This is a genomic window from Sorangium sp. So ce176 (assembly GCF_051519835.1).
Classification (GTDB): Bacteria; Myxococcota_A; Polyangia; order Polyangiales; family Polyangiaceae; genus Sorangium; species Sorangium cellulosum_G.
Genome location: NZ_CP150371.1, coordinates 9,680,001 through 9,795,343 on the forward strand (window position 1 = coordinate 9,680,001; position 115,343 = coordinate 9,795,343).

Below are 115,343 nucleotides of genomic sequence, written 5' to 3' on the forward strand. Positions count from 1 at the left end.
ACGCCTTGGTAGGCCATTACCCTACCAACTAGCTGATGGGCCGCAGGCTCATCCCCTGGCGCCAGCTTTCATGAAGAGGCCGGCTTTGACCTCATCCCCTTTCGAGGACGTGGTCTCATGCTGTATTAGCGCTCCTTTCGGAACGTTATCCACCACCTGGGGGCAGATTACCTACGTGTTACTCACCCGTGCGCCGCTTTACCGGGGCCGAAGCCCTTTCTCGCTCGACTTGCATGTGTTAAGCGCGCCGCTAACGTTCGTTCTGAGCCAGGATCAAACTCTCCAGTTAAATCCTGTTGCATCAGACGGTGGCTAAGACCGCCTGACTTGCTCGCCATTTCTGACGTGCGAGGTCGAGCTTGCGCTCGCCTTGGGACCCACGTCACTTCGTAGGCATACAACCCAGTTTTCAAGGACCGAGCCGGGGTCGGCGTCCGGTATTTGCTACCGGCTTCCGTCCGGAGGACGGGGCGGTATATGCTACCGATTCCGTCCTTAGTCAACCCGTCATCGAAGTTTCTTCGAAGCTTCGCTTCGTTGAAACCGTCCGCCTGGCAAGCAAAGACCTCGCCTGAGGCAGACAGCTCTGGTCGCCCGGCTCGCAAGGCGAACCGCTCTCCCAGAGCTTCCCCGCCGGGCCACCGCCGAAGCAGCGCGTCCCGAACAGGGCGCGCTTTCTACGTCCCAGCGGCGCGACGTGCAAGCACTTTTTTGGCAGGTGGATCGACTTCGCTCGAAACGCCGCATTTGCCGGGGTTTCAGCGCGTGCCTGCCGTCGGGCTCGCCTGCTGTGCGGCGGAGACCGACCCGCGCGTCAGTCGAGGAACTGCACGCCGGTCGCCTCGAGCTCGATCTTCGCGACCTGACCGGTCTGCTTCTCCGCCTCCCCCCTGCAGTTGTCCTTCGCGCCGCACGCGGCGCCCGGATCGGCGTCCGCCGCGACCATCGTTCCCTGGACGACCGCGCGGTGACCGGACGCGTCCTTGGGGACGAAGAAGCTGTGGCCCGCCATCTTGATGTGAGCGCTGCCGGACTCGTCGGCGATCTCCATCCAGCAGCCCATCGACCTGCACACGGCCGAGACGACCCCCTCTGTACGCACCGTCTTCCCGCTGAACTTGCTCGGGTCCTGCAGGAGCTGGGGCAACGGCGTGGTCGACGTCTCCGTGATCGGCGCGCCGAACTGCTTCTTCTCGAGCCGCGCAATGCTGGCGGCGGACGCCTGCATCGGCGAGGCGCCCTCGGCGGGAGCGGTCGGGGCGGCGGGCGCGCCCGGCGGGGCGGCGGCGTCGGGCTTGCGCTCGGGGGAGCAGCCGATGTGCGCGAGGACCAGGAAGGACAGGGAGGCGATGAGCTTTGCTCGCATGAAGGCGAGTTTGCCCGACGGGACGGACCCCTGCCAGCGACGCGAGGGGCCGCACCGGACGGCGGAGCGCGCCCCCGCGCGGCGGCGGGCGGGGGCGCGCGCGGCCGGCGGGTCAGGCGCCCGCAAAGCCTGCTACAAGGGCGGGCATGCGAACCGCGCGCGCCCTCGTGGGACGAGGCCTGGCAGCGGGCGCGCTCGCGCTCGCCTGCGCCGCGACCGCGCGCGCCGAGGAGCCGACCGACGCCGGAAGCGGTCAGGACGCCGCCGCCGCCGAGCCCGCGCGACCTCCGCGGCCGCCGCTGCCGCCCGCGCCACCCCCGCCGCGCTTGCCGTGGGGGAGGCACCTCGAGATCGGCGCGGACGTGGCCCTCGTCAACCGGATCGGCGCGCGCGACATCGACGGCAACCCGACGCGGCTTCGCCTGAAGCCCGCGATCGGGCTCGGGCTCCACGCGCGCTGGGAGATCCTCGACCACCTGCGGTTCTCCGCCTTCTTCGTGCACGCCGAGCACGAGCTCGCGCTCGCCCCGGGCGCGCTGGCGCAGCCCGGCTCGATCACGGCAGAGCCGCGCGAGGACGGCGCGCCCTCGGTGCGCACGATCGCGCTCGGCGCGCGCTTCGCGCCGACGCTTCCGCTCAGCGAGCGCGCCCGCTCGTGGCTGTCGGTCGGGATCGGCTATGACCGGTTCTACGTGGGCCGCATGAGGGTCGCCGAGCCTGCAGGTGTTTTCACCATCCGCGAGCGCGGCGCCTCGTACGTCGAGATCCCGCTCGGGGTCGGGATGTCGTTCGACCTCGTCCAGGACTGGCTCACGATCGAGCTGGAGACCACGGGGGCGTTCCTGCTCGGCCGGGGCGGCGACGCCACCCGGGAAGGCCAGGCCATCGATGCCCAGGGGCGACGGCGCGCGGTCGGCCCGCTGCCGCAGACGCGGGGCTCGTTCATCCAGACCCTCGGCCTGTCCCTCGTGCTGTGATCGCCCCCCTGATCGCGCGCGGCAGGCGATGGGCGCTCACCATCGTGCTCGCCGCAGCCTGGCCGGCGTGCGGTGATGCGGCCGCGACGCGACGCTCGCCGGCGCCGCCGCGATCGCTCGCGCCCGCCGAGCTGGCGGCGATCGAGGGGCACGGCGCTCGCGGAACGCCGCGCGGCGCGGAACCCGCCGGGGGCGCCGACGCAGAGGACGAGGGCCCGAGCCGCGCCGGGCCGGACGCGACCGCAACGCAAACGGACGCGACCGCAGCACAGAAGACAGCGACGCAGGCGCTCCCGACCGCCTGCGCGAACGACGCGGGCTGCGGGTACGACCCCGCGAGCGAGCGCTGCGGGGCCGATCCCCGGCTGAACCGACAGCCGCCCATCACGGACCAGGGGATCGTCTGCTACTGCGACGCCGGCGCGTGCGCGCTGCTCCGCGTGCTGCCCGTGCCGTGCGAGGGGGACCACGACTGCGCCGTGGCCCACGAGCCGCGCCCGCACCCCGCCCGCGCGACCCGCGAGCGCCCGCACGAGAAGGGGCGCCCCTGCCGCGATCTCACGCTGTCGACGACGTGCGAGCGGACGAACATCTGCACCCTGCGCCGCCACGCATGCCCGGCGCGGTGAGCGGCGCGGCGAGCTCAGCTCAGGGCCAGCATGCGATCGATCGGCACGCGCGCGCGCTCGCGCAGCTCGGGCTCCATCTCGAGGCGCGGGGTGAGGTCGCGCAGCGCGAGATAGACCTTCTCGAGCGTGTTGAGCCGCATGAAGGGGCACTCGTTGCAGGCGCAGTTGCCCTCGGGCGGCCCCTCGATGAACTCCTTCTGCGGAGACGCCTTCCGCATCTGGTGCACGATGCCGCTCTCCGTCGCGACGATGTACTTCGTCGCGTCGTCCGCGATCGTGTACTTGAGCAGCGCGGTCGTCGATCCGATGTACTCGGCCATCCGCAGGATCGGCTCCTCGCACTCCGGGTGCGCGATGAGCTTCGCGTCCGGGTGGCGCTCGCGCAGGGCGATGAGCTTGCGCAGGCTGAACGTCTCGTGCACGACGCAGCTCCCCTGCCACAGGCGCATCGGGCGACCCGTCCGCTCGATGAGCCAGCGCCCGAGGTTCCTGTCGGGCGCGAAGAGGATCTCCTGCCCCTCGGGGATCGCGCGGACGATCTTCTCGGCGTTCGACGAGGTGCAGATGTAGTCGCTCTCCGCCTTCACCTCGGCGGAGCAGTTGATGTAGGAGATCGCGGCCGCGCCGGGGTGGCGCGCGCGCCAGGCGCGATAACGGTCGACGGGGCAGCCGTCGGCGAGCGAGCAGCCGGCCTCCATGTCAGGGACGACGACGATGCGGTCGGGGTTCAGGATCTTCGCCGTCTCGGCCATGAAATGCACGCCGGCGAACAGGATGACGTCCGCGGTCGTCTTCTTGGCCTGTTGGGCGAGCTGCAACGAGTCGCCGAGGAAGTCTGCAAGATCCTGGATCTCGCCGTCCTGGTAATAGTGGGCCAGGAGGACGGCGTTCCTCTCCCGCTTCAGGCGGCTGATCTCATCGTGCAGATCCAGGCGCGGGTCGATGGCGGCAGGCTGGGGCGCGGCGCTCGTCATGGGGTGATAAGGTAGGCACCGCGCGCCGCGCTGGCCAGGGCTCACGGTCAGCGCGGCGCCCGCCGCCGCTCCCGGGAGCCCGCCGCGCCCAGCGTTGACAACGGCCGGCACCGGTCCACCATCCAGGCCCGCGGCGGGCCCGGCCAAGGCGCGCTCGTCGTGAGCGGCCACGCATGTCTCTCCTGATCCCCCTCGCCCTGCTCGCCGTGGTCGTGCCGCTCATCGTGGCCCTCCTCCGGGCCAACGAGCTATTTTACGTGCGCGTCGAGGGGCGGAACGTCCGGCTGCTCCGGGGCCGGCTGCCGCAACGGCTGCTCGACGACATCGTCGACGTGCTCCGCGCCGCGCCGGTCGGCCGCGGCGCGGTGCGGGTCGTGGTCGAGGACCGGCGGCCCCGGGTCCACGTCGAGGGGGACATCTCCCCGGAGCAAGCTCAGCAGCTCAGGAACACCGTGTCGCTCTGGCCGGTTCCGAAGATCCGCGCGGCCCCGAAGCGCCGCGCGGGCGGGTGACCCCTCCGCGCCCGACACGGCTATCCTCATGAGTCAGTCCCGCATGGCCGACGATCAACCCAGAGACAAACCCCCGACATCGAAGCTCGGGCGCCTCGCGCGCCTCGCCGGCCTCGCGCCCCGCACGATCCCGTTCGCGATCGAGGGCGCGAAGCGCGCCCTCGGCGCGCCGCGGACCGAGGAGGAAGAGGCCGAGGCGCGGCGGAGGATGGCCCAGGAGGTGAAGAAGACCGCCGAGGCGATGCTGAAGACGCTCGGCGAGATGAAGGGCCTGCCGCTCAAGTTCGGCCAGATGGCGAGCTACATCGACGGGCTCGCGCCGCCGGGGTACGAGGAGAAGTTCCAGGCCACGCTGAAGAAGCTGCTCGACAAGGCGCCGCCCCTGTCGCCAGAGGCCGCGGAGCAGATGGTCGTCCAGGAGCTCGGCGCCCCGCCCCACGAGGTGTTCGCGGCGTGGGAGCGCGAGCCGTTCGCCGCGGCGAGCATCGGGCAGGTGCACCGGGCCACGACGCTGTCGCGGGAGCGGGTCGCCGTCAAGGTGCAGTACCCCGGCATGGACAGGGCGATCGAGAACGATCTGAAGAGCATCTCGATGCTCGAGGCGATGATGGCGCCGATCGCGAAGAAGCTGAACGCGCGCCAGACCGTCGACGAGCTCCGCAAGGTGTTCCTGTCCGAGCTCGACTACGCGCGCGAGGCCGAGATGGCGGACCTGTTCCGCCGCATGAACGCGGGGGACGAGGACATCTCCATCCCCCGGATTCACCACAGCCTCACCACGCGGCGCGTCCTCACGCTCGAGCTCGTCGACGGCATGAGCTACGCCGAGTTCTGCGAGCGCGGGAGCCAGGACGCCAAGAACCGCGCCGGCCTCGCCATCTGGCGCTTCACCTTCCGCTCCATGCTCCGGTACGGCTGGCTCTACGCCGATCCGCACCCGGGCAACTACCGCTTCCACGAGGATGGTCGGGTCACGATCCTCGATTTCGGGTGCGTGAAGGAGCTCCCGCCCGACCTCGTGGACGGCATGAAGCGCTACATGCGCGCCGCCATGGACGCGGACTGGAAGGAGTTCGACCGGGCCTGCGTGGAGGTGCTCGGCTACGACCCGAACGACGAGAGCTGGGACCTCTACCGGAGCTACACGATGGAGCTCATGGTCCCGCTCTGCGCGCAGGGGACCTGGACGTGCTCCCCGGAGAAGGCGCGCGAGACGGTGGCGTACCTGACGCGCGGCATCCGGGGGCTCGCCTTCAAGCAGGGAGTGAATATGCCCACCATCCCCCACGTGCCGAAGATGCCGCAGGACTTCACGTTCGTGAATCGGCTGCAGTGGGGGCTCGCCTCCGTTCTGGCGGGGCTCCGCACCGAGGCCGCGTTCCGGCAGACCATCGATCCGTGGGTGCGCGACGGCCTGTACCCGGTCCCCGATTGAGCCGGGACGCAGGCAGCCTCGTCGGCACGGGCGAGCGGGAGATGTCGCCTCCGCCGTGGCTCTCAACTTGACCTCGATCCCGCGCGCTGTGACATTCGATCGGGGCATGGACGACGAGAGGGCGGCCTGCGAAAGGCGCGTGGGGACCACCCTGCGGGGCAAATGGACGATCGATCGTCTCCTCGGGATCGGGGGGATGGCCGCCGTCTATGCCGCGACCCACAAGATCGGGCGGCGCGAGGCGATCAAGATCCTCCACCCCGAGGTGGCGCGCTCGAAGGACCTGCGCGCCCGGTTCGAGCGCGAGGCGCAGGCGGTCAATCAGTTCCAGCACCCCGGCGTTGTCGAGATCCGCGACATCGACATGACCGAGGACGGCGCGCCGTTCCTCGTGATGGAGCTGCTCGAAGGCGAGTCGCTCGCCGACCGGCTCCAGCGGCTCGGCAACATCGAGACAGGCGAGATGCTGCGGTTCATGGACGAGCTCCTCGACGTGCTCGGCGCGGCGCACGATCGGGGGATCATCCACCGCGACATCAAGCTCGACAACCTCTTCGTCGAGACGACGGGGCGCCTGAAGGTGCTCGATTTCGGCATCGCGCGCATGCGGGACGGCGTGAAGACGGCGATGCGTACCCGCACCGGCGCGACGCTCGGGACCGTGTCGTACATGGCCCCGGAGCAGGTGCGCGGCATCTCGGTCGATCACAGGGCAGACCTCTTCGCGGTGGGCGCGACGATGTTCCGGGTGATCGCGAAGCGGCGCATCCACGAGGCGCGCACGGAGTCCGAGCTGCTCGTGAAGATGGCGACCATGGCGGCGCCGCCGCTCGCGAGCGTCGCGCCGGAGGCGCCGCAGGGGCTGTGCGCCCTCGTGGACAGGGCGCTCGCGTTCGATCGCGAGCGGCGCTACCCGGACGCCCGCACGATGCAGGCGGACATCCGGGCGCTCCTGCGCGGGGAGCCGCCGCCCCACGCGGCGGCGCGCCTCGCGGCGGGCGACGCGCCGTCGGCGGGCGCGCCGCAGCTCTCCCCGATGCTCGCGGCCGCCGCCGCGTCGCAGGAGGCGCTGGCCGAGCCGCGGCCAGCGGCCGCGTCGGGCCCGCGGTGGAACGAGGGGGGCTCGGCGCCCGCGATCGGGTCGGAGCCGAACCCGGGTAGCCGCGGCGCGACCGCGGCGTGGGACGCGCCCACGATGGCCGCGCCCGGCCCCGGGGGCGCGATGGACGCGGCCCAGGCGCACGGGGGCCACCCCGGCATGGCGCAAGGCAGCGCCGGGGCGCCGAACGGACCGCCGTCAGCCCTGTACAACACGGGAGCAGGCCAGGCGGGGGCGCTCGGCGCGCCCGCCTCGCGGCACGGCGCCAGCATGCCCCACAGCGCGCCCGCGGCGCTCCACAACAGCGGCGTCTCCTACGGCGCGCCCGCCCCGCCGTACGGCGCCAGCATGCCCCACAGCGCGCCTGCGTCGCTCCACAACACCGGCGCGCCCCTGCACAACAGCGGCGTCTCCTACGGCGCGCCCGCCCCGCCGCACGGCGCCAGCATGCCCCACAGCGCGCCTGCGTCGCTCCACAACACTGGCGCGCCCCTGCACAACAGCGGCGTCTCCTACGGCGCGCCCGCGGCGCTCCACAACACCGGCGCCTCGCTGCACAGCACCGGCGCCTCGCTGCACAACACCGGCGCGCCCCTGCACAACAGCGGCGTCTCCTACGGCGCGCCCGCGTCGCTCCACAACACCGGCGCGTCCTACGGCGCGCCCGCCGCGCACAGCGCCAGCGCGCCGTACGGCGACCAGGCGGCCGGCTGGGCTCCGCGCCGCGCCCCGCTGAAGCAGCCGTCGAAGCTCGTGATCCTCGTCGCGGTCAGCGGCGCGGCGCTCGTGCTCGCGAGCGCGATCGCGGTGTGGATGGCGCTCGGCGACGGATCCCAGGAGGATGCGATGCAGCGCGACCTCCTGCCCGCGCAGAGCGCGAGCGCCAGGCCGACCCCGCTCGCTCCGTCGGAGAGCACCGATGCGCCGCGGCGCGAGGAGGGAGAGGGGCCGGAGGCGATACGCCCGGACCAGCCGAGCCCCGCGGCGAGCCCTGCGCCCCCCGCCACGTTCATCATCAAGTTCCCCGAGAACAGGCAGCGGACGAGAAAGTCACGCGACGACTGAAGGCAGAATCGCCGAACATGGAGCTCCGCCCCCTCATGGTCACGAGGACATGCCTGCGCGCTCGATCGACGCTCGTCGGGTCTGCGCTCGTGCTCGCGCTGTCGGGAGCATGCTCGGACCCGGTGCCGCCGTTCAACCCGGGACCTGACGCGAGCAGCAGCGCCGGCGGCGGCGGCGGCGGCGGCGACGGCGGCAACGGCGGCGACGGCGGCAGCGGCGGCGCGCCGCTCTGCAGCGCCGGCGAGGAGCAGCCTTGCTACCCCGGCCCGCCGGACACCGAGGGCGTCGGCGCGTGCAAGGCGGGCGTGCTGAGGTGCCAGCCGGACGGCCAGAGCTTCGGCGAGTGCGAGGGCGCCGTGGTCCCCCGGCCCGAGGACTGCGGCAGCTCCGTGGACGACGACTGCGACGGCGAGACGAACGAGCCGGACGCCGGGTGCGCGTGCACGCCGGGGCAGATCGAGGCCTGCTACAGCGGGCCCGAGGGGACGGACGGCGTCGGGACCTGCGCGGCGGGGCTGCGCGTGTGCGACATCTCGGGGACGTCGTGGCGGCCATGCAGCGGCCAGGTCACCCCCGCGCGGGAGACCTGCACGGACGACATCGACGAGGACTGCGACGGCTTCGCGTGCAGCGCCCCGCTCTGGGCCGATCTCTTCGGCGACCCGAGCATCCAGAGCGCGACCGGCGCCGGCATCGACACGCACGGCAACCTCTACGTCGGCGGCACCTTCTCGGGGAGCATCAACCTGGGCGGTGAGACCCTGGTGAGCATCGGCACCGCCGACGTGTACGTCGCGAGCTTCGACCCTTCCGGAGCCCACCGCTGGAGCGCGAGGCTCGGTGGCAGCGGCGCCGAGACGCTCAACGGGCTCGCCCTGACGCCCACCGATGGCGTCGTGCTCGGCGGGACGTTCTACGGCTCGTTCATGTTCGGCGGCGCGACGCTGAGCAGCACCAACGCGCTCGACAGCTTCGTCGTCACGCTCGACAAGGACGGCAACCCCGGCTGGGCGCGCCAGATCGGGGACGCCGCGGACCAGACGCTGAAATCCATCGCTGTCGACGCGGCGGGAAACATCGTGATCGCCGGTTATTTCAGCGGCTCGCTGCTCTGCTCCGCGCCGCCGGTCTCGGCATGCGCCACCAGCGCAGGCGGCACCGACATCTTCGTGCGCAAATACGCTCCGTCCGGCGCCGTCCTGTGGACCAGGATCTACGGAGACGCCTCGAACCAGTTCGCGATGAGCGTCGCCGTCGACGCCCAGGACAACGTGCTCCTCACCGGCAGGTACCACGGCACCCTGACCATCGGGTCCCGCCAGGTGAGGAACAGCGGGCTCGGGACGAACCTGTTCGTCGCGAAGCTCGACAGCAGCGGCAACGGCGTCTGGCTCTCGGACTACGGCGACACGCTGTCGCAGGCCGGCACCGGGATCGACGCCGCCCCGTCGGGCGCGGTGCTCGTGACGGGCACGTACACGGGCTCGCTCGACTTCGGCCCGGCGGGCACGCTCCCCACCAACGACGTGCAGTCAGCGTTCGTGGTGTCGCTCGCCCCCGACGGCACGCCCGTGTGGGCGCGGTGGTTCGCCGGCGATGGACCGCAGGAGAGCGCGTCGATCGCCGTGGATGCGAAGGACAACGTCGTGGTGACCGGCTCGGTGCAGGGCGTTGTCGACCTCGGCGGCGGGCCGCTCCCGGCCGGCGGCGGCTTCGACGCCTTCGTCGTGAAGCTCGACGCCGAGGGCGAGCACCTCTGGAGCAAGGTGCTCGGCGCCGCCGGCAACCAGAAGTCGAACGCCGCGGCGATCGCGGCGGACACGGGGGTCATCCTGCTCTGCGGTGCGGCCGAAGGGTCGATCGATTTCGGCCTCGGCGAGCACGCGGCGAACGGGACCGACATGTTCGCTGTGCTCCTGTCGCCGTAGGCGCCGCCTGGAGGGCGCCGCGACGCTCCGCCAGGGCGCGCCGCGGGCGCCCGCGGGGATCACGTCGTCGCGGTCCGCCTCCGCTCACGCGGCGGCGCCGCGGGCGACGGCGGGGATCAGGTCGACGCGGCCGAGCTCCTCGTTGGTCGACGCGATGGCGGCGCGGATCGGCTCGCCGACTCCATAGCGGCGGCCCGGGCCGACCAGCGCCTGGGCGGCGACGTCGATGCGGTACGGGCCGCCCGGCAGCGCCTCCAGCGCGATCGTGCCCGTCGCGCCGGACTGGAGCATCTGGACGACGAGGCCGAACGGCTTGATGGCCACGATGTTGCCCTCGATCTCCTCGCCGACGCGCGAGGCGAACAGGCGCGCGACGAGCATGCGGTGCCGCTCCGTCTCGGCCTTGGCGGCGCTGCGCGCGCGCGCGTTCAGGTGATGGGAGAGCGACGCGAGCGCCTCGACGTCCTCGAGCTGATCGCGGTGGCCCTGGAGGTAGCGCTTGACGACGCGGTGCGCTGCCAGGTCGGCGTAGCGGCGGATCGGCGAGGTGAAGTGCAGGTACAGCGGGGCGCCCAGGCCGAAGTGCAGGCTCGCCGCGGCCGTGTAGCGCGCAGGGCCGAGCGCCTTGCCGAGCACGGTGCGGATCGCCGGCGCGAGCCCGGAGCCCCGGAACTGCGCCTCGAACGCCGCGAGGCCGCGGGGGCTCAGGTGCGGGCCGAAGCCGGCCTCGACGCCGAAGTTGTGCGCGAAGCGCTCGAGCGTCCGGACGCGCTCCTCCGTGGGCTCGTCGTGGACGCGGAAGACGCACGGGAGGCCGCGCGCCACCAGCCAGGTGGCCACGGCCTCGTTCGCCGCGACCATCAGCCGCTCGATGAGGCGGTGCGCGCCCGTGTCGGAGCGCGGCGCGACGCCTGTCGGCTCGCGCGTCTCGGAGTCCAGCGTCACGTACGCCTCCTCGCGGTCGAGCTCGACGCCGCCGCGCGCCGCGCGGACCGTCGACAGCCGCGCGGCCGCGGTGCGGAGCCAGCGCACGACCGGCGCGACCGACGCGGGCACGTCGGCGGAGCGGCCGGTGGTCAGGAACTCCTCGACGGCGTCGTACGAGAGGCGCGCGTGCGAGCGGATCACGCTCTCGTGGAGGTCGATCGAGGTGACGCCGCCCTCCGGATCGATGCGCAGCTCGGCCGTGAGGGCGAGCCGATCGGCGCCCGGGAGCAGGCTCGCCGCCTCGCTCGAGATCGCGTCCGGGATCATCGGGATGACGCGGCCCGCCAGGTAGACGCTCGTGCCCCGGGCGCGGGCCTCGTGATCGAGCGGCGAGCCCTCCGGGACGAGCGCGTCCACGTCGGCGATCGAGACGAAGACGCGGAGCGCGCCGTCCGGGCCGGCCGGCAGCACCGAGACGGCGTCGTCGATGTCCGTGGTGACCGGCGCGTCGATCGTGATCGTGGTGAGCTCGCGCAGGTCGCGGCGGCCGCGCGCGAGCTCGCGCTCGATCGACACCGCCGCCGCCGCGGCGCGGGACGCCTCGACGACGTCGGCCGGGAACACGGCGCGCACGCCGTTGCGGGCGAGGCAGCGCTCGATGCCGAGATCGGCGCCCGGCGCGACGACGCGCGCCGGGACGACCACGGCGCCCTCGATGGTCGCGACGACCGCCGTGCCCTCGGCGAGGTCGTCGGCGCTGCCCGGCTTGAACGGCCAGTCGGTGTTGGACACGAGGCGATCGACCCGGAGGTGCGGCCGCTTCGCGTGCGAGACGACCGTCCCGAAGAGCTCGGAGCGGTCGCGCTGGACCAGGACGAGCTGCGACGCGCTGTAGCGGCCCGGCTCCGCCTCCACGACCGTCGCGTCGACGAGGTCGCCGTCGAGGAACGGGTTCAGATCGGGCGGCGTCACGAAGGCTGTCACCGGGCCCTCGGCAGCCCCGCCGGGCTTGCCCGGCTCCGGCGAAGCCTCGATGTTCAGAAACCCGAAGCCGCGCGGGTTGACCGAGATGCGTCCACGAACCTGTCCGTTCATGGGCGCCGAAGGTACGCCAGGTCCTGGCATTTTCGAGCTCCATCGTCCGGCGGACGGCCACGGCGTCACCGAGAGAATTACCGTGAAGCGGCAAAGTTCAGGGGTGGCGCGACATCACAGCACCGCGCGAGCGCCCGCCGGAACGACGCGCTTCAAGGCGCCTCGCGCGAGGCTTGCGCAGACGCGATGTGCGCGAGGCGCCGACACACAACAGACACCGTGAGACCCACCTCGCGGGCGCGCCGCGAGACAGCAAAGGTGCCCCCACCCACGGATCCGGCGCTCCGGATCGGCATATACTCGGCCCATCGTGGAAGACTCAGGGGACATCATCGAGCTGGCGCGTGTGATGCCTCGGGATCGCTTCGTCCGCAGGGTGACGAACCTGCTCCTCGTGGTGTCGGAGGTCGGCGCGGACGGCCAGCAGATCGCCTTCCGGACCGTCGCCGCCTCGCCGGCGGCGCACCGGAAGCCGCCGCCTCCGCCCGGTCCGGCGAGCGAGGTGTTCGAGATCGTCAAGGCGAAGGGCAACCCCTATCCCGATCAGATCTCGGTGGGCCGCACGCGCAACTGCGATGTGGTGCTGCGTAACCCCTCGGTGTCGAAGCTGCACGCGCACTTCCGGCTGGATGCGCAGGGGCAGCTCGTGATCATCGACAACGGCTCACAGAACGGCACCCGCGTGAACGGCAAGCTGCTCACCGAGAGCGAGCCGCATGCGGTCGCGGTGGGCGATGTGATCCAGTTCGGCCGGCTCACGACCTCGCTGCTCGACGCGTCGCGCCTCTTCGACATGGTGCGCGAGCAGGCGCGCGCCGCGAGGGACCAGGCGAACCGCTGATCGCCGCGCGGGCGGCGGCGATCAGAACCGGTACCCCACGGCGACGCTCGGGAAGAACATCGTGAACGTGCCGTGGGCGCGCTCCTCGAACACGACCTTCTTGCCCGGCGCGCACTCGACGGTCGGGCTCTGCGGGTCGCAATCGGCGCCGACCACGTAGGTGTTGCCCGTCTCGAAGGGGGGGCCGTCGACGAGGAAGAAGCCGACGCCCATGGCCGCCGTGGCGCTGAGCCGCCCGAGCTTGAGGCGCAGCCGGAGCTCGGGCATCGCGAACGGGGCGGCGTGGCGGACCGCGTTGCCCCCGTTGGTCACGGCCACGCCGACGGTCCTGCGGTCGTCGGACGCCGAGCCGGTCACCTCGTCGCTCGACTCGGCGAGCACGACGCCGAGCCCGAGCGCGCCGCCGACGTCGAACCACGACGAGAGCTCGTGGTGGTAGCTGCCGCCGACCACCACGGTCACGCCGGCCATCCGGAGGTCGTCGTGGAAGGTGTACCGGATCGGGAGCCTCTCCTCGCCCCCGCGCGGGTCGACGTACGTCGTGTCCACCGAGCGCACGAGCTCGGTGCGGAGGTGCAGGTACCCGGCCGTGAGCTCGATGGCGGTGCCGATCGGGAACTGATAGCTGCCGCGCAGGCCGGCCAGGACGCCGGAAGGGCGCGAGACGTCGGAGCAGCGGTAGCTGCTGCAGCTCCGCTCGGCGTCGCTCTCGAGCGACGAGGCGAAGGCGTAGCCGGCGACCGCCTCCAGCCGGAAGAACCCGACCCTGCGCCCCCAGCGCGGGTGGCTCTCGTCGATGGCGAGCGGCAGGACGATGTCGCCCGTGGTCGTGCTGTCGATCGTCGTGCGGAGCGTGCGCGCGAAATAGCCGGGCTCGTGCGCCTCGAAGGTGTGGCGCCCGAGCGGGAGCGCCCCGCGCCACTGCCCATGGCCGACCGGGACACTGTTGATGGTCAGCGCCGCGCTCAGCGGCTGGGCGACGACGCGGACCTCCTCCCCGAGCGGTCCTGCCTCGACCGTGGCGACGGCGAGCTGCCCCGCGACGACGTTGGCCTCGCGCGGCGCGGAGCCGAGCTTGCCCCCGCGCACCGAGTAGAAATGCGGGCCAGGCGCGAGCGCGCCCTCCCACGGGAGCTGCCCGATCAGCGTGCCGTCGACGAAGAGATCGGCGCCGACGAGCCGCTCGTCCTCGATCTTGAGGCGGCCCGTGCTGGCGAGCGGCTCGAGCTTCGCGTCGACCGTCGTGGTCTCGGCGATCCTGACGGTCAGGATCGCCTCGAACGTGCGCCAGCCGTCCTTGACGACGCGGAGCGTGTGGCCCCCGGGGAGCAGCCGGATCGGGCCGGCGAGGGGGAGCCGGCCGCGCGGCCTGCCGTCGATGAGCACCAGGCCGTCGACGTTCGATGAGACGAGCACGCTGCCGATCCGCCCGCGCAGGCCAGCGATCGTGGACACGACGCCCCGGCGCTCCGGCTCGCCGAGCTCTGCGCGGAACTCGGTGAGCAGCGCCTCGTAGAGCTGGAGCGCCTCGTCGTAACGACCGAGCTGATCGAGGCAGAACGCTGCGTTGAGGGTGTTGGGGACCGACGCGACCACCCGGCGCGACCGGAGGTAGAGCTCGAGCGCGCGCTGGCAATCGCCGATCTTGCGCAGCTCGTTGCCCGCCTGGAAGAGCTCCTTGGCCCGGGCGAGCGCCTCATCGGGAGGCGCGGGGGGCGCGGGCTCGACCGACGGCGACGGCGCCGCCGCAGCGGGCGGATCGGGGGGAGCGGCCGGCGCGGGCGGCTCGGGCTGCGCGCCGGCCGGCGGCGCCGCGAGCGCGACGGCGAGCGCGCTCGCGGCGCAGGAGAGCCGGGGCGCGCGGGGCGCGCGGGGCGACTGCGTCACCACCGGTCGACCGGCATCACCGCTGTCGGGGCCGGCGGCGGCGCGGGCGGCGCGGCGGGGGACGTGGACGCGCCGGTCGCGTCGGAGGCGCCGCGCGGCGCACGTCGCGGCTTGTCGCGGCGCGGGGGCGGCACGGCGGCGGCCGAGGCGGAGGCAGGCGCGGGCGGCTGGAGCTCGATGCGATCGGGGCGGAGCTTGCCGTCGCTCAGCATGAACACCGTCTGCTTCGTGGTGGCGCCGCCGCGGCTCACCTCGACCTCGAACATGTCGCCGGCCTTGCCCGTCAGGTCGAGCCGGCCCTCGCTCACCGGGCGCGCGGCGCCGTTGACCCGCACCGTCGCCTCCTCCGGGAGCGTCACGACAGCGGTGAAGGACGCCGCTGTCGGCACCGGCGCGGGCGCGGGCGCGGCGGGCGGCGGGGGCTCGCTCGCGCTGGCCGGCGCGGCGTGCCCGTCGTCGGCCGTCGAGGCGCGCAGGGCGAGGCCGCCGCCGATCGCGGCGAGGGCGGCACAGGCGGCCGCCGCCCCGACGAAGCGCCGCCGCGCCGCGCCGCCGGCCGCCTGCGCCGCCGTGAAGGAGCTGCCCCCGATCGAGCGCTCCTCGCCCTCGACGGAGCGGGAGAGCCGGGACTCGCGGCGCAGCTCGGCGATCGAGGTGGCGCGGGCGCGGCGCTCCGCGTCGACGCCGCGGAGCTGATCGAGCGTGACGATGTCCGCGCCGTCCGCGTGCGGCTCGAGCGCGGCGATCACCTCGTCCATGCTCTGCCAGCGCTCGGCGGGATCCCGGTGCAGGCCGCGGTGCACGACGGCGGCGAGCGCCGGGTCGAGCCACGGCGCCGCCTCGCCGAGCGGCGGCACGCGCTCGGTGCAGATCGAGACAAGGAGCTCGGCGAGCGAGGCGTTCGGATCCCAGGGGCAGCTCCCGCAGAGCGCCTGGTAGAGCGAGATGCAGAGGCTCCAGACGTCGGAGCGGCCGTCGACGTCCCGCGCCATCTTCGCCTGCTCGGGCGACATGTAGATCGGCGACCCGAGCACGCCGCCGGCGCGCGTGAGCTCGTGCGAGACGCCGTCGCCTGTGCGCTTCGCGATGCCGAAGTCGCAGACCTTGACGACGATGCGGCGATCGCTGGAGGACGGCGGGCGCATCGAGCCGGACGGGCGGCGGACGGACGGCGGCGGGCGCATCGAGCCCGACCGGCGCTGGCCGGAGGGTGGCGGCGGACGGACCGAGCCGGCGCTGCGCCGGGACGGCGGCGCCGTCGAGCTCGACCCGCGGTGCGCCGCGGCCTCGAAGGGCGCGTGCAGGAAGAGGTTCGCGGGCTTGATGTCGCGGTGCACGATGCCCTCGGCGTGCGCGGCGGCGAGCCCGCGCGCCGCCTGGATGAACACGCGCACGACAGGCGCCGGCTCCAGCGGCCCGCGCATCCGGAGGAGCTTGGCGAGGTCGACGCCGTGGAGCAGCTCCATGATGATGAACGGCGTCGCGAGCGTGAGATCCGTCCCGAGCTCGAACGTCTTCACCACGTGCGGGCTGTGGATCGCGGTCACCGCGCGCGCCTCGCGGATGAACCGGCGCACGGCGTGATCGTCCTGCCCGACGGCGCTCTTGAAGATGACCTTGGCCGCGACCCGCCGCCCCTCGGGCGACTCCGCCTCGTAGACGGCGCCCATCCCGCCGCGCCCGATCAGCCGGCGCACCGCGTACCGGCCGCCGAGCTCGCGGCCGACAAGCGGATCGGTGTCGGCGCCGGCGCGCTCGGCGACGGCATCGCGCAGCTCGGGGTCGAGCGGCCTCAGCATGTCGACGGTGAGCCGCTCCTCGCCGCCGGAGGCGGCGCGCAGCGCCTCGGCGAACGCCTCGATCGACGGGTAGCGCCGGTCCACGTCGCTGTGCAGCGCGAGCGAGAGCGCGGTCGCGAGGCGCGCCTCGATCCACGGGGCGCGGTCCTGGATCGAGGGGAGCTGCGCGAGCGACGACAGCAGACCGTCGGCGGCCGTGTCGGCGGGGCCGAGATCGGCTGTGTCGGGGGTGACGTCGAGCTCGGCCCACGGGGAGACGCCGCACAGCATCTCGTAGAGCGTCGCCGCCAGGCCGAAGACGTCGCCCCGGACGTCCGCCGCGCGGTCCCGCGGCCCCGACGCCTCGCGGTGGTGACCGGAGCTCCGCGCCTTTCCGGGGCTCGAGGCGGCCGTGTCGTAGCCCTTCGAGAGGCCGAAGCCGAAGACGCGGACAAGGACCTCGCCGGTCGGGAGGTGCTCGAGGAAGATGCGCGGCGGGCGGACGTCGCGGTAGACGAGGCCGGCGGCGTGGACCGCGGAGAGCCCGGCGGCGGCCTGGAGCGCGATCCGCACGGCGATGTCGGGCGAGAGCGGCCCCGTCTCGGCGAGCAGGGCGGCGACGTCGGTGCCGTCGAGCAGCGGCATCACGAGGTAGGCGAGATCGCGCTCGAGATCGTGGCCGGCGTCGACGATCGGGACGACGTGGGCGTTGTCGAGCTTCGACGTGACGCTCGCCTCGCGGCTGAGCCGCGAGAGCGTGTCCTCGGTGACGACCTCGGGCCGCAGCACCTTCAGCGCGACGCGGCGGCCAGAGGGGCCCCGCGCCTCGAACACGACACCGAAGCCCTGCGAGGAGAGGACGCGGACGATCCGATACCCACCCGTGAGCGCGCCCCCCACGAGCGCGGTCGGATCCGTGAGAGGTGCTGTCCGCCCCATCACGTCAAGCATACGACGGCCCCGCGCGCCCCACAAAGCATGAGTCTCGGGCGACCTCGGAGTCGCGCTGCGCCCGAGCGCCGCAAGGACGCGGAGCGCCGACCACGCACCTACAACGACGCCATTTCGGCGCGACGCGGCGCGCGAGACGCGGAGGGCACGGCCGAGCCTCCGTCTCGATGTAGGCGCGACAACCGCAGATAGCGCGGTGACCGGACCGCGGAGACGAACGGCTACGCAGGGTCACGCGCGAACACGGAAGGATACGCAAGGACACGCAAGGACACGTGAGGATACGAGGTAAACCCGTTGAATCACGGTAGATTTGTCTTGCCGGTCGGCAACGCGCGCCACTAGATTCCCATCATCCGATTCACCGCCGCTCGGCCAGCATCTGGGCAGGACTGGTTGATCTCACGGGCGCACAGCGATGTGCGCCTCCCCCGCCGGGGGACCTGGAGGCACCATGACCCTGCGATGGATCGGGCGGACGCTCGTCGCCCTGGCGGCATGCCTGGCTCTCACGCTCCTGTTCGCGCCCGCGGCGCGCGCCAAGGTCTCTCCCATCGACGAGGAGCTCGCGGAGACGCTCGCCCGGCACGGGTTCACCGGAGCGATCGAGTCGACGCTGGAGTCGCGGCTGGGGCGGAAGATCGACAAGAAGCTGGCGAAGCTCGGGCGTGAGCTGTTCTACGACAGCATCCTCGGCCTGAACGAGGACAACTCGTGCTCGGGTTGCCACTCGCCCACGACGGGCTTCGCCGACACGCAGTCGATCTCGATCGGCATCGAGAACAACGGCGTCGTCGGGCCGGGCCGCGCGGGGCCGCGCAACCAGCGCCGGGCGCCCACGGTCATCAACTCGGCGTTCTATCCCGCGCTGATGTGGAACTCGCGGTTCTTCGCGGCGTCCGGCGACCCGTTCGACAACGGCCAGGGCTTCTCGTTCCCCTCCCCGGAGGGGACGTCGCTCTCGTCCTTGCCGCACCTGCTCGTGGCGCAGGCGTTCATCCCGCCGACCGAGATCCCGGAGATGACCGGATACAAGGCGCCGCCGTCGCACGACGTGGTGCGCGTGGAGGTCGCGGAGCGCGTGGACCGGGTGAAGGCGTACCGCCGCCGGTTCGGCCGGAGCTTCGACGCGGTGAAGCGGGGGAAGCCGATCACCTACGAGATGATCGCGATCGCCATCGCCGAGTTCGAGATGTCGCTCACGTTCGCCGACGCGCCCATCGACAGGTTCGCCCGCGGCCGCCGGAACGCGATGACGCCGGCGCAGAAGCGCGGCGCGCTGCTCTTCTTCGGCGAGGCGAAGTGCGTCGGCTGCCACGCCGTGTCGGGGGAGTCGAACGAGATGTTCAGCGATTTCCAGCAGCACGCCATCGGCGTGCCGCAGATCGCGCCGACCGACGATCCGGCGCTCTCCAACGTGGTCTTCGACGGCCAGAACGCCGACGAGGACTTCGGGCTGGAGCAGGTCACGGGCGACCCGGCCGACAGGTACAAGTTCAGGACGTCGCCGCTGCGCAACGTCGCCCTCCAGCCCACGTTCTTCCACAACGGCGCGTTCACGTCGCTGGAGGGTGCCATCCGCCACCACCTCGATGTGTACAGGTCGGCCACGGAGTACACGAACGAGCACCTCGCGCCGGACCTCCAGGGCGAGATGGGCCCGCTCGCCCCCGTCCTCGCCGCCGTCGACCCGCTGCTGCAGGAGCCGATCGATCTGACAGAGGAAGAGATCGGCTGGCTCTGCGCCTTCGTGGGCGAGGCGCTGCTCGACCCGCGCGCGGCACCGAAGCGCCTCGAGGCGCTCATCCCGGCGGTGCTCCCGAGCGGCCGCGCGCTCCACGAGTTCGAGTAGCCGCCGCGTGGGCAGCCGGTGCTCACCGGCCACCCCGCCCCTCAGGGGCGTTCCAGGCAGGTCCTCAGGGACTCCCACTGGATGCTGCACTCCTCGAGGTACTTCGCTGGATCGCAGTTGTCCTCGGCGTGGTTGCGGCACTCGAGGTACGACTCCCACGCGCCGTCACAGCCAGCCTCCTCGGCCTCCTCCGTGTCGGCGCTGCATGTGTCGAGGCAGCTCTCCTCGGTCGTGGCGGCGCCCGGGCACTCCACCTGTCGCTCGCACAGCTCGGGGCAACCCTCCTCGCCGTGACCGCTGCTGCAGCTCAGGGCGACGAGGGCGAGCGCGGCGAGCCCCATCCTTGCGATGACCTTCATCGGGCCATCGTATCATGAGAGGGGCGCCGCGCGCTCGCGCGGGCGGCGGGCGAGGGCCAGGATCAGGGCAGGAGCCGGGAGATGAAGCTCCACTTCGTCGAGCGGCCGGACTTCATGGCGAGGACCGTTGTCACGCCGATCACGCCCGCCGTGAGGGCGATGTTGAGCGGCCCCATCACGTTGAGGAGCTGCTGCAGCGCCGCGGCCTTCGCGGGCGTGCGCGGCGACGGCGTGTCGCCGTCGCGGACGGGCACGGCGCGGGCCGGCGCCTGCTCGCTCATCTGCTTCCCGCTCACCATGTTGACGACGCTCGTCGCGAGCGTCGCGCCGAGCAGGATGTCCTTCAGGTGCACAAGGGTGCGGGTCTCCTCGTCGATCGACCGGCCCGAGATCATCGTCCGCCCGATGAACCAGGTGGCCGCGGCGGTGCCGAGCGAGATCGCATTGACGAGGTTGTACCGCTGCCACGCGTCGGCGAGCACCTTGCCGCGCTCGGCCTCGGAATGGATATCCTTGACGGCCTGATGCAATGCCAGACGGCCGAAGAGAGGGCCGCCGAATCCCGCGGCCAGACCGAGCTCATGCAATACCCACGCGGACGTCGAGAGTGTAGCCATGTTGTTCCACCTCGTGGCGACGCCCCAAGCAAGATCGTGCCCAGCGCCGGGCCGCGCTCCGTGATCCAGGTCGTCGCAGGCGCGCCGGCTCGGCAGGACGCGCGCGATGACGGCGCCGGCATGGCGCGTGCGTGAATGCCCGTCGAAGCGAGGCGGGCAGAGACCGCCTTGTCACCAGGAGGATAGAGAAGAGGACCAGAGAGGCGCCCCGGCGCAGCGCGCCCCGGGCAGCCGGGCGCCGCTGTGACCATCGGCCACCCTGCGAGGCAGTTTGCCTCATGGGCTGCCGCGCCCTGGGCGGCGCGCCGGGCACGCGGACGCTGCGGACCACGCCGTTTTCGCGCCGCTCGGCGTCGGCCCGCGTCGTGCTTTCGCGCCCGGCCAGGACGCGCGCTGCAGATCGCGCGAGCCGCAGGAGCACCATGAGCGAGCTGAACGATGGGCCGAGGGCCCACGAGCCCACGGGCGCATCCGAGATCTACGGGAGCCCGGACGGCGCGGGCGCGGAGCGTGGGGCGCAAGAACGCGCGGCCCGGGGCGAGGGGCGCGGTCCGGAGACGTTCGTGTCCGCGTCGGCGACCAGCGACGTTCACGGCGCGCGGCCGGCGGCGCTCGGGGAGAAGACGGCGCTCGAGGCGCACTCGGCCTTCTTCGACAGGAACCACGACGGGATCATCACGCTCGGCGAGACCTACGAGGGGCTCCGCGCGATCGGGATCGGACGCGTGCTCTCCGCGTGGTTCGCGCTCGTCATCAACGGGGTGCTCGGGCTCCCGACGTCCCGATCGTTCGTCCCCACGCTCTCGATCACCCTCGCGAACATCCACCGCGGCAAGCACGCGAGCGACACCGGCGTTTACGACAAGGACGGCAGGTTCGACCCGGTGAAGTTCGACGAGCTGTTCGCGCGCTGGGACAGGGACCGCGACGGCGCCTTGAGCGCGCGCGAGCTCGTGGCGCGCACGCTGGGAGATCGCGACTTCCTCGACGTGCTCGGCTTCCTGGCGTCGGCAGGCGAGTGGGCGGTGCTCTACGCGCTCGCCGGCAAAGGGGGGAAGCTGACGCGCGAGCAGCTCCGCCGGATGTACGACGGGACGCTCTTCTACGAGCTCGAGCGGGAGAAGCAGGCCGCCCGGAGCGCCGGGGGCGCCCCGGCGTGAGCGACAGGAACAGAAGAAAGACGAGGAGACAATCCCCCTGCCATGACGCTTGACCTCATGCCCCTCCACGCCAGATCGCTCGCGCCGTGACATCGATCCTCGCCGCCGTCAGGGCGCGCATCCCGGACAAGCACCTGGGTCACCTCGCGGTATTCGCCTTCTCCGCGGGCGCCGCCTGGCTCTGCGTCCTCGACATCGTCCTCAAGCAGCCAGTCGCGATCGACTTCAAGTCGTTCTATACCGCCGCCGTCGCGGCCAGCCGGGGGCTCGACGTCTACGACGTCACGGTCCTCGAGTCGATCGCCAGGGAGCTGCAGCTCCCGCACGAGCTGACGTTCCCCTATCTCTATCCGCCGTTCTTCGCGCACACCTTCTCGTGGCTCGCGCGCCTGCCGCCGAACGTCGCCCAGGAGGTGTGGTCGAGCATGGCCGTCGTCAGCTATGGCCTCGCCGCGACGTTCGCCGTCGTCGCGATCCGACGCGCGACGCGGGACGCTGACGACGCTGATGACGCCGCGCGCGGGCCCGCGGTCCCCACGGGCCTGCTCGCGCTCATCGCCTTTCTCGCGTGGGCGCTCAACCTGCGCAACAGCCTGGCGATGGGGCAGATCAACCCGCTGGTGCTCGTGTTCCTCTGCGCCGCGCTCGCGCTCTCGCTCTCGGGCAAGGACACCCCCGCGGGGCTCGCCCTCGCGGTCGCCGCCGGGATCAAGGTCACGCCCATCCTGCTCGCGGTTCCCTGGGTGGTCCAGCGGCGCTTCCGCGCGCTCGCGGGGCTCGCCGTCGGGCTCGGTGCCCTCGTCGTGATCAGCCTGCCGTTCGGCGCGGCGCCGGCGTGGGTCGAGTTCCTGCGGCGGCTGCCGCGCATGTCGCACGGGGCCAAGATCCCGGGCCTCTTCGATCCGGGCACGGCGGCGAACTTCTCGCTCGCCGGCTTCTACGCGCGGCTCTTCGGGCAGGATGCCGCCACGATCAAGGCCGCGTCGGTGATCACCGTCCTGCTCCTCGTCGGCGCGGCGCTCGCGCTCGGCGGCCGCGCCGCCTCGCCCGGGCGCTCGCTACGGCTGCTCCTGCCGCTGCTCGTCGCGATGGTCGTCGCGAGCCCGTTCACCTACGTGCACCACGTGCTCTACATCTTCCCGGCCGCGCTCTACGCGCTCGACCGGGCGGCGAAGGAAGAGCGCCGGCTCGAGATGGGCGCGCTCGTGGTCCTGGTCTCGCTCGCCACCATCGATTTTCCGTACGTCTACGAGCGCTTCAAGGCGCCTTTGCCGCCCCTCGTGCTCTCGGTGAACCTGTATGTGCTGCTCGCGATCTACGCGCTCGGCATGGCCCTGCTCTGGCGGGAGCGGCGCGAGGGATCGGCCGCGCCCAGAGCGGTCGCGCCGGAGCGCGACAGCGGCGCGCCGCACGGCATGGGCAGCGGCGCGCACGCCACGTCGGCCTCCACCGGCGCATGACGGGCGCGGCGGCGCCGCCGCGGGCTCACGTCGACATGGACGTCCCGCCGCCGCTCAGGAGGGCATGTCCACGGTCGCCGCTGAGCTCGCGATCCGTCGAGGAGAGATGCGAGGCGACGAGCGCGGCGGCCGCAGGGCGGAGCACGTCGGCGATCGCCTGCTGGCGCAGCAGGCGGAGCTCGGCCGGAGGCACGAATCCGTGGGTGGGCGGGATGTCGCCGCCAGCAGGGGTCGGCGCGGAGCCCACCTGCTCGAGCGCGCGCGCGAAGGTCGCGGCGACGCGCTCCCGCAAGCCCGCGCCGCCCACCGCGACGGCCCAGCGGACGAACGCCCAGGCGAGCTCGGCGTGGCGCGCCTCGTCGCGGGCGATCGCCTGGAGCGCCATGCGCACCGCGGGCGCCTCCGCGGCCTGGGCCGCGACCTCCGCCTCGATGGCGGACAGGGTCTCTCCCACGCAGCCCTCGACAACCGTGGCGAGGGTGAGGGCCTCGAGCGATCCGACGCCGTCGAGCGCGCCGTGCAGGGGCAGCGGGCCGACGCCCACGGGCTCGCCGGCGTACGCCGAGGCGACCGCGAGCGCGAGGCGGGCGTGCCGCACCTCGTCGATCGCCGCGCGGTGCGCTGCCTCGAGCAGCGCAGGCGGCGCGCCGAGCGCCATCAGCCCGAGCGCGAAGCGGCCGAAGGAGGCGACCGAGGCGTGCTCGCTCTGGCCGCGCTCGGCCCAGCGCCGGGCGAGCTCGCGGCGCGCGGCCGGCGGGAGCGCGCGCAGGTCGGTGTCCGCGAGCGCGCGCTCGAAGCGCTGCCAGTCGGTCCGGGACCAGGCGCTCGGAGCGCGGGAGAGCGGCGCGACGCGCGGCTCGCCCCGGACCAGGAGCGGGCGACCCTCGCAGCTGATATGCCCGACGAGATAGCAGCAGCTCGCCGGGTCGGACGCGGCGCGGTTCGCGTAGGGGCCCAGGATCGACTGGGCCCCGCCCTCGCCGTCGCCGTCGCACATGCACGATCCCGAGCCGGGCGGCAGGCCCTCGAGGTGCGGCGCCGCCTGGGCGGCCGCAGGGCAGGCGCCGTCGACAGGCGCCGCGCAGTGCACCTCGTAACAGCACTGCCCGTAATAGCCACCGTCATGAAACGGCCCGACGCAGGTCGGCTCCGGCGTGGGATCCAGCGGCGCCGAGGCGTCCGGAGGATCGGTCTCGCCGCCTCCGCCGGACTCCGAGGTTGCGCCTTCAGGTGGATTGGAGCTGGAGCCGGACTCGACCTGCGGGCCGCAGCCAGACGCCAGAGCGAGGCTCGCGCCCCACTGGGATGCGAGGAGGATGCGGGCCAGAAAAGCTCTCATGGCCGGCGACAAAGCAAGGCATGTACCGCGCGAACCACCGTGTTTCCGGTCGCCACGATCGCGCCGCCGTGCCAACATGTGCCATCACTGTCTCCGCGGCGGCCGTCGGCGCTGCTCGCCGCGGAGACCGTCAAGGAGCGGTGAGGCCGCGATGCGGATCGTGCTCGACAGCTCCGTCGCCATCGCCTCGATGAAGCCCGCCGAGCCGGGGCACGCGGACGCGGTCGCCTTCCTCGAGCGCGCCCGCGCAGCCGTCGCGGCGGGCGCGGCGCGCGTGCTCGCGCCGCCCGAGCTGTGGCTGGAGGTGTACGTGGCCGAGCAACGGCTCGCCGCGCCGCGCGCGTCGCGCGCGTCGTCGGGACGCGCCCCCGCGGCGAGCGCGAGCCCGCTGGCGGCGCTGGCGGGCCTCGCGGTCGAGCTGGTCGCGCCCGCGGGCGAGGACGCGCTCACGGGCTTCCTCGGCCTGCTGACGAGGCGCATGCGCGGCCGCAGGCCGTTCGCGAACGCGACCGACCTCGTGTACCTGTGGGCCGCGCACGGCGCGGAGGCGACCGTGGTGACGCTCGATGAGGGGCTCCTCAAGTACCACGGCGTCGTCTGCGACGTGACGCGGCCGCAGCACGTCCGGCTCGGTTAACGCGCCGCGCCGAACGGTAAGGCACATCGCGACACCGCTGCTCCGGAAGCGTCGGCGACGGCAAGAACGCCAGGAGCGGCAACAGCGCCAAGAGCGCCCTCAACTGCCGCGCTGGATGGTCGCGCTACAATGTTGCGCTCTGCGCATATGCGCTTGTCCCGCCCATCGAGTAAGGCTATCCCTGAGCATCGCAGCGGAGCGCGCGGAGCCCGCGAGCCCGGGCTGCGCACCGAGGCGCATGCGAAGAACATCGCTCCATTCACCGGTCCTGCCGGTGGGTCTGGCCCTGCTCACCACGCTGGCCGCGTCGCAGGCCCACGCGCGCCGCAACGGGGTGGCGGTGGACGGGTGCAACGGGTGCCATAACGGCGGCGCGACGCCGAGCATCACCGTCGACATGAACCCGAAGAACCCGGCGGCCGGCGAGGCGGTGACTCTGCAAGTCGCGATCTCGGCCGCCAACATCAACGTCGGCGGGCTCTATGTGCGCACCGGCGTGGGTCGGTTCGCCACCATCAACGGTCAGAGCACGAAGCTCATCGACGATCACCAGCTCGTCCACGACGCGCCGAAGCGGGCGAGCGGCGGCGTCGTGCGCTTCGATGCGCGGTGGACGGCGCCGCCGACGCCGGGCGGCGTCGTCTTCGAGGTGTGGGCCGTCTCGGCCAACGGCGATAACTTCTCGCGGGGAGACGGCGCGCAGTCCGCCAGCGCTGCGTTCGCGTACGGGTGCGCCGGAGAGACGTATTACCTCGATCGCGACGGAGACGGCCACGGCGACCCCGGCATGCCCAGGGTCGATTGCACCCAGCCTCCAGATCACGTCGCCGTCGGCGACGACTGCGACGACTACAGCGTCAACATCCATCCGGACCAGGCCGAGGTCTGCAACGGGCGCGACGACAACTGCAACGGTGAGATCGACGAGGACCTCGAGGTCACGACCCATTACGAGGACTCGGACGGCGACGGGTACGGGTCGTTCTTCGGCGCGACGGTCATGGCGAAGTGCCCGCCGGAGGGGTTCGCGCCGAGCTCGAACGACTGCAACGACAGGTCCCCGAGCGTCCACCCGGACGCTGTCGAGATATGCAATCTGATCGACGACGATTGCGACGATCGGATCGACGAGGGCCTGCGCGAGGTGTGCGGCGTCGGCATGTGCGCGCGAGAGGCGAGCACGTGCACCGCCGGGTCGTGCACGCCCGGCGAGCCGACGGCAGAGGTCTGCAACGGGCTCGATGACGACTGCGACGGCCAGGTCGACGAGGACCCGGGCATCTGCGGGCCGGGCGGGAGCGGCAGCGCGAGCAGCGGCGGCGCGAGCAGCGGCGGCGCGTCCGGGAGCTCCGGCGCGGGGACCGCGGGCTCGTCGGGGAGCGGCGCGCCCGAGGAGGAGGGCGGCGGCGGGCAGTCCGGCGGCTGCGCGATCGACCCCCAGGGAGGGTCTCCCTGGCGGCTCGTCCCCCTCCTCTCGCCGCTCGCGTTCCTCGCGTCGCGGCGCCTGCGGCGCGCTGGCAGGGGGCGGTAGATCCCCTTCCCTGGCTCGAGGCCACACGCATGCTCTACCGTCGCTTCGGTCGCACCGGGTATCGAGATGCCCGGTTCCTCGACGGCTGAGCCGAGCGCGCGCCGCCGCGCCGGTCACGAGGCCGTCTTCTGGCGCTTCGGCCAGTACACGTGGAAGGTCGCGCCGGCGTAAGGCTCGGACTCGAGCGCCACCTTGCCGCCGCGCGTCTCGACGATCTTCTTCACGACCGACAGGCCGATCCCGGTGCCCTCGAGCTTGTCGCGCGCCTCGAGGGTCTGGAAGATGCCCCAGATGCGCTCCTGGAACTGCGCCGGGATCCCGGGGCCGTTGTCCTTCACCGTGAAGTCGTAGAAGTCGCCCGCGTCGGCGCACGCGATCTCGATCAAAGCGTCCGCGCGGCGGGCGTGCTTCAGCGCGTTGCCGATGAGGTGCATGAACACCTGCTGGACCGGCACGCGCTCGGCGAGGAGCGTCGGCATGCCGTCGCCGACGGCGATCGTCACCTCGGGCGGGGGCGCGAGGAGCTCGAGGCACTCGGCGACGACGACGCCCACGTCCACGTGAGAGAGCTTGTCGCGGATGCGGCCGGCGCGCGAGTAGCTGAGGATGCCCTCGATGAGCGCCTCGAGGCGGTGCACGCGGCCGCGGAGCATGCGCATCTGGTGGCGCGCCTCGTCGTTCATCTTGTCGGCGAGCCCCTCCTCGATCCACTCGGACAGGCTCGCGATGCCCCGGAGAGGGGCCTTGAGGTCGTGGGACGCGACATAGGCGAACTGGTCGAGATCCTGGTTGGTGATCGCGAGCGCGTGGGCGAGCTGCTCGGCGCGCCGGCGCGCGCGCACCTGGTCGGTGACCTCGAAGGCGAGCACGGCGATGCCCTCGACCCGGGCGGCGGCGTCGTAGATGGGCTGGTAGATGAAGTTGAAGAAGCACTCCTCGATCTCGCCGCCGCGCTGGAGCGACACGGGGAACTCGTTGCCGAAGAACGCCTCGCCCGTGGCGTACACCCGGTCGAGCAGCGGGACGACGGCCGGCGCGGTCTCGGGCAAGGCGTCGCAGACGCGCTTGCCGAGGAGATCGCGGTTGCCGATGAGCTCGAGGTACCGCGGGTTCGCGAGCTCGAAGACGTGCTCGGGCCCGCGCAGGACACAGATGCCGGCCGGGGCCTGCGTGAACAGCGTCTCGAGGCGCGCCCGGTGCCGCTCGGCCTCGGCGAGCGCGGCCTGCTCGCGCGCGAGGAGCTCGGCGCGCTCCTCGGCGCGGAGGCGCTCGTCCTGGTAGGCCCGGGCGCCGGAGATCGTCGTCGCGATGTGGCTGGCCGCGAGCTCGAAGAAGTCGCTGTAGGCCGCGTCCAGCGCGCGGCGGGGGCTGACGCCGACCACGAGGAAGCCCTGGAGCGCGCCCTGCCCTGCGCGCGCGAGCGGCAGCACGACCGCCTCGCGGGGCGGCTCGGGCCACTGGCCGCCGGGGAGCTCGCCGAACCGCTCGGCGGGGGTGTCGAGGCGCAGGCACTGGCGGGTCCGCGCGACGTGCGAGAGCGGCCACGCGGCGCCCTCGTCCGCGAGCGAGACGCGCTCGGGGCTCGCGGGGCCGCCCGGAGAGAGGCCCTCGGCGGCGGCGAGGCGGGCCTCCGCGCCGCCGGGATCGATCAGGTAGAGCAGCGCGAACGGCACGTCCGTGGAGCCCGCGACGAGCGTGCTCACCGAGCGCGCGCACGTCTCTTCGACGGAGACCAGCGCCGCGGCGGCCGACTGGGCGCCGAGCGCGCGGAGCGCCCGGAGGCGGCGATCGCTGAGGACGCGCGCGGTCGTCTCGGCGCACGCGCAGAAGATGCCCCCGATGGTGCCGTCCTCGATCAGGACAGGAGCATAGGAGAACGTGAAGTACGTCTCTTCGACATAGCCATTGCGCGAGAGGATCAACTGGAAGTCCTCGGACCATGTCGCCTGCCCGGTGGTGCGCACCCCGTCGAGCATCGGGCCGATGACGTCCCAGATCTCGCTCCAGCACTCGCGCCCCGGGCGGCCCAGGAACTGCGGGTGCTTCGTGACGCCGAGGATCGGGCGGTACGCGTCGTTGTAGAAGCGGGCGTACTCGGGTCCCCACCAGATCTCGATGGGGTGACGGGAAGCGAGGCAGAGGCTGACGGCGGTGCGCAGGCTCTGCGGCCACGTCTCCACCGGTCCGACAGGGGTGCGCGACCAGTCGTGTTCGCGCATGAGCTGGGCCATCTCGCCGTCGCCCGCGAGGAACGGCGCGTCGCTGGGCCTGGCCGCGGCCCCGGGGTGGTGGCTCTCCTGCATGGCTCTCCCGTATATCTGTACATGGTGCAGCGGCGCTGTCACATTTCGCGCCCGGCCGCGACGCGGAGCGTCTGGGCAGCCCGTCCGCCCGCGCTACCTGGCTGAGCCGCCGCTCGGCGCGCCCCCGCCTGAGGGGGCGCGTCTCATCCTTTCGTTGTCGTGGAGGCGCGCTCATCCGGTCCGGGCGAGCTCCTTGTCCGCGGGCGACTCTGCCTCGCCCGGGGTGGCTGTGTCGACCGGCCTGAGGTCGCTCGTCGCCGGCCCGCGGATCACGCGGCCCGTGCACTCGAAGCGCGAGCCGTGGCAGGGGCAGTCCCAGGTCCGCTCGGCCGGGTTCCACGCCACGATACAGCCGAGGTGGGTGCACACCGCCGATCGCTCGTGGACATGGCCCTGAGGGTCGCGGTAGACGGCGAGCTTCGTGAGCCCTCTCCTCACGATGGCGCCTGTCCCCGGAGCGAGCTTCTCCACGTCGTCGAGATCGCCGCCCGTCAGCCAGTCGGTGTACTGCGCCGCCGTGTTCAGGTTCTCCTTGAGGTACTCCGACGCGGAGTGCAGGGTGAGGTTCACGCGGGTCGGGTCGTAGAGCCCGGCCCACGCGTTCTCGCGGCCGTGGACGAGGTCGTTCACGAGCAGGCCCGCGATCGTCCCGTGGGTCATGCCGTTGCCGCAGTCGCCGGTCACGATGAGGATGCGAGACTCCTTCTTGAGGCGGCCGATGAACGCGAGGCCGTCGGCGGTCTCCATGACCTCTCCGGACCAGCGGTGTACGACCGGGCCCGCCTGGGGGAAGCGCTCGCGCGCCCACGCCTCGAGCCGCGCGTGGCGCTGATCCGCGTCGTCGGCCTGACCGGTCTTGTGGTCCTCGCCGCCCACGATGAGGAGCTCGTCCGGCCCGTCGGCGCCGTCGAGGTCGCTGAGCCGGACGTAGTGGAACGGATCCTCGGTGTCCCAGTAGAGGCCAGGGGCGATGGTGCCGCGCGGCACGCGCAGGGCGATGACGTACGTCCTGTACCCCGCCTGCTTCAGGTGCACGGAGATCCAGGGCAAGAAGGGCGAGTTCGTGGCGAGCACGACCTCGTTGGCGATGATGTTCACGCCCCGGTCCGTCTTGACGACAGCGTGCTCGGGCTCGGCCTGCTCGTCGACGTCGACGACGTGCGCCCTCGTGTAGATCTTGCCCCCGTGGCGCTCCACGGCGCGGGCGAGGCCGGCGAGGTAGCGGAGGATGTGGAACTGGCCCTGCTCCGGGAACGCCGCCGCGATCCCTGTGTTGAACGCCTCGAGCGGCGCGCGCTCGACCCCGTGCACGCGGTCGAGGCCGGCCTGGTGAGCGGCCTTGATCTCGTCCTCGATCGTGCTCGACGGGTGCCCCGGCGCGGCGAACAGGTACCCCGGCACCCTGCGGAAGTCGCAGTCGATGCCCTCTTCCTGCACGATCCGCTCGATCGTGTCGATGGCGGTCGTGTGGCTCGCCGCGGCGAGGCGGAGGCGCTCCGGCGCGTGGAGCTTCGCGAGCTCGGTCCAGCGGCGGTCGAGCGCGTTCACGATGTGCGCTGTCGTGAGCCCGCTCTCGCCGCCGCCGATCACGCCGTCGTCGAGGACGATGACGCCCCTGCCCTCCTTCGCCAGCATGTACGCCGTCGTGAGCCCGGCGATCCCCGCGCCGACGACGCACACAGTCGTCCTGTGCTCGGTCGCGAGCGGAGCGATGGGCGGGAGCACTGCGTGGGTCCATGCAGTGTCCTTATCGTATGCTCGATCCGTCATGGAGGCCTCCCGGTCGTGGCGAGCCGCCCGTGCCGAGCGGCGGTCCCTGTGCTCCCGCGCCTGCAAACGGTCTGCCACGCAGCGCGGGCCGAGAGCGGCGCGTCAACCGCGCGAGCGGCGCCGGGCGCGTGGCAATTTGCGACAGGCCATGTGGCGAGCGGTGCAGTTGGTCGTGCAGGAGAGCGCGTCCGCGCGGCGGAGGGCTGGTGAGCCGCCCGGTCAGGTCGGCTGTTCGTCGAGGGCGAGGATCAATCCTTGTCGAAGGCGTGGCGCCGGAGCGCCGCGTCGAGCCGCACAACGGATCGGGCGTGCGCGCGGCGCTCGGCGGCGAACAGGGTCGGGTGCGCGCAGCCCGCGAGGATCTCGAGCGACTCGACGATGCGCGGGCCAGGGCGGTTGAAGAAGGCGTTGCCGTCGGCGATGTACACGCGGCCTTGCGCCACGGCGCGGCAGCTCGCCCACGGCAGCGCGCGCGGGAGGACGTCGAGCTCCTCGAGCGTGCGCTCGAGGGTGAAGCCGCACGGCTTGATCAGCACGACGTCCGGGTCGAGCGCGGCGAGGTCGTCCGGCGAGAGCGTGGGCGCGTGGTCGCCGGGGCGGGTCACGAGCGGCTCCGCGCCCGAGAGGGCGATGAGCTCCGGCATCCACACGCCGCCGATCATGACCGGCTCGATCCACTCGACGGCGAGCACGCGCGGCCGGTCCGGCGCCGCGGCAGCGCGCGCGGCGACGGCGGCCACGCGCGCCTGCAGCCGCTCGAGGAGCGCCTCGCCCTCGGCCGCGCGGCCGATGGCCTCGGCGACGCGGCCGATGTCCGCCCAGATGTCGTCGAGCCGCGTCGGGCGCAGGTTGACGAGGTGCACGTCGCCCCGCGCCAGCCGGGCGACGGCGGCGCGCACGTCGTCGAGCGAGACGGCGCAGACGTCGCAGAGGTCCTGCGTCACGATCACGTCCGGCCGCGCCTTGCGGAGGGCGTCCACGTCGATGTCGTAGACAGCGAGCGCGTCCCGGAGCACGTCGCGGACCGCGGCGTCGATCTCCCGGCTGGAGCGCGCCGGCCTGAGCCGGGGGCGCGTGAGCACCGGCAGGCCCGTGAGGCCCTCGGGAAAGTCGCACTCGTGGGAGATGCCGACGAGCTCGCTTTTCGCGCCCAGCGCGCAGACGATCTCGGTCGCGGACGGCAGCAGGGAGGCGATGCGCATGGGGGGATCCTATGCCGCGGAGAGCCCGTGATACAGGGGCACGGGGTGAGAGGGCAGAGAATCGTGCTCGCTCGGCTGGAACATGCAGGGGGAGACGCGCAAGACTGCGTGTCAGCCGAGATGCCGTGTCGGTTGGGGAGCGCTACCACGCAATCGAGAACCGCGAGCTCAGCCGCCGGCGCCTCCCGGTGAGCTCCGCCATCTCGATCTTGCGATCGGAGCGGGTGTGCTAGAGGAAGAGACGAGAGGTCACCATGAGATTGCAAGGCAAGATCGCGCTCGTCACGGGCAGCAGCCGGGGGATCGGCCGCAGCATCGCCGTCCGCTTCGCCCGCGAGGGGGCGGACGTGGGGATCACGTACCACAAGAGCAAAGAGGGCGCCGAGGAGGCCCTGGCCGAGGTCGAGGCCGCCGGCCGGCGAGGTCATCTGATCTCCGTCGACGTCGCCTCCGTCCAGAGCGTGCAGGCGATGATCAAGGACGCTGTCGCGCACTTCGGCCGGCTCGACGTGCTGGTCAACAACGCGGGGCTGGAGAAGCGGGCGCCGTTCTGGGAGGTGACCGAGGAGGATTACGATCAGGTGGTGGACACCAACCTCAAGGCGGTGTTCTTCGGGAGCCAGGCGATGGTCCGGCACCTGCGCGAGGCCGGGCGCCCCGGCAAGATCATCAACATCAGCTCCGTGCACGAGGATCTGCCGTTCCCCAACTTCGCTGCGTACTGCGCCAGCAAGGGCGGCGTGCGCATGCTCACCCGCACGCTGGCCGTGGAGCTGCGCGGCACCGGGATCACTGTCAATGCGATCGCGCCGGGCGCGATCGCGACGGAGATCAACGCCGAGCTGCTCAAGGACCGCGACAAGCTGAACAGGCTGCTCGGGCAGATCCCGCTCGGCCGCCTGGGCAAGCCGGAAGACGTGGCCGGGCTCGCCACGTTCCTCGCCTCGGCGGACGCCGATTACGTGACCGGCTCGACGTACTTCGTCGATGGCGGGCTGACCTGGGACTACGAGGAGCAATGACAGCAGGCGCGGCAGGCGCATCAGGAGACGCGCCGCCGGTCCCGCACCGATCGCGCCGTGAGAACGCGGCGTCGGCCGGTTGGACCTGACACTGAGACCGAGAAGAATCCTCGACGGGAGGCAATGCGCCGGGCCGAGCCCGGCCTGCCGCTGCGGTGCACCCGAGCGGCCGCTCCCCAGGGCCGGCGCGGGGCGTATCACTTCGTGTTTTTGCGGTACGCGGCCGGCGCCCTGTGGCACCATGCGCGCATGACCGAGCTCAAGACCTATACGGGTGGCTGTCACTGCGGGAAGGTTCGTTACGAGGTGAAGGTGGACCTGGGCGCTCCGGTCGGCGTGTGCAACTGCTCGCGCTGCTCGAAGCTGGGCGTGATGCTGGCCTTCGCGCCGGTGGACCAGTTCACGCTCAAGCAGGGTGGAGACTCCCTCACCGACTACCAGTTCAACAAGAAGACCATTCATCACCTGTTCTGCTCGGCGTGCGGCATCGAGTCGTTCGCGCGCGGAACCGGGCCCGACGGGAAAGAGATGTGCGCCATCAACGTCCGCTGCCTGGACGACGTCGATCTCGACGGGCTCAAGACAATGAAGTTCGACGGCAAGAGCATGTGATTCCGACCGCGGCGGGCGCGGCCAGCGTCGTTGCCATGCGCCCGCCGACGTGCGCGTTCGACGCGCGGGAGAAGCGCCTCGCCCCGGTCCAGCCCGGCAAACGGCCCTTGACGTCCCGACCGCCCGTTTCAGGTTGCCCGTGATCGAGGGCCTCCGCAGGACGCGCACAGGCAACGCGTGTCCAGGTAGCCCCAAGCCCGAGGTGACCATGAGCGACGAGCGCCGCGAACAACCCCCGACCGTGCCGTCCCCCGAGCAGCCAGCGCGAGGCGCCGGAGCGCCGGAGAACCCCTCGGGCGCGGCGGCAGGGGGCGAGAACGACGGTCATCCCCGCATGGTGCCGAACCCGACGCTGAACCGCTCGGCGCGCGCCGGGCGCAGGACCGAGGACGAGCAGCTGCTGAACCGGCCGGCGGTCGCGAGGCCCGCCGCCGCCGACGTCACGCAGACCGACCCGTGGCGGGTCCTCCGGATCATGGGCGAGTTCGTGGCCGGCTTCGACGCGCTCGCCCACGTGGACGCCGCGGTGGCGATCTTCGGCTCGGCGCGGACGCGGCGGGACGACCCGGATTACGCGGCCTGCGTCGAGCTCGCGCGGCGCCTCGGGCAGCGCGGCTTCGCGATCATCACCGGCGGAGGCCCCGGCATCATGGAGGCGGCCAACCGGGGCGCGATCGAGGCGCAGGCGGTGTCGATCGGCTGCAACATCGAGCTGCCGCACGAGCAGGCGGTGAACCCGTTCGTGCAGATACCGATCAACTTCCGCCACTTCTTCGTGCGGAAGACGGTGTTCGTGAAGTACGCCGAGGCGTTCGTCATCTTCCCTGGCGGCTTCGGCACGCTCGACGAGCTGTTCGAGGCGCTGACGCTCGTGCAGACAGGCAAGGTGCAGAACTTCCCGATCGTCCTCTACAACCGCAGGTTCTGGTCCGGCATGGTCGAGTGGATCAAGGAGACCATGCTGGCAGAGGGCAAGCTCTCCCCGGAAGACATGAAGCTGATGGTCGTCACCGACTCGATCGAGGAGGCCTGCCAGACGATCGTCGACTGCTACGAGCGCAGGTGCTGGGAACCCAGGCAGCGCGCCGCGGCCGACCCGATGACCGGCGGCCCGCCGGGGGCGGCGGCGCGGCCGGAGCACGCGGGGGAGCACACGGACGCGGCGCCGGAGCAGTGAGCGAAGGCGCGCGGCGGCGAGGCACCCTGCCGGCGCAGGCGCCGCCCCGGGCGAGGTCGTCGACGAGGAGGGGCGCCCGGCCGGGACCGGCGACCGGCCGCGTGGACGAATTCGAGAGCAAGCCCCGGAGTGCCTGGCTTTCCAGCGGGGGTTAAGGTCGTCGCGTGAACCGCAAGAATCACCGGCAGCCAGCAGACGACACGTCGAAGAAGGCCCCCTCGCGCGCCGCCGTGGTGGAGCGCGACCCGCGCTGGGCGGCCGTGGTGGCGCGCGACGCGAGCGCCGATGGCAAGTTCTTCTACTCGGTCAAGACGACGGGCGTGTACTGCCGCCCTTCCTGCGGCGCGCGCCCTGCGAGGCCCGAGAACGTCGGGTTTCATCCGAGCGCGGCCGCCGCCGAACGCGCGGGGTTCCGGCCGTGCATGCGCTGCAAGCCGGACCAGCCGCCCCTGGCCGAGCGCCAGGCGGCCCAGGTGGCCGCGCTGTGCCGGCTCATCGAGCGCAGCGCCGAGGTGCCGAGCCTCGAGGAGCTGGCGCGCCACGCCGGGCTGAGCGTCTTCCACACCCATCGCCTCTTCAAGGCCGTGACCGGGGTGACGCCGAAGGCGTACGCGGCGGCGCACCGCGCCAGGCGGGTGAGGGCCGAGCTCGGCAAGAACGGCACCGTGACCGAGGCGATCTACGCGGCCGGGTACGGCTCGGGCGGGCGCTTCTACGAGGAGGCGAACCAGGTGCTGGGCATGACGCCGACGAGGTACCGCGCCGGCGGCGCGAACATGGATGTCCTGTTCGCGATCGGGGAGTGCTCGCTCGGGTCGATCCTTGTCGCGGCCACAGCGCGGGGCGTGTGCGCCATCCTGCTGGGCGACGACCCGGAGGAGCTGGCGCACGATCTGGAGCGCCGGTTCCCGCGGGCCCGGCTGATCGGCGGCGACGCCGCGTTCGAGCAGCTCGTCGCGAAGGTCGTTGGGCTCGTGGAGAGCCCCCGCGTCGGCGTGGAGCTGCCGCTCGACGTCCGCGGCACGGCGTTCCAGCAGCGCGTCTGGCAGGCATTGCGGGACATCCCGGCGGGCGCGACAGCGAGCTATTCGGAGATCGCCGGCGCCATCGGCGCTCCCGGGGCGGCCAGGGCCGTGGCGAAGGCGTGCGCGGCGAACGCGCTGGCGGTGGCGATCCCCTGCCACCGCGTCGTGCGGAACGACGGCGACCTGTCGGGCTATCGGTGGGGGGTCGAGCGCAAGCGCGCGCTGCTCGATCGGGAGGCGAGCGCGTGACAGCGCGTCGCGAGGTCGCCCCGGCTGCGGCAGGCGTGGAGGAGCGGGTGGCGTCGGTCGACTGGGCGCGCGTGTCGCAGGAGCTGGACGCGCAGGGCTGCGCGGTGATCGAGGGACTCATCACCCGGGCCGAGTGCGGCGAGATCGCCGCGCTGTACGCGCGCGAGGAGCTCTTTCGCAGCCGGGTGGTGATGAGCCGTCACGGGTTCGGGCGCGGGGAGTACAGGTACTTCGCGCGCCCGTTGCCCGGGCTCGTCGCGGCCCTGCGCACCAGCGTTTACCCGCGCCTCGTGCCCGTCGCCAACCGGTGGAGCGAGGCCCTGGGTCTCGAGGTGCAGTACCCGGAGGAGCACGCGCGCTTCGTCGAGCGCTGCCACGCCGCGGGCCAGGTCCAGCCGACACCGCTGCTGCTGCAGTACGGAGAGGGCGACTACAACTGCCTGCACCAGGACCTCTACGGCGAGCATGTGTTTCCGCTCCAGGTCGCGATCCTCCTGTCCGAGCCCGAGCGCGACTTCACGGGGGGCGAGCTCGTGATGACGGAGCAGCGCCCGCGGATGCAGTCCCGACCGATGGTGGTGCCGCTGCGCCAGGGCGATGCGGCGGTGTTCGCCGTCCGTCACCGGCCGGTGCAGGGCGCGCGCGGGGTGTACCGGGTCAACATGCGGCATGGGGTGAGCCGCGTGCGCTCGGGGCGCCGTCACACGGTGGGTATCATCTTTCATGACGCGACGTGAGGGCGCGCGCGGGCGCGACGGAGGCGATCGCCTCGCCGCGCATGCCGAGAGGCCGCGTACGGGGACCTCGTTGCTGTAGCCTGCGACCGCTGGTCGCCATCGGCGATCACGGAGCCGACGGGACAGATGGGAGGCATCGAGGGAATGAGGAGCAAGTACGTTCTGCTGGTAGGGGCTTGCGCGTGCGTGTTGCTCGCCGCCTGCGGCGGCGATGACGCAGGCGGCAGCGGCGGCGCGGGCGGCAGCGGCGGTAGCAGCAGCGCAGACGGGGGTGGCGGCGCGGGCGGCAGCGGCGGCGCCGACGGGGGTGGCGGCGCAGGCGGGGAGTCGGGCTTGCTCGCGCTGTACCATGCGGCCGTCGCCGACGCCGAGGTGGCCGAGGAGAGCGAGCGCGTGGACACGTTGACGGCGATCGACGAGCAGAACAGCGATCTCCTCCGCGACGCCGAGGATCGTGTGCTGATGGTCACCTGGACGTCCTACCCGGGCTATGACGAGCTGGTGGGCGAGGAGACGACGCTCGGCGTCGAGGTCTGGCTCACGCCGGCGCCCGAGCTCCAGGCGTTCTGCCGCGCGAGCGGGCTCGAAGGGGCCGCGCTCTCGCTGCGCCTGGAGCAGCGGCTCGGCCTGCCGCCGGACGGCGGCAAGGACCGCTTGGTTCAGCTCTGGGTGCCGGCCGAGTCGCTGTTCCGCCCGAGCCCGGACCCGGAGATCGACGACTCGGTCGCCGAGCTCGATTTCCCGGCCGATACGCCGCAAGAGCACGTGGACTGGGTCGACGCTCTGAAAGCGACTTCCTATGGCGAGAATGGCTACCCGTGGACGCGCCTGGGCTACACGTACGACTGGAGCCCCGAGGGCAACGAGGTCGGCGAGAGCGAGTTCGTGGCCAGGAAAGACACGATCGTCGTCGTGGAGTCGGTCACCTCGCAGGACGAGTACTGCCGGCCGGCGCCGTGAAGCGCGCCTGGTGAATTGCGCCCGGAGCCGCTCGGCTCATTCGTTCGCAGCGGGCGCGAGCGGCACCTTGCGGTAGACGCGATCGACGTCGATGACGACGCCGATCGACTCCAGCTCAAGCTGCATCCCAGAGCCCAGGATCGAGAGCAGCCACCGGCCGTCCGGCTGCCGCTGGAAGTGCTCGATGCGCACCTCCTTCTGGGAGACCACCACGTACTCCATGATCGAGGGAACGCTCCGGTACTGCGCGAACTTGTCGCCGCGGTCGTAGGCCTCCGACGAATCCGAGAGCACCTCGACGATCACGTTCGGGTTGAGGAGCGTGTCGACCTCCGCGTCCTCGAACACGGGATCGCCGCAGACGACCGACGCGTCGGGGTACACATAGCGACCCGTGGACGTGATCTTGACGCGCATGTCGGAGGTGTGAACCTCGCAGGCGCGCTCGAGCAGCGCATTGCCGAGCTCGCGCTGGATGTTCCCCGCGAGGAGGCTGTGCTCCCGGGTGCAGCCCGGCGTCGCGAAGATCTCGCCGTTCGCGTACTCGTGCTTCTGCTCGGAGGCCCGCTCGAACGCGAGGTACTCCGCGGGCGAGAGCCGGGCGCGTGCCCGCCTGTCCCATCGCGGACAGCCTACGGCATCCGCACGCCGGGCGCGAGGCGCCTGCCCGCCGCTCCGGCGCGGCCCTCCGCACCACGCCGGCCTCTACTCCGCCGGCGCCGCCTCCGGCGGCGGCGCGGCCGCCTCGGCCTTCTTCTTTCGCCGGCTCGCCAGCCACGCGCGGCGCTTCTCGACCCACTTGGCGAGATCCTTCGCCAGCCATCCGCCCTTCTGCCGCCCCACGATCTCCCGCAGCAGCAGCGCCGCCTGGCCGTGGCCGATGCGCATCGCGAACAGGTCGTCCATCACGATCTTCGCCCACCGCGTCCGGCGCACCGAGTCCATGTGATCCACGAACTGCTCGATCCGCAGGAGCACCTTCGTCCCGACCCCCGTCTTCCCCGTCACCACGAGCGCCGCCGTCTTCTCCTTGTCGAGCGCCTCCAGCCTGCGGATCGCCCCGTCGATCAGGTTCGCGTGCTCCGCCCACTCGGCGCCGCCCTGCTGCTTGGCCGCGCGCACCGCCGCGAGCGCCTCGCGCAGGTCGATCAAGCCGAAGTCCGAGTACGACAGGAAGAACGTCAGCACCTCGCGCCGCGCCGACGGGTTGCTCTGCATCCGCTCGATCGCCGTCCGCACCCGGTCCATCGAGAGCCACCGGTACACGAAGTCGAGCCCCGTCCCCTTGATGTTCTGCGACCCCATCAGCCGCGCGTCGAACCCCGGCGGGATCTCGCGCGTGATGAAGTCGATCACCTTGTCGCCCTTCGCGTCCGCGTTCCACAGGACGGCGATCCGCTCCAGGAACAGCTCGCGGAACGCCGCCCGGAACGCCTGGTTCGCCTCGGCGTCCGCGCCCCGCGACAGCGCCGCCTCCACCTCGGCCCGCGCCTTGTCGCGCCGGGCCAGCCGCCGCGACAGCCGCGCCGCGTGGTGGACGATGTCCGGGCGGATGTCGTCCTCCCCCGCCGGCGGCGCGTGCGCCTCCAGCGCCTTCTTCACCGCCGCCTCGATCGCCTCGGGCTCGGCCTTCTTCCCCGCCACGTCGGGGCCGCCCACGATCGCCGCCGCCGCCGCCTCGTCGATCGACGGCAGCGCGCGCAGCATCCGGGTGAGGTCGTCCTCGAACGCGCCCGCGCGCGCCGGGACGCCCACCTTCTTCATCTGCTCGTCGAAGCGCTCCAGCGCGCGCTCCTTGCCCCCGTCGCCCGTGATCACCATGTCGCGCAGCCGCGCGTCGAGCCCCTCCGTGATGAACTGCATCATCCCGCCGAGGTTCGAGTTGATCAGCACCACGTGATCGATCCCGATGTCCTCCACGATGATCTGCGCGAACACGCGCGACCGCGCGACCCGGTCGGCGCGGTTGTTCACCACCATCACCGTCGCCTTGCCGGGCGTCGCGTCCATGTCGTGCTTGTCGAACGCGAGCCGCGTCCAGTTCGACATGAACCCGGCGCGCTCGTTCGCGCTCATCCCGTTCGAGAACGTCAGCTTCCTCCCCCGGTACTGCACCGTGGGATACGTCTTCAAGACGCCGAGATCGAGGATCACGTGATCGGCGATCTCGACCAGCGCGAACTCGCGATCGACGCCGAAATGGTCCGCGAGCGCCAGCACCAGCGCCACGTTGCGCGGGTGCTCCTGGTACGGGAGCCGGTCCAGGAGATCGACAGGCAAGAGATCCGCGTCGATGGGCGGGATCGCCACGAGGCTCGTCCCCTTGCGCTGCGCCTGGTCCTTCAGCAGCGGGAGCATCTGCTCCTCCGTCGTGAAGGACAGCCCGTCCGTCGGCATGAACCGCGCGATCACCCGCGCCACGTCCTCGCCCCCGGGGCCCTGGATGTCCTCGTGATCGGGGTAGGCGTTCGTCAGCGTCGTGATCTCGTCGCGCATCCACTCGGCGCAGAGCGTGTCGACGAACAGCGGCTGGAGCGCCATGCACTCCCACAGGAACACCTGCGCGCGGAGGTTCCTCCCGGCCGCGAGGATGTTCCGCTGCTCCCAGATCGTCGCCTTGTCGTACGGGCGGTAGATGAAGATCTCCTGCGCCGGCATGTCGCGCATGGCGTGGATGAACATCGCCTCGCAGCCGGTCGTCTTCACCACGACGTCGTAGCGGAGCGCGTGGAAGAGCGCGGCCTTGAGCCGCTCCGAGCCGCTCTTGCCCCGCGTCCCCCAGCCGCCGATCGAGAGCGGGATGCCGCGCCGCGCGCGCTCGATCTGCGTCATGATCCACGCGGCCCGCAGCACCATGTACGCGAGGACGAGAAACACGACCCACGCGAGCTGCGTCGGGACGTTGCCCGCCGGCGACACGAGGTACGAGAAGAAGCTGTCGATCCAGACGGGGACCGACGGGCCGGCGAGCCAGTCGCGGCCGATCTGGAGCGCGGAGGGCAGCGCGACGGCGAGGTACTTGCTCGGCAGGTGCGGCTCGAGCGCGTACGGGCGCCCGCCGACCTCGCCGCCGGTGTCGCCGAGCGAGACGGTGAAGCCGAGCTCGCCGGCCATCAGCGTGAATTTCTTCTGCTCGGCCGGCTCCTGCGCCACGAGCGCGCGCATGCGGGCCTGCGCGTAGCGGTCGTAGCGCAGCGTGAGCAGGGCGCGGGCGCGCAGCCGGTGAGCGAGCTTCGCCGGCGCGCGCACCGTGACCGTGCCGCGCGCGGTGATCAGGCGGATCTCGCGCTGGGTCAGGCTCGCGGCGGCGAGCAGGTCGTCGATGCGGGGCACGAAGGGCCCCCAGCCGCCGACAGGCGGGTAGACGTGGCGCTCGCCCGGCACGCGCGTGGGCGTGACCTCCGCCATGCCGACCGGCGGCGCGACGAGCTCGCCGGCGAACAGGCGGCCGTTCGTGTGGATCCACCCCTTGCGCTTGTCCGGCATCGGCGTGCGCAGCTCGTGCACGAGCCGCCACAGGCGGAAGCCGCGCGGCTCGCCGCGCGTGAGCACGTACCGGCCCCGGCCCCGCCGCCGCAGCGTGTACGTCATGTCCCCGCGCGACGCGACAGCGAGGGCGCGCTCGACGTCCCGCGGCTCGGCGTCCTGGGGGATCTCGACCGGCGCGCTCTCGCCCTCGAGCAGCTCCGAGGCCGCCGCGACGAGCGTCTGGCGGATGTGCTCGGCGACCGGGCGGCTCTCGACCTCGAGCAGCCGGAGCACAGCGGCCGCCTCGTCGGACAGGTCCGGCGCGATCGCCGGGCGGCTCGCGAACTCGGCGAGCAGGTCGACGAACGTCGTCGGCGGCAGCGGGGCGTACGGCCCCGCGCAGAGCGTGCGGACCCCCTCGAGCGCCGCGCGGGACGCGAGCGGCGGGCCGGGGTTCACGAGGGCGTGGCGGACGGCGCGCTCGGCGAACGGGGCGGCCTCCGCGTGCTCGGTCGCGTGGCGGGAGAGCTCCCGCATGGCGTAGCCGCGGACGCGCGGCGACCCGTCGCCCTCGGCGATCTCGACGAGCGCCGTGAGCGCCTCGGCGCTGCCGAGCGCGACGAGCTGGCGCACGAGCTCCTGGCGGACGTGCTCGCTCGGGTCGTCGCGGGCGATGAGCGCGATCTGCAGCGGGTCGGCGCCGGCGGGCGCGCGGGCCGGCTGCGCGCTGGCCGTGGGCACCGCGCTGAGCCGGGGCGCCGAGTCGGGCGCGGGCTCGTCGGAGCTCCCGGCGATCTCGGCGTTCTCCGGCATCTCGTGGTCGCCGGTCGGCGCCGCGCCGTCGGCGGCCTCCGCGGCGGCGCCCGGCTTGCCGCCGTGGCCTGCCTGCGCGCCGTTCCAGCGGGGCGCTTCCTGGGCCGCGCCGGCGCGGCGCCCCGCGCGCGCGCCGTCGAGCGGAATCACCGGCGCCGAGGGGCGCGCGGCGGCGCCGAGGAGGCGCAGGGCGTTGCGGCGCAGGATGGGGCCGTCCTTGTCCGCGCTGTCGCGCGCGCGGATGCGCTCGGCGAGCAGCGGGTACGCCTCGTCCGGGAAGAGCAGGACGCCGATCTCGAGCGCGGCGATCTGCACCCAGCGGGAGGCGCCCACGCCGCGCGACCACGCCAGCACGGAGCGGGCCGCGTCGAGCCCGAGGTGGCCGAGCCGCTCGCGCGCCGGGATGCGGTGCAGCAGGGCGACGGCGGCGAGCATCGCGGCGCGCCGGACGGGCGCGGGGCGGCTCGGCTCGGCGTGCGCGATCGCGAGCCGGAGGACGCCGCCGTCGCGAACGACGTGCAGCGCGTCGGCCGGGTCGTCGAGGTGCTGCGCGAGGTGGGTGAGCGCGTGGTAGGCGACCTCGATCTCGTCGAGGCGATCGGCGATGGCCGTGGCGAAGCGCTCCTGGGCGGCCTCGAGGTCGAGGTTGCGGCCGAGCGCCGACAGATCGCCGGCCTGCTCGACGCGCCCGGTGGCCCAGCCGAGCAGCGAGAGGCCGCCCTTCTTGCGCTCGCGCGCCCAGACGCGGAGCTGCCTCGCGAGCAGCTCGCGCCGCTCGGCGGGCGTCGCGGCCGACTGATAGGCGACAACGAGCGCGGACTCGGCGCTGCGCAGCCTGTCGACCTCGGCGGCCGCGCCGTCGGCGCACCGGGCCAGCGCGGCGAGCAGCGCCGGCGGCGGGTGCTCCTCGTCGCCGAGGTCGGCGGTGACGCGCGCGACGACCGTGGCGATGGCGCGCGGGCGCAGGCGCACCTCGATCTGGGGGAGGCTGTCCTCGATGACCTCCGCGATCGATCGCGGCGCGGCGGTCCAGCCGTCGGTCGGCAGGCGCGGGCTCACGGCGCCTCCGCGCGACGACGATCGCGAAGGGGACGGCCTTGCGGCGGGGGGCGAAGGACACCGTACAGCGAGACCATCGGCGGGCGAGCAGGGTACACCGTCGGCCGGAGCTGTCGCGAGCCGCTCTTCACGCGGCTGCGCTCCTCGAACGAAGGGCGGACGGAGGGGCGGCGTCGCGCGCTTCGACAGGGCTTCTACGGGGTCGTCTTGAACACACGCGCCGCGGCGGAGCCGGCCTGGCGACGCGCGCGCGGGCAGAACAGGCCGTCTCGGGCGCGTGTCGCTGTCAGGGCGAGCCCTCCGCGAACGTGTCGCAGTCCTCGACGCGGCCGCCCTGCATGCCGCGCTTGAACCAGGTGACCCGCTGCGCGGACGAGCCGTGCGTCCACGTCTCCGGGTTGACCCTGCCTGTCGCGCTCTTCTGCAGCCGGTCGTCGCCGATCGCGGACGCGGCCTGGAGCGCCTCCTCGACGTCGCCCGTCTCGAGCAGGTCGCGCTTCGCCGTGGAGTGGGCCCACACGCCGGCGAAGCAATCCGCCTGGAGCTCCATCCGCACGGAGAGGGCGTTCCGATCGCCCGGGCGCGCGCTCTGCTGCTGGCGCACGCGGCGCTCGATCCCGAGCACGTTCTGCACGTGGTGGCCGATCTCGTGGGCGAGCACGTACGCCTGGGCGAAGTCGCCGGGCGCGCCGAACCGCGCCTTGAGCTCGCGGTAGAAGCCGAGGTCGATGTACGCCGTCCGGTCCGCCGGGCAGTAGAACGGGCCCATCGCCGCCTCGCCGACGCCGCAGCCCGACCTCACGGAGTCGGTGAACACCGTGAGCTTGGGGGCCGGGTACGTCTGCCCGTCGCGGCTGAACGCCTGCTTCCACACCGCCTCGGTGTCATCGAGGACGAAGGAAACGAAGTCGACGAGCCGCTCCTCTTCGGGCGAGCTCGCGCGCTCGGTCTGCGCGCCGGGGAGGCTGACGCCCTGGCCGAGCCCCGAGCTGAGGAGATCCTTGCCGAAGACGAGCGACAGCACGAGCAGGATCACCGTCCCGCCGATGCCCATCTTCGCCCCGCCGGAGACGCCGCGGAGGTCTTGGAGGTTCGCACTGCGTTTCCCGGGTGTCCATCGCATGGCAACCGCACCTATAGCGTGGACCACGCGTCAGGTGGCGCCTTAGCTTTCGGTCAGGACGTTTTGCATCGCCCGCCTGGCCCCTGCGTCGACGCTCCGGCGATACGCGACCTGCCGCTGCATCCCTCGCGTCCACGCCCTCCCGCCATCGGGTCGCCCGGGCGCTCCCTGGTTCATGAGAGAGGGAACCACAGAGGGCACAGAGGACACAGAGGGCACAGAGGGCACAGAGGACACAGAGTCTTTCTCTCCTCTGTGCCCTCTGTGCCTCTGTGGTTCAAATTCCTCTCCATCATGAACCAGGCAGTGACCTGGGCAACACGGCAGCAGCGCCCTTCGACAACCCGTCAACACCAGCGTTGCTCTGTCAGCCTCAGCAGCGGCGCAATCCGCTGCGCGGTGCTCGCTTGCGGTCCCGGAGGCCCGGTGGGACCCTGCGCGCCATGAAGACCCGAACGCACCTCGCCTCCCTCCCCGGCCTCGCGCTCGCGGCGCTGACCCTCGCCGCGGGCTGCAACGAGCCCGCCGGCGCTCCTCCCGGCGGTGCCGCCGACAAGCCCGCCCAGGCGGGCGCCTCCGGGGCCGCCCAGGCCGCTCCGCTCAAGCCCGGCGACGCGGCGCCCGACGTGAAGCTCACGCTCCACGACGGCAGGGAGGTGTCGCTCTCGAGCCTGCAAGGCAAGCAGGTGCTCGTCTATTTCTACCCCAAGGACGACACGCCGGGCTGCACCGTCCAGGCCAAGGGCCTGCGCGACGGCTGGGCCGACCTCCAGGCCGCGGGGCTCGAGGTCTACGGCGTCTCGACCCAGGACGCGCAGAGCCACCAGGCCTTCATCGAGAAATACGAGCTCCCCTTCCCGCTCGTCGTCGACGCCGACGGCGCGGTCTCCAGGGCGTTCCACGTGCCGCTGCGCAACGACTTCGCCACGCGCCAGTCCTTCCTCATCGGCAAGGACGGCAAGATCAAGCAGGTGTGGCTCGAGGTCGATCCCAAGGAGCACACAGCGGCGATCCTCGCCGCAGCGAAGAGCTGAGCGCCCCGGAAAACGAGCGGCGTCCGGAGCAGGGACATCGCAAGTTCGATCTCGTGGCGATGCCTCGCCACCCAGCGCCAGCCGTACTGGAGCTCCGTGAAGTCCCCTGCCCTGTACCGGGTGACATGGCTGGTGCTTCGGCCACATCGGGATACGTGCTTTGGCCTCGTGGAAGCGGCACACGGCGTGTGCTCGCTGTCGGGCAGCGTCACGATCGGGCGCTGGCCATGGCAGCGGATCTTGCCTAGTCTCCGCCGCCAGTGGCCCCCTCCCCTCTCCGCTCCGCCGAGCCCCGCGACCAGCGCATCGCCCACGTCCTGCTGTTCGTCACCCCGGCGCTGTTCACCGCCAACATGGTGCTGGCGCGCGCCACGGCCGATTTCATCCCGCCGGTGGCGCTGGCGGTGCTGCGCTGGCTGGGCGTCGTGCTGGTGCTGCTGCCCTTCTGCGGTCGCGAGTTGTGGCGCGGCCGCGCCGCGCTGCGCCGCGACTGGGCCCGATATGCCCTGCTCGGGCTGCTCGGCATGGGCATCTGCGGCGCCGGCGTCTACGTGGGCGCGGCCAGCACCACGGCCACCAACATCGGCCTGATTTACGCCGTCTCGCCGGTGATCATCATCCTGCTGTCACGGGCCATGTTCGGCGACCGGCTCAGCCGGCGCCAGGGCCTGGGCGCGGCGCTGGCGCTGACCGGCGTGCTGATCATCGTGCTGCGCGGCGACCCGGCGGCGCTGCTCGCGCTCGACTTCAGCGCCGGAGACCTGATCATCCTTGCCGCCGCGATCTCCTGGGCGCTGTACGCCGTGCTGCTGAAGCGGTGGCCCGATCCGCTGGGCGTCACGGCGCGGCTCACCGCGATCGCGCTGGCCGGGGTGATCGTGCTGCTGCCGGCGCTCGGCTGGGAGCTGGCCAGCCGCGGTCCGCCGGAGTTCGATCTGCGCACCATCGCCGCCGTGCTCACCCTGGTCCTCGTGCCGGGCGTCGGCGCGTACGCGACCTACGGCTATATCACCCAGCATCTCGGCCCCGGCCGCACCGGCCTGCTGCTCTATCTGTCGCCGGTCTATACCGCCGTGATGGCCTGGCTGCTCCTCGGCGAGGCGCTTGCCCTCTACCATTGGCTCGGCGCGGCGCTGGTGCTGCCGGGCCTCTTCTTCGCCACCTACAAGCCGGCGACGACCTGAGCGCCCTGCGCCCCGCTTCGCGAGGCCATGGCGCAGATCAAGGCGAGTCGGCCCTAGGCGCTCGCCGTCGGCGCCACCGCCCCTCCGGCGTCCGCGGGCGTCCAGAGCCCGAGCGCGCGCGCGCACGGCAGCACCACCTGGGCGAGCGCCGCGCGAGGCAGCTCGCGCAGCTCGGCCCCGCCGAGGTGGCCGTGCGCCGCCAGCGCCGCCGCGCGGCCCCGCGGCGGCTCGGCCGCAGCCGGAGGCGGCCGCCCGAGCGACAGCGCCGCCGCCTCGAACACCTCGACAACGGCGCGGCGGACCGGCTCGCCCCCGGCCCCGATCGCCCACGCCACCGTCAGCCACGCGAGCTCGGCGTGCCGCGCCTCGTCCTCCGCGATGGCCTCGAGCGCCGCGCGCACAGCGGCGTCCCCGGCGCGGGCGCGCTGCTCCGCCGCCATCAGCGCCGCCACCGTCTCGCCCACGCAGCCCTCCTCCGCGGCGGCGCGCGCCAGCGATACGAGGTCCGCGGCGACCGGCACCCCGCCCGGCATCGGCAGCGCGGCGGGACCGACGGGCTCGCCACGGTACGCGGACGCGAGCGAGAAGCCGAGCCGGGCGTGGCCGACCTCGTCGATCGCCGCGATGTGCGCCGCCTCCACCAGCGACGACGGCGCCCCGAGCGCCATCAGGTCCAGCGCGAAGCGCGCGAACGACGCCACCGACGCGTGCTCCTCCAGCGCGCTCCGGAGCCAGCTCTCCGCGAGCGTCTCCCGCTCCTCGTCCGTGAGCTCCGCCAGCGAGGGCGTCGTCCCGCCCGCTCGGGTCTCTCTCCCGCGCGCGAGCCACCCGGGGTCGGCCGCCCGCGGGACCGCCGTGCGCCGATGCCCCTCCAGCGTGAACGGCCGGCCCGGCACGCCGCAGTACATGGAGTTGTGCCTCGAGGTCACCTCATAACAGCAAGTGCCGTCTCGCTGGACTGCGTCGCTCTCCACCGACTCGATGTAGTCATTGCATCTCGGGTAGAGGGTCCTGAGCTCCTCGACCGCCTGCCTGCGGTCCAGGCACGCCCCGAGCTCCTCGGGCCACTCGAAGCAGCGGACATCGGCGGCCTCGGGCTCCCCCCCGCAGCCCGGGGCCGCGACGAGGAGCGCGGCCGCCGTCGAGGGGCCGGCGCTCAGCAAGAGACGGGCGATGAGCGTTCGTCGAAACGATTGGTCGAGCAGCATGGCGTGCACCTCCAGCCCCATGCCCGCTGCCTCGTGAGCACAGCGAGGAGCTCGCGACATGGCGGCTTGCGCCGGATCCTATCGCAAGCCATGTGCCACGCGGGCCGGGGCCATGGCACGTCAAGGCCGGTGAGCGCTGCCCGACGAGCGGCGCGCGCCCATCGCCCTTCGCGCGCGGCGCTGACACACTCTGGCACTCCCGCCCGGGCGCGGCCGTCATCGCGCCCAGCGGCGCGGCGCGGCCTACAGCGGGCTCACGTTGCTCGTGAACGAGGCGTTCCGCAGGAGGCGCCGCTGTCCGAGCGGCGTCGAGAAGCCGTTCGCCTTGTGGAATGTCGACGAGCCTCCGCCGCAGATCGTGTCGTTCCCGGCCCACCGCTCCGGGCAATGCGTCATGATGTAGTCGCGGTCCGGGTTGCTGGTCCCGAGGCCCTTCCACCGCGTGTGCCTGACGCACGCGGCGCCGTCCACGGTCCACTCCGCCTCGACGACCATGCCGGAGCCTTGCGTCTCCGTCTGGATGCCGAGCGCGTCCCAGATGTCGATCGCCGTCCCGGCCCTCGTGTGCGGCACGCCGTCGCCGCAGTAGTCCGCGCGCACGAGGCGGACGCACGCCTGATGAAGATATGAGAGGTCCCGGCTCGCGCAGACGGTCCCGTTGCACTCCGCCCGGGGCGCCCACCCGTTGTAACCCCACTCGGCGCATTTCCCGATCGCCGCGCCCTGGCAGCCGAAGGTGAAGCTGCTCCCGTCGTCCGCGTAGTCGCCGGTCGCCGCGTCCCACGTCCCCCGCACAGGGATCGCCTCGAGGCCCTCACCGCAGATGTTCGCCCACAGGCCGCCGCCGGCGTTGTACTTCACCGTGTAGTACGAGAGCCCGCCGCGCTCGACGATATCCGTGATGCGGACAGTCATGGTCGACAGGTCGTCCAGGACCGCATCGATGTCCACCCCGATGAAATCGGCCCCCTGGAAGCGCCGGCCGTCGGTCGCGCGCGTCCCGACCAGCGTCGTCGCGCTCAGCGAGACCCCGTTGAAGCGAACCCCGTTGAAGCGGACCCCGTTGAAGCGGACTCCATTGAGCTGGGTGCCGTTCAGGTGCGTGCCGTTGAGGGTGAGGTTGTTGAGCGCGCTCAGCGCGAGCGCGCTCTCCGCCGGCTCCTCCTCACCCTCGTCGACGTCGCTCTCCGCGGCGCACCCGCCGCCCAGGGACAAGAGCCCGACCACCACCACTGCCAGGAACCCTCGTTGCACCATGATCGCCTCCGAAACCAGCGCTGAAACGGTGACGTCACTGCGTTGACGATCTCCCCTCCGGCGCTCGGGCCCCGGCCGCGTGAGGGACGAGGCCTGCTGCTGCGCCGCATGGCGCCGCAGCAGGCCTTGTCCCTCACGGCGGTGGAGGGAACGAGGCGCAGATGCGGAGACCGATCACCGGATCGAGGAAGGTGCCGTCAACGACGGTCCGATTGTCACTCCGGACCGATGTTTGATCGTAGAGGTAAGCACCGCCGCGTAAAAGTACTTTATCCACCTCGATCGAAGAAATCGCCCACTCCAGGACGTTCCCCGCCATGTCGTCGACCCCGAAGGGACTACGTGAGGCAGGGTGCGAGCCCACCTCATCCGGACCCATCGTGGAGCTCTCCTTGCCGTAGGTCTCATCGAAGTTGGCGTCGCCGGGAGAGAGGCTGTCCCCGTGCGGGAAGATGCGGCTGTCGGCGCCGCGCGCCGCGCGCTCCCACTCGTGGTCGGTGCAGAGGCGGGCCCCGCGGACACGGCCTGTCCGGTGGAGCCACGCGGCGTACTCGGTTGCCTGAGCGAAGGAGATGCCCGTGACAGGAAAACGGAGCCAGTCCTGCTGCGCCCGCACCCCCCGGGAGGCATAGACGAGCGGCTCCCCGGCGCGCGCCGTGTAGGATTGCACCGTGGGCTGAATTGTTAGCTGCCATACACCGCTCGGGAGCTGGCGGAGCCCGAGGGCGCCTGTCATGGCGCCGTTGCCCGCCTGGATCGAGGGGCGCCCGCGGGGCTCTCTCGGGAGCGCCTCGATGTAGTCGAGCCACTCCTGGAACGTCGTCTCGTGACGCGCGATGAGGTAAGCGCCCGTGCTGATCTCGTGGAGCGGAACGGTGGAGAGGAACGCCCACCGGTACATGTCGTCCAGCGAGGCGCCGAACAGGAACCGGCCCGGCGGGACGTAGATGAACCCGGGGGGGACGTCGCCGGCGTGCGGCAGCGGGACGGAGAGCCGCAGCGACTCCCCGCGGCGGACCAGGAACGGATAGCGGACGATGGCGCGGTTGCGCGCCTCGCAGGTGAGCAGGTAAGAGCCCTGCGCGAGCGAGATGCGCGACAGGGGCGTCGCGCCAAGGAGCCGCCGATCGGCCAGCAGCCGGCGCCCCTCCGCGTCGCCCTCGTACCGCTCGATCGTGATCTCCGCGCCGGGAGGATCGGTCTCGATGGCGACCTCGGCGGGCGCGTTCCACCGCTGCTGGCGCGCGCCGTCGGGATCGTACGTGATCATGCGCTGGAGCAGCTCGTCGCGCAGCGAGGTGTGGCCCCGCCGGTCCGCGGCGAGCGCGCGCTCGTAGAGGATGTCGCCGAGCCGCGCGCGCGCGTCGGCGCGCGCGCCGTCGAGCGTGAGCGCCGCCTCCAGCTTCTGGCTGGCCTGCAGGTAGAGCCCCTCGGCCTCGGCGGCGCGCCGGCGCGCGCGGTCCCAGAGCGCCTCGCCCTCCTCGCGGCGCCGGTCGTCGAACGTCGCGAGCGCCTCCGCGGCGAGCGCCTCGGCCGCGGCGCTCTCGCGCGCCGCGGCGGCCGTGGTGACGGCCGCCTCCTGGATCTTCCGGTCCGCGCGCGCGGCGAGCTGGCGCGACGCCCTGAGCTCCAGCGCGCCGTAGAGCAGCGCGGCGACGAGCGGCACGCCCACGACGAGCGCCCACCGGATCGCCCGCTGCGTCAGGACGGCGCGCCGCGACGCCGTCAGGAACGCCGCCTCGCGCGGCGGCAGATCGCCCGGATCGAGGCCCTTCGCCTCCTTGAGCTGGCGCGCGCTGAAGAGCGCGTCGCGGCGCCGGCCGAGCCGCTCCCACTCGGCGGCGGACGCCTCGAGGCGCTGGCGCGTCGCGCGCTGCTCGCGCTGCTCCTCCAGCCAGTGGCGCAGCGTCCCCCAGCCGTGGATCAGCGCCTCGTGGGCGATCTCGTAGACCGTCCCCTGCTCGCCCTCGCGGGCGAACACGAGGCGCCCCTGCACGAGCGCGTCGAGCGCCGCGCGCGCCGCCTCGTCGCCGCCCGGCTGCGCGAGCTCGCCCTCGACGCGCCGCGCCCGCGTGCCCTGCGGGGTGATGAGCGCGCCGAGCAGCCGCCGCGCGGCCGCGTGCACCGCCGGCGCCATGCGGCCGAGCACGCGATCGCCGTGGCGGGCGAGCGCGCCCTCGACGCCGCCGATCTGCGCGAGATCGGCGCTGCTGAGCGGCGCGTCGGGCGCGGCGCGGGCGTCCCACAGCTCGGCGAGCGCGAACTGGAGCAGCGGCAGCCCGCCCTCGGCGCGCGCCGTCGACTCGACGAGCGCGTCGATGACGGCGTCGGACTCGAACGCGACGCCCTTGGCCCGCGCCGGCCCGGTGATGGCCTCGCGGAGCTTGTCCGCCGACATCGGGCGGAGCAGGTAGAGCGCGCGCTCGATCTCGTCGCCGAGGCCCGAGATGCCGGCGACACGCGCGAGGAAGTCGCCGCGCACCGTGGCGAGCAGGCGCAGCGAGGGCGATCGCGCCGCAAACGCGCTCAGGACCTCGCCGACGAGCGCCGCCTCGCCCGGGTTGCTCAGCGTCGCGAGCTCCTCCATCTGGTCGACGAACAGCACGAGCCCGCCGCGCTCGCCGACGCGCGCGCGGAGGTCGCGGACGAGCGAGCCCGGGGCCGCGCGCACCGCGTCGGCGATGCGCTCGGCGGGGGCGCCGAGGACGGGCTCGAGCGCGGCGGCCAGGGCGGCGAGCGGGTGCCGGCCGGGCACCATCATGGCCGCCTGGAAGTCGCGCCCGCCGCCGAGGGCGCCCTCGAGCACGCGCGAGAGCACGCCGGCGCGGCAGAGCGACGACTTGCCCGAGCCCGAGTCGCCCGCGACGACGATCATCGGCTCGGAGCGCAGCCTGTCGAGGATCGTCCCTGTCTCGGAGCTGCGCCCGTAGAACATCGCGCGGTGCTCGAGGTCGAAGACGAGCAGCCCGCGGTAGGGGTTGCCCTCCGGGGCGATCGCGGCGTGCCGGCTCCTCGCGAGCAGCTCCTCCAGCGCGTCGCGCAGCTCGTCGCCCGAGGCGAAGCGGGCGGCGGGCTCGATCTCGAGGCACCGCTCGATGACCGCCGCGAGCCGCGCGTCGACGCCCGGCGCGAGCGTGGCGAGGGGCATCGGCCGGAAGGTCAAGGCGACGCGCGGGAGATCCTGCGGCGCCACGTCGCCGTGCGGCGGCGAGCCGGCGCAGAGCTCGAAGAGCAGCGCGCCGAGCGAGTACACGTCCGAGCGGCGCGTCGGCAGGTCGCCGCGCCACAGCTCGGGCGGCAGGTAGTGGGGCGTGCCGCCGCTGACGTGCTTCGTCCCGTCGAGCAGCCGCGCCGCCATCTCGGCCTCCCGGACGATCTCGCCGTCGAGCGGCTCGGCGGGCTCGGGGCGCGCCACCGGGTCGAGGAGCTTCGCGAGGCCGAAGTCGAGGAGCTTCGCCTCGCCTTCCTCGGTGAGCACCGCGTTGCCCGGCTTGATGTCGAGGTGCAGCACCCCGCGGCGGTGGGCGGCCGCGAGGCCGCGCGCGAGCCCCGCGGCGAGCTCGAGCACGCTGTGCCAGGGCATCGGGATGTCGACGCAATCGAGGCTCTGGCCGCGGACGAACTCCGAGACGATGAACATCTGGCCGCGGAGCTCGCCGACGCGGTAGACGGCGACGACGTTCGGGTGCTGGATGCGGGCGGCCGCGCGCGCCTCGGCGAGCAGCCGCGCGCGCACCTCGGCGTCCGCCGCCGCCGCGCGGATGAACTTCACCGCGACCATCCGGTCGAGCAGCGTGTCGTGGGCGAGGTAGACGTCCCCCATGCCGCCGCTGCCGAGCTTCTGGACGAGCCGGTACTCCTCGACGCGGCTCGGCGGGACGAAGCTCGGCGGGCTCAGGCTCGCCGGGCCCGGGGTGGGCGGCGACAGCGCGCCCGACGCCCGCGGCCGCGTGTCGGCGCCGCCGGGCCGGAGGGCGGCCTGCGTGACGGTGGGAGCTGAGGTGTGTTTCACGGTGACGTGACGCGCCCGTTACTGCGAGACGACTATACCCGCCTCGCGGGGAGAGGTTCCGCGTTGAATTCGACGAGGACGCATGAAACGCGCGACGCGCGGCGCAAATCCCCATGTCCTGAGGTGTGGGGTATTGCCGCCGTGACGAGGCGTCGATTCGCGCGCGTGGGGTGGATTCCAGGCGCGACGCGGCGCGGCGGGGATCAGCGCCCGGTCATGTAAAATGTGCCGAGGCACATCTCGTCGTTCGTGCCTTCTCCCCACACCACATCCGTCGGCACCCGCGGCTGTCCGTCGATGAACGGCTGATTCTCCGGCGTGTTGTCCCAGTGACACTCGATCGACAGCTTATCGCCTGGATTGAGCACCTTGGGCGAGGCGAGCGTATAACTACCTTGCCAGTGGAAATTCCAGCGTGGGATATCGAGCACGCACTCCGAGCTTCCGTCGGCGCGCTCGATCTCGAGGCGCGCGCTGCGGCCGAGCGTGTGCATGTGGAGGCCCGCGATGTGGAGCTCGATCGGCGCGCCGTCCGAGAGCGGCCGGGTGGGATCGGTCCCCCAGCGGTGGACGACGTCGTCCTCGAAGGCGGGGATCAACATGGAGTCGCCGGCGAGCCAGACCGGGTTCGTCCACGGCTGCGTCGATCCCTCCCGCTCGACCGAGCTCTCGAGCGTCAGGTCGATCGAGGAGCGATCGGGCAGCTTGCCCGCCGTGAGCGTGTTGTAGTGGACCTGCACGACGAGCCGGGAGCCGGGCTCGATCCGGGTGCCCGTCCCCTCGGGGAAGTTCAGGCTCCCGGCGCCGGGGACCCAGCCCCCGAGCCAGTCCAGCCTGACCCCGGGCCCGCCGAAGCAGGGGTAGCCGGGGTCCGAGTCGGCCGCGTCGAACTCGTCGAGCGTATCGAGGATCTCCGGCCCGGCCATGAACGCGATCACGTGGTGGACGATGCGCTCCTCGCCGGGCCTGACCTGGAAGCCGGTGACGTAGCGCGTGCTCTCCTCCGGCCAGTCGATCATGAAGCAGCGGTAATCGTCGGGCGCCGCCTGCGGGGTGTACTCGACCGGCATCTGGAGGGTCAGGTCCACCCGCGCGAGCTCGCTGGTCTCCGGCGGATCGAGCGGCGGGCCCTCGTCGGCCGGGTCGCCCGCGGCCGCGCCGCCGTCGACCCACGCGGCGATCGTCTGGATCTGCGGCTCGGACAGGGAGCGATCGCCCACGTAATCGGCGCAGCCGCTGTCCGCCGGCCAGGGGGGCATCGCGCGATCGACGACGGCCCGCTTGATGTGCGGGGCCCACGCCGCCGCCGCCTCGTGGCTCTCGAGCGAGAACGGCGCGACGCCGCCGCTGCTGTGGCAGCCCGTGCACCGCGCGTCGAAGATCGGCTTGACGTCCCGGTAATACGACGCCGCGGCCTGGACCCCGCCGCCCGCCGCGCCCCCGGCCTCGTCCTCGCCGCCGCACGCCGCCGTGGCGACGGCCAGCGCGACGCCCATCCACGCCCGTGAGCCCGTGAACCCCGCGCACCTCGACATGGAAACACCTGCCTTGTTTCAGCCGCCGAGCGACGTTCGATGACGCCCGGCGACGTTCGATGACGGTCAGCCGCGATCAGCGACGATCATGATGCCCCCCGGCCGCCGGATCGCGCCGGAGGAAGAACGCGATGACGTTCGCGAGCTCGTCGCGCGCGGCCACGAGGAGCACCGTGGCGCCCCCCGCGACGACGGAGGAGCCGCGCGGCGCCTCGACGCGGCCATCCGGGCGGTAGACGCCGGCGAAGACGCACGACGCCGGGAAGCCGGCGCTGCCCGCGATGACGCTCACGGTGCGGCCGGCGACCATCGAGTCGACGGGGATGTCGAGCTCGAACGCCACGGACTCGCCTGTGCCGAGCACCATCGCGTGGCGGACGCCCGGGTGCTCGATGGCGGTGGCCATCGCGCCGATGAAGACGTCGATCTCGGAGAGGATCCGGTGCACGCCCGCGCGCACGTACACGCTGCGGTAGTCGGGGTCCCGCATGCGCACCATCACGCGCTTGGCGCCCGCGGCCTGGGCGAGCAGCGCGACGGCGAGGTTGTCCGCGTCGCGGCGGAGCATGGCCACGACCACGTCGGCGCGCCCCACCTCGGCCTCCTTGAGGAGCCCGGCGTCGGTCGCGTCCCCCACGAGCGAGACGAGGCCGTGGCGCTCGAAGGCGCTCGTGGCGATCGCGTCGTCGCGATCGACGATGGTCACCTCGTGGCCCGTCTGCGCGAGGTGCACAGCCACGCTCAGCCCTGCGCGCCCGGCGCCCACGATGAGCACGCGCATCTCAGCCGCCTCCTTCATGCTCGTGCAGCTTCATCATCTCGCGATCGATCTCGCCCACGTGGGCGTTCGCCGTCTCGTCGGCGATGAGCCCGCGCCTCGCCGCGTCGAGCACCGCCGCCTTCTGCGCCGTGAGCAGCGCGAGGTCCGTGAGGTGGTCGCGCACCGCCTCGCCCTGCGGCGACTGGAGCGCGACCTCCGCCGCGATCACCTGGCGCTGGAACGCGGCCCGGCGCTCCGCGTGCTCCTTGCGGGACACGAGCCCCGCGGCGAGCAGGTCGTCGAGCTCGGCGTGGCCGCGCCGCGCGGCGATGAGCGTCGCCTTCGCGGCGTCGAGCGCGGCGTCGGTGCTCGGGGCCGCGACATTGAGGAACTTGAGCAGCCGCGCGAACGGCAGCGCCTGCGCGACGAGGGTCACGAAGGTCACGCCGAAGACGATCGTGATCAGCCGCTCGCGGAACGGCATGTCCTTCGGGAGGCTGAGGACGGCCGCCATCGAGAGCGCGCCCTTGATGTTGCCGACAAGCATCACGTGCTGCCAGCGGAACGGCACGACCTCCCGCGTCATGGCCCGGAGCGCCCCGAAGCAGCCGTAGACGGCCACCGCCCGGCCCGCGTGCAGGGCGATGAGCGCGAGGCCGATGGAGGCCGCCTCGCGCACGAGCATCTCCGCCTGGATCTGCATGCCGACGAGCAGGAAGAGCAGCACGTTGAGGAAGAAGCCGGTCGTCTCCCAGAACCCCTCGAGCGCGAGCACGCGCGAGGGCTCGAGGTGGCGGCGCGCGGCCTTGCCGACGACAACGCCGGCGACAACGACGGCGATGACCGGCGAGGCGTGGAGCCGCTCGGTGAGCAGGGCCGTGGCGAACACGAGCACGAGCGAGGCGAGGATCGCGGTCAGGTGATCCGGCGTGCGGCGGAGCAGGACCGCGCCGAGGGCGCCGAAGGCGCCGCCGAGGACGGCGCCGCCGAGCATCGCCATCGAGAGGGCGCGGAAGGTCTCGATCGGGTCGAACGTGCCGCTCGCGAGCACGCGCGAGGCGAGCACAACGAGCACGAGCGCCGTGCCGTCGTTGAAGAGGCTCTCTCCCTCCATGATCGCGGCCAGCCGGTGCGGCACGCGGACGCTCCGGAAGGCGAGCAGCACGCTCACTGTGTCGGTGATGGCGAGCAGCGCGCCGAGGAGGAGCGCCGCCGAGAACGGGAGGTCGAGCACCAGCGTCGCCACCGCGGCGGTGCCGAGCAGCGAGATGAGCACCCCCGGCACGGCGAGCGCGAGGATGGGCCGGCTCGCGGCGCGCAGGCTGTCCGCGTCCGCGGCCAGGGCGCCCTCGAAGACGAGCACCGGGAGGAACGCGATGAGGATGACCTCCGGGTCCATCGGCGCGTTCGGCAGCACGTCGAGGACGACGAGGAGGAGCCCGATGAGGACGAGCGCGGCGTTGTAAGGAACCCCGACGCGCTTGGCGCCGATCGCGACGACGGAGCCGACGGCGAGGACGAGGAGCAGGCTCTCGAGCCGCTCCCTCATGCGTCTCCCCGCGGCGGAGGCGGCGAGACAGGGACGCTGGCAGTCGGCGCGCGCGTCGGGCGCGTCGCGGCATGCGTGAGGTCCACGAGGGCGATCACCGTGGATCCTCCGCTACAGGATCGCTCCGGGATCCGCAAGATGTGGCTCCGGGGCGCCGCCGGTACGCCCGCGCTGGAGCCGGTCTCCGACGGGAGCACGCCTGTCCCGGCGAGCGAGCCGTCGCCCGAGATGACATGACACGACATCGGCGGCGCTCTCTGGATTCTCCACATCGGGCGATAGCCGGCATGGAGCGGAGGCGCGTTTGCGCGCGCTCAGAAGGGCCAGACGAGCGGGATGACGATCACCGCGGTCGCCAGCACGAGGAGCTGCAGGGGCAGCCCGACGCGGGTGAAGTCTTTGAAATGATAGCCGCCGGGCCCCATGACGAGGATGTTCACCGGAGAGGCGATCGGCGTGGCGAACGCCGCCGAGGACGCGAAGGCGACCCCGAGGAGCAGCGGCTCCGGCGCGAGGCCCAGCGCGCCGGCCAGGCGGACAGCGAGGGGGGCCATGAGCACGGCCGTCGCTGTGTTCGAGAGGACCATGCCGATCGCCGACGTGGCGAGGACGAGCAGGCCGAGGACCACCGCGGGGCGCGCCCCCGCCAGGAGCCCCTCGACGGCGGAGACGGCGGCGCCCATCGCGCCGGTGCGCTCGAGCGCGGTGGCGAGGGGGACCATCCCGGCGATGAGCACGACGCTCTCCCAGTTCACGGCGCGGTAGACGTCCGCAGGGCGCACGCACCGCGCGAGCACGAGGAGGACAGCGGCGAGCAGCACGGCGATGACGTTGGGCAGCCACCCGAGCGCCATGCAGACGAGCATGCCCAGGGTGATGCACACGGCGACGGCGGCGCGCTCGCGATCGACGAGGACGTCGCCCCGCGCGTCGGGCTCGGCGACCAGCACGAGGTCCCGCCGCTCGTCCCGCAGGTTCTTCAGGTGCTTGAGCCGCCCCTTCACGAGCAGCGTGTCGCCGGCGCGGAGCTTGAGATCGCGCAGCTCGGGCGTCGCGTGGAACACAGGGAGCCAGCCCTCGCCGCGCCGGATCGAGAGCACGCTCGCGCGGTAGCGGTCGCGGAACCTGGCGTCCCTCAGGGTCTGCCCGGCCAGGCCGGAGCGCCGCGGCAGCACCACCTCGGCGAGCGACTCCTCGGGGGGCAGCGAAAAGATGGGGCGCGCGGGGAGCGCCTCGAGGCCGAAGCTCTCGGTGAGCGCCGCGATCTTCTCGTCGCTCCCGAGCAAGCGCAGCTCGTCGCCGGCGGAGAACACAGTCTGCGGCACCACGCGCTGCGCCTCGAGGCCGCCCGGCCCGGGGCGCGCGATGCCGACGACGGTCACGCCGAAGTCGGCCCGCACGTTCGCCTTTCCGAGCGTGAGGCCGATGAGCCTCGCGCCGGGCGGGACGCGCACCGCGCGCAGGGCGCCGCCGAGGCCGTACTCCATCGAGAGGTCGTCGAGCGAGAGCGACCGCGGCGCGCCCGCGTCCGCCCTGTCTTCCTGGCTGGGCAGCGCGCGGCGGCCGATCGAGATCATGTAGGCGACGCCGACCGCGAGCACGACGACGCCGGGGATGGTGAAGCTGAAGAAGCGGAGCGGCTCGCGGCCGGCCGCGCGGAGCGCCTCGCTCACGAGCAGGTTCGGCGGCGTGCTGATGAGCGTGAGGTTGCTCCCGAGGTGGGCCGCGAAAGCGACGGGCATGAAGAGCCGCGCCGGCGCGATCCCGCGGCGGAGCGCGAGCGTCCCGACCACCGGCAGGAGGATCGCCACGGTGCCCGTGGAGCTCATGAAGGCGGACACGAGCGCGGTCGCCCCCATCACCACCGCGATGACCTTGGCCTCCCCGCCGCGGGCGAAGCGCTCGAGGCGCTGGCCCAGCCAGTCGGCGACCCCCGTGTCGGTCAGCGCGGCGCCGACGACGAACAGGCCGGCGATCATGAGCACTGCCGGGTTCGAGAACCCGGCGAGCGCGTCCGGGACCGCGGTCACACCGGAGATCGTCAGGGCGAGCAACGACATCATCGCCACCACGTCGAGCCGCAGGCGATCGCTCACGAAGAGGACGATCGTGAGCGCGAGGATGGCGAGCGCGAGGAGGGCCTCCGAGGTCATGGGGCGCCGGAGCCTAGCGGGACTCTCGCGCGGCGGCTCGCTCCCCGTTCCGGCGCGCTCTCCGCCCGCGCTCGCGCGCGTCGCTGGCCGCGTTGCTCGCGCGCGTCGCTCGGACGGCACACGCCTGGCTGGGCGGCGCGCGCGCGAGCGCGGGCGGAGAGCGCGCCGCAACCGCGCCGCGACGAACCCACGATCGACTTGATTCCAGGGCGCCGCCGTGCGGTCCTACGCTGAGGGGATACTTCATTCTACCCGCTTGCAAGGAGATCTGGATGCTCGCGCGCCGTCATTCACGCGCCCTCGATTCACTGCTCGTCGCCGCCGCCGTCCTCGCGTGCCTGCTAATGGCCGCGCGCCCGGCGAGGGCGGCGCCGTCGTATACCCTCTTCGAGAGCGGCCAGGTCCGGCCGATCGCGCTCTCGCCGAGCCGCGCGCTGCTCTTCGCGGCCAATACACCCGACAATCGCCTCGAGATCTTCCGCGTCACGCCGGGCGGCCTCGTGCGCCTCTCCTCCGTGAGCGTGGGCCTGGAGCCCGTCGCCGTCGCCGCGCGCAATGGCGGCGAGGTCTGGGTCGTCAATCACCTCTCCGACAGCGTCAGCGTCGTCGACGTCTCGTCCCCCTCACGCCCGCGGGTCGTGCGCACGCTCCTCGTCGGGGACGAGCCGCGCGACATCGTCTTCGCGGGCCCCGGGCGCTCGCGCGCGTTCATCACGGCCGCCCACCGGGGCCAGAACGCGCCGTTCGATCCGCAGCTCACGACGCCCGGGGTCGGCCGCGCGGACGTCTGGGTGTTCGACGCGAGCGCCGTCGCCGCCGACGCGTCGCTCGGCGGCGCGCCCCTCACGATCCTCACCCTGTTCACCGACACCCCGAGGGCGCTCGCGGTCAGCCCGGACGGGGCCTCGGTGTACGCCGCCGGCTTCCACACCGGCAACCGCACGACGGCCGTGCACCGCGTGCTCGTGGAGGAGGGCGGCGGGCTGCCGCCGCCGCACACGAACTTCCTCGGCGAGCCGCAGCCGCAGACATCGCTCATCGTCCGCCACGACGGCGCCAACTGGGTCGACATCGCGGGGCGCACCTGGGACGACGAGGTCCGTTTCTCGCTGCCCGACAAGGACGTCTTCGTCATCGACGCGACCGCCAATCCCCCGCACCAGCGCCCCGGCAGCGCCGGCTTCTTCACCGGCGTGGGGACAATCCTCTACAACATGGCCGTCAATCCGGTGAACGGAAAGGTCTATGTCTCCAACACCGAGGCGTTCAACCTGGAGCGCTTCGAGGGCCCGGGCACCTTCGCCGGATCGAGCGTCCGGGGACACCTGCACGAGAGCCGGATCACCGTGCTGAGCGGCGGCTCGGCCGCGCCGCGGCACCTGAACAAGCACATCGATTATGCGACGTGCTGCGCGCCCGTGCCCAACCCGGAGAACGCGAAGAGCCTGGCCACGCCGCTCGACATGGCGGTGACCGCCGACGGCGCGAAGCTCTACGTCGCCGCGTTCAGCTCGAGCAAGATCGGGGTCTTCATGACGGCCGAGCTGGAGGGCGACACCTTCGTGCCGAGCCTCGCGCGCCAGATCCCGGTGAGCGGGGGCGGGCCGAGCGGGCTCGCGCTCGATCAGCCGCGCGGCCGGCTGTACGTGCTCACGCGCTTCGACAACTCCATCTCGATCATCGACACGGCCGGCGGCGTCGAGATCGCGCACGTCGCGCTCCACAACCCCGAGCCGCCGAGCGTGGTCCGCGGGCGGGCGCTCCTGTACGACGCGAGCTTCACGTCGAGCCACGGCGACTCGTCGTGCGCGAGCTGCCATGTCTTCGGCGATCTCGACAGCCTGGCGTGGGATCTCGGCAACCCGGACGAGGTCACCCAGGCGAACCCCGGGCCGTTCACGAGCATCAACCCGCCTTTCCCCGCCGACACAACGCTGAAGCCGATGAAGGGGCCGATGACGACCCAGAGCCTGCGCGGGCTCGCCAACCACGGGCCGATGCACTGGCGCGGCGACCGCACGGGCGGCCTTGACGAGCCCAGCGCGCAGCCGGACAGCGGGGCGTTCGACGAGCGCGCGGCGTTCCGGCGGTTCCAGGCCGGCTTCACGAACCTGCTCGGCCGGCACGCGCCCATTCCCGACGACGACATGGAGGCGTTCACCGACTTCACGCTCCAGGTGACGTATCCGCCCAATCCGATCCGGAGCCTCGACAACTCCCTCACGCCCGGTCAGCAGGCGGGGCGCGATCACTTCGTCCGCGAGGGCGTCGACGGGACCTTCTCGTGCGCGTCCTGCCACAGCCTGGACCCGGACGGGAACGCCGGCACGAGCGAGCCTTTCCCCGGCTTCTTCGGGACGGACGGCTCGAGCGTCGGGCAGGAGAACGGCCAGAGCTTCAAGAACCCTCACCTGCGCAACCTGTACCAGAAGGTTGGCATGTTCGGCATGGCCGCCGTCCCGAGCCTCTTCCACCCGGGAGACAACGATTTCATGGGCGACCAGATCCGCGGCTTCGGGTTCATGCATGACGGCGTCATGGACACGCTCTTCCGCTTTCACCAGGCGATCGGGTTCGAGGAGGGCGTCTTCACGCCGAACGGCTTCCCGCTCGACGCCTCCGGGGTGATCCTGCGCGAGCAGGCCGTGGAGTTCATGCTCGCCTTCGACACGAACCTCGCGCCGATCGTCGGCCAGCAGGTCACGCTCGGCGCGCACAACGCGGCGGCGGCCTGGCCGCGGATCGATCTGCTCGTCGAGCGCGCGGAGGCCGGGGAGTGCGATCTCGTGGCGAAGCTCCCGCTCTTCCTGGAGGAGGTCGGTCTCCTCTACGCGGGAGGTGGTCAGTTCACCACGGATCGGAGCGCGGCCCCGCCGGTCGGCGATCTCGGGCTGCGCTGGCTCTCCCTCCTCACGGGGCGCCCGTTGACGTACACCTGCATGCCGCCTGGATCGGGCGTGCGGAGCGGCGTCGACCGCGACAGCGATGGGCTCCGCGACGGCGATGAGCGCGACGCCGGCACGGATCCCGCGGATCCGTCGAGCCCCGGGTGAGAGGGCGCCGCGCGCGGGCGCCTCGCGCGGGCGGCGTGGCGGGGGAGCGTCCGAGCCGGGTGGCGCGACCCGCGCCCGCGCAGCGGTGATCGCGGGGCCGGCGCTTCATCCGGCTGGAGGATTCAGGATCGGCGCTCCGGCTCCGCGAGCCAGCGAATCAGCGCCTCGCCGTCGAGGTCGAGCAAGGCATCCTCGACCTCGCCCGGCCCGATCGCGCGGGAGCGCTCGACGATCGAGCGCTCTTCCTCGGCCGTCGGGCGTCGCCCGATCCGACGAGCAAAGAGGCGACCGAGCAGCTCCGCGATGGCCCTCTCTTCCCCGCGCCGCTCTCCCCGTTGCTCTCCTCGCTGCTCTCCTCGCTGCTCCCCCCGCAGCTCTCCCCGCTCCTCTCCTCGTCGCTCGGCCTCGATGATCATCTCCCCGATGATCGGCGTGCGCCGGAGCAGCCCTTCTTCCTTGTCCTCCACCATCATGACGAGCTCCTTCAGCAGAGTATGCCCCCAGGGATCGATGGTCGCCATCACCAGCAGCGCCGTGTACAGCTCGGCCCGCTCCTCGGCGCTCGCCGCCCCGGCGTGGATCTCCGCGACGACCTCCCGCAGCGCCGCCGCGGTCGCATCGCGCGCGAGCGGGGCGAACACCAGCCAGAGCACGCTGCCGCGCGCCCGCAGCTCCTTGATCGTGCGCTGGTAGACGGCGTCGACGCGGAAGTGCGCCCCGCTGAACGGCCGCCCCGGCCAGGCGATGCGGCGCTTACCTGTCGCCGGCAAGCGTCGTTTGCGGCCCGACAGGACCACGGCGACGCTCTCGATCGGCGGCACGGGCTCGCCGGGAGCTTCGAGGCGGAGCGCGGCGAAGAGAAAGCCGAGGTACTCGAAGACGCGATCGGGAACCTCGTCACGGAGCGCGAAGCAGAACTCGACGTGCAGCACCCGCGGCTCGCCGTCGATGCGCAGGCGCACGGCCTTGTCGAGGCGGCGCTCGATGTTCGTGACCTGACTGTCGATCCAGCCGAGGATCTCGATCTGGCGGCCCTCCGGAACGAACGCGCGCACCAGGTCGTCGGGGCGTCTCCGGGCGAGGTGGCGCAAGGTGATGTCGGCGTCTCCCATGGGCGGCGCCCACGGCAGATCGCGTACCAGGCGGCCATGAGGCTCAAATCAAGCGATTTCGGGGGTGTGAGGCGCTCCGTGCGGGTGGCGCCGCCATGGCGGGGACGGCGTCGCGCATAGGCCCGGCCCTGGTGTCATGCCGGAGAGAACGAACCACAGAGGCACAGAGGGCACAGAGGCGTGAGGGAGAGAGATAAAACTCTGTGCCTCTGCACCCCTCCGTGTGCTCCGTGGTTCCTCTTCTTTCCCCGTCATCGAACCGGGCGTCTCAACTCCACGTCTCCGCGCGCCGCGGGTTGCGCGTCTCGATCGCCTCGGCGTGCCCCCGCAGGCCGCGGGCGGCGGGGAGGTTGCCGTGCGTCTCGAAGACGTCGGCGAGGGCGAGCCCGAGGATGACGATCTGCTGCGGCTTGTCCAGCGCGCCGACGGTCGGGGCCACCGAGCCGAGCAGCTCGAAGGCCCGCCGCCACGCCCGCGCGGCGGCGTCCGGCATGTCGGCGTTGAGCGCCGCGTGCCCGGCGCAGCGGTGCATGTCCGCCGCGAAATCGTGGCTGCCGCGGCGGTCCGCGAGCTCTCCGGCGCGGGAGTAGGCCTCCGAGGCGTCCAGGAAGCGGCGCTGCTTGCTGTGGAGGCTGCCGAGCGAGGCGTAGGCCTCGGGGACGACGCCCAGCAGGCCGCGCCGCTCGGCCTCCTTCAGCGCCGCGACGAACACCCGGTGCCCCTCGTCCACCACCCCCGCCGCGATCAGCGAGCGCGCGCGCTGCATGCCCACGTGAACGGCCTCCTCGCCCAGCCCGCGGCTCGCCAGCGTCTCCTCGGTCTGCTTCTGGAGCTCCGCCGCCTCGGCGTGCCGTCCCGCGTGGAAGCATCTGTCCGCCTCGTGCAGGAGGCGCCGCAGCGGGAGGAGCTCGGGCGCGCGGAGCGGCGAGCCGGGCCCGATGCGCATCTCCAGGTCGGCCGGGAGGCGCCGCCCGCGGGCCGAGAGATCGGTGAGCAGGCGCTCGAGCTCGATCACAGCCGCGCCGTCCGCCTCCGGCCACAGGACGCGCGACGCGCCCTCGCCGACGCGCGCCAGCAGGTCGCCCACGCTGGAGTGGACAGCGTCCACGAGGACCCAGCGCGCGGGCACGAGCTCGGGGCGCTGCGTGAGCCAGAGGAGGTCCCGGGCGTACGCCGGGGGGTCGTCGATGTGCTGCGGCGCGAGCACAACGACGGGGCCGCCCGGCGCGCGGGCGGCGAGGTGCGCCGCGAGAACGCGCGCGAACGCGCTCAGCGGCTCGCCCGGGGGATCGGGCTCGAGCGTCCCAGGTGAAGGCGCCGGCAGGGGGCCGAGCTCGCGCGCCAGTGAGCGCTCGCGGGCCGCCCAGCCCCGGCTGGGCCCGTAGACAGGGTCGGCAAGGACCCACACCGGGCGGGGCGACGGGCCTGCCTCGCCCAGGGCCCGCAGCAGCGCGAGCGTGTGGCCGTGGACATGCGCCGGGACGACGGCGTGCAGCAGGCAGGCCCGCTCGCCTGTGAAGATGGCGCCGAGCGCCCGGGCAATATCGTGAATCATGTCGCGGTTCCCGGGCGGATTCTTGCTCCGATCAGCACCGAGGCCAAGCGAATGCGACCGCATTGCGGCGCCGCCCGGCGGATTGTCCAGGCAGCGGGCACGCGCGCGGCGCGGCGCGGGCGGGCGGGCGTTGCGCGTCGCAGGACGCCACGGTCGAGGCGATATGTCTCAGGGGGGCGCACCCCGGGAGCGGAGACGCAACGGCGAGGAAGGCGCGCGGGCTCATGGCGTCGCTTGGCCCGAGCGTTGCTGGACGTGGGGCGCTGAAGCGAAGAGTCATCGAGGGATGTTGAACGCGCTCCGGGAGCAGACCCCGCCGGGCGCATGGGAGGAACGGCACCGTGAGAACATTGTATCTGTCGCTGCTCGTGGGCGGCATGGTCGTCGGGTGCGGTGGCAGCAAGCCTCAGCCGGAGGGGCCTGCCGAGAACGCGGGCGAGGCCGTGGACGACGCTGCGCGCGACGTGAAGGACGAGGCGAAGGACGCCGCGGAGTCGACGGGCGACGCAGCCGAGGACGTGGGGGACAAGATCGAGGACAAGACGGACTGACGCCGAGCGCGGGCCGGGCCCTCGAGCCGGCGCGCGCTCAGCGCGGCATGACGATCCGAATCGCTCAGGCTGTCCGGGCCCGGGGGCGAGCCCAGGCGCTCGACCCGGGCTCGGCGCGCCTGGAGAGCTGGCGGGAGGGTCTGCACACGAGACGCTCCGCGGTCGGCGATGACACACGAAGGACCCCGGCCGTGCCGAGGCGCGGCGCGCACGTTGGAGGCAGAACGATGAAAGCGACCTCATTGCTCGAGAAGCAGCACCGCAAGGTAGAGTCTCTGTTCAAGCAGATCGAGGGCGGCAAGTCGGAGCCGGCGCCGCTGCTCGCGGAGCTCGCGAACGAGCTCGTCGCGCACATGGCGATCGAGCAGGAGAGCTTCTATCCCGCGGTGCGGCAGATCAAGGAAGACCTGATCCTCGAGAGCTACGAGGAGCACGCGATCGCGGAGCTCGCCCTGAAGCGGCTGCTCGCGACCGACCCGGAGGACATCTCGTTCAAGGCGCGGGTGACGACGCTGAAGGAGCTCATCCAGCACCACGTCGAGGAGGAGGAGGAGGAGCTCTTCCCCAAGGTCGAGGAGGCCATCGACGAGAAGCGCCTCTCCGAGCTCGGCAAGGAGCTGAAGGCGGAGTTCGAGCAGCGGCTGGCCGAGGGCTACGAGGCGCTCCTGCCGGCGGGCTACAAGAAGACGTCCGCGGACAAGGCGAGCCACGCGAAGCACGCGAACGGGGCCAACCTGGCCTGACGAGGGCTCGGGCGCGGAGCGCGCCGCAGCAGCACGATCGCGGTGGTTGAGCCACGGAGGCGACGAGGGCACGGCGACAGCGGTCGCTCGGTGCCCTCGCCGCCTCCGTATTCTTGTTCTCGTTTCGCCATGGCGCGCGACGCGCCGCCGCGAGCGCGTGGCGCGCGGGTCCTCGCGGCGTCGATCCGGTCGCGCAGCGGAGCGGGGCGCGGGGGAAAGCTGCGCAGGTCGCCAGCGCCGGCGCCGTAGCGCGCCTCGGGGGACGGGGAGGGCTGGCGGCGCACGCAATCATCGTCCCGGCGTCAACTGGATAGATGCACCAACGCTGAGCCCTGAGAGAGACAAACAACATCTCTCCCTCCTGGTGCTCCTGGCGGCTCTCTTCTTTCAATATTTGTCTCGCGCAACTGAAACAAACACCGACAGAACCACGCCCTGTGCGACACACGCGCTTGCCTTCGCACAGGAGACATCGAAAGCCCACAACACCGATCACGAACGCAAAGTTCCAGCGAGATCGGCCAAATTTGAGCGTGAGTCGGAAGTGCCATAGACTCCACCCATGCTTCACTCTTGGGTTCACTCACGAGCCATTGTGCTCACCGCGACGTTCATTGCTTCCGTGCTGTCGGGCTGCGTTGGCGAGCTGGGTGGCGCGTCGAGCGAGAGCGAGGAGAGCGGACCGTCGAGCGGCGCGGGCGACGGGAGCTCCAGCGGCGCGCCCGCCGGCGGGGCGAGCACCGGCGGCGCCGGCTCGACGACCACCGCGGCCACCGGGGGCAGCGACGGCTCCGGCGGCCCGACAACCGGCAGCAACGCCGGCTCGACCACCGGAAGCGCTGGGAGCTCCGGGAGCACCGGCGGCTCACCGGCCGGCGGCACCGGCGGCAGCGACGGCTCCGGCGGCTCACCGGCCGGCGGCACCGGCGGCAGCGACGGCTCCGGCGGCTCACCGGCCGGCGGCACCGGCGGCACCGGCGGCACCGGCGGCTCACCGGCCGGCGGCACCGGCGGCACCGGCGGCACCGGCGGCTCACCGGCTGGCGGCACCGGCGGCAGCGACGGCGCGACGGGCGCAGCGCAGCTCTGCGTCGATACGATCAACAAGCACCGCGCCACGCTCGGCTTGCCGCCCCTCGGGCGCTGGACCGATGCGGAGTCATGCTCCGATGAAGAGTGCGAGTCCGACGGGAACACCAATACGCCGCACGGCGCGTTCGGCGCTTGCAAGGAGAGGGCGCAGAACGAATGCCCCGGGTGGCCCGGTCCGCCGCAATCCATGATCGCCTCGTGCCTGCAGCTCATGTGGGACGAGGGGCCCGGCGAGGATTTCAACAAGCACGGCCATTACATCAACATGAGCAACCCCGAGTTCACCGAGGTGGCTTGCGGGTTCCACACGTTCCCGGACGGGAGCGTCTGGGCAGTGCAGAACTTCCGTTGACGGGCGCGGCGCACGTTCACGGGCCCTCGGGTCCGTGAACGTCGCGGCCCGGGACGGCCTCGTCGCCGTCCTCGTCGCCGCAGGCCGCCTCCCCTCCCTCGAGCTTTCCGGTGAGCCGCACGCACCTCGCGCGGTGCACCCAGACGTCGAACGCCTCCATCATCCGTCGCTCGACCGCCGCGCCCTCCAGCAACCCGAGCGCGCGCGCGACGGCCTCCAGCGTCGACAGGGCGCCCTCGTGCGGCGCGCGCCGCAGGCCATAGCGGCTCGGCGCGCCCTCCGGCAGGGTGACCGGCTCGGCGCCGCGCGCGTCGGGATCGCGGTGGAAGGCCCGGCGCGCCTGGTTCCAGTTGCCGTCGGGGACGAGCAGCACCACCGGCTCGCCGCGCACGTCGTCGGGCGAGAGGGCGCGCGCGCCCGGCGACGGAAAGAGCATGAGCCGGCGCCCCTCCGGCAACGGCGGCCGCGGCCGCGGCTCGATCTCGCCGCGCACGCGCACCTCGGCGCCCTCGAGCAGGCGCGCGACGAGCCGACCCGTGTTGGTGCTCCGGGTGCGCTCGATCCGGTGCGTCAGCAGCACGACGCGCGTCCGCACCGGGAGCCGGGGCAGCGCGCCGCAGAGGCACATCGCCCGCGGCAAGCCGCAGCCGCGGCAGCGCGGCGTCCCCCGCGCGCGGATGGGGGGCAGATCGGGCGGTTGCAGCGGGATGAAGGTCATCAGGTCAGGACCGGGCGGCCCAGCGGATCCGCGCGATCTCGGGCGCTGGAACGCCCGCGGACCCTAGCACGGACGGCGGAAAGGCGCTCCGGCGCGGCGCCCGGGAACCTCGCGGGAGCCACGGTGTCGTGACGCGCATGCTTGCCCCACTGGCGGTGGTCTGCCGTCGAGCCGCCGCGCTGAGCACCCTTGTCCTGATCGCCGGGTGTCACGTGCCCCCCGCGGCCTCGCCGGCCGTCGCGTCGGCGCTTCCCTTGAAGAAGCTGCGGCTGTACGAGACAGGCGTCGGATACTTCGAGCGCAGCGGAGACATCTCGTCGAGCAGCGATTCATTGCCTGTGCCGGCCTCGCACGTCGATGACGCCCTCAAGACGTTGATCGTGCTCTCCAGCGGAGAGGCGCGCGTGACAGGCATCGAGTTCGACAGCGTGCTGAGCGGCGGGCTGAGCCGATCGCTCGCCGCGCTGCCGGTCGAGTCGGACGCGCCCGTGACGTACCGCGAGGTGCTGGAGAGCCTGCGCGGCATCGAGGTCGAGATCAAGGCCGGCGCCGAGGCGTGGAGCGGCCAGCTCGCCGAGGTGACGGACGCCCCGCCGATACATCTCTCGCCGCGGGCCGCCTCGGTCGCCGCCGCGGGGACCGGCGGGAAGGCCCCCGCGCTCGAGGCCGGACGGCAGGAGCGCGCCGCCGTCGCGCCAGATACCCAGGAGGACCTGTACCTCACCCTGATCCAGCGTGGCGGCGCGATCCGGCGCCTGCGCGCCTCGCGCGTCGACCAGGTGCGCCCCGTCGACCCCATCGTCGCGGGCCGGCTCGGCGCCGCCGTGGGCGCGCTGTCGGGGCGCGCGGCGCAGATCCGCCGCAGCCTGCGCGTCCTCGCGGAGAGCGCGGCGCCGGTGCGCCTCGGCTACATCGCGGAGACGCCGGTGTGGCGCTCCACGTACCGGCTGCTCCTCGACGGCGGGCGCGCGAAGCTGCAGGGCTGGGCGCTCGTCCACAACGACACCGACGAGCCCTGGGCGGGCGTCAGCGTGGAGCTCGTCAACGGCCGGCCGGACTCGTTCCTGTTCCCGCTGAGCGCCCCGCGCTACGCGCGCAGAGGGCTCGCCCATCCGGACGAGAGCCTCTCGACCATCCCGCAGCTCGCGGACAGGACCCCCGACCAGATCTGGGGCGACAACGCCGACGGGTCGATCACCTCGATGGGCTTCGGCAGCGGCGAAGGCCGGCTGGGGGGCAGCCACGGCATGGGGCTCTCGGGGACGGGCAGCGGGATGACCCTCCCCGACGGGAGCACCGAGGAGAGCGAGGCGCTCAGCATCGGCAACCTCGCCGAGGTCGCGCAGGCAGTCGGTGTCGAGAACGGCGCGCTGTTCACGTACCGGCTCGCCGGGGGGCTCCACCTGCGCGCCCACGGCTCGGCGCTCGTCCCCTTCACGCAGCAGGACGTCGAGGCGCAGCGGCTCACGTGGTTCGAGGGCGAGCAGGAGCGGGGCCGCAGCGGCGCGCGCCTCGCGAACACCACCGCGCAGACGCTGCCCGCGGGGCCCGTCGCCGTCTACGAGGCGAGCGGCTTCGCGGGCGAGACGGGGCTGCCGCGCCTCAAGCCGGGCGAGCGCGCGTTCCTCCTGTTCGGCGTCGATCTCGACGTCGCGCTGCGGACCGCCGCGCGGCGCCCGGAGGACGCGACGCAGCGGCTCGTCTTCGAGGGCGGGCGCCTCACGGAGCACTTCGTCCGCAAGCACCGGCGCACGTATGCGGTCGAGAACCGCGGCGGTGAGGGGCGGCGCGTCCACGTGGCGCTCGACATCGTGAAGAACGCCAGCGCCCGGGGCTTCGACGCGGTGGACTTCGACGAGGCGAGCGGGAGGCCTCTGGGCGTCCTGCGGATCGGGCCGCGGAGCAAGCTGGAGCGCGAGGTGACGATCGACGAGGCGCTCCAGCGCTCGCACGACGTGCGCTCGCTCTCGTCGCGCGCGCTGCGGGAGAAGGCCGACGTCGCCGCGCTGACCGCCGCGGACCGCGCCGCGCTGGGCGCCGCGGCGAGGCTGTTCGAGGAGGTGGAGAAGACCGATCGGGAGAAGGCGGCCGAGAGCGCGAGCATCGGCCGCATCGAGAAGGACCTCGCGCGGCTGCGCGAGCACCTCGAGGCGCTCGGCGACAAGAGCGGATCGCCGGCCGGCGCGAACCCGCTGGTCGTCCGCATCCTCGCGCTGGAGGACGAGCTGTCCGGCGCCCGCCGCCGCCTCGAGCAGCTCGAAGCGCAGCGCGAGGCGCGCCTCGCGTCCGTGAAGGGCGAGCTCGACCGCCTCCGTTGACGAGTTCCGCGGTGAACCGATCAACCGCCGAACCGATGGCCTCACGGATCCATGGCCTGATGGCCTGATGGCGTGACGTCCTGTACCCGGACGCACACCGGACCAGCGCGCGCGCGGCACGCGCCGGTCGCTTGCATCCCGAGGAGCCTTGCAGTAGCCAGGCTTCATGGGGGGTATGCCGTCGTTCCCTCCAGACCACGTCTCCGGCCGCGCTGCGCCGGGGATCCCCTGCTCGTCGCTCCGTGCGTGGCACGGCCCCGGGCACCCCCTCGAAAGGAGCGCGTGATGGCGAAGATCACCGTGTACGAGACGTTCTCAACATCGGACATCGACGCGTTGCTCGACGCCGGCATCGCCGTCAGTCTCGCGTTCGACGCCTCCCACCCGAAGGAGGTGAAATCGGTCCACCTCGAGCTGCTCATCGACGCGAGCCACGAGGCGATCCGCGTGCTCCAGATGCGCCACAACGGCACGTACATCAAGCTGAAGGGCGCCTTGATGCACGGCGAGGGCGTCCACAAGCTCGAGTGCCACCATTTCGATCAGGACATCGTCGACGGCTCGCCGAAATCGTACGAGATCCGGCAGAACCGGGCGTTCGTGCGCCACGGCGACATCGGCACCGTCATCCAGGACATCGGTTGGTGGTGAGCGTCGGCGCTCCGCGGCGGCCGCGTGACGCTGGACAGGCCGCGCCGAGGCATCCCCTCGAATTCTGTAGCTGCCGCAGCGCGAGCCGTTCTGAACGGCGCGGTGAACGGCCCGCGCCATCACCGGTCCCACCGTACAGCCACGCGGCACACGTCGGTTGACACGGAACCCCCCTGTGCAATCCGACTCTCCTGGAAAACAACGCTGCATCTACAGTCCATCCATGCACCAGACCGGCCGCCTTCACCTGTCCACCTGCGAAGCGTCGCCGCCGGCAGCCGCTGAACGCAAGGGAGATGTAGGCGTTGGTGCGACACAGCGGCCAGCCTCCGCGTGTTTCTTGTCGTTAGACACTTGCTTGGTTTCTTCGCACACTCGTACAGTCACCGAACGTAGTAAACCTTGCGAGTAGCGTGAATCCTGCGCCGAATGCCTTACCCAGCGCCCCGGCCGAGCTCGGTCCCGGGTCCGTGTTGGGTCGTTACGAGCTGCTGCTGCCGATCGCGGCAGGCGGCATGGCGATGGTGTGGGCGGCGCGGCTGAAGGGAACGCGCGGCTTCCAGAAGATCGTCGCCGTCAAGACGATGCTGCCGCAGCTCTCCGAGGACGACCAGTTCGAGCGCATGTTCCTCCTGGAGGCGTCGCTCGCGTCCCAGATCCGCCACCCGCACGCCGTCGAGATCCTCGACCTCGGCGAGCAGGACGGCGTGCTGTTCCTGGCGATGGAGTGGATCGACGGCGTTCCGCTCAGCCAGGTGATGAAGGCCTCCAAGAGGCAGAACGGCATCCCGATCCCGATCGCCGTGCGCATCGTGGTGCAGGCCTGCGCCGGCCTGCACGCCGCGCACGAGCTCAAGGACGCGAGCGGCAAGCTCGTCGGCCTCGTGCATCGCGACATCTCCCCGCAGAACATCCTGGTCACGTACGACGGCAACGCCAAGGTGGTCGACTTCGGCGTGGCCAAGGCCACCGCGTTCAACGACAGCACGACGCGCGCCGGCCAGCTCAAGGGCAAGGTGAGCTACACGGCGCCGGAGGCGGTGCGCGGCGACGCGATCGACAGGCGCGTCGACGTGTTCGCGATGGGCATCTTGCTCTACGTGCTCACCACCGGCGCACACCCGTTCCGCAGAGAATCCGAGGGCGCGACGCTGTTCGCCATCTCGTCGCCGGACCCGGTGGTTGCGCCGCACACGTTCCTGCCCGGCTACCCGCCGTTGCTCGAGGCCGTGCTGCTGCGCGCGCTCGAGAAAGAGCGCGACCAGCGCTACGCCACGGCCAAAGACCTGCTGCGCGCGCTCGAAAAGGCGCTGCCGCCCAGCCAGCGAGCCGCCGACGAGGACGTCGCCAATTTCATCCGCGAGCTGTTCGAGGACCAGCAGCAGCAAACGCGCGCGGCCCTCACCGAGGCGCTGGAGCGCGCCGACCGCAGCCCGCCGAGCAACAACCTCGGCATCTCCGACGTGACCGGCACGGGTCACTCGACGGTGAGCGCCTTCCACACCATCGACATCCGCCGCGCGACAGCGGGCGAGGTCGGAACGAGCACGCCCGACATCGAGATCCCGCCGTTCGCGCGCTCCAGGAGCCGCGCGCTGCCCGCCGCCGTGCTCCTCGGCCTCCTCGCCGCCGGCCTGCTCGCCGTGCTGCTGCTCCAGCGCGCCGACGCACCGCCCCCGCTTCCTTCCGTCGCCACGCCCGTCGCCCCGGCGCCGGCGCTCCCCAGCGCGGAGGCGCCCGCGCCCCCCGAAACGGAGGCGCCCCCTGCGGCCGAGCCCGGCACGCCCCCGGGCGAGCCTTCTGCCTCGGCCTCGGCCTCGGCCTCGGCCAGCGCAGCGCCGGCCCCGCGCCCGGCTTCACGTCCGAGCACGGCGCCCCGCGGTCGGAGCATGCCCGCCGATCCGACCAGCGCGCCGAGCCCGACGCAACAGCCCGCGGCGCCCAGGTCGTGGAAGCACGATCCGGGGTTCTAGACTCCCTCAGAAGGCTCCCGAGAGACGCGCGCCGATCTCGGATCCGCCCGCGACGGGCACGAGCTCGAGCGAGGTCTTCTCTGGCTCTTTTGGCTTCTTCCTCTGAAGGAGCAAGATCGCTGTCGCCGTGCCGACCGCGGCGACGCCGACGCCGAGCGCCACCTGCGCGCCGTAGTGATAGAACTTGAGGTCGTCGTAGCGCGACGCCATCGAGGACGGGCACGACTTGCCGCCCGGACCGCAGGCGTCTTCCAGATCCGCGAGCGCTCCCTGGCGGAGCACGAACAACACCCCGGAGCCGATCAGGCTCGCGGCGCCGACGCCCCCGATAACGTACGGCACCACCTTGGACGGCGGCTTCTCCGCCAAGGCGCCCGCCCGGATCAGCAGCTCTTGCGGCAACGCTTCGAGCGTCACCTCGACGCGCGTCACCCCCCCCTCCTTCAGCTCCACCGTCTCTTGAAACAGCTTGTAGTTGGGCGCCTTGGCGGTGAGCGCGTGAGGCCCGGGATCGAGCGGCACCTCGACGCCGATGGACGTACCGCCGAGAGCGATGCCGTCGAGCGCCATGGCCGCAGAGCCCGCCCCTTTGCCGCGTACGATGACGAGCTTCGGGATCCTGGCGCGTAGCCGGCCGATCGACTGCTCGACCTCGGCCCGAAAATCGGACCCCACGGTGTCGGCCTCCGCGAGCGCCAGCTCGTAGCCGCCGAGCGCGGCCACGAGCCGCCCCAGGTTCTCCTCGCACACGGCGATGTGGAAGCGAACCTGCGGGGTCATCCGCACCTGGCCGACCTCGCGGAACTGCTGCAGGGCCGCGGACCAGTTGCCCGCCTGCTCGAGCTCGGTCGCCTGCTGGAACTGCGCGCGAGCTCGCTTGAGCTCGTCGGTGTCCTGGGCGAGCGCGGGCGCCTGGAGCAGCAGCAGCACCGATGCGACGCGGAGCATTCGTGGAAAATTCCTCATGCGGCGCTTACCATAATGAGCTCACCATAGTGACTTGCCTTCTCCGCCGCTGTCAACGTGGCGGCGCGGCCTCCGCGGCGCGCGACGCCGCGCCGCGTCGTCGTCGGAGGTGCGAGCATGCCGGCAGAGCTCTGCGCGCGGATCCTGACGCTGTCTCGATTTGTCGCCGCGAAATCCGCCAGAGAATGGTACTTTTGTCGTTGGATGTCGACCCCGACCCTTCTACGTTGCTTCGCGCTGCTCCGCGCGTTCTCGGCCGCCGCGCTGACGGCGGGGATCTCCGCCGTCTCGTGCAGCGTGCCGGACTTCCAGTTCGCGCCGCCCGACCTGCCGACGCACTGCATCGACGACACGCAGTCCGACGGCGAGACGGGCCTGAACTGCGGCGGCCCGTGCGAGCCGTGCCCGCTCGGCTCCGCCTGCGCCGCGAGCCGCGACTGCGCCGAGGGCGAGTGCATCGACAACATGTGCCAGGAAGCGGGCTGCATGAACGGCGCCCGCGACGGCTCGGAGTCGGACGTCGATTGCGGCGGCAGCTGCGACAAGAAGTGCGCGACCGACAAGGACTGCAACGGGGCCGGCGACTGCGAGAGCGGCGTGTGCCGAGAGGGCCTGTGCGTCGGGGCGACCTGCACCGACGGCGTGGCCAACGGCACCGAGAGCGACGTGGACTGCGGCGCCGACTGCGGGCGCTGCGAGGACGGCGAGCGCTGCCGCTCGAGCAGGGACTGCCTCAGCGACGATTGCATCGACGAGTTGTGCGGCCCCACCTGCTCGGACGGCTACGCCAACTGCGATCGTCAGGCCGGGGGTGAGTGCGAGGTGAACGTGCGCACCGACCCGGACAACTGCGGCGGCTGCGGCCTGAAGTGCGCGCTGCCGCACGCGACCGCCGAGTGCCAGGGCGGCTCCTGCAAGGTCAAGGCGTGCGAAGCGCCTTATGCCGACTGCGACGGCGATCCCGAGAACGGCTGCGAGGTGAACACCTCGACCGACGCGAGCCACTGCGGCGGGTGCGACGAGCTGTGTCCGGCCGCGAACGGCGACGCGTATTGCGAGGCGTCGGAGTGCAAGATCCAGTGCGACGAGGGTTTCACCGACTGCAACGGCGACATCGCCGACGGCTGCGAGAGGGCGACAACCCGCGACGTGCTGCACTGCGGCGGGTGCGGCATGGCGTGCGTGCCCACGGAGGGCGGCAGGCCCTGGTGCCGCGACGGCGAGTGCGGTGAGACGATTTGCCCGGCCGGCAGGGGCGACTGCAACGGCGACCCCGAGGACAGCTGCGAGGTGAATCTGGCCGCCGATCCGGAGAACTGCGGCACGTGCGGCGGCCTGTGCACTGTCGCCAACGGCACCGGCAAGTGCACGGCCACCGGCTGCGCCATCGACCGCTGCGCGCCGGGCTTCGCCGACTGCGACGGCAGCTATGACAACGGCTGCGAGACGAGCACGGACACGAGCCTCAGCCACTGCGGCGCCTGCGGCGAGACGTGCACCATCGCCGACGGCACCCCCAAGTGCGAGGGCGGCGCCTGCCAGGTGAGGACCTGCAACAGCGGCAGGGGCGACTGCGACAGCAATCCGGACAACGGCTGCGAGACGAACATCAACTCGAACCAGACCCACTGCGGCGCCTGCGCGGCCGCCGGCGGCGTCAACTGCAACACGATCTACGCGAACGCCACCGCGACCTGCCAGACCGGCGCGTGCTCCTTCGTCGGCTGCAGGGCGGACTACGGCAACTGCAACAGCTCGCTGACCGACGGCTGCGAGGCCAACATCAGGACCGACGAGGGGAACTGCGGCGCCTGCGGCACCCAGTGCAACACAATCCACACCACCAGCAATCAGTGCCTCGACGGCACCTGCAACCCGGTGTGCACGAGCGCGCAGTACGACGACTGCGGGGTACCGAGGAACGGCTGCAACATCGACCTCTGGAGCGACGAGAGCAACTGCCTCGGCTGCAACCTCGTGTGCCAGAGCGGGGCGAGCGCCCACGTCACCAGCAATCAATGCAGCTCGTCGGGCTGCAGCCCGGCGTGCAGCGGCCTGTGGCGCAACTGCGACGGCAACGGGATGAACGGCTGCGAGAAGGACACCTCCGGCGACATCAACGCCTGCGGGGCCTGCAACACCCGGTGCCTCCAGGCGAACGCGAGCGCCACCGCCTGCACGGCCGGCACCTGCGTGCCCACCTGCAACCCGGGCTGGAAGGCTTGCGGCGACCCCCGCGACGGCTGCACGACCCAGCTCGGCACCGCCAGCAACTGCGGCGACTGCGGCGACGTGTGCTCGGGGACGAGGACCATCTGCTCGAACGGCAACTGCGTCGTCACGCCGGACATCGTCGTCGTCAACTCGGGCACGATCGGCACCTTGGGCACCATCGGGATGTCGCCGCCCATCATCAACGTGAGCCACGCCCTGCAGACGCCGCGGGACCACGATCGCATGATCCTCGTCGGGATCGTCGCCTCCGAGAACTCGCTCGTGCCGGTGAGCGTCACCTACGACGGCACGCCGATGACGCTCTTCAACGCGCAGCAGGTGCCGGGCGAGAACAACGGCGCGGCGCGCATCTACTACCTCCTGGACAGCCAGCTTCCGGCCGCCACCGGCAACAAGCCCGTGGTGGTGCAGATGGCGAACTCGAACACCTGGGGCGTGTACTTCGCCAACGTGGTGGAGCTGAAGGGCGTGCACCAGTCGAACCCGTTCGCGAGCGCCACCACGACCGGCATCCACGCCAGCGCGACGGACTGCGGCGGCACGGTGTCCCGAGGGGTCAGCACCAACTTCAGCGCGACCGGCTCGTTCGTGTACACGGTGATGGCGGCGCGCAACGGCAATACAGGCGCCACGATCAGCCCCACCGCGGCGACCTCCACCATGAACCGGCGCCTGACCGATCCGACGACCATGGTCGCGCTGGCCGGCTACCTCGTGGGCAACTCCAACACGACGATCTCCTGGACGGTGGGCGGCTGCTGGAGCACCGCCGGCGTCGGCGTCGCCGTGCGGCGCGCCGCCAACTGAGCACCTCGAGCCGCCACGCTCCGCCATGAGCGCCACCATTTCGATCAGGACATCGTCGACGGCTCGCCGAGATCGTACGACATCCGGCAGAACCGCGCGTTCGTGCGGCACGGCGACGTCGGCACCGTCATCCAGGACATCGGTTGATGGTGAGCGTCGACGCTCCTCGGGGACGCGTGAACCTGGACAGGTCGCCCCCTCGGACCGTGCCTACGGAAGCGCATGCCGCTGGAGGACCTTCCAGGCGAGCTCGGGGATCATGAACGAGGCGTAGCTGCCGCAGTGCGAGCCGTTCTGAACGGTGCAGAGGACGGTCTCTGCGCCGGTGCCGCACGCTGGATACGCGTCGCACGCCGAGCGCTCGGGCAGCGCTTCCGGCGAGCCGGTGCACAGGTTGAGCTCGCCCCACGTCGCGAAGTTCGCTCGGGCACCGGCGAACGGTCCGCTCCCCTCGTACGGCACGAGCGAATCGTTGGTTCCGCGGAACTGCACGACCGTGACGGGCCTCGTCGGAGAGCAGTCCCCGCACCCGGCGCCGTCAACGCAGTCGAAGTCCACCGGCGCCACGCCGGCGATGACGTCGGCTGCCTCGCAGGCCAGCTTGTACGACATGCCGCCGCCGTTCGAGCAGCCCGAGGCGTAGATGCGCTTCGGGTCGATGCACGCCTCGCTCTCCAGCGTCGTGATGATGGCCCTGACGAAGGCGACATCGTCGGCGCCGTCACCGCAGCAGAGCCCAGCGTTCCACGCGTTCTCGACGCCCTTAGGGTAGACGGCGAGAAAGCCCTCGGCGTCGGCGACGTCATCCCAGCGGGAGAGGTTCTTCTGCTGGTTGCTGTTGCCGCTGAGCCCGTGAAAATCGAACACGATCGGGGCGCGGGTCACGCCATCGTAGCTCGGCGGGGCGTGAACGAGGAATGAGCGTTCCATCCCATCCACCGTGATCCTCATCGTCGTGTCGCCGGGTGCCAGCGTCGCGGCGGTGGGGCACGGCTCGCTGCTGCCCCCGCCCGACCCGCCGGTACCACCGCTTCCTCCCGTCGCCCCCGTACCGCCGCTCCCGGTCGGATCTCCGCTGCTCGCGGCGTCGCCCGCGCCGCTCCCGCCACGCCCGCCCCCGACTCCCGCGCCGCCAGTGCCCATGCCGCCGGCGCCCTGGCCGCTCGTGGCGGCGGCTGCTCCACCGTTCCCTGCGCCGTCGCTGCCCGGCGACGTCGAGCACGCAGCAAGCCAGGACGGGACGACACCGATCACCAGCGCTCCGAGCACTCGGTGGGGTGCCCGAATCCGCGGACACATCGTTGCTTTTCAGGACAGTGCACAGATGCCACCGGATCGCGCCGACCGGCGCAGATAACCGTGATCGGATCGAAAGAATGATGACCGGGAATCTTGGACCCATAACCTGATGAACGGCGCGAGCTCGCAGGCGCACCCCTGATTGCTCATCTATCTCGAGTAAGACCTGTGAATCGCTCGGCCCAGACATGGAGAATCTTATGCGTATGCATCGCTTGCTCGGGCACGTCTCCCTCTCGTTCGCTTGCGGCCTGCTCGCATGCTCGATGGAGTCGGGTGATCTGGAGGACAGCGCCTCCATCGAGTCCGGGGTGACCAGCCCCGACGGCGTGATCGACGCGACGATCGCGCTTCAGTCGCAGTGGGGCAGCGGGTACTGCGCGAGCGTGACCGTCAGGAACCTGAGCGACACCTCGGCCACGACGTCCTGGGGCATGGTCGTCGATCTCGGGGGGACGACGGTGACCAGCCTGTGGAACGCGCGCTCCACGCCATCGGGCGGGCGGCTGAACATCACCAACGAGAGCTACAACGGGGCGATCCCGAAGAAGGGGACGCTGACATGGGGGTTCTGCGCGAACGGCACCGGGCGGCCCACCATCGTGTCGGCCAGCAGCACGGGAGGCACGACCACTTCCTCCTCGAGCAGCAGCTCGAGCTCGTCCTCTGGCTCCTCCAGCTCCTCGACGAGCAGCGGCGCAGGCGGCAGCGGCGGCGCAGGCGGCAGCGGCGGCGCGGGCGGCTCGGGCGGCGGGCCCCCGCGCTCGATGGGCTTCATCGGCTGCTCGATGGCGGAGAACACCGCGCAGGGGTACCAGGCCGTCGGTGGAGAGCGGATGTGGCCCCCCTATGGGACCAACGGCGATGTCGTCCAGAGCTGGACGAGCACCAGCTCGGCCTCCTGGAGGAAGTTCGATCAGCAGGCGGCCAGATACGGCAAGCCGACTGCAGTCTGGGTTCAGATCTGCATTTTCTCATTCGATGGAGCGACGTACGACGAGGTCAAGAAGCTCATCGCCAACGCGCGCGAGCACGCGGCGCCCGGGGCGACCATCTACATCACGGGTCAGCCGCAATACCAATCCGGATGGACCTGCGACCTCGCGGGCCGAGGCGGCCCGGAGCTCACCGACGAGCTTGCCCGGCGGGCGGCCGCCGATCGGACGCTGAACGTGATCTATCCAGGCAGCTTCGGTCCGCTCGGGTCGGGCACCACCGCCGATAGCTGCCACGCGAACGGCGCGGGCCAGCAGATCCTCGGCAATCAAGCCGCCGAGTTCTTCGGCGACTAGCTTCGCGCGTCAGGAATCCCGCCAGGGATTTCTGCGACAGGGAGAAGGGGCCGGAAGATAGCTCGGCATTTCCAACACTTTCCGTCTGTCTTTCCGCCGAGCGGGGCTCGGCCGTGGCCCAACGCGGCGGTCGCGGCGGTCGCGGCGGTCGCGGTGGAGCGCGCCGATCTCCCGCTGTTCTGCGCGGCGGTCTGCGGCGTCGGTCTGCAAGGCGCGTTCGTGCAGCAGTATCGCTTCGCGATCCTCGAGGGGCAGCCGAGCAGCAAGGGCGCCGGGCCTGCTGACCATGATCCAGCTCGCCAGCGCCGCTGGCATCGTCCCCGGCATCTCGCGCTTCGGCCTGCTGGAGGGGCGGACGTCCAGGTACATGCCCGCTGCCCTGCTGATGCTCGCGGCGCTCCAGCTCATGGCGGCGCTCTCGTTCGCGGCGTACGGGCCGCAGGAGGCGCGCGCCGCCGAGGCCTCCGCCGCGCCGGACGCGCGCGCCCGCGCGCTGTACTGGCCCATGGTGGCCATGGGCGCGGGCGCCTTCCTGGTGATGAGCCTCCTCATGGTGCCGACGCCGCTCCAGATGTGCGGCGTCGAGCAGCGCTCGGTCCAGCAGGCGAGCTGGGTGATCCAGGTGCACCTCCTGAGCATGTACCTGCCCTCGCTCTCGGTCGGCGCCCTCCTGAAGCGGATGTCGATCGCGCGGCTGCAGGGCGTGGGGCTGCTGTTCCTGCTCGTGGGGTTTCTGGTCAGCTGGGTTCCGGGGTTCGAGGGGGCACCTGGTCGGCTGGCGCTGGTCGGGGTCGTGTGGTGTTACGTGTTCGTGACCGCGACGACCCTTGTCGCGCGCAGCCGCCCGGGCTCCGAGCGCTTTCGCGCGCAGGGCGTCGCGCGTCGCCTCCGGGGTGCTGTATGCTCGGCCGAGATCAGGCTCGGATCGGTACGGGAGCAGCGGAGCGCATGGAGTCCTCGGAGAGAAAGCCGGCAAGTCCAGAAGATTCGGTTCGCCAGATGCTCGTCGAGTTCGCGCGCGCCTTCGAGCGAGGCGACGTGGACGCGTTATGCGACATGTTCGTACGTGACGATGCCCTGATCTTCTACGGCACACACGACAAGCTGCACTTCACGCGCTGGGCCGAGATCGAGGCCTCGTTCCGGCGGCAGAGCGAGATCCTGAAGGACCTCGTGTGCAGGATCACCGGCGATGTCCAGGTGCGTCTGCTGGCCGGGGGAGCGGCCGCGTGCGCCGGGACGGCCGGCTTCGGTATCCACGCCACCATGGGCGGCGTGCGCTTCGACCTGCCCGCGCTCCGACTGACCTGCACGGTGGAGCGCCACGGGGATCACTGGCGGTTCGTGCAGCTCCACCTCTCCGTGTCGGACAGGCCGTTCCTCGACAGCGTGGGCCACGTGCTCGAGAGCGCCTGAGAGCGCCTGAACGCCGCGCCGCCACACCACGCCGGTGCGGCGGCGCGGCCCGCGCCTCACGTGGGGACGTCGCTCGACTCCGCCAGATCCCGGAGCGCCCTCTCGCTCCGGCGCAGCGCCTCCTCGGTCCGCTGGACCTTCAGCGCCTCCTGCTCCAGCTCGCCGCGGAGCACGGTGTTCTGCAGCGACAGCGCGGCCAGGAACTCGAGGAGCGGCAGCCGGCGCAGGATGAACGCGCCGTGGACCAGCCGGTTCTCCAGGTAGAGGAGGCCGCCCACCTCGCCGGGGTTCTTCATGAGCGGCATGCACAGCACCGACTTCGGCCGCTCGCGCACGAGGTACTCGTCCCCGGCGAAGGCGCCGCTCGCCCCGACGTCGCTGAGCACCACCCGCTCCCGCGTCCGCTCGACATAGTTGACGATCGACGCCGGGACGCGGGTCGCGAGCGGCGCCGTGCTCCGCTCGTACACGCGGATGCTGATGCCGTCGCGGTCCACCACGGCCTCGGCGGCGAGCCGCAGGCCGTCCCCGGTGAGCAGGAGACAGCACCGCTCCGCCCCCTCGTGCTCGACGACGAGCCGCATGAGCGACTCCATCATCTCCTTCGGCGTCATGTCGCTCGAGAGCGACCGCGAGACCTTCACCGCGGTCTGCGCGTCGATGGCCTCCGCCGCCATCGTCATGACGCCGCTGCTCGTCGCGCGGCGCTGCTCCTGGTTCAGGACGAGCGCATGCCGCTGCTCGAGCTGCCTCACCTTCTCGCTCGCGCCCCAGCGCGAGTACGACGCCACCGCCTCCCGCAGGTAGAGCCCCGGCAGGCCGCTGTAGCCGCGATCCAGGTAGAACCGGGCGGCGAGCTCGCTCGCGAGCGCCTCCTGGTGGATGAACCGGGACTCGCGGAAGGCCACGATCGCCTTATCGTAGAGCGCCGCGGCCTCGTCGTGCCTGCCGTCGACGCGCGCGCGCTCCGCCGCTACGAGCGCGTGTTTGCCGGCGAAGTTGTCGGGGCAACTCTCGGCCCAGACGCGCAGCTGCTCCTCGTGGCCGGCGAGCGACCGCCGGAGCCCGGCCTGCTCCTCGGCCGGGGCCCCGGAGAAGCGGGCCGCCCGGGCGAGGGCGCCGAAGTAGTGGTACTCGGCCGAGAACAACATCCCGTTGCCCCCCGAGATGTTGCGCTCCGCCTTCTCCGCGGCCAGGGCCGCCTCGTCGGGGTTGGAGGCCAGGAGGTGCTGCGCGGTCTTCATCACGTAATGGACGAGCCGCACGCTCGGGAAGCTCTCCTTCTCGAGGCGGTCCTCGAACGCCTGCTCGTCGAAGTCGTCCGCGCTCATCGTATCGAGGTGGCGCGTGGCGCCCCTCATCGCCTGGAGCAGGCGCAGCATGCTCGTCACGGCGTCCGCGGCGAACGTGATCTTCGCCTTCGTCGCGTAGTCGAGCGCGCTCACCGCGCCCTTGTACGCCTCCTCGATCGGGTCGCCCCGCACGATCAAGTTCAGGGTGAGCTGGATGTTGCTGAAGCTCCCCCACGTCAGGTTCCCGACCTCGTTCGCGGCCTGGATGCTCACGCGCTGGCAGGCGATCCCGGTGTCGATGTGGCGCGTCCAGACCGAGATCAGACAGCCATAGAGGTTGGCCACCTCGGGCTTGTAGACGAGCGCGTTCATCTTCTCGGTCAGCTCGTAGCCCACCCTGCCGATCCGGTCGCCGTCCTGGTACGCGCCGAGCTTCTGGCAGAGCGCCTTGCCGAGGCACGTGTACCCGATGCCGGTCGGCTCCGCGTTGCCGTGGAGCAGGCTGAGCCGGACCATCTGGCAGACCAGGAGGTCGTTGAGGTTCGGATCGGTGTAGAAGGTCGAGGCGTACATCACGGCCATCACGCCCATCGCCGCGAGCATCGGCGGCGCCGTCATCCTCGGCTGGCCGAGGATCTCGTCGGCCGTGCGATCGCGGAGCGCGTCGCGCAGCGCCGTGATCTCCGCGACAACCTCCTCGTCGGCCGGCTGCCTCCCGAGCTTGATGCCGAGCAGCGCGAGGCACTCCAGCCCGACGCCGATGCACGCGTCGTGCTCGGACCGGGCCATGTGGTTCTGCATCAGGACGCGGTAGGCCGACGCCTTGTCGAGCTGCGTGCGCGCGCGCTCGAGGAGCACCGAGCAGAGGTCGATGGACCGATCGAACTCCCCGTTCACGCACGCGCTCTCGGCGAGATCGAGGTGCATCGCGAAGGCGAGCAGATCGTCGGCTCCCGCCCAGTCGTCCTCCCCGATCAGCGCGCAGCCCGCGGCGAAGTAGGCCACCGCGGAGCCGTAGGCCCCGGAGGCCCTCGCCTTCCTGCCGGCGCGGAGGTTCAGCTCGGCCGTCCTGCGCCGCTCGCCCGGATCGGTGATGAAGGAGGCGCCGATGTTCAGCTGGTTCGTGATCTCGAACAGCCGGTCCTCCAGCGCCTCCTCCGGCGTCTGGACGAGCAGCAGGCGCCCGATGCGCAGGTGCGTCGAGGCGTGGTTGCCCTCGCGGATGAGCAGGTACGCGGCCTGCTGCACGCGGTCGTGGAGGAACTTGTACGTGCTGCCTCGGCGCGCCACGAGCCCCTCGCGGATGGCCGGGGAGATGGCGGCGTGCGTCGTCTCGGTCGACTCGCCGTACATGGCCGAGAGGACCTCGGCGTCGAAGCGGGCGCCGAGGCACGCGGCGAGGGAGAGGACCCGCTGCGTCTCGCCGTCCAGCCGCCTGAGGCGGCCCAGCACCAGGTCGACGACGTTGTCGGTCAGGTTCTGCGCGGCGATGGCCTCGATGTTCCAGCACCAGACGGCGCTCACGGGATCGACCCAGACCAGCTTCTGGCGATAGAGCTCCGTCAGGAACTGGCCCACGAAGAACGGGTTGCCGCCCGTCCTCTGGACGAGGAGCCTGGTGAGCTGAGCCCCCAGCTCGTCCTCGCAGCGGAAGGTGTCCATGACGAGCTCGAGGACGTTCTCGTGCGGGAGCGGGTCGAGGCTGAGCGTCGAGACGCGCGCGCCCGTGGCGTGGATCTGCCGGAGCACCTCCATGAGCGGGTGCGACGGGGTCACCTCGTTGTCGCGGTACGCCCCGATCACGAGCAGGTGCCGCTTCTCGGGCGCCGCGACGACGTCGCGGATGAGCCTCAGGCTGGCGGGATCTGCCCACTGCAGGTCGTCCACGAACAGCACGAGCGGGTGCCGCTTGCGCGCGACCACGCCGAGGAACGCATGGAACACGCGGACGAAGCGGCTGCGCGCCTCGTTCGGCGCGAGCGGCGGCACCGGCGGCTGCTCGCCGAGGATCAGCGAGAGCTGCGGGATGATGTCGATGATGACCCGCCCCTCCTCGCCGAGCGCGTCGCTCAACCGGTGCTTCCACCCCGCGAGCGACTGCGGGCTCTCCGTCAGGATCTGCCGGACGAGCTCCCCGAACGCCTGGGCGATCGTGCGGTAGGGGATGTCGCGCTGGAGCTGATCGAACTTCCCGGAGATGAACGCCCCGCGCTCGCGGACGATGGGCGCCTGCACCTCCTTCACGAGCGAGGTCTTCCCGACGCCCGAGTACCCGGCGACGAGCACGAGCTCGGCCGTGCCCGTGGCGACCACACGCTCGAACGCCTCGAGCAGGATCGCGCGCTCGCGCCTCCTGCCGTAGATCTTCGTCGGGAGCTGCAGCCGGTCCGGGATGTCGGCCGTCCCGAGCGGGAACGAGTCGATCATCCTGAGCTCCTCCAGCTCGGTCTGGCACATGAGGAGATCCGACCAGAGCCCGCGGGCGGTCTGATAACGCTCCTCCGGAGACTTCGCGAGGAGCTTCATCACGATCTCGGAGACGATCCGGGGCGCGTCATGCACCAGCTCCGCGAGCGGCACAGGGGCCCTCGCGATGTGGGCGTGCGCCCACGCGGGCGCGTCCTCGGCGTCGAGCGGCAGCTTGCCGGAGAGCAGCTCGTACAGCGTGACGCCGAGCGAGTACAGATCGGCGCGCTCGTCGATCGGCCAGTCGACGCGGCCCGTCCGCTCCGGCGCGATGTAGGGCAGCGACTCCGGGTTGATCTTCGTCTCGTCGGAGAGGCCGAGATCGCCGCGCACCACGGCCAGCCCACCGTCGAGCGACACCTCCCCGCTCTCCGGGTGCACGGAGAGGTTCGCCGGGCGGATGTCCAGGTGAAGGGTGCCTGACTTATGAAGTTTCGACAGCGCAGATGCGATCTGCACCGCGTGCGTGAGGAACCGGCGAAGATCCATGAGAGCCCTGGTGATCGTCGATAGGACGATCCTGAGTGTACGGTACTCGAAGCAGGATCCCTGTCAACGTTTCCTCCGGCCTCGCCGGCGAGGCGCCGGCCGCCGGAGCGCTTCGACGCGGTCGACGCGGTCGGCGCGGACGTCGATCACGACGCGTCAGGGATCCTCGTCGTGTGGTGCACGAGGGCTTTCCATTCACCGCCCTTGAGCTCCCAGACCGCGGTGAAGGCGATGGTGTTATCGAGCTTGACGCCGCCCTTGAGCTCGGCGCGCGAGCGGTAGACGCCGCTCACGATAGCGACGTCCCCGCCGACGATACGCACGTCGCACTGCCGGAGCTCCTGCGTGTACGTCAACATGCTGTCGACGAGCTTCAGGTACTCGTCCTTGCCGCGCTGCACTCCGTTGTAATCGACGTACCGCCAGCCTTCGGCCAGGTGGCGATCGAGGAAGCCGTAGTCCTTGACGGCCCCCACCGCCTTCGTCCACGCCTTGAGGAGCGCGACGTGCTCCTCTCTCGCCTGCTCCGCGGTGATCTTCGACATTCTCCACCTCCGCCGCGCGCCCTGGCCGCACTCGAGCCCGCGCGACCGCGCGGGGGCGTCGCCGTCGCCGCTCCACACCCATAGTAAAGAGCCCGCCGGCCGGGCGTCAACATCAGCCCTGATGTCCCGCCGCCTCGAGGGCCGCGCGCAGATGATCGGCCATGACTTGCACGTTCGGCGGCAAATTCATGGTGATGTGATTGCCAGGGACCTCGTGGACAGTGAGCTGGCCCTGGATCAAATCGAGCCATCCCCGCGCCGGGTTGTTCACGGTCATGGCGTCGCGCTCGCTCGCCTCGAAGAAGAGCACGTCACCCGGGTAGGGGCGGGGGACATAGCGCAGCATCGCCTGCAGGTTGGCGGTGACGATCTTGCGGAACGTGGCGAGCTCCTGGAGCGCCAGCTTCGGGAACATCCGGGAGACACCCTTCTTGCGCTGGAGCACGTGGAGCAGCTGCTCGTCCGGGGAGAGGTGCCGGATCTCCTCCGCGGGGACGGGGAGACTCGCATCGCCGCTGATCAGGTAGGCGAGGCGCTCGGGGGTGTCGAGATCCTCGGGGAACACCGCCGAGGGCGCGGGCGTGTCGATCATCATGAGAAGCGCGACGCGCTCGCCCCCGGAGATGAGCTGGTGCGCCATCTCGAAGGCGACGACCCCGCCGAAGGATGACCCGCCGAGCACGTAGGGGCCCTCCGGCTGGATGTGCCGCCGTACCGCCTCGAGGTAGCGCGCGGCCATCTCCTCGACGCGGGTCAAGGGCGGCGCCTTGCCTTCGATGCCCTGCGCCTGCAGCCCGTACACGGGCTGCGCCGGGTCCAGGCAGGTGGCGAGATCGTGGTAGAAGTAAACGTGCCCTCCGACCGGGTGCATCAGGAAGAGCGGCCGCCCGGTGCCGGGCTTGATCCGCACGAGCGACGCGGGCAAGAGGCGCGCGGGAGAGCGCCTCGACAGCGAGGTGGAGGAGGGCGAGTCGGACTGCGCGATGAGCTCGGCCAGGGCCGCCACGGTCGGCGCGTTGAGCAGGCTGTGGCCGGGGAGATCCATGTTCACGACGCTGCGCAGCCGGGAGATGAGCTGGACGGCGAGCAGCGAGTCGCCGCCGAGCGCGAAGAAGTCGTCGTGGACGCCGATCCGCTCGATGCCGAACAGCTTCTCCCACGTCTCGGCGACGGCGCGCTCCAGCGGATCGCGCGGCGCCACGTAGGCCGTGCCGAGGTCGGGCCGCGGGTGGACCGATCTCGGGATGCCCTCGGACTCGACGTCCCGCGAGGGCGGCGCGATCGAGCTGGCCGAGGGGCGCTGCTTGGCCTGCGCTTCCCGCTTCAGGACCAGGACGTGGGGCGTGGGGCTCGTGAGGACGCGCATCCAGGCGTCGAGCGCCTCGTCGCGCGAGATCCCCTCCTCCGCGGCGGCCGCGCCGCCCTCGCTCGAGTCGGCCGCGGGCTCGGGATCCTTGCCGCGCGAGGCGTCCTGCCGCTGCCACGGGTCCCACTCGATCGCGATCGTGAGCGGGCCGTCACCGGCGGCCCGCCGCTGCGCGAAGGCGCCGAGGAAGGCGGTCGCGGCGCACTGGCCCGCGAGGCCCGCCCCGCGGGCGCCCGCGGTCCGCGCGGCGCACAGCGCGACGAAATCGGGCCGGAGGCCCCGGAGCGACTCGTCGAGGACGAGCGCGCCGTCGAGCTTCGGGGCGAGGAGCGCCTCGCCCTCCTCGCGCGTCATGCGCTGGAGGGGCACGGCGCGGCGGGCGCCCGCCGCGTGGATCACGCCGTCGATCCGCCCGAAGCGCTGGAGCCCCTCGGCCACCGCGCGCTGCATGTCGTCGAGCCGCGTGACGTCGGCCGTCACGAGCAGCACCTCGGCGCCCAGCCGCTCCATCTCGAGCACCGCGCCGATCTTGCGGCGTAGCGCGTCGAAGGCGCCCGCGCCGGCGAGGCCGTCCCAGGCCTCCCGGGGCGGGAGCGCCGTCCGGCCCGCGAGCACGAGCTTCGCGCGCGCGACCTTCGCGAGGTGCTCCGCGAGGGCGGAGCCGACGGCCCCGAGCCCGCCGGCGATCAGGTAGACGCCGCCCTCCCGGAGGCGCGGCGGCAGGCCCTCGGCGCGGTCCATGCGCGCGGGCTCGAAGATCCGGACCCAGCGCTCCCCGTTCCGGTAGGCGATGACGGGCTCGGTCTGCTCCAGCGTGACCTCGGCGAGGAGCTGGTCGATGAGCCTCGCCTCCTGCAGCGTCCGCGGCTCCGGCAGGTCGATGTCGACGCTGATGCACGAGACGTTCGGGTACGCCCTGGGGATGGCCTCGCACGGGCCGAGCAGCGTGGCCTTCTCGGGGCAGAGCACGGCCGCGTCGGTCACCTTCTGCATGTGGCTCGTCACGACGCCGAGCCGCACCTCGTCGCGAATCCCCGCGTCGCCGATCCCCTGGGCCAGCGCGACGAGGCTGGCGAACCCGAGCCGCTGGGCCTCCGCGAGGCGGCCGGCGTCGAGCGGCGCGCGCGCGGGCTTGGTCACGCCCCACAGGAACATGACGCGCGAGGGGGACACGCCCGCCGCGCGCAGCGCGCCGAAGAGGGATGCGTGGTCCGCGCGGCTCGCGGGGGCGACGGTGAACTCGCCCTCGCCCGTCTCGGCGAAGCCCTCGCCCGGCCGCACGGTGATGACCTTGTAGCCGTCCCGGCGGAGCCGCATCTCCATCCGGGCGCCCAGCCCGTAGCTGTCGGCGAAGACGACGCAGCACTGCGCCCTGGCCGGCCGGGCCGACGCCTTCATCGACCCCGACAGCACCGAGCGCTTCCAGGCCAGGAGGTGGATCAGGCCGGCCGGCTCCGGCGCGCTGCGCGCCGGCCGGCGCGCGGCGCTCGAGGGCGGGTCGATCCAGTACCGCTTCCGCTCGAACGGGTAGGTCGGCAGGGGCACGCGCCGGCGGGGCTCGTGGGTGTAGAAGCCCGACCAGTCGACGCGGACGCCGGAGAGCCAGAGCTGGCCCAGCGTCTCCAGCAGGAACCCGATGTCGGACTGGCGGTGGTGGACGTGCCGGATCGACGAGAGCATCACCCGGCGGGCGCCCCGCGCGGGGTGCTGCTTGGCCAGGGTCGCGAGCACCCGGCCCGGGCCGACCTCGAGCAGGGCGCGCGTCGGATCGGCGAGCACCTCGCCGAGCCCCGCCATGAAGCGCACCGGCTCGCGCACGTGCCTCGCCCAGTACCCGGGGTCCTGCGCGTCGGCCGCGGACAGCCAGGTGCCGGTGACGTTCGACGCGATCGGGATCTTCGGGGCGCTCGGGCGCGCGCGGGCCACGATCGCGGTGAACGACGCGAGCATCGGCTCCATCATCCGGGAGTGGAACGCGTGCGACGTCTGGAGGCGCGTGCACTCCAGCTCGCGCTCGGCGAAGAGCCGGTCGGAGAGCGCCTCGACGGCGTCCTCGGGCCCGGCCACGACGCAGGCGGCCGGCCCGTTGACGGCCGCGAGCGAGAGCGCGCCGCCCCCCTCGTCGAGCAGCGGCTGCACCTCGGCCTCGGGCAGCGGGACCGCGAGCATCGCGCCCGGCGGCATCTCCTGCATCAGCTTGCCCCGCCGGGCGACGATCTTCAGCGCGTCCTCCAGCGAGAAGACGCCCGCGAGGCAGGCCGCGACGTACTCGCCGAGGCTGTGGCCGATCATCGCCGCGGGCCGGATGCCCCACTCCATCCAGAGCGTGGCGAGCGCGTACTCGATCACGAAGAGCGCGGGCTGGGCGAAGCGCGTCTGCTTGAGCAGCTCCGCGGCCGCCGCCTCCCGCCCCGGGGGCGGGTAGATCACCTCGCGGAGATCGAACCCGAGCTCGGGCTGGAGCATGGCCGCGCAGAGATCGACGCCGGCGCAGAACGTGGGCTCCCGCTCGTACAGCTCCCGCGCCATGCCGGCGTACTGCGTGCCCTGCCCCGGGAACATGAGGACGACCGGGCGATCGATGGCCTCCTCGACGTGCGCGAGGACCCGCCGCTCCCCGAGCGTCGACAGCAGGCTCACCGCCTCGTCTGCGTCGTTGCAGACGAGCATGCGCCGGTGCGGGAACGTCTTGCGGCCGACCTGGAGCGTGAACGTGACGTCCGGCAGGCTGACGTCCGGGTGCGCCTTGAGGTACCCGACGAGGTTCTCGGTGATCGTGTCGAGCGCGGTCCTCGTGCGGGCGGAGAGCAGGAGGAGCTGCCAGGACCGCCCGCCGGGCGCCGCCGCCGCGTGGGGCGCCTCCTCGAGGATGGCGTGGGCGTTGGTGCCGCCGATGCCGAACGAGCTCACGCCGGCGCGGCGGGGCCCGTCGCCGGGCTCCCAGTCCGCGAGCGCCGCGTTGACGTAGAACGGGCTGTTCGCGAAGTCGATCTCCGGGTTCGGCGTCTTGAAGTGCAGGCTGGCCGGGATCTGCCGGTGGCGGAGCGCCTGCACGACCTTGATCACGCCGGTGATGCCGGCGGCGACGTCGAGGTGCCCGACGTTCGGCTTGACCGAGCCGAGCGCGCACCAGCCCTTGCGCTGGCCGCGGGACCGGGCGCGGAACGCCCGGGTGAGCGCCGCGACCTCGATGGGATCCCCGAGGCGCGTGCCGGTGCCGTGGGCCTCCACGTAGCTGATCGTCTCGGGATCGGTGTTCGCCATCGCCAGGGCCTGCGCGATGACCTGCGCCTGCCCCTCCACGCCCGGCGCGGTGAACCCGATCTTGCCCGAGCCGTCGTTGTTGACGGCCGAGCCCCGGATCACCGCCTCGATGTGGTCGCCGCTGTCGAGGGCGTCCTCGAGCCGGCGCAGCACGATGACGCCCGCGCCGTTGCCGACCACCGTCCCCTGCGCCTCGGCGTCGAACGCGCGGCAGCGCCCGTCGGGCGAGAGGATCATGCCGTGCCGGTACAGGTAACCCGACCGCGTGGGGACGTTGATGGCCACGCCGCCGGCCAGCGCCATGTCGCACTGGTAGGTGAGCAGCGCCTGGCAGGCCATGTGGACGGCCACGAGCGAGGTGGAACAGGCGGTCTGGACCGCGACGCTCGGCCCGCGGAGGTTCAGCTTGTACGAGGTCCGCGTGGGCAGGAAGTCCTTGTCGTTGGCGACGTAGACTTGATAGTCCATCGCCTTCCTGAGCTCGTGGCTCGGGTAAAGGTTGCTCAGGAAATACGTGTCGTGGCCGCTCGCGCCCGCGTAGACGCCGATGGTCCCCTTGAACGCCTCGGGGTTGTACCCGGCGTGCTCGAGCGCCTCCCACGCGCACTCCAGGAAGAAGCGGTGCTGCGGATCCAGGATCTCGGCCTCTCGCGGGGTCATCCCGAAGAAGGCCGCGTCGAACCACTCCACCTCGTCGAGCACGGCCCGCGCGCGGACGTAGCTCGGGTCCGAGGCCACCTCCGGGGGCACGCCCGCCGCGGCGAGATCCTGATCCGAGAGCGCCGCGATCGACTCGACCCCATCGCGCAGGTTCTGCCAGAAGGCGTCGACGCTCCTCGCGCCCGGGAAGCGGCCGGCCATCCCGATGATCGCGATTTGGTCCTCCGGGACGGGTTGATCAAGCGGATCCATTCTGTCTGCTCTTGGCTGCCTGCTTCTTTCGTTTCAGGATCTCTCGCTGCTTCAGCGCCCGGGCGTCGGCCTCCGAGAGGTCGCTCCCGCCGCCGCTGCCGCTCGCGAGGAACGCGGCGAGATCGGTGACCGTCGGGCGCGCGAACAGATCGACGATGGAGAGATCGCTGCCGAACGACTCCCGGACGCGCTCGTGGAGGCGCATCAGGAGCAGCGAGTGGCCGCCCAGATCGAAGAAGTTGTCCTGCACGCTCACGCGCTCGATGCCGAGGACGTCCTGCCATATCGCGGTGAGCCGCTCCTCGAGCGAGCTCCGCGGCGCCACCATGGGCGCGCTCTCGGGGCGGAGCTCGACGGGGGCCGGCAGGGCGCGGCGGTCCACCTTGCCGTTGCCCGTGAGGGGCAGCGCGTCGAGCAGCACGATGGCCGAGGGGTGCATGTAGTCGGGCAGCCGCCGCTGCGCGTGATCGCGGATCGCACGCTCGAGCCCGCCGGTCGGATCCGCCATGAACGGGCGCGCGCGGGCCCCGGCTTGCGCGGGCGGCGCCGCGGCCCTGCCGCCGTGCGGGACGACGTACGCCACGAGGCGCCGGTCGCCCGAGCGCGCCGGCTGCGCCACCACGACCACCTCGCGCGCGGCCGGGTGCTCGCCGAGGACCACCTCGATCTCGCCGAGCTCGATCCGGTAACCGCGGACCTTGACCTGCTGATCCATGCGGCCGAGGAACTCGAGCTGCCCGTCCGGCATCAGGCGGACGCGATCGCCGGTCCGGTACAGCCGCCCTCCCGGCTCGCCGCCGATGGGATCGTGGATGAACCGCTCCGCGGTGAGCTCCGGCAGATCGAGGTAGCCGCGCGCGAGGCCCTCTCCGCCGATGCAGAGCTCCCCGGGGACGCCGGCCGGGACCTCGTTGAGATCCCGGTCGAGCACGTGCACCCTCGTGCCGGGGATCGGGCTTCCGATGGGCACCGTGTGGCCGACCGGGCGCTCCACCGCGGCGCAGCAGGCGAACGTCGCGGCCTCCGTGGGCCCGTAGCCGTTGATCATCCGGCACCCCGGGAGCTCGGCGAGGACCCGGTTGACGTGCTGCGGGGACAGGACGTCCCCCCCGGCCACGATCTGGCGCAGGCCGCGCAGCGCCGTGATCCGCTCGTCCACGAGGAGGTGGAAGACGCCGGCGGTGAGCCACACCGTGGTCACCCCGTGCTGCCGGATCACGCGATCCAGGTCGTCGAGCGACGCGGGCGCGGGGGGCATGACGACCAGCCGGCCGCCGTTGAGGAGCGCGCCCCAGATCTCGAACTGCGACGTGTCGAAAGAGATCGACGCGAGCTGCAGGAAGACCTCGTCCGGCGCGAAGCGCGCGTACGTCGTGCCCTTGACGAGCCGGGCCACGCCCCGGTGCGGCACGGCCACGCCCTTGGGCCGGCCGGTGGAGCCCGACGTGTACATGACATAGGCGAGCTGGTCCGGCGTCGCCAGCTCCGTCGGGTTATCGTCGCGCGCCCGGCCGATCTCCTCGGGATCCGCGTCCAGGCAGAGGACGCGCGCGCGGCACCCCGGCAGCACCGCGCCGACGCGCACCTGGGTGAGCATCACGCGGACCCGGGCCTGCTCCAGCATGAACGCGAGGCGCTCGGTGGGGTAGGTCGGATCCAGGGGCACGAAGGCGAGGCCCGCCTTCAGCACGCCGAGGAGCGCGACGATCATCTCGATCGACCGGTACATGCACACGGCCACGCGGTCTTCGGGCGCGAGGGCGCCCTCGTCGGTGCGCGCGAGGGCCCCCTCGTCGGGGCCGGGCGCGGCCCCGGGCCCCGGCGCCCCCGGCGCGCGGAGGCCGAGCAGGGTGTGCGCGAGCTGGTTGGCCCGCCGGTTCAGCTCCCGGTAGGTGAGCGACGTGACGTTGCCCGCGCCGTCGTCGAAGACGACCGCGACGGCCTCGGGAGAGCGCTCGACCTGGGCCTCGAAGAGGCGGTGAATGCACGCGTCCGACCCGGGGCCGGCCGGGGCGGTGCCCCACGCGCGGAGCGCGCTCCGCTCCTCGGGCGTGAGCAGCGGCAGCGCCGAGAGGCGCAGATCGACGTCGCGCGACGCGCCCTCGAGCAGGGCCTCGTAGTGGCCCGCCATCCGCTCGATGGTGCGGGCGTCGAACAGCGCGGTGCTGTACTCGATGCGCCCGATGATGCCGTCCTCGCGCTCGTCGAGCTCCAGCATCAGGTCGAACTTGGACGCGCCCGTGTCCACGTCGAGCTGGCTCAGGGTCCAGCCCGGATCGAGCGCCGGCACGGGCGGCTCCAGCACGAAGGCGACCTGGAACAGCGGGTTCTGGCCGGGGACCCGCTTCGGCTGGAGCGCCTGCACGACGCTGGCGAACGGCACGTCCTGGTGCGAGAGCGCGGCCTGGCTCACCGCCCGCACGCGCCCGAGCAGCTGCCGGAACGTCGGGTCGCCGCGCAGGTCGGTGCGCAGCACGAGCGTGTTCAGGAAGAAGCCGAGGAGGTCCTCGGTCTCCGGCGGGTGGCGGCACGACGCGGACGTGCCCACGACGACCTCGTCCTGCCGCGCGTACCGGTAGAGCATCGCCTTGAAGGCCGAGAGCAGGACCACGAAGAGCGTGACGCCCTGCTCCCTGGCCAGCGCCTTCAGCCGGAGCGTGAGCTCCCGCGACAGGGCGACGCAGTGGCGGGCCCCCGCGAGGCTCGGGGCGGCCGGGCGCGGCCTGTCGGTCGGCAGCTCCAGGGTGGGCAGGTCGGCGAGCTGTCGCCTCCAGTAATCGAGCTGCGGCTGGAGGGCGCCGCTCAGCTGCTGCTCCCGCTGCCAGACCGCGTAATCGGCGTAGTGGATCGCGCGCTCGCGCAGCGGCGACGGCCTGCCCGCGGCGAACGCCTGGTAGAGCGCGTGGAGCTCCCTCGGGAGCGCGTCGAAGATGGAGACTCCATCCATCAGGATGTGGTGCACCACCACGAACAGCACGTGGTCGGCCTCGTCGAGCCGGACCAGCGTGGCCCGGAGCAGCGGGCCGCGGGCGAGATCGAACGGGCGCCGGGCCTCGTCTGTGGCGAGCGCGACGGCGCGCCCCCACCGCGCCTCGGCCGGCAGCGCGGTCAGCTCGACGACCGGCAGATCGAGCGGCGCCGGGGGCAGGATCTGCTGCACGGGCTCGCCGCCGACGACCGCGACGACGCTCCTCAGGATCTCGTGGCGCCTGAGGAGCTCGTCGAGGGCGCGCCCCAGGACCGGGACGTCGAGGTGCCCGCGGAGGCGCAGGGAAAACGGCTCGTTGTAGAACAGCGCGCCCGGGTGGAGCGAGGCGTGGAGCCAGATCTGCCGCTGCCCGTGCGAGAGGGGGATGGGCCGGTCGCGCGGCGCAGGCCGGATGGCCGCGGCGGCCGGGCGCTGCTTCGGCCGGGGGAGCGACTCCACGAGCTCGGCCAGCGCGGCGACCGTGGGGGCGTCGCACAGGCTCTGCAGGGAGAGCTCGACGCCGAGCGCGCGGCGCAGCCGCGACAGCACCCGCGCGGCGAGCAGCGAGTGCGCCCCGAGGTCGAAGACGTCGTCGTGGACGCCGAGGTGCTCGATCCCGAGCGCCTCGGCCCACGCCGCGGCGATCGCCGCCTCGATCTGGTTGCGCGGCGCGAGGGGCTCGCCGTCGCCGCGATCGGGCCGGGCGGCGTCCGGCGGCGGCAGGGCCGCGCGGTCCACCTTCCCGCTGGGGCCGAGCGGCAGCGCGTCGAGCAGCACGAACGTCGACGGGATCATGACCTCGGGGAGGCTCTCGCGGAGGAAGCTGCGCAGCGCGGGCACGACGGCCCGGGGGGCGGCCGGGGGCGCGTCCGGCGCGTCCGGGCGCGCGACGACGTAGGCGACGAGGCGGCCCTCGCTGGCGACGGCCACCGCCGCGCGGACGGCGGGGTGGCGCCCAAGCGCGGCCTCGATCTCGCCGAGCTCGACGCGGTGGCCGCGGATCTTCACCTGCTGGTCGACGCGCCCGAGGAAGGCGAGATCGCCGCCGGGCAGGCGGCGCACCACGTCCCCCGTGCGGTAGAGCCGGGCCTCCGGGGTGGAGCTGAACGGATCGGGGACGAACCGCGCCGCCGTGAGCTCGTGCCGTCCCAGGTAGCTCCGGGCCAGCCCGGGTCCACCGAGGTAGAGCTCGCCGGCCTCGCCGTCCGGGACCGGGCGCATGGCATGGTCGAGCACGTAGCAGCGCGCGTTCCTGATCGGCCGGCCGATGGAGAGGGGCTCGCCGGGGTCCCGAACCGGGTCGAGCCCGTCGGCCATCGTGGCGCACACGGTGAACTCGGTGGGACCGTAGGCGTTGATGAACCTGCGCCCCTGCGCCCAGCGCGCGGCGAGGTCGGCCGGGCAGGTCTCGCCGGCGACGATGAGGGTCCGGAGCGCGGGCAGCGAGCGCTCCGCGCCCTCGGGGAAGGCGGCGAGCGCGGAGGGGGGGAAGGTCGCGATCGACACCTCCTCCGCGCGCATCCGATCGAGCAGCGCGGGCCCGGGGATCATCTCGGCCTGCGCCCCCATCACCAGGGTGCCTCCCCGGGCGAGCGTCATCGCGATCTCCCAGACCGACGCATCGAAGCTGAGGGACGCGAACTGGAGCACGCGGCAGCCCGGCGCCACGTCGAATCGCTCGGCCAGCGCGCGGGTGAGGTTGGTGAGGCCGCGGTGCGTCAGCAGCGTGCCCTTGGGCCTGCCGGTCGAGCCCGACGTGTAGATGACGTAGGCGAGGTCGTCGGGGCCCGTGGTGTCCGGCGGGTCCTCGCCGCTGAAGCCCGCGGTCAGATCGCGATCGCCGTCCAGGAGGACCACGCGCGCCCCGTGGCGCGGCAGCGACGGGAGCAGCCGCGCCTGGGTGAGCAGGACGGGCGCCCCGGCGTCCTCGAGCATGAAGGCGACCCGCTCCCGCGGGTACGCGGGGTCGACAGGGACATAGGCGCCGCCGGCCTTGAGCGCCGCGAGCAGCCCGATGAGCGCCTCCAGGGAGCGCTCGGCGCAGAGCGCGACGAGGACGTCGCGGCCGACGCCCAGGCTCCTCAGGTGGTGCGCGAGCTGGTTCGCGCGGCGATTCAGCTCCTGATAGGTGAGCCGGTCAGGGCCGAAGGATGCGGCCACGACGCCGGGCGTGCGCCCGGCCTGGAGCTCGAACGAGCGGTGAATGCTGGCGTCCTCGGAGCTGAAGTCGTGATAGGTCATGTCGTGTGTGGTGGTAGGAGTCTCTTCAGGGGCAGAACATCAGCCGCCGTGTGCGAGCCCGAGCAGCGACGCGAGGGCGTCACGCATCTCATTCAGAACCGTCCCAGGAGCACCGGAGTGAGCTCCAGGGCGGCAGCCGGTGACACGGGCGCGCCCCCGACGTTTCAGGGGCGCGGTCGGCACGGATACCATGCTGCATCACACTGGTACTCACGCTTCGATGGGCGAGTCCATCGACGCCGTGGCAGGGTGACGGTCCACAATTCAAGGCTATTCGCAGCGCAGCCGATTACACACAACCGCGGAATGAAGGTCAAGCGGGACGTACGGCTTTTTTCGGCGTGGAGGGGCATGTGGTCGCGGCGCTGCGTCATGAGGCGATCGCTCCCGGCCGGCAGTCCTGGCCCGCGTGGCCCGCGACGACCGCGCCGGGCTCGCACACCGCGACGGAGCCCGCCGCGAACGAGGCGTCGGGAGCACTCGTAATCAGGTGGTGATCGACGATGTCCCGATTGCCGATCGTACGGGTTTCATGAATCGAACATCGCCGATCTTCAGAGGTCGCCGAGAGGGGCTGTCGAGCGTCCGCCCCGGCCCCGACCGTACCGAGACATCCCTCGCGCGGAGCCCTGCCGCGGGGCGGGCCCGCGGCGCGTCCATCGCCGGCGCCGCCTCACCGCGCCTCCGCGGCGGACGCGCCGCGACCCGGACCGGCGCCGCGCTCACCCGATACCCACGCGCTCCTCGTTCGAGCGCCAGGAAGCCCGCGGCCCCGACCGCGAGCAGCACCGCGGTCGTGATCAGCACGACCCGGCTGTGCAGCGACAGCCGCGGCGGGCGCTCGCCCCGGAGCCGCAGCCTGGCCCGGCGCAGGAGCTCGTCGTGCACCGGGAAGCCGGGGCCGCCGAGGATCACGAGCGTCATCACGACGATGCAGGCCGCGGGCATCGCGGTGGACTATGGAATACATCATGGACGCCGCTGCGGAGGAGCGGCTTCAGCAGTACATTGACGGCATTGGCACGGTCCTCGGTCGTCCCAAGCGCCGGGAGGCGTTTGCGAGCTACACGCTGGGGCTTCTCAGCGATCTGGAACGCAAGAGCGTTGAGCCGATCGCCGCGTTGGGAGTGTGCCAACGATCCAAGTCGCCGGCGCGAAGCGCAGATCCCTGACGGCATTCAGTTCAAGAGCAAGGTGGATGCCGTCTTCGTGATAAGCCCCGTCGAGGAAGACCACGTGCAGATGCGGATTGAGCCGCATGTCGCCGGACGTGCGTTGCACGTCGGTCACCGCGCCGCACGCGCCTCGGCGCGCGGCGCGCTCTTCGTAGAACCGCTCCACGCTCTCGACGAAGATGCGGGTCAGCACGCCGAACAACGCCCCGTCCTGGGCGAGCCTGCGCCGCCACGGAAACGGAGACGTCACCCCCCACGGACGGTGCGCCACCTCGGGCAGGACGTCCTCGATCAGGTTCACCGCCGTGGCACACATGCGTCGGCCCAGACACGACGGGCAGAAACCGCGTCCTTTACAGCTGAAGGCCACCAGCCGACTCTCTTCGCAGCGCTCGCACCGGAGCCGCGCGAACCCGCGGCAGAGCAGCCCGCAGTCGAGGTAGGCTTTGAGCTCCTTCTTCGCGTGCTTGGGTATCCGGACGGCGATGGCGCCGTCGTCGATGGCCCCGTACAGCGTCTCCACGTTGTCGCGCACGATCTCGTAGAGCGTCGTCTTCTCGGGGCGACGGCGCTCGTAGACGACGCCCGTGGTGCGAGCCGCGCTGGCCACACGGCGCCGACACCGCACGCCGCACGCCACGCGGTGACGGCGCGTTTTCGCCGCGAATTTCGACAACCCGCCGGGCTATCGCCCATGGCGGAGCGGCGGGCCGGGGGGCGGCGGGCCGCGACGCGCGCTGCCGCGGCGGCGGAGGCGCTCGCCGAGCACCCGGCTCGCGCTCGATATGTCGGCGCGCGAGAACGCAGAGCGCGAGCGGGCAGCGTTGCAGGAGGAGATCATCCGGGTGCAGCAGAGCCGGCTAGCGGAGCTGTCCACGCGATGATCCCGATCACCGAGCAGGTGATGGTCATGCCTCTCATTGGGACCATGGATGAGCAGCGTGCCAGGCACGTGCTTGAATCTGCGCTCTCTAGCGCCGAGGCGTGGTGCGCGTGCCGCCTTCGTGCCAGCATGCAGGAGCCGCTTCGCCACTCGTTTTCCCACCGCTCCCCGCGGCGTCCGCAGTTCCGCCATGGCGTCGCCATGCAGCATCGCGGCGAGAGAGGGTCGTCGCCTGCGCGCGGCGCCGCGCTTGCCTCCCGGCACAGGCCTGGTGCTTGCCGGCATCACTTTCCGGATGCCTCCGGGGCGCTTCAGCACGCAACCGCCGCGCGTGGGCGATCCCAGGTGAGCCTGCGGGCACTGGCGAGCGGCAAGGCTCCGCCAGCGAGTCGACGCGAGCGGCGGGCTCGACGTTCGGCCCAAGCTTGCTCACCGCTCCGGTGCCAGCGGCAGCCCGAGCAGCCGACCGATCGCCTCGTGCACGACCCAGGCTGCCTCCGCGTCCCCGAGGGCGACGGCTCGGCTCAGCGTGCCGGCGAGCGACGCAACCACGGCGGATCGAGGCGATCGATCGACCGTCGCGAGCTCTCCGGGCCCAGGGCTCGGCGGCTGGGCCGGGGTTGGGTCCATGCCTCCTGAGGGGGTGCGATCCGTCGTCACGCCCTCCCAGAATCCCTGGCGATGCGACGGATCGCGACGGTTCGCCCCCACGGATTCGTCCCGCCAGAAAAACCGGTCGATAACGAGCAACCGCAGGAAACATTAGCAATTTCCATAGCTTGTGCCTGTTTCGCCGCCGAGGGCGGCTCCGGTGTGGCCCAGCGGGGCAGGAGGTCCACATGCCTGGGGGCAGCGCGGCGGGCGGGGGTGGTCGCGGGTTCGGTGCTCGCGGACGCGCCCGCGTCGGGCGTCGCTTGGGGCGAGCTGGCCGCTGCTGCGCTCTGCACAGGCGCGCTCGCTCGGGGGCTGGCGCACGAGGCGATGAGGCATACCGCGGCGACGATCAGGATCGATCGGTGGTGCATAGGTTCGAGCCGCGGCGCGAGGAGCGCCCTGGTGGCATGCACGTCCAATCCGATGTATCTCTTCATCGGCGCTCTCCTTTCTGGGTCCTTGTCTGCCAAACCCAAGGTTCCCAAAGGCGGAGGGAGAGCGCCATGCTGCCATCGCATGAGATCGCGCGGCCGACAGCTCCTCACGGCAGCCGACCTCGTGTTGCCCTCCCTCCTGCCCCGAGCTCGAGCCCCCAGCGGAGCGCCCCTCCGCCGTCGCCCACGCTACCGTGCAGGCACCGCGCGCAGCGCGGATCCAGGCCGCCGCAGGCGCCCGCTCAGCGGGGCGAAGCGCCGGGAGGCGCGCGAGCGCGGTGCCACCCTCGCCGGACGACGGCGGAGTTCCTCCGACGTGTCCGGTTGCGCGGCCACGGTAGGCAGGTGCGGGAACCAGCAGGATCGACCTTGCGGACGCCACGTTCCTATGATGCCTCATCCCATCCAGGGGGCCGCTGTCACTCCACAGCCTGCGGGGTATACGGCGAACGGAATGAGCAGGCTGGCCAGGATCTGAATCGCTGGCTCCTCCCCGGTGCGTTTGAGCAGGAGGTGGTTGAGCTTGCAGATCAACCATGGGACGGCCACGCCGATAACGACGCCGCCGCCGGCGACGACGAAGCTCAAGCGACTTGTCGAGGCAGCGCCGCCACGTTCTCGGCGGCGCTCTTCAGCCTACCCGCGCGGCTTGAGCGGTGGAACGCGCTGGCGAAGAGCAGGAAGCCCACGCCGAGGGCAGTCGAGGAGCCCCACGTCCACACCCAGAGCAAGCCCGTTTGGGCCGGCGTCTTCTGGCCGTTCGGCTGGTAGCAGTAGTGGGTGCGGTGCTGTTTGCGGTAGCCGGGTCCCGCCGAGTAGATGCCGCCGTCGGGGCAGGCGATCTCGTTCGCGCCCAGCGTGAACGTGGCGCGCTCGGTCGCGTCTTGGAACGTCATGCTGCTGCTGGCGGCGGATATGACGAGGGTCAACATCATGATGGGGACGAAGGCGAGGCCCGTGACGAGGGCGTGGGTCGCGCCGCTCCGGCCGACGGGGACGGGCACGGCGGGCGTGGTGACCGAGCGGTGGGCGACGTTGGCCCGGAGCTGATCGGCCACTGAGATGGCGGCGGCGAGACCGTCGGCCGAGGTGGGCGCGAAGGCGAGCCGGGCATGGCCGTCGCGCACGTGGAGCGCGACGAAGGATAAACGATCGAGGTTCGCGAGAACGGCCGGCGTAGCCCACGCGAGGAGATGGCCAGCCTGGTCGCGGTAGCTCGGCGACCCGGACGCGGAGGACGACGGCGCGGGAAACACGCCGAAGCGCGCGTCGAAGCGCGTATCGCTGGTGAACGCCGGGTGCGGCGGGAACGCCCCGAACACCGGCTGCGCGAGGGCGCGATCGCAGACGACCTGATCGGGCACCGCGAGCGGAGCGCTCACGACGACGGCACGAAAGAGCATCGGGGCGGTGAGGAGCGTGGTGCCGCCGATGGCGAGATCGGCCGGCGTCTGCGCGGACACGCCGTCGGAGCGTGTCAAGGAGAGCGCGACGAGGTGATTCTGCGGCGGCGGCAAATCGAGCTCGCCGGTAACGGCGAGGCCGCGGGCGCGGAGCGCGTCCCCTAGCTTCTGTTTGCTCCGCCGGAGCTGGACGCAGGCCCTAGAAAAAGAAAATAGGCTGACGATGAAGACGAGGGCAGCAAGAGTGGGGAGGACGAGGGCGAGCACCGGTTGACCTTAGCACTCGGCGTGGCTCAGGGAGCGCGCGTCGACCGCTTCGCGAGACGTTCGCCCGCGGGCATGGCGAGCTCGTCGAGGCGACGACGCTGGGCCTCGCGTGCTTGTGAAGATGCAGTCGACGAGCGCGTGACCGTGGTGCTATTTCGTCGGGGGGCTTCTCCCATGCCCCGCCTCTCCCGGCGCCTGCTCCTCGTCGCCACGCTCCTGGCCTTCGCCGTGCTCGCGCACGCGTCTCCGCCGCCCCCCTCCCCCCGCAGGCTCTGGAGTGAAGGGTGCCTCATCGTCGATGCATGGATAAGTTGTTGATAGAGCGTCGCTTCTCCAGGGGGTGTCGGATCGCATAGAGAACCTTCTGCCACCGAGCACGCTTGCCAGCTGCATTGGCATGTTCGACATTTCCGCCGTCGTATGGTCCGCGCGATTCAATCTGAATCTCCATTTGGCTCCTCAGAACAGCCGCGGGCGGCCATTCGAGCCTCCAGCTCGGCGAACTGCCTTTCAAGGTCTTCTACGTGGCCGCTTCCAGGCTCCGGTGCTTGTTTCTGTGAAGCACCGGAAACCGCGTCGTGGTCGAAGCGACGCTTCAAATCGGTGAACCGCCGTTCCAGATCATCCAGGTAGGGGTCTGGTAGCAGCGTGGAGTCCGCGATCGTTCCATGCTCGGAACGGCAAGGCGGGCGCTCCTCAACAACGTCCCGACCACAGCGCCGCGTCGCATCGCCCATGAAACCCGTCGCGGCATTGCGCAAGTCGGTGAAACCCGTTCGAAGCGCAGCCGCAACACGTTACTTTGCCGAGCTGAACTCTTCTTCGGCCTTTTCGACCAGTGATGGTGGCATTCGGGGAAGCCCTTCATCGCGTGCGCTCTCTGAAGGTCCGGTGAGACGTTCAAGGATACGGTCTATGTCGACGAGGCGGCGGGATCCGGCACCGCGGCCGGTGAGCGCAGCATACACGTCGCTCTCGGCGAACGCGGAAAGCGCGAAGACGCGCACGTCCACTTCTGGGTGCGTGTCGCCTTCTCCGCGGTTTTTCTGCCTGAGAAGCTGCTCCGCGTGCTCCTTGCACTTTGCAAGGTACGCTTGCTCGTGGCCGGCGAACGTTGGCGCAGGCTTTCCGGTGGATAGCGCCATGAATGTCCGAACAGCGGCGTCCAGGTCCTGGCAAGCTAGCAGACCGATGCGGTCCGCGGTCAGCTCGCTGCCGACCGATCACCCCGTGAACGACCCGGGCCGCCACCTCATCCCCGAGGGCGACGGCGCGGCACAGGGTGCCGGCGAGCGATGCGACCACGGCGGCGCGAGGCGGCGGATCGGTCACGGCGATCTCCCCGGACCCTGGGCTTGATAAGTGGGCCCGGGTTGGGTCCATGCCTTCCGAGGGGGAGCGATCCGTCGTCATGTCGCCCTGAAGCTCCGGGGAAAGCGACGGTTCGCGACGGTTCGATCCCGCGGAACCGTCCCGCCAGGAACAAGGGCTCTCGGCATCACCGGTCCCACCGTACGGCCACGCTGCGCGCCCCCGCGTCGCGCCATCCGGCGCGCGCTCTCGGCGACACGGCGGGCGAGGTGCGCGGGCCGTGCGCAGAGCGGCTTCCGTCACGTGGGCGCCTGGACGTGGACTCGCCGGACCCCGGGCTGCTTTGCGAGCTGGTCAATCAGCGTCTCCACGCCGATCGTGTTCGGGATCCTCGCGTCGAGCGTCACGTTGACGCGCCGCTTGTCGTCGAGGCGGCGCTCGTAATCCATGTCCGAGACGACGGCCCCGAGCGCTTCGAGCGCCTTCATGATGTCAGCCACGCCGGCCGACTCCTCGCCGAGGACGAGGGCGATCCGTCGCCGGGTGCTGCGGTCGTCCTTGTCCTCGAAGCGGCGGAGCGCCGTGAGCGCGAGCACGCCGAGGAGCGTGACGACGACGGCCTCGACGTACATCGCCGCGCCCGAGCACATGCCGATCGCCGTCACGAGCCACAGGCCCGCCGCCGTCGTGATGCCCTGGACCGTGGTCCCGGTGCGCAGGATGGAGCCGCCGGCGAGGAAGCCGATGCCGGCGACGATCGACGCGGCGATGCGCGAGGGGTCAACGGAGACCAGATCCTCCTTTCCGTAATGCTGGAAGTAGACGAACTTCACCGAGATGACCATGAACGTCGCCGCGGCCATCGCGACGAGCAGGTGCGTCCGGAGCCCGACCTGGCGGCCGTGGCGATCGCGCTCGTATCCGATGACGCCCCCGAGCGCCGCGCCCGCGGCGATCCGGATCAACAGGTCGACGTGCATTGTGTCCATCTGTGCTTGCACCTCCCGAGGGTGGCCGAGGCTTGCGGCGCGCTTGCGCCCGCGCGCGTCGTCGCCGGACGCGTCCCCGCACGTAGGGCTCGCCGACGCGCAGGGGGAGACAAGGCCGCCGGGCGGCCTCGCCGGCCGTCACCGCCGCTGGCGCCGGGCGCCCGACGCGGCCGCGCGCGGCTGCGACACCGAATCGTTCGCCGGCGACGCCGGCGCGTCCGCGCCGCCGGGCCGCGGCGCGGCGGGGAGAGGATCCCCGATGCCGTCGAGCTCGCGGTCGAGCTCACCCTTCTCGGCGAGGAACGCCTCGCGCTGATCGGCGGGGAGCTCCCGCAGGCGCGTCGCGAGCAGCGTCTCCGCGTCGAAGTAGGCGCCGTTGCGGCGCGCGCTGAAGTGAAGGTGCGGCCCCGTCGACCGCCCGGTCGACCCCACGTAGCCGACGAGCTGATGGGTCGCCACGTGGTCCCCGCGCTTCAGGCCCGCCGCGTACCTCGAGAGGTGCGCGTAGCCCGTCTCGACGCCGTTGTCGTGCTGGATCGCGACCCACTTGCCGTGACCACCATGGGGCCCCACCCAGGAGACGGTGCCCTCGAGCGCGGCATAGACAGGGGTTCCCGACGGCGCGCCGTAGTCCGTGCCCTCGTGCGGCGTCACGCGGTGCAGGATGGGGTGCATCCGCTTGGGGTTGAACGGCGACGTCCGACGCAGGGTGGCGAGCGGCGCCTGCCACGGGCTCGGCACCGGCTCGCGTCCGTCTTCGTCGACCATCCGCCCCGTGGCGTTGTCGTCGAACCGGTACAAGCGGGCCTCCGGCCGCCCGGCCGCCCGCACGTCGAGCGCCAGAACACGCGGCTGCCTCGGCGCCGTGGCGGCCTCGGCCACGGCGCGGATCACCGCCCCGCGACGGAGCCCGTGAGGGAGGCGCCGCGCGAGCAGCTCCTCGGCTTCCCGCCGCACGCTCGCCAGCGGCTCCGCCGGCTCGCGCGGGGCTCCCTCGGTCCAGGCCAGCGCGAGGTGCGGTTCTGCGCCCGCGTCGGGAGCGGGCGCGGGCGGCGGCGGCGCGCCCGGAGGCCCGGCGCTCGCGAGCTGCCGGCTCGCGGCGTCGAGCGACCTGTCGATCTCGATGGCGCGCACCGCGAACCACACGACCCCGATGCCGAGCAACCCGAGCCCGATCCACACCGAGGCCTCGGTGCGGGGCGACCAGCCGTCGGAAGTGGGCTCGGGTGGCTTGGGTCTTCCACCGGGCATCAGAGATCACCTTGCTGTATGGCGCCGGCGAGCCTTGACGGCAGTGACGGGAGCACGAGACACGCGGACGCTATGCGCGAGCGTCGCTCGCGTCAACCCCGGCCGCCCGGCGGCCCCCCCTCGCGGACGCATCGCTGGCGCGGCAGTTCTCCTCCGGGCACACCAGGGCTTCGCCACCTCGTCGTAGAAATCCATGCGCGAGGACTCCGCGGCGCGGGTAACCGCGAAAGGCCTGCTCTCCGCGAGCGGCGCGCTCGACGCTCGGTCCAAGCTTGCTCGCCGCTCCGGCGCTGGCGTCATACCGAGCAGTCGGCCAGTTGCATCGTGAACGACGCGGGCCGCCATCTCGTCCCCGAGGGCAGAGGGGGTAGAGCTAAGAGGTTCTGGCGCAACGCGACCCGATGTTGCCTCGGTGCTCGGGGTAGTAGACGTGGCGGGTGGCTGACCGCAGGGTCGGGGCGAGCTCGTCGTTGCTGCCGCTCCGGAAAGCCCTGTAGGAGCCTGCTGTCACAGCGGCACAGTCATGGCATGGCATCGGGTACTGGACCGGGTCCCAGTCCAGCGTCCACTCCCACGCGTTCCCGCCCAGGTCGGACTGCCCCCACTTCCCGTCGCCTCTTGGCGATCTCGATCCGACGTTCTGCAGGCTGCAGGTGCCGCCGCAATAGACAGCGTAGCTGTCATCGATCGTCGTGGAGGTCGCTGGCTTCGACCACGGATAGTACCTGTGCTCGCTGCCCCCGGAGGCCGCGTAGTTCCACTCCGCCTCTGTCGCCAGCCGTCCCCCGTCCCACGCACAGAACGCGAACGCCGTGTACCAGTCCAGGCAGTTGATCGGCCTATCTTCGTTGCTCCCCGCCGTGTCCGTCCAGCTCTGATGGACAAAGCAGCTCAGGGTGCTCTTCAGTGCAGCCGTGTCCGGGGGCAACCTGGTGTTCCACGCTGAGCTCCAGCCAGAGCCTGGGATCCTTGGATGAGCGCCCGTGCCATCCCCAGGCGGGCTGGCCTGCGTGCCCATGCCCGCGTTGACGAACGCCCGGAACCGTCCCACCGTGATCTCGTACTTGTCGAGGTAGAAGTCGCTCACCGTCGCCGGGTAGGTCCGGTCCAGGTAGTCCACGCCGTCGTAGCTTCGAGCGAACGTTCCGCCGGGGACCAGCAAGCTCTTGCAGCAGTCCTCGTTCCCCGATGGCCCGCAGGTCGCCGGCAACCCGGCGCAGCTCGGCGCCGTTCCATCCCAGGTGCCCGTACCGATCGGTCCATCGGGGTCTGATTCCTTGCCCGCAGGGTCGCACGCGAACAACGACAAAGCGGCCACAGCCGTCGCCCAGACGCAGTGCACGGCGCGCAAGTGCCTCATTCATCGACCTTCTTCACCACGGGTCCTCGCCACCGGGGCGCGCGCCCCTACGCGTGGCGCGCGCCCGTCGACATCGCAGCTCGGTTTCGTTGGTCCTGTGCTCCGATCAGCCCCCGAAGAACGCCTTTGCCTGCTCTCCCAGCACGTCCTCGCCCTTCGGGCTGCTGGCGTGGCAGCCGTCGCTGACCTCGCCCGCGTCATTGTCGAGGATGAACTTCCCGAGGTAGCTCATGTTCTCGTTGACGGTCGGGTCGCTGGCCAGCTCCTGTGCCTTCATGTCAGTCCAATCGGCGCCGCCGGCCCCCGCGATGAAGCAATCGTGCCCTGCATTGTAGACCGGCTGCCCCACGATGTAGATATGCGTGCCCGGGTTGACGTGCTGGCGCGCCGCGCTGACCATGTCGCGGAGCTCTTTATCGGTCGCCCGCTGGGACAAGATGCAGATCTGGACCATGATGGCCTTGACGACGTCTCTCCCTCCAATCGACTCCATCTTCCGGTCGAAGAGCTGCCAGGAAGAGCTGTTGGGATTGGTCCAGTTCTGGACCACCATGGCCCCCGTCTGATAACCGTCCGCGTTCCACATGATCTTGCCGCCAACACGCTTGTAGCCAGTGCCGATGTTGTTGGCCATCGAGCAGCCCGTGTACGCGACCGAGTTCTCCCCTGTCGGAGGCAGGCCGTCACCCCCACCACCGGTTCCGGGATCGCCGCCCGCGCCTGCGCCGCCCGTGCCACCTCCGCCGGTGCCGGGGCTGCCGCCGGTGCCGCCGCTCACGGCTCCTCCCGAGCTCGCTCCGCTGGCGCCGGCGCCTCCAGCACCCGTCCCGCCACTGGACGAACTGCCGGTCGCGGGACCGCTGGCGCCCGTCGTCCCTCCGGTTGCGGCGCCTCCCGCCCCCGAACCGTCGACCGGATCACTTTCTGAACTGCAAGCTGCGAGGCAGAGCGCGGCTATCCCAAGAGCGCAGCGGGCCACCGATCGGCAGGAAAGAACAGTAGAGCTCATCGTCGTCACCTTCTGTCAAGGGGCGTTGGTCAACGCCTGCGGGGACGCTCATCTCGCGTCCGACCGTCCTCCTTCTATTGCCGCTGCGACCCGCGCGAATAGACGGTGAGATCGTCGTCGCCCCCCTTGGACAGATCTGTCATCCCCCCTCGTCGACCTCGAGAGCCATCGCGATGCCCGCTTCTCCGGGGGGAGCGTCGCCGAGGATATTCGTTCGGCATGACCCGAGGAATGCGCTGTTCCTCCGCGTCCAGGTGCAGAAGTGATCGGTGATCGGGGGCGCCCTCGGGGGGCGCGGTACTACCGAGCGGACACGGAGCGCGCGCTCACGGCAGCGCGTGCCGCTTCAGCGTGGCCCACCCGATCTCGGGGCTCCCCCAGGCCGTGCCGCCGCCCTGCGCCGTGCACAGCGTCACCTCCGCGCCGCTCGCGCAGCCCGAGTAGGTCGAGCAGCCGTCGCTGTCCTCCGCGCTCGGGGTCCCCGTGCACTCGTTCAGCTCGGCCCACCGCTCGAAGGTGCCGACGGCGCCGAGGAAGGTGATGCTGGCGCCGTTCGGCGCCTGCTGCGACCCCCCCTCGTAGGGTACGAGCACGTCCGCGGTCCCCCGGAAGGAGATCTCGGTCACCGGCCGCACCGGCTGGCAGGGCTGCTCCGATTCGACGAGGAGGTCGAAGGCGCTGGGGGCGACCCCGGCGACGAGGTCGGCCGCGTTGCAGGCCAGGTGGTAGGCCATCCCGCCGCCGTTCGCGACGCCCACGGCGTAGACGCGCTTGACGTCGACGCACGCCTCCGCCTGGACTTGCTGCACCAGGGCGCGCGCGAACCCCACGTCGTCGACGTCGCGTGACGTCGTGCAACACGGACCGACGTTCCACGCGCCGTCGATGCCCTGCGGCCACGCGACGAGGAACCCTTCCTGCTCGGCGAGCTCGCGGTACCCCGAGGCATCGGCCTCGCCCGCCGAGGTCCCGCCGAGCGTGTGGAAATCGAGGACCAGCGGCATGGGGCCCAAGCCCGTGTAGCTCGCGGGGAGGCGAACGACGTAGCTGCGGGTCGTGTCCCCGACCGTCACCGTGCGTTCGTTGTCGCCGACAGCCAGGGTGGTGGCCGGGCAGATCGCCGTGTCGCCGGCGGGCGCCCGGCAGAAGCCGTCCTGGCAGACGAACGGCGCGCCGAGCGGCGCGCAGTCGGCGTCGCCGCTGCAGGAGAGATCGCAGAACGCGGCGCTGTCGGCCGCGGCGCAGGCCGACCCGGCGGGCCGCGCCGCCACGGCCACGCACACGGCGCCGGAGGCGAGCGCCGAGCACTCGTCCGCGACCGAGCAGGCGCGCGTGCAGACGCCGCAGAGGCAGGCGAGGCCGTCCCCGCAGCTCGCATCGCAGCTCCTGAGGAAGTTGGTCTCGCTCCCTGTCTGAGGGCCCACGCCCCTGCAGGCCGAGGCCAGGAGCACCGCGCCCGTCACGCTCGCGACGAGGCACGCCGCCGCGATCCCCCTAGCCCTCATCGCCGCCCCCGAGGTCCTGCTGGATCAAGCACTGTCCGATGTACAGCACGACCTGCGTGTACCTGTCCGGCGCCTCGTGCGCCGCGTTGAACGCCTCGACCTGCTCGCGCAGCGCGACCAGCTCGGCGCGCAGGCGCCCCAGCGTCTCGCACGCCTGCTGCTCGTACGGATGGCCGGGCCACACGTCGAGGGTATAGGTGCTCCCGCCGACGCGGTCGGCGAGGCCGGGCGCAGTGCGATCCTCGCGCAACCGGCACAGGATGGTCTTCACCATCGCCTGATAGTGATCGAAGATCGCCGCCTCCCAGCCCACGGGCGAGCCCAGCAGCACGTACAGGCTCGCCGCGCTGTACGTCGCCCCGGCGCCTTCTCCGGTCCGCTCGACGCGCCTCGATTCCACCAGGCGCGCCAGGGCGCTGTCGAGCTCCAGGCGCTCGGCGTGCGTGCGCTGCAGCAGCTCGTCGCGCGTGAGCGGGCCTTCCCGGTAGACGATCGCCCAGACCAGCTCGTCCACGCCCTCGCCGGAGCGAAGCGCGCGGAGCGCGCCGAGCTCCTCGTCGGACACCGCGCGGTACACCACCTGAGCCCCCTGCCCCGCCTGGAAGATCAGGCGGCTCTCGCACAGGTCGAAGAGCACCCCGCGGAGCAGGACATCATCCTCGTCGGCGAACGCCCTCAGGATCTCGGCCCGCGGCGTGATCCCCCGGCGGCGGATGTGGTGCAGCACGGCCTCCCAGAGGGAGCGGCGGCGCTCGACCGAGCTCTCGGTGATCCGCCGGACCCGGCGCTGGTAGCTCCGGAGCCCCATGCCGAACATGTCGGCGCCCACCTTGCGGCTGACCCCCTGCCGCTCCAGCTCGGTCACGAGGTCCTGGAACACCTGATCCGCGAGCTGGGCCAGCGGGGCACGCAACCCCCCCGAGGTCGCCAGTTGAGCGATGAGGACGGTCGTCTGGCGGACAATGGCCTGGATCAGCTCAACCGTCATACGTCTCGACGAGAAACCTCGCAGCTCGGGCCCAGCGTACCTGGGCGCGGGGCAGCGGGGGAGTGACAACCCTGACGCCCCCCGTGCATGGGAGGGGGCACAGCGCGGCGGGTCATGGTGGCCCGGAGGGCGCCGACGCCCACTGGGCAGCCTGCCTCACGGGTCTTCCCAGGAGGGCTCGACCGCGGGCCGCTCGCGCTCGATCATCCCGCTCCCCTCCTCCTGCCGGTCGCGGAACGGCGTCGCGTGCGGCGGGAAGTCGCGGAGGCCGCGGCCGGCGGTGAAGTCGTAGCGGGCGAAGAGCAGCGCCGAGAGGCGCGGAGAGGTCTGGGACGGGCTCGGGATGTCGAACAGGAACGTGCCTTCCGCGCCGAGCGAGACGCGGTGTCCGCGCGAGAGCCAGCTCCAGAACGTGAGCCCCGCGGTGAACGCGTTGCGCAGGAAGGCCTCGTCGCGCGTCTCGTTCTCGGGCCGGTAGCTCGCGAGCCAGCCGAGCTGGATCCACGGCCAGAGGCCCCGGCCCGGGAGCAGGTCGAGGTCGAGCGTCGCGTCGACGCGGTCGAGCGTCGACGGCACCGGGCTGAGCCGCAGCGACGTGCCCGCCGTGACGAGGGCGTCGACGAACGGACGGTGCCGCAGGCGCGCGCCGAGCGAGGCCTGGGTGCGGTGCTCGTCGGCGTACGGCGTGAAGATGTCCTTGTCGGCGCCGGAGAGGCCGCGGAGCGACTCGTCGACAGCGAGGTACGTGAAGCCCGCCCACGGCGAGAGCGTGAGCTCGCCGAGGGGGATCGACCAGAACGCGCTCGCGCTCGCCCTGCCGCCCACGGCGTCGGAGGCGCCCGGCTGGAACACGACGCGGCCGCTCAGCGCCGCGCCGGGGACCCAGCCGCGCGAGCTCAGGTCGAAGCGCGCCTCGGCGCCGAAGCTCTCCGGCCCGTCGCGCAGCCGCCCGAACCCCGCGGCGGAGATCCAGGCGCGCCGCTCGATGAGCTCGCGGTGCACGTCGACGCCGAGCTCGAGGAAGCGGAGCGGCAGGCGGAGGTCCTCCTCGGTGAGCTCGCTGTCGACGAGGCGCGCGTACGCGCCGACAGAGAGCGGGCCCGCGTCCGGGTCCTCGCCCACCGGGGGCGCGGGCCGGCGCGGCTCGTCCGCCGGCGCGAGGGGCGCGGGCGGCGGCGGCGCGGGCGGCGGCACGCGCGGGCGCGGCGCGCCCGTGGCGACGGCGAGCTCGACGCGGAGCAGCGCCCTGCCGGCGGGCGAGGCGACGCGCAGCACGTGGGGGCCCTCCGGGAGGACGGCGACGCGGGCCTCGACCTCGCCGCCGAGCCAGAAGAACGGCTCGCGCGTGACGCCGAGGCGGCGCGCGGCGGGGTCCTCGGCGGTGTCGAGCGCGAGGGTCCCCTCGTCCACCGCGGCGGGCGCGCCGGCGGCGGGCGCGCCGTCGAGCGGGGACACGGCGTAGCGCAGCAGGCCGGCGGGCGTGGCGGCGGTGATCTCGGGGCGGCAGGCGGCGTCGTCGCCGCTCGCTGGCGCGGCGCACTCGTAGGCGGCGCGGGCGCGGATGCGCACCACGGTCGGACCGACGAACGCGAGCTCCAGGGGGCGGGCAGGATCGATGTCGTGCCAGGTCGAGAGGACGCGGCCCGAGAACGGCTGCGCCGAGCCGGCGGCGGTCGCGCGGATCCAGCCGAGGACGCTCTGGTCCGCCGGAGGCCGCACCTCGACGCGGTGCTTGCCCCGCGGCACCTGCACGACGCAGCGGTCGGCCATGGGCGCGGCCGCGGCGGAGCACGCGACAAGGGCGCCGTCGAGCGCGACGGAGAACGCGCAGGGGGTCTCGTCGCGATCGAGCGACCGGCAGACGCCGTCGAGCACGATGGCGCCCGGCGCGGCGCGGTCGAGCCGGAACTCGGCGCGCGCGCCGTCGGTGATGAGGAGCGCCGGCTCCGGCGCGTCGACGAGCGCGCGGCGCACGCGCACGCGGAGCGGCAGGTCGCGGTCGGCCCTGGCCCGGATCTCGAGCGTCGCCGAGCCGGCCGTGGCGTCGGCGCGCGGCGGCACGTCCCAGCCTGTCACCGGCGCGAGCCGCGCGAGGGCCGCCGGCGGGAGCTGGACCGGCGACGCGGGCCCGGCGGGCGCGCTGCCCGAGGGAGACGCCGGCGCGGGAGAAGCCGGCGCGGCGCCCTGGCCGCCGCCGGCAGCCTCCCTGTCGGCCGTCTGCACGGCGAGCTCGGCGAGCGCGAGGGCGCGCAGGGTGAGCAGCCGGTCGGGCGTCGCGGCGGCGGCAGCCACGTCGGTGGCGAGGTTCGCGGCGCGGGCGAGCGCCGCGGCGGAGCGGTGGGCGAGCCCGATCCGGGTGAAGGCGTCGGCGGCGATCCGCACATCGCCGGCGCGCTCGGCGAGGAGGCCGAGCAGGAGCGCGTCCGCGCCCGCGCTGTCGCCCGCCGGGCCGGCGAGCAGCGCGACGCCGCCGCGCGGGTCGCCGGCGACGCGGGCCGCGCGCGCGCTGGAGAGGGGCGCGCGGTCCTCGGGCAGCGGCAGCGGCGGCACGCGCGCGGACAGGCCGAGCGGGACCACCGGCGGGCTGCCCGGCGGCAGCGAGAAGACCGTCGACGGCGGCGCGCCCGCGCCCGACGCGCCGGGGAGCTGCCCGGCCCCGTCGGCGTCGTCCTCGGCGGCGCGGTCGAGCGAGGCGAGCGCGGGGAAGCCGAGGGCCTCGAGCGCGGCGGCCCGCTGCGCGCGCAGCGCCGCGCGGTCCGGCGCGGGCGCGGCGCGGAGGGCGCGCGTGGCGCCCCGGATCCGATCGAGCGTGCCGTCGACGGGCGCGCCGGACGGCGGGCGCGCCGGCGTGACGACGCGCGGCGCGGCGGGCGCGGCGGGGTGGAGCCGCACGGCGGCGCGGAGCAGCGCCGGCGCGGAGGTCTCGACGCGCAGCTCGCCTGCGCCGGCGGGGACCGGGATCTCGATCGACCCCGTGGCGCCCGCTGTCACCCAGGCCTCGTGGACGGCGGCGCCGGCGCGCACGCGGAGCACGCGCGCGGCGGGCGGCGCGCCCGAGGGCCGGGGAGCGCTCGCCGCGCCGCCGGAGGCCTCCGGCGCGCGCGCGGCCTCGCCCAGCACCGCGGGCGGCGCGAGGACGACGCGCGCCACCGTGGCGCGCTCGGGGTCGGGGAGCGCGAAGGTCACGGCGCCGTCGACCCAGGCCCACTGCATGATCTCGCGCAGCGACGCGCACGGCGCGCGCCCGCTGCGCGGGACGCGCGCCAGCACCGGCGGGGCGCCCGCCGCGCGCTCGAAGGTGCGCGGGCCGGGCGCCACGGCGACGACCGACGTGAGCCCGGCGCCGCCGTGCACCGCCGCCGGCGCGCCGTCGATGAGCACCGACGACTCGGGGACCACCTCGCTCGAGGCGCTCCGGAGGAGCACCCGCGCGTGGGCGCCCGGCGGCGCCTCGACGGTGAGCTCCGCGCGCGGGGCGTCGAGGAGCGTCCAGCGGAGCCCGGACGCCGCGTCCATGTCGCACAGCGCGCCCGCGGCGCCGCGCTGGGCTGCGCTGCCGGCCGGGGCCGGCGGCTCATCGCGCGGCGGCGAGACCGAGCTCCACCCGGTCACGCCGTCGGGGATGTCGAGCGCGTCCCAGGGGGCCTCGCGCGCCCAGGCGATCCGCGCGAGGGGCGCCGCGCTCTCGACGTCGCCGTGGCCGAGCGCGTACCGCTCCGCGAGCGGCGCCCCGACCGGCCGGCGGCCGTCGACAGGCGGCGACAGGGCCGCGCCGAGCGCGGACACCGCGGCGACGTCGTCGGGGTGCGCGCGGCCGCCGGCGGGCCCGCGCGGCGGCGCGGCGGGCTCGCGCGGCGGCGCCGACGCGGGCGCGGACCAGGGCGCGGCCGCGGCGCCGGGATCGGCGTGCGCGGCGGCGAGCCGCGTGAGGGCGGCCCGCTGGAGGGGCGCGGCGCTCGCGGCCGGCCCGCCCTGCGCCGCCGCGTAGGCCTGCGCTGCGCGCGCGAACGCGACGCCGGGGGACGGCGCCCAGCGCACCGACTCGGCGAGGACGAGCGCCCGGAGCGGCGGCGGCACGGCCGGCCGCGCGGCGAGGTCGAGCGCGGCCTTCGCGGCCGCGGGGGCGGCGGCGCGGTCCGCGGCGGCGAGGAGCCGCGGCGCGTCGGCGTGGGCGGGCGCGCCGTGCGCGCGGTCGCCGGCGGGCTCGCGCTGCGCCGCGCTGTCGAGCAGCGCGGCGCGGTCGCGCTGCGGCGCGACGAGCTCGGCGACGCCGGCGCGCTGCCGGTAGCCGCCGGCGGCGACGGCGAGCTCTCCCTCGACGACGTCGACGGTCGCCTCGCGCGCGTCGACAGGGAGCGGCACCCGGATCCAGCGCGCCTCGCGCCAGCGCGCGGCGTCCGCGAGCCGCGGCCCGGTGCGCCAGGCGATCTCCCGGACGACGGCGCCGCCGGCGCGGACCACGACGCGCGTGGCCCCGTAGGCGCGCGGCCGGAGGGCGATGCGCAGCACGTCGGCGCCGGGCGCGCGGAGGCCGAGCCGCGCCCCGGCCGCGACCGATCGCCAGGGCGTGGCGCGCTCGACGGCCGGGAGGTCGGGGCCCTCGCGGCCGCCGCGCAGCTCGACCGCGCGCTGGGTGAAATACGGCTCGACGAGCGGCCGGAGGAGCAGCGACTCCTCGAGGTAGCGCGCGGTGAGCCACGCGGCCGCGGCGGGCTCGAGGCGCGCGGCGGGCGGCGCGGGGGGAGCGCTCGCGCTGCCTTGTCTCGAGGGCGGGCCCGCGGCGCCCGGCCCAGGCGCCGCGCCCGCGGCGCCCTGCGCAGACAGCGCGGCGCGCGCGGCGTCGACCCAGCGGAGCAGCGCGCCCGCCTCGGCCGGCGCTGTGGCCGGCGCGGGCGCGCGGCCGCCGAGCCACGCGGCGACGTCCTCGTCGAGGCGGTACCAGGCGAGCGGCGCGCTCTCCCGCGCGGCGACCCGCACGGCGACCGGCGAGCTCTCGGCGCCGCGCGGGACGGCCGCGCGCACGGCGACGAAGCGCGCGCTGGACCAGGCCGGCACCGCGACGTCGCGCGCGCCCGCCTTGAGCGGCGGCAGCGGCATCCAGGTGATCACGTCGGGCGCGTCGCCGACGCCGGAGCCGAGGCCGATGCCCGCGACATCGCCGCGCACCTCGAGCCGATCGCCGGGCTCCACCGGCACGAGGAGGAGCTGCTCCGCTGTGAGCGCGACGGGCCGGGTCGGGTCGGCCGCGAGGGGCGCGGCGCTCGCGCTCGGCGTCCCGCCCGGCGCGGGCGCGCCCTGCTGCGCGCCGTGGCGCCACGCGATGACCCGCGCGCTGTCGGGGGCCACCCAGGCGAGCGGCTCTGCGGCGCTGGCCTCGCGCGCGCCCGGCAGGCCCGGGGTCACGCCGAGGGCGAGCGCGAGCGCCGCGCCGAGCAGCGCGCGGCGGGCAGCGGACGCGGCGAAGGCGTCGACATCCACGGCGATTACCCTTCTCCCATGGCCATCCTGCGCCCCGTGCGCCGTGAGCTATCGGGCTATCCGATTTCCGGTAGCGAGCGCAAGCGCGCGATCGGCGATGGCGCGCCGCATTCCTCGCGAGGGCGGGGCGCGCCGCAGCCGCTGTAGGGGCGGATCGCCAGCGCTTACGGGAGCGGCCAGCGCCGCTCGCGCTTCAGCCGCTCGAGGACCGCGGCGAGCGCCGTCCCGTCCATCTCGACGAGCGACGCATCGTCCTCGGGCGAGAGCGCTAGATCGAGCACGTCGCACACGTCCCGTACGGCCTGCTGGAGGCCCTCGTTGCGTCCCTC

The 115,343-nt window shown here is 72.4% G+C and carries 78 protein-coding genes, 1 rRNA gene and 1 pseudogene (2 of these 80 cut by a window edge); 34 read left to right on the top strand and 46 right to left on the bottom strand.

Annotated elements, in window-relative coordinates; genetic code table 11:
- Together WMF42_RS36630 and WMF42_RS36635 are read right to left on the bottom strand one after the other, a co-directional pair.
- Positions 1-289 (bottom strand): 16S ribosomal RNA (locus tag WMF42_RS36630) (it extends 1,268 nt beyond the left edge of the window).
- Positions 290-814: 525 nt separating this feature from the next.
- Positions 815-1,366, bottom strand: a complete 552-nt coding sequence (locus tag WMF42_RS36635; RefSeq protein WP_437687725.1) for a DUF4920 domain-containing protein — start codon at positions 1,364-1,366, stop codon at positions 815-817.
- Between the two features lie 146 nt (positions 1,367-1,512).
- Here WMF42_RS36635 and WMF42_RS36640 point away from each other — a divergent pair, with 146 nt between their 5' ends.
- Together WMF42_RS36640 and WMF42_RS36645 are read left to right on the top strand one after the other, a co-directional pair.
- Positions 1,513-2,343 carry a hypothetical protein gene (locus WMF42_RS36640; RefSeq protein ID WP_437687727.1) on the top strand — a complete coding sequence of 277 codons (831 nt, stop codon included), beginning with the start codon at positions 1,513-1,515 and terminating at the stop codon, positions 2,341-2,343.
- Positions 2,340-2,972 carry a hypothetical protein gene (locus tag WMF42_RS36645; RefSeq protein ID WP_437687729.1) on the top strand — a complete coding sequence of 211 codons (633 nt, stop codon included), beginning with the start codon at positions 2,340-2,342 and terminating at the stop codon, positions 2,970-2,972. Before WMF42_RS36640 ends, WMF42_RS36645 begins: the two co-directional genes overlap by 4 nt.
- Positions 2,973-2,986: 14 nt before the next feature.
- Here WMF42_RS36645 and nadA read toward each other — a convergent pair whose 3' ends face one another.
- Positions 2,987-3,946: a quinolinate synthase NadA gene (gene nadA / locus WMF42_RS36650; protein ID WP_061610524.1), complete on the bottom strand. Its 960-nt coding sequence runs from the start codon at positions 3,944-3,946 to the stop codon at positions 2,987-2,989.
- 173 nt (positions 3,947-4,119) lie between these two features.
- On the opposite strand from nadA, the gene WMF42_RS36655 reads away from it, so the two are divergent.
- The 4 genes from WMF42_RS36655 to WMF42_RS36670 all read left to right on the top strand — a co-directional run bounded on the left by WMF42_RS36655 (position 4,120) and on the right by WMF42_RS36670 (position 9,985).
- Entirely contained in the window at positions 4,120-4,458 is a 339-nt protein-coding gene (locus WMF42_RS36655; RefSeq protein ID WP_061610525.1) for a DUF3634 family protein, read from the top strand.
- Between the two features lie 28 nt (positions 4,459-4,486).
- Entirely contained in the window at positions 4,487-5,893 is a 1,407-nt protein-coding gene (locus tag WMF42_RS36660) for an ABC1 kinase family protein (protein ID WP_437687731.1), read from the top strand.
- A gap of 106 nt (positions 5,894-5,999) precedes the next feature.
- Positions 6,000-8,057, top strand: coding sequence for a protein kinase domain-containing protein (locus tag WMF42_RS36665; protein WP_437687733.1), 2,058 nt, complete (start codon positions 6,000-6,002; stop codon positions 8,055-8,057).
- A gap of 17 nt (positions 8,058-8,074) precedes the next feature.
- Positions 8,075-9,985 carry a hypothetical protein gene (locus tag WMF42_RS36670; RefSeq protein WP_437687735.1) on the top strand — a complete coding sequence of 637 codons (1,911 nt, stop codon included), beginning with the start codon at positions 8,075-8,077 and terminating at the stop codon, positions 9,983-9,985.
- An 84-nt stretch (positions 9,986-10,069) separates the two neighbouring features.
- Here the strand turns inward: WMF42_RS36670 and WMF42_RS36675 are convergent, their stop codons facing one another.
- Complete coding sequence (locus WMF42_RS36675) at positions 10,070-12,007, bottom strand: ribonuclease R family protein (RefSeq protein WP_061611556.1); 1,938 nt, start codon at positions 12,005-12,007, stop codon at positions 10,070-10,072.
- A gap of 310 nt (positions 12,008-12,317) precedes the next feature.
- Between WMF42_RS36675 and WMF42_RS36680 the strand changes: the two genes are divergently transcribed.
- Positions 12,318-12,848 (top strand): FHA domain-containing protein, encoded by a 531-nt coding sequence (locus WMF42_RS36680; protein WP_233562361.1) that lies wholly within the window; start codon positions 12,318-12,320, stop codon positions 12,846-12,848.
- Positions 12,849-12,869: 21 nt separating this feature from the next.
- Here WMF42_RS36680 and WMF42_RS36685 read toward each other — a convergent pair whose 3' ends face one another.
- On the bottom strand, positions 12,870-14,738 hold the full coding sequence (locus WMF42_RS36685; RefSeq protein ID WP_437687737.1) for a PEGA domain-containing protein: 1,869 nt from the start codon (positions 14,736-14,738) through the stop codon (positions 12,870-12,872).
- Complete coding sequence (locus WMF42_RS36690; protein WP_437687738.1) at positions 14,732-17,452, bottom strand: serine/threonine-protein kinase; 2,721 nt, start codon at positions 17,450-17,452, stop codon at positions 14,732-14,734. The genes WMF42_RS36685 and WMF42_RS36690 overlap by 7 nt, the downstream gene beginning before the upstream one ends.
- A 466-nt stretch (positions 17,453-17,918) precedes the next feature.
- Between WMF42_RS36690 and WMF42_RS36695 the strand changes: the two genes are divergently transcribed.
- Positions 17,919-19,316 carry a cytochrome-c peroxidase gene (locus WMF42_RS36695; RefSeq protein ID WP_061609673.1) on the top strand — a complete coding sequence of 466 codons (1,398 nt, stop codon included), beginning with the start codon at positions 17,919-17,921 and terminating at the stop codon, positions 19,314-19,316.
- Positions 19,317-19,357: 41 nt separating this feature from the next.
- Here WMF42_RS36695 and WMF42_RS36700 read toward each other — a convergent pair whose 3' ends face one another.
- Entirely contained in the window at positions 19,358-19,675 is a 318-nt protein-coding gene (locus tag WMF42_RS36700; protein WP_061609674.1) for a hypothetical protein, read from the bottom strand.
- A gap of 62 nt (positions 19,676-19,737) precedes the next feature.
- Positions 19,738-20,292, bottom strand: coding sequence for a hypothetical protein (locus WMF42_RS36705; RefSeq protein WP_061609675.1), 555 nt, complete (start codon positions 20,290-20,292; stop codon positions 19,738-19,740).
- A gap of 422 nt (positions 20,293-20,714) precedes the next feature.
- Between WMF42_RS36705 and WMF42_RS36710 the strand changes: the two genes are divergently transcribed.
- Both WMF42_RS36710 and WMF42_RS36715 read left to right on the top strand, forming a co-directional pair.
- A complete protein-coding gene (locus WMF42_RS36710) occupies positions 20,715-21,452 on the top strand; it encodes a caleosin family protein (protein ID WP_437687741.1) in 738 nt (245 codons plus the stop codon).
- An 86-nt stretch (positions 21,453-21,538) separates the two neighbouring features.
- Positions 21,539-22,912 (top strand): glycosyltransferase family 87 protein, encoded by a 1,374-nt coding sequence (locus WMF42_RS36715; protein ID WP_061609677.1) that lies wholly within the window; start codon positions 21,539-21,541, stop codon positions 22,910-22,912.
- A gap of 25 nt (positions 22,913-22,937) precedes the next feature.
- On the opposite strand, the gene WMF42_RS36720 is transcribed toward WMF42_RS36715, so the two are convergent.
- Entirely contained in the window at positions 22,938-24,251 is a 1,314-nt protein-coding gene (locus WMF42_RS36720) for a hypothetical protein (protein ID WP_437687743.1), read from the bottom strand.
- A gap of 151 nt (positions 24,252-24,402) precedes the next feature.
- Here WMF42_RS36720 and WMF42_RS36725 point away from each other — a divergent pair, with 151 nt between their 5' ends.
- Positions 24,403-24,888, top strand: a complete 486-nt coding sequence (locus WMF42_RS36725) for a hypothetical protein (RefSeq protein WP_061609679.1) — start codon at positions 24,403-24,405, stop codon at positions 24,886-24,888.
- 238 nt (positions 24,889-25,126) lie between these two features.
- Complete coding sequence (locus WMF42_RS36730; RefSeq protein WP_437687745.1) at positions 25,127-26,419, top strand: putative metal-binding motif-containing protein; 1,293 nt, start codon at positions 25,127-25,129, stop codon at positions 26,417-26,419.
- Positions 26,420-26,532: 113 nt separating this feature from the next.
- On the opposite strand, the gene WMF42_RS36735 is transcribed toward WMF42_RS36730, so the two are convergent.
- From WMF42_RS36735 to WMF42_RS36745, 3 genes are all read right to left on the bottom strand, one after another.
- Positions 26,533-28,722, bottom strand: coding sequence for an ATP-binding protein (locus WMF42_RS36735; RefSeq protein WP_437687747.1), 2,190 nt, complete (start codon positions 28,720-28,722; stop codon positions 26,533-26,535).
- Positions 28,723-28,893: 171 nt separating this feature from the next.
- Complete coding sequence (locus tag WMF42_RS36740) at positions 28,894-30,492, bottom strand: FAD-dependent oxidoreductase (RefSeq protein WP_437687749.1); 1,599 nt, start codon at positions 30,490-30,492, stop codon at positions 28,894-28,896.
- 248 nt (positions 30,493-30,740) lie between these two features.
- Positions 30,741-31,694: an ABC transporter substrate-binding protein gene (locus tag WMF42_RS36745; protein ID WP_437687751.1), complete on the bottom strand. Its 954-nt coding sequence runs from the start codon at positions 31,692-31,694 to the stop codon at positions 30,741-30,743.
- Between the two features lie 254 nt (positions 31,695-31,948).
- On the opposite strand from WMF42_RS36745, the gene WMF42_RS36750 reads away from it, so the two are divergent.
- From WMF42_RS36750 to WMF42_RS36775, 6 genes are all read left to right on the top strand, one after another.
- Positions 31,949-32,716 carry an SDR family NAD(P)-dependent oxidoreductase gene (locus tag WMF42_RS36750; RefSeq protein ID WP_437687753.1) on the top strand — a complete coding sequence of 256 codons (768 nt, stop codon included), beginning with the start codon at positions 31,949-31,951 and terminating at the stop codon, positions 32,714-32,716.
- A gap of 249 nt (positions 32,717-32,965) precedes the next feature.
- Positions 32,966-33,328 (top strand): GFA family protein, encoded by a 363-nt coding sequence (locus WMF42_RS36755; RefSeq protein ID WP_437687754.1) that lies wholly within the window; start codon positions 32,966-32,968, stop codon positions 33,326-33,328.
- Between the two features lie 208 nt (positions 33,329-33,536).
- On the top strand, positions 33,537-34,505 hold the full coding sequence (locus WMF42_RS36760; protein ID WP_437687756.1) for a TIGR00730 family Rossman fold protein: 969 nt from the start codon (positions 33,537-33,539) through the stop codon (positions 34,503-34,505).
- A 230-nt stretch (positions 34,506-34,735) separates the two neighbouring features.
- Positions 34,736-35,779 carry a bifunctional DNA-binding transcriptional regulator/O6-methylguanine-DNA methyltransferase Ada gene (gene ada / locus WMF42_RS36765; protein WP_437694394.1) on the top strand — a complete coding sequence of 348 codons (1,044 nt, stop codon included), beginning with the start codon at positions 34,736-34,738 and terminating at the stop codon, positions 35,777-35,779.
- Entirely contained in the window at positions 35,776-36,516 is a 741-nt protein-coding gene (locus tag WMF42_RS36770; RefSeq protein ID WP_434043295.1) for a 2OG-Fe(II) oxygenase, read from the top strand. The genes ada and WMF42_RS36770 overlap by 4 nt, the downstream gene beginning before the upstream one ends.
- Before the next feature lie 144 nt (positions 36,517-36,660).
- Positions 36,661-37,476: a hypothetical protein gene (locus WMF42_RS36775; RefSeq protein ID WP_233561901.1), complete on the top strand. Its 816-nt coding sequence runs from the start codon at positions 36,661-36,663 to the stop codon at positions 37,474-37,476.
- Positions 37,477-37,512: 36 nt separating this feature from the next.
- On the opposite strand, the pseudogene WMF42_RS36780 reads toward WMF42_RS36775, so the two are convergent.
- From WMF42_RS36780 to ypfJ, 3 genes and pseudogenes are all read right to left on the bottom strand, one after another.
- A pseudogene (locus WMF42_RS36780) lies at positions 37,513-38,082 on the bottom strand (Uma2 family endonuclease); the annotation flags it as partial.
- Between the two features lie 99 nt (positions 38,083-38,181).
- On the bottom strand, positions 38,182-42,816 hold the full coding sequence (locus tag WMF42_RS36785) for a capsule biosynthesis protein CapB (protein WP_437687759.1): 4,635 nt from the start codon (positions 42,814-42,816) through the stop codon (positions 38,182-38,184).
- Between the two features lie 286 nt (positions 42,817-43,102).
- The gene (gene ypfJ, locus WMF42_RS36790) at positions 43,103-43,939 is read right to left on the bottom strand and encodes a KPN_02809 family neutral zinc metallopeptidase (protein ID WP_434043299.1); all 837 of its coding nucleotides are present in this window, start codon (positions 43,937-43,939) and stop codon (positions 43,103-43,105) included.
- A gap of 443 nt (positions 43,940-44,382) precedes the next feature.
- Here ypfJ and WMF42_RS36795 point away from each other — a divergent pair, with 443 nt between their 5' ends.
- On the top strand, positions 44,383-44,973 hold the full coding sequence (locus WMF42_RS36795; protein ID WP_437687761.1) for a peroxiredoxin: 591 nt from the start codon (positions 44,383-44,385) through the stop codon (positions 44,971-44,973).
- Positions 44,974-45,233: 260 nt separating this feature from the next.
- Entirely contained in the window at positions 45,234-46,157 is a 924-nt protein-coding gene (locus tag WMF42_RS36800; protein ID WP_434043301.1) for a DMT family transporter, read from the top strand.
- Positions 46,158-46,210: 53 nt separating this feature from the next.
- On the opposite strand, the gene WMF42_RS36805 is transcribed toward WMF42_RS36800, so the two are convergent.
- The 3 genes from WMF42_RS36805 to WMF42_RS36815 form a co-directional block, all read right to left on the bottom strand.
- Positions 46,211-47,365 carry a ferritin-like domain-containing protein gene (locus WMF42_RS36805; protein ID WP_437687763.1) on the bottom strand — a complete coding sequence of 385 codons (1,155 nt, stop codon included), beginning with the start codon at positions 47,363-47,365 and terminating at the stop codon, positions 46,211-46,213.
- A 243-nt stretch (positions 47,366-47,608) separates the two neighbouring features.
- Positions 47,609-48,622 carry an ADYC domain-containing protein gene (locus tag WMF42_RS36810; RefSeq protein WP_437687765.1) on the bottom strand — a complete coding sequence of 338 codons (1,014 nt, stop codon included), beginning with the start codon at positions 48,620-48,622 and terminating at the stop codon, positions 47,609-47,611.
- Positions 48,623-48,755: 133 nt separating this feature from the next.
- Complete coding sequence (locus tag WMF42_RS36815; protein ID WP_437687767.1) at positions 48,756-52,445, bottom strand: nSTAND1 domain-containing NTPase; 3,690 nt, start codon at positions 52,443-52,445, stop codon at positions 48,756-48,758.
- On the opposite strand from WMF42_RS36815, the gene WMF42_RS36820 reads away from it, so the two are divergent.
- A complete protein-coding gene (locus tag WMF42_RS36820) occupies positions 52,444-52,644 on the top strand; it encodes a hypothetical protein (RefSeq protein WP_437687768.1) in 201 nt (66 codons plus the stop codon). The two genes, WMF42_RS36815 and WMF42_RS36820, sit on opposite strands and share 2 nt — an antisense overlap.
- Positions 52,645-52,837: 193 nt before the next feature.
- On the opposite strand, the gene WMF42_RS36825 is transcribed toward WMF42_RS36820, so the two are convergent.
- From WMF42_RS36825 to WMF42_RS36835, 3 genes are all read right to left on the bottom strand, one after another.
- On the bottom strand, positions 52,838-54,130 hold the full coding sequence (locus WMF42_RS36825) for a monooxygenase (RefSeq protein WP_437687770.1): 1,293 nt from the start codon (positions 54,128-54,130) through the stop codon (positions 52,838-52,840).
- 115 nt (positions 54,131-54,245) lie between these two features.
- Complete coding sequence (locus WMF42_RS36830) at positions 54,246-54,968, bottom strand: potassium channel family protein (RefSeq protein WP_437687772.1); 723 nt, start codon at positions 54,966-54,968, stop codon at positions 54,246-54,248.
- On the bottom strand, positions 54,952-56,478 hold the full coding sequence (locus WMF42_RS36835; RefSeq protein ID WP_061606400.1) for a cation:proton antiporter: 1,527 nt from the start codon (positions 56,476-56,478) through the stop codon (positions 54,952-54,954). The genes WMF42_RS36830 and WMF42_RS36835 overlap by 17 nt, the downstream gene beginning before the upstream one ends.
- A 99-nt stretch (positions 56,479-56,577) precedes the next feature.
- Here WMF42_RS36835 and WMF42_RS36840 point away from each other — a divergent pair, with 99 nt between their 5' ends.
- Positions 56,578-56,715 carry a hypothetical protein gene (locus WMF42_RS36840; RefSeq protein WP_155798107.1) on the top strand — a complete coding sequence of 46 codons (138 nt, stop codon included), beginning with the start codon at positions 56,578-56,580 and terminating at the stop codon, positions 56,713-56,715.
- Between the two features lie 77 nt (positions 56,716-56,792).
- On the opposite strand, the gene WMF42_RS36845 is transcribed toward WMF42_RS36840, so the two are convergent.
- Positions 56,793-58,631, bottom strand: coding sequence for an SLC13 family permease (locus tag WMF42_RS36845; RefSeq protein ID WP_437687774.1), 1,839 nt, complete (start codon positions 58,629-58,631; stop codon positions 56,793-56,795).
- A 272-nt stretch (positions 58,632-58,903) separates the two neighbouring features.
- On the opposite strand from WMF42_RS36845, the gene WMF42_RS36850 reads away from it, so the two are divergent.
- Positions 58,904-61,684 carry a hypothetical protein gene (locus WMF42_RS36850; protein ID WP_437687776.1) on the top strand — a complete coding sequence of 927 codons (2,781 nt, stop codon included), beginning with the start codon at positions 58,904-58,906 and terminating at the stop codon, positions 61,682-61,684.
- A gap of 122 nt (positions 61,685-61,806) precedes the next feature.
- Here WMF42_RS36850 and WMF42_RS36855 read toward each other — a convergent pair whose 3' ends face one another.
- Together WMF42_RS36855 and WMF42_RS36860 are read right to left on the bottom strand one after the other, a co-directional pair.
- Entirely contained in the window at positions 61,807-62,796 is a 990-nt protein-coding gene (locus tag WMF42_RS36855) for a hypothetical protein (protein ID WP_437687778.1), read from the bottom strand.
- 268 nt (positions 62,797-63,064) lie between these two features.
- Positions 63,065-64,351 carry a hypothetical protein gene (locus WMF42_RS36860; protein WP_061608961.1) on the bottom strand — a complete coding sequence of 429 codons (1,287 nt, stop codon included), beginning with the start codon at positions 64,349-64,351 and terminating at the stop codon, positions 63,065-63,067.
- Positions 64,352-64,692: 341 nt separating this feature from the next.
- Between WMF42_RS36860 and WMF42_RS36865 the strand changes: the two genes are divergently transcribed.
- The 3 genes from WMF42_RS36865 to WMF42_RS36875 all read left to right on the top strand — a co-directional run bounded on the left by WMF42_RS36865 (position 64,693) and on the right by WMF42_RS36875 (position 67,089).
- Positions 64,693-64,902: a hypothetical protein gene (locus WMF42_RS36865; RefSeq protein ID WP_061608962.1), complete on the top strand. Its 210-nt coding sequence runs from the start codon at positions 64,693-64,695 to the stop codon at positions 64,900-64,902.
- Positions 64,903-65,129: 227 nt separating this feature from the next.
- A complete protein-coding gene (locus WMF42_RS36870; RefSeq protein ID WP_437687781.1) occupies positions 65,130-65,645 on the top strand; it encodes a hemerythrin domain-containing protein in 516 nt (171 codons plus the stop codon).
- A gap of 595 nt (positions 65,646-66,240) precedes the next feature.
- Positions 66,241-67,089, top strand: coding sequence for a CAP domain-containing protein (locus tag WMF42_RS36875; RefSeq protein ID WP_437687783.1), 849 nt, complete (start codon positions 66,241-66,243; stop codon positions 67,087-67,089).
- 16 nt (positions 67,090-67,105) lie between these two features.
- On the opposite strand, the gene WMF42_RS36880 is transcribed toward WMF42_RS36875, so the two are convergent.
- Positions 67,106-67,807 (bottom strand): tRNA-uridine aminocarboxypropyltransferase, encoded by a 702-nt coding sequence (locus tag WMF42_RS36880; RefSeq protein ID WP_437687785.1) that lies wholly within the window; start codon positions 67,805-67,807, stop codon positions 67,106-67,108.
- 155 nt (positions 67,808-67,962) lie between these two features.
- Between WMF42_RS36880 and WMF42_RS36885 the strand changes: the two genes are divergently transcribed.
- The 3 genes from WMF42_RS36885 (at position 67,963) to WMF42_RS36895 (ending at position 72,749) form a co-directional block, all read left to right on the top strand.
- The gene (locus WMF42_RS36885; RefSeq protein WP_437687787.1) at positions 67,963-70,125 is read left to right on the top strand and encodes a hypothetical protein; all 2,163 of its coding nucleotides are present in this window, start codon (positions 67,963-67,965) and stop codon (positions 70,123-70,125) included.
- Positions 70,126-70,410: 285 nt separating this feature from the next.
- Positions 70,411-70,776, top strand: a complete 366-nt coding sequence (locus WMF42_RS36890; protein ID WP_061609772.1) for a hypothetical protein — start codon at positions 70,411-70,413, stop codon at positions 70,774-70,776.
- Between the two features lie 473 nt (positions 70,777-71,249).
- Positions 71,250-72,749: a serine/threonine-protein kinase gene (locus WMF42_RS36895; protein ID WP_437687789.1), complete on the top strand. Its 1,500-nt coding sequence runs from the start codon at positions 71,250-71,252 to the stop codon at positions 72,747-72,749.
- Between the two features lie 6 nt (positions 72,750-72,755).
- On the opposite strand, the gene WMF42_RS36900 is transcribed toward WMF42_RS36895, so the two are convergent.
- Entirely contained in the window at positions 72,756-73,697 is a 942-nt protein-coding gene (locus WMF42_RS36900) for a PEGA domain-containing protein (protein ID WP_437687791.1), read from the bottom strand.
- Between the two features lie 222 nt (positions 73,698-73,919).
- On the opposite strand from WMF42_RS36900, the gene WMF42_RS36905 reads away from it, so the two are divergent.
- Positions 73,920-76,757 (top strand): hypothetical protein, encoded by a 2,838-nt coding sequence (locus tag WMF42_RS36905; RefSeq protein ID WP_437687793.1) that lies wholly within the window; start codon positions 73,920-73,922, stop codon positions 76,755-76,757.
- 210 nt (positions 76,758-76,967) lie between these two features.
- Here the strand turns inward: WMF42_RS36905 and WMF42_RS36910 are convergent, their stop codons facing one another.
- Positions 76,968-78,011 (bottom strand): alpha/beta hydrolase family esterase, encoded by a 1,044-nt coding sequence (locus WMF42_RS36910; protein WP_437687795.1) that lies wholly within the window; start codon positions 78,009-78,011, stop codon positions 76,968-76,970.
- Between the two features lie 245 nt (positions 78,012-78,256).
- Here WMF42_RS36910 and WMF42_RS36915 point away from each other — a divergent pair, with 245 nt between their 5' ends.
- The 3 genes from WMF42_RS36915 to WMF42_RS36925 all read left to right on the top strand — a co-directional run bounded on the left by WMF42_RS36915 (position 78,257) and on the right by WMF42_RS36925 (position 80,764).
- Positions 78,257-79,348 carry a cellulose binding domain-containing protein gene (locus WMF42_RS36915; RefSeq protein WP_437687797.1) on the top strand — a complete coding sequence of 364 codons (1,092 nt, stop codon included), beginning with the start codon at positions 78,257-78,259 and terminating at the stop codon, positions 79,346-79,348.
- 286 nt (positions 79,349-79,634) lie between these two features.
- The gene (locus WMF42_RS36920; RefSeq protein WP_437687799.1) at positions 79,635-80,429 is read left to right on the top strand and encodes a hypothetical protein; all 795 of its coding nucleotides are present in this window, start codon (positions 79,635-79,637) and stop codon (positions 80,427-80,429) included.
- Positions 80,348-80,764 carry a nuclear transport factor 2 family protein gene (locus WMF42_RS36925; RefSeq protein ID WP_061614382.1) on the top strand — a complete coding sequence of 139 codons (417 nt, stop codon included), beginning with the start codon at positions 80,348-80,350 and terminating at the stop codon, positions 80,762-80,764. The genes WMF42_RS36920 and WMF42_RS36925 overlap by 82 nt, the downstream gene beginning before the upstream one ends.
- A 56-nt stretch (positions 80,765-80,820) precedes the next feature.
- Here WMF42_RS36925 and WMF42_RS36930 read toward each other — a convergent pair whose 3' ends face one another.
- The 18 genes from WMF42_RS36930 to WMF42_RS37015 form a co-directional block, all read right to left on the bottom strand.
- Positions 80,821-85,011, bottom strand: a complete 4,191-nt coding sequence (locus WMF42_RS36930; protein ID WP_437687801.1) for an ATP-binding protein — start codon at positions 85,009-85,011, stop codon at positions 80,821-80,823.
- A 146-nt stretch (positions 85,012-85,157) separates the two neighbouring features.
- Complete coding sequence (locus WMF42_RS36935) at positions 85,158-85,556, bottom strand: YybH family protein (RefSeq protein ID WP_148313982.1); 399 nt, start codon at positions 85,554-85,556, stop codon at positions 85,158-85,160.
- Between the two features lie 112 nt (positions 85,557-85,668).
- Positions 85,669-91,098 carry a type I polyketide synthase gene (locus WMF42_RS36940; protein WP_437687803.1) on the bottom strand — a complete coding sequence of 1,810 codons (5,430 nt, stop codon included), beginning with the start codon at positions 91,096-91,098 and terminating at the stop codon, positions 85,669-85,671.
- Positions 91,085-96,307 (bottom strand): amino acid adenylation domain-containing protein, encoded by a 5,223-nt coding sequence (locus WMF42_RS36945; RefSeq protein WP_437687805.1) that lies wholly within the window; start codon positions 96,305-96,307, stop codon positions 91,085-91,087. The genes WMF42_RS36940 and WMF42_RS36945 overlap by 14 nt, the downstream gene beginning before the upstream one ends.
- A gap of 486 nt (positions 96,308-96,793) precedes the next feature.
- Entirely contained in the window at positions 96,794-97,255 is a 462-nt protein-coding gene (locus WMF42_RS36950) for a hypothetical protein (protein ID WP_437687807.1), read from the bottom strand.
- A 132-nt stretch (positions 97,256-97,387) separates the two neighbouring features.
- Positions 97,388-98,158: a transposase zinc-binding domain-containing protein gene (locus WMF42_RS36955; protein WP_437687809.1), complete on the bottom strand. Its 771-nt coding sequence runs from the start codon at positions 98,156-98,158 to the stop codon at positions 97,388-97,390.
- 636 nt (positions 98,159-98,794) lie between these two features.
- Entirely contained in the window at positions 98,795-98,995 is a 201-nt protein-coding gene (locus WMF42_RS36960; protein WP_437687811.1) for a hypothetical protein, read from the bottom strand.
- A gap of 854 nt (positions 98,996-99,849) precedes the next feature.
- A complete protein-coding gene (locus WMF42_RS36965; protein WP_061605352.1) occupies positions 99,850-100,041 on the bottom strand; it encodes a hypothetical protein in 192 nt (63 codons plus the stop codon).
- On the bottom strand, positions 100,038-101,123 hold the full coding sequence (locus WMF42_RS36970; RefSeq protein WP_437687813.1) for a hypothetical protein: 1,086 nt from the start codon (positions 101,121-101,123) through the stop codon (positions 100,038-100,040). The genes WMF42_RS36965 and WMF42_RS36970 overlap by 4 nt, the downstream gene beginning before the upstream one ends.
- 434 nt (positions 101,124-101,557) lie before the next feature.
- Positions 101,558-101,884: a hypothetical protein gene (locus WMF42_RS36975; protein WP_437687815.1), complete on the bottom strand. Its 327-nt coding sequence runs from the start codon at positions 101,882-101,884 to the stop codon at positions 101,558-101,560.
- A gap of 36 nt (positions 101,885-101,920) precedes the next feature.
- A complete protein-coding gene (locus tag WMF42_RS36980; protein WP_437687817.1) occupies positions 101,921-102,268 on the bottom strand; it encodes a hypothetical protein in 348 nt (115 codons plus the stop codon).
- A gap of 465 nt (positions 102,269-102,733) precedes the next feature.
- Complete coding sequence (locus WMF42_RS36985; protein WP_199694493.1) at positions 102,734-103,423, bottom strand: MgtC/SapB family protein; 690 nt, start codon at positions 103,421-103,423, stop codon at positions 102,734-102,736.
- 138 nt (positions 103,424-103,561) lie between these two features.
- A complete protein-coding gene (locus WMF42_RS36990; protein ID WP_437687819.1) occupies positions 103,562-104,674 on the bottom strand; it encodes a M23 family metallopeptidase in 1,113 nt (370 codons plus the stop codon).
- A gap of 373 nt (positions 104,675-105,047) precedes the next feature.
- Positions 105,048-105,884: a formylglycine-generating enzyme family protein gene (locus WMF42_RS36995; protein WP_437687821.1), complete on the bottom strand. Its 837-nt coding sequence runs from the start codon at positions 105,882-105,884 to the stop codon at positions 105,048-105,050.
- Positions 105,885-106,140: 256 nt separating this feature from the next.
- Positions 106,141-106,812: a hypothetical protein gene (locus WMF42_RS37000; RefSeq protein WP_437687823.1), complete on the bottom strand. Its 672-nt coding sequence runs from the start codon at positions 106,810-106,812 to the stop codon at positions 106,141-106,143.
- Between the two features lie 557 nt (positions 106,813-107,369).
- A complete protein-coding gene (locus WMF42_RS37005) occupies positions 107,370-108,548 on the bottom strand; it encodes an alpha/beta hydrolase family esterase (protein ID WP_437687825.1) in 1,179 nt (392 codons plus the stop codon).
- Positions 108,538-109,536, bottom strand: coding sequence for a hypothetical protein (locus WMF42_RS37010; protein ID WP_437687827.1), 999 nt, complete (start codon positions 109,534-109,536; stop codon positions 108,538-108,540). Before WMF42_RS37010 ends, WMF42_RS37005 begins: the two co-directional genes overlap by 11 nt.
- Before the next feature lie 156 nt (positions 109,537-109,692).
- Positions 109,693-115,014 carry a hypothetical protein gene (locus tag WMF42_RS37015; protein WP_437687829.1) on the bottom strand — a complete coding sequence of 1,774 codons (5,322 nt, stop codon included), beginning with the start codon at positions 115,012-115,014 and terminating at the stop codon, positions 109,693-109,695.
- An 18-nt stretch (positions 115,015-115,032) separates the two neighbouring features.
- Between WMF42_RS37015 and WMF42_RS37020 the strand changes: the two genes are divergently transcribed.
- A complete protein-coding gene (locus WMF42_RS37020; RefSeq protein WP_437687831.1) occupies positions 115,033-115,161 on the top strand; it encodes a hypothetical protein in 129 nt (42 codons plus the stop codon).
- A 17-nt stretch (positions 115,162-115,178) separates the two neighbouring features.
- Here WMF42_RS37020 and WMF42_RS37025 read toward each other — a convergent pair whose 3' ends face one another.
- Positions 115,179-115,343 carry the 3' portion of a hypothetical protein gene (locus WMF42_RS37025; protein ID WP_437687833.1) on the bottom strand. It continues 747 nt past the right edge of the window, so 165 of the gene's 912 nt are visible here — the last part of the coding sequence; its start codon lies beyond the right edge, outside the window; the stop codon is at positions 115,179-115,181.

Bases quoted from the DNA above. Each gene is read 5' to 3' on its own strand.
- WMF42_RS36710 (WP_437687741.1), top strand. From the start codon at position 20,715: ATGAGCGAGCTGAACGATGGGCCGAGGGCCCACGAGCCCACGGGCGCA.
- WMF42_RS36960 (WP_437687811.1), bottom strand. From the start codon at position 98,995: ATGGACCCAACCCCGGCCCAGCCGCCGAGCCCTGGGCCCGGAGAGCTC.
- WMF42_RS37010 (WP_437687827.1), bottom strand. From the start codon at position 109,536: ATGACGGTTGAGCTGATCCAGGCCATTGTCCGCCAGACGACCGTCCTC.
- WMF42_RS37020 (WP_437687831.1), top strand. From the start codon at position 115,033: ATGGCCATCCTGCGCCCCGTGCGCCGTGAGCTATCGGGCTATCCGATT.
- WMF42_RS36725 (WP_061609679.1), top strand. From the start codon at position 24,403: ATGCGGATCGTGCTCGACAGCTCCGTCGCCATCGCCTCGATGAAGCCC.
- WMF42_RS36950 (WP_437687807.1), bottom strand. From the start codon at position 97,255: ATGCCCGCGGCCTGCATCGTCGTGATGACGCTCGTGATCCTCGGCGGC.
- WMF42_RS36675 (WP_061611556.1), bottom strand. From the start codon at position 12,007: ATGAACGGACAGGTTCGTGGACGCATCTCGGTCAACCCGCGCGGCTTC.
- WMF42_RS36805 (WP_437687763.1), bottom strand. From the start codon at position 47,365: ATGCTGCTCGACCAATCGTTTCGACGAACGCTCATCGCCCGTCTCTTG.
- WMF42_RS36665 (WP_437687733.1), top strand. From the start codon at position 6,000: ATGGACGACGAGAGGGCGGCCTGCGAAAGGCGCGTGGGGACCACCCTG.
- WMF42_RS36815 (WP_437687767.1), bottom strand. From the start codon at position 52,445: ATGGGGGACGTCTACCTCGCCCACGACACGCTGCTCGACCGGATGGTC.
- WMF42_RS36635 (WP_437687725.1), bottom strand. From the start codon at position 1,366: ATGCGAGCAAAGCTCATCGCCTCCCTGTCCTTCCTGGTCCTCGCGCAC.
- WMF42_RS36670 (WP_437687735.1), top strand. From the start codon at position 8,075: ATGGAGCTCCGCCCCCTCATGGTCACGAGGACATGCCTGCGCGCTCGA.
- WMF42_RS36860 (WP_061608961.1), bottom strand. From the start codon at position 64,351: ATGATTCACGATATTGCCCGGGCGCTCGGCGCCATCTTCACAGGCGAG.
- WMF42_RS36750 (WP_437687753.1), top strand. From the start codon at position 31,949: ATGAGATTGCAAGGCAAGATCGCGCTCGTCACGGGCAGCAGCCGGGGG.
- WMF42_RS36890 (WP_061609772.1), top strand. From the start codon at position 70,411: ATGGCGAAGATCACCGTGTACGAGACGTTCTCAACATCGGACATCGAC.
- WMF42_RS36700 (WP_061609674.1), bottom strand. From the start codon at position 19,675: ATGAAGGTCATCGCAAGGATGGGGCTCGCCGCGCTCGCCCTCGTCGCC.
- WMF42_RS36880 (WP_437687785.1), bottom strand. From the start codon at position 67,807: ATGACCTTCATCCCGCTGCAACCGCCCGATCTGCCCCCCATCCGCGCG.
- WMF42_RS36705 (WP_061609675.1), bottom strand. From the start codon at position 20,292: ATGGCTACACTCTCGACGTCCGCGTGGGTATTGCATGAGCTCGGTCTG.
- WMF42_RS36760 (WP_437687756.1), top strand. From the start codon at position 33,537: ATGAGCGACGAGCGCCGCGAACAACCCCCGACCGTGCCGTCCCCCGAG.
- WMF42_RS36915 (WP_437687797.1), top strand. From the start codon at position 78,257: ATGCGTATGCATCGCTTGCTCGGGCACGTCTCCCTCTCGTTCGCTTGC.
- WMF42_RS36825 (WP_437687770.1), bottom strand. From the start codon at position 54,130: ATGGGCGTCGCGCTGGCCGTCGCCACGGCGGCGTGCGGCGGCGAGGAC.
- WMF42_RS36925 (WP_061614382.1), top strand. From the start codon at position 80,348: ATGCTCGTCGAGTTCGCGCGCGCCTTCGAGCGAGGCGACGTGGACGCG.
- WMF42_RS36870 (WP_437687781.1), top strand. From the start codon at position 65,130: ATGAAAGCGACCTCATTGCTCGAGAAGCAGCACCGCAAGGTAGAGTCT.
- WMF42_RS36945 (WP_437687805.1), bottom strand. From the start codon at position 96,307: ATGACCTATCACGACTTCAGCTCCGAGGACGCCAGCATTCACCGCTCG.
- WMF42_RS36920 (WP_437687799.1), top strand. From the start codon at position 79,635: ATGATCCAGCTCGCCAGCGCCGCTGGCATCGTCCCCGGCATCTCGCGC.
- WMF42_RS36755 (WP_437687754.1), top strand. From the start codon at position 32,966: ATGACCGAGCTCAAGACCTATACGGGTGGCTGTCACTGCGGGAAGGTT.
- WMF42_RS36845 (WP_437687774.1), bottom strand. From the start codon at position 58,631: ATGACCTCGGAGGCCCTCCTCGCGCTCGCCATCCTCGCGCTCACGATC.
- WMF42_RS36930 (WP_437687801.1), bottom strand. From the start codon at position 85,011: ATGGATCTTCGCCGGTTCCTCACGCACGCGGTGCAGATCGCATCTGCG.
- nadA (WP_061610524.1), bottom strand. From the start codon at position 3,946: ATGACGAGCGCCGCGCCCCAGCCTGCCGCCATCGACCCGCGCCTGGAT.
- WMF42_RS36935 (WP_148313982.1), bottom strand. From the start codon at position 85,556: ATGTCGAAGATCACCGCGGAGCAGGCGAGAGAGGAGCACGTCGCGCTC.
- WMF42_RS36730 (WP_437687745.1), top strand. From the start codon at position 25,127: ATGCGAAGAACATCGCTCCATTCACCGGTCCTGCCGGTGGGTCTGGCC.
- WMF42_RS36660 (WP_437687731.1), top strand. From the start codon at position 4,487: ATGAGTCAGTCCCGCATGGCCGACGATCAACCCAGAGACAAACCCCCG.
- WMF42_RS36985 (WP_199694493.1), bottom strand. From the start codon at position 103,423: ATGGACACAATGCACGTCGACCTGTTGATCCGGATCGCCGCGGGCGCG.
- WMF42_RS36745 (WP_437687751.1), bottom strand. From the start codon at position 31,694: ATGCGCATCGCCTCCCTGCTGCCGTCCGCGACCGAGATCGTCTGCGCG.
- WMF42_RS36990 (WP_437687819.1), bottom strand. From the start codon at position 104,674: ATGCCCGGTGGAAGACCCAAGCCACCCGAGCCCACTTCCGACGGCTGG.
- WMF42_RS36735 (WP_437687747.1), bottom strand. From the start codon at position 28,722: ATGCAGGAGAGCCACCACCCCGGGGCCGCGGCCAGGCCCAGCGACGCG.
- ypfJ (WP_434043299.1), bottom strand. From the start codon at position 43,939: ATGCGATGGACACCCGGGAAACGCAGTGCGAACCTCCAAGACCTCCGC.
- WMF42_RS36795 (WP_437687761.1), top strand. From the start codon at position 44,383: ATGAAGACCCGAACGCACCTCGCCTCCCTCCCCGGCCTCGCGCTCGCG.
- WMF42_RS36690 (WP_437687738.1), bottom strand. From the start codon at position 17,452: ATGGGGCGGACAGCACCTCTCACGGATCCGACCGCGCTCGTGGGGGGC.
- WMF42_RS36740 (WP_437687749.1), bottom strand. From the start codon at position 30,492: ATGACGGATCGAGCATACGATAAGGACACTGCATGGACCCACGCAGTG.
- WMF42_RS36655 (WP_061610525.1), top strand. From the start codon at position 4,120: ATGTCTCTCCTGATCCCCCTCGCCCTGCTCGCCGTGGTCGTGCCGCTC.
- WMF42_RS36775 (WP_233561901.1), top strand. From the start codon at position 36,661: ATGAGGAGCAAGTACGTTCTGCTGGTAGGGGCTTGCGCGTGCGTGTTG.
- WMF42_RS36835 (WP_061606400.1), bottom strand. From the start codon at position 56,478: ATGAGGGAGCGGCTCGAGAGCCTGCTCCTCGTCCTCGCCGTCGGCTCC.
- WMF42_RS36940 (WP_437687803.1), bottom strand. From the start codon at position 91,098: ATGGATCCGCTTGATCAACCCGTCCCGGAGGACCAAATCGCGATCATC.
- WMF42_RS36850 (WP_437687776.1), top strand. From the start codon at position 58,904: ATGCTCGCGCGCCGTCATTCACGCGCCCTCGATTCACTGCTCGTCGCC.
- WMF42_RS37005 (WP_437687825.1), bottom strand. From the start codon at position 108,548: ATGAGGGCTAGGGGGATCGCGGCGGCGTGCCTCGTCGCGAGCGTGACG.
- WMF42_RS36810 (WP_437687765.1), bottom strand. From the start codon at position 48,622: ATGGTGCAACGAGGGTTCCTGGCAGTGGTGGTGGTCGGGCTCTTGTCC.
- WMF42_RS36855 (WP_437687778.1), bottom strand. From the start codon at position 62,796: ATGGGAGACGCCGACATCACCTTGCGCCACCTCGCCCGGAGACGCCCC.
- WMF42_RS36640 (WP_437687727.1), top strand. From the start codon at position 1,513: ATGCGAACCGCGCGCGCCCTCGTGGGACGAGGCCTGGCAGCGGGCGCG.
- WMF42_RS36980 (WP_437687817.1), bottom strand. From the start codon at position 102,268: ATGGCGCTATCCACCGGAAAGCCTGCGCCAACGTTCGCCGGCCACGAG.
- WMF42_RS36720 (WP_437687743.1), bottom strand. From the start codon at position 24,251: ATGAGAGCTTTTCTGGCCCGCATCCTCCTCGCATCCCAGTGGGGCGCG.
- WMF42_RS36820 (WP_437687768.1), top strand. From the start codon at position 52,444: ATGCCGCCGCTGCCGAGCTTCTGGACGAGCCGGTACTCCTCGACGCGG.
- WMF42_RS36905 (WP_437687793.1), top strand. From the start codon at position 73,920: ATGTCGACCCCGACCCTTCTACGTTGCTTCGCGCTGCTCCGCGCGTTC.
- WMF42_RS36830 (WP_437687772.1), bottom strand. From the start codon at position 54,968: ATGAAGGAGGCGGCTGAGATGCGCGTGCTCATCGTGGGCGCCGGGCGC.
- WMF42_RS36900 (WP_437687791.1), bottom strand. From the start codon at position 73,697: ATGCTCCGCGTCGCATCGGTGCTGCTGCTGCTCCAGGCGCCCGCGCTC.
- WMF42_RS36695 (WP_061609673.1), top strand. From the start codon at position 17,919: ATGACCCTGCGATGGATCGGGCGGACGCTCGTCGCCCTGGCGGCATGC.